This is a genomic window from Ammonifex thiophilus, assembly GCF_003368535.1.
Lineage (GTDB): Bacteria > Bacillota > Desulfotomaculia > Desulfotomaculales > Ammonificaceae > Ammonifex > Ammonifex thiophilus.
In genome coordinates, this window is record NZ_QSLN01000003.1 from 1 (window position 1) to 110,717 (window position 110,717).

At 58.7% G+C, this 110,717-nt stretch carries 130 protein-coding genes, 1 pseudogene and 2 CRISPR repeat arrays; of the genes and pseudogenes, 12 read left to right on the forward strand and 119 right to left on the reverse strand.

Annotated features, from left to right (window positions below):
• Positions 1-164 precede the first annotated feature (164 nt).
• From DXX99_RS11435 to DXX99_RS11440, 12 genes are all read right to left on the reverse strand, one after another.
• Positions 165-338 carry a hypothetical protein gene (locus tag DXX99_RS11435; protein WP_165847686.1) on the reverse strand — a complete coding sequence of 58 codons (174 nt, stop codon included), beginning with the start codon at positions 336-338 and terminating at the stop codon, positions 165-167.
• 77 nt (positions 339-415) lie between these two features.
• Positions 416-820, reverse strand: coding sequence for a hypothetical protein (locus DXX99_RS03375; RefSeq protein ID WP_115792109.1), 405 nt, complete (start codon positions 818-820; stop codon positions 416-418).
• Between the two features lie 198 nt (positions 821-1,018).
• A complete protein-coding gene (locus DXX99_RS03380; RefSeq protein ID WP_338065867.1) occupies positions 1,019-1,921 on the reverse strand; it encodes a helix-turn-helix domain-containing protein in 903 nt (300 codons plus the stop codon).
• Between the two features lies 1 nt (position 1,922).
• Positions 1,923-2,729, reverse strand: a complete 807-nt coding sequence (locus DXX99_RS03385) for an HNH endonuclease (protein WP_165847687.1) — start codon at positions 2,727-2,729, stop codon at positions 1,923-1,925.
• Positions 2,730-2,759: 30 nt separating this feature from the next.
• Entirely contained in the window at positions 2,760-3,056 is a 297-nt protein-coding gene (locus DXX99_RS03390; protein WP_115792112.1) for a hypothetical protein, read from the reverse strand.
• Positions 3,016-3,276, reverse strand: a complete 261-nt coding sequence (locus DXX99_RS03395; RefSeq protein WP_115792113.1) for a hypothetical protein — start codon at positions 3,274-3,276, stop codon at positions 3,016-3,018. Before DXX99_RS03395 ends, DXX99_RS03390 begins: the two co-directional genes overlap by 41 nt.
• Complete coding sequence (locus tag DXX99_RS03400; RefSeq protein ID WP_115792114.1) at positions 3,251-3,646, reverse strand: hypothetical protein; 396 nt, start codon at positions 3,644-3,646, stop codon at positions 3,251-3,253. The genes DXX99_RS03395 and DXX99_RS03400 overlap by 26 nt, the downstream gene beginning before the upstream one ends.
• Positions 3,647-3,769: 123 nt before the next feature.
• A complete protein-coding gene (locus tag DXX99_RS03405) occupies positions 3,770-4,135 on the reverse strand; it encodes a zinc ribbon-containing protein (RefSeq protein WP_115792115.1) in 366 nt (121 codons plus the stop codon).
• A 35-nt stretch (positions 4,136-4,170) separates the two neighbouring features.
• Entirely contained in the window at positions 4,171-4,773 is a 603-nt protein-coding gene (locus tag DXX99_RS03410; RefSeq protein WP_115792116.1) for a hypothetical protein, read from the reverse strand.
• Positions 4,773-5,891, reverse strand: a complete 1,119-nt coding sequence (locus tag DXX99_RS03415) for a DnaD domain-containing protein (protein WP_165847688.1) — start codon at positions 5,889-5,891, stop codon at positions 4,773-4,775. The genes DXX99_RS03410 and DXX99_RS03415 overlap by 1 nt, the downstream gene beginning before the upstream one ends.
• A 2-nt stretch (positions 5,892-5,893) precedes the next feature.
• Positions 5,894-6,232 (reverse strand): helix-turn-helix domain-containing protein, encoded by a 339-nt coding sequence (locus DXX99_RS03420; protein ID WP_115792118.1) that lies wholly within the window; start codon positions 6,230-6,232, stop codon positions 5,894-5,896.
• A 117-nt stretch (positions 6,233-6,349) separates the two neighbouring features.
• Positions 6,350-6,739: a hypothetical protein gene (locus tag DXX99_RS11440; RefSeq protein ID WP_165847689.1), complete on the reverse strand. Its 390-nt coding sequence runs from the start codon at positions 6,737-6,739 to the stop codon at positions 6,350-6,352.
• A gap of 103 nt (positions 6,740-6,842) precedes the next feature.
• Between DXX99_RS11440 and DXX99_RS11445 the strand changes: the two genes are divergently transcribed.
• Positions 6,843-7,664, forward strand: a complete 822-nt coding sequence (locus DXX99_RS11445) for an MBL fold metallo-hydrolase (RefSeq protein ID WP_165847690.1) — start codon at positions 6,843-6,845, stop codon at positions 7,662-7,664.
• Positions 7,665-7,797: 133 nt separating this feature from the next.
• Here the strand turns inward: DXX99_RS11445 and DXX99_RS03430 are convergent, their stop codons facing one another.
• The 6 genes from DXX99_RS03430 to DXX99_RS03445 form a co-directional block, all read right to left on the reverse strand.
• On the reverse strand, positions 7,798-8,343 hold the full coding sequence (locus DXX99_RS03430; RefSeq protein WP_115792120.1) for a type II toxin-antitoxin system antitoxin SocA domain-containing protein: 546 nt from the start codon (positions 8,341-8,343) through the stop codon (positions 7,798-7,800).
• Complete coding sequence (locus tag DXX99_RS03435) at positions 8,340-9,740, reverse strand: HD domain-containing protein (RefSeq protein ID WP_165847691.1); 1,401 nt, start codon at positions 9,738-9,740, stop codon at positions 8,340-8,342. Before DXX99_RS03435 ends, DXX99_RS03430 begins: the two co-directional genes overlap by 4 nt.
• A gap of 104 nt (positions 9,741-9,844) precedes the next feature.
• Entirely contained in the window at positions 9,845-10,000 is a 156-nt protein-coding gene (locus tag DXX99_RS11450; RefSeq protein WP_165847692.1) for a hypothetical protein, read from the reverse strand.
• On the reverse strand, positions 9,955-10,461 hold the full coding sequence (locus DXX99_RS11455; protein WP_165847693.1) for a hypothetical protein: 507 nt from the start codon (positions 10,459-10,461) through the stop codon (positions 9,955-9,957). Before DXX99_RS11455 ends, DXX99_RS11450 begins: the two co-directional genes overlap by 46 nt.
• Positions 10,458-10,742 carry a hypothetical protein gene (locus tag DXX99_RS03440; RefSeq protein ID WP_115792122.1) on the reverse strand — a complete coding sequence of 95 codons (285 nt, stop codon included), beginning with the start codon at positions 10,740-10,742 and terminating at the stop codon, positions 10,458-10,460. Before DXX99_RS03440 ends, DXX99_RS11455 begins: the two co-directional genes overlap by 4 nt.
• Before the next feature lie 2 nt (positions 10,743-10,744).
• Positions 10,745-10,978 (reverse strand): hypothetical protein, encoded by a 234-nt coding sequence (locus DXX99_RS03445; protein ID WP_115792123.1) that lies wholly within the window; start codon positions 10,976-10,978, stop codon positions 10,745-10,747.
• A 995-nt stretch (positions 10,979-11,973) separates the two neighbouring features.
• Here DXX99_RS03445 and DXX99_RS03450 point away from each other — a divergent pair.
• The 3 genes from DXX99_RS03450 to DXX99_RS03460 all read left to right on the forward strand — a co-directional run bounded on the left by DXX99_RS03450 (position 11,974) and on the right by DXX99_RS03460 (position 13,208).
• Positions 11,974-12,429 (forward strand): helix-turn-helix domain-containing protein, encoded by a 456-nt coding sequence (locus tag DXX99_RS03450; RefSeq protein ID WP_115792124.1) that lies wholly within the window; start codon positions 11,974-11,976, stop codon positions 12,427-12,429.
• Between the two features lie 4 nt (positions 12,430-12,433).
• A complete protein-coding gene (locus DXX99_RS03455) occupies positions 12,434-12,907 on the forward strand; it encodes an ImmA/IrrE family metallo-endopeptidase (RefSeq protein ID WP_115792125.1) in 474 nt (157 codons plus the stop codon).
• Between the two features lie 109 nt (positions 12,908-13,016).
• Positions 13,017-13,208, forward strand: coding sequence for a type II toxin-antitoxin system HicB family antitoxin (locus DXX99_RS03460; RefSeq protein ID WP_115792126.1), 192 nt, complete (start codon positions 13,017-13,019; stop codon positions 13,206-13,208).
• Here the strand turns inward: DXX99_RS03460 and DXX99_RS03465 are convergent.
• The 25 genes from DXX99_RS03465 to DXX99_RS03580 form a co-directional block, all read right to left on the reverse strand.
• Positions 13,194-13,583: a type II toxin-antitoxin system VapC family toxin gene (locus DXX99_RS03465; protein ID WP_115792127.1), complete on the reverse strand. Its 390-nt coding sequence runs from the start codon at positions 13,581-13,583 to the stop codon at positions 13,194-13,196. The genes DXX99_RS03460 and DXX99_RS03465 overlap by 15 nt on opposite strands.
• Positions 13,573-13,803 (reverse strand): DUF2281 domain-containing protein, encoded by a 231-nt coding sequence (locus DXX99_RS03470; RefSeq protein WP_240610801.1) that lies wholly within the window; start codon positions 13,801-13,803, stop codon positions 13,573-13,575. Before DXX99_RS03470 ends, DXX99_RS03465 begins: the two co-directional genes overlap by 11 nt.
• A gap of 81 nt (positions 13,804-13,884) precedes the next feature.
• Positions 13,885-14,280 (reverse strand): adenine nucleotide alpha hydrolase family protein, encoded by a 396-nt coding sequence (locus DXX99_RS03475; RefSeq protein ID WP_115792129.1) that lies wholly within the window; start codon positions 14,278-14,280, stop codon positions 13,885-13,887.
• Positions 14,277-14,462, reverse strand: a complete 186-nt coding sequence (locus tag DXX99_RS03480) for a CopG family antitoxin (protein WP_115792130.1) — start codon at positions 14,460-14,462, stop codon at positions 14,277-14,279. Before DXX99_RS03480 ends, DXX99_RS03475 begins: the two co-directional genes overlap by 4 nt.
• A 57-nt stretch (positions 14,463-14,519) precedes the next feature.
• Entirely contained in the window at positions 14,520-14,966 is a 447-nt protein-coding gene (locus DXX99_RS03485; protein ID WP_115792131.1) for a coiled-coil domain-containing protein, read from the reverse strand.
• Positions 14,967-14,989: 23 nt separating this feature from the next.
• Positions 14,990-16,225, reverse strand: a complete 1,236-nt coding sequence (locus DXX99_RS03490) for a CHC2 zinc finger domain-containing protein (RefSeq protein WP_115792132.1) — start codon at positions 16,223-16,225, stop codon at positions 14,990-14,992.
• A gap of 4 nt (positions 16,226-16,229) precedes the next feature.
• Positions 16,230-16,499 (reverse strand): hypothetical protein, encoded by a 270-nt coding sequence (locus tag DXX99_RS03495; protein WP_115792133.1) that lies wholly within the window; start codon positions 16,497-16,499, stop codon positions 16,230-16,232.
• Between the two features lie 218 nt (positions 16,500-16,717).
• On the reverse strand, positions 16,718-17,602 hold the full coding sequence (locus tag DXX99_RS03500; protein ID WP_115792134.1) for a hypothetical protein: 885 nt from the start codon (positions 17,600-17,602) through the stop codon (positions 16,718-16,720).
• Positions 17,603-17,755: 153 nt separating this feature from the next.
• Positions 17,756-18,142, reverse strand: a complete 387-nt coding sequence (locus DXX99_RS03505; protein ID WP_115792135.1) for a hypothetical protein — start codon at positions 18,140-18,142, stop codon at positions 17,756-17,758.
• 152 nt (positions 18,143-18,294) lie between these two features.
• Positions 18,295-18,711 carry a single-stranded DNA-binding protein gene (locus DXX99_RS03510; RefSeq protein WP_115792136.1) on the reverse strand — a complete coding sequence of 139 codons (417 nt, stop codon included), beginning with the start codon at positions 18,709-18,711 and terminating at the stop codon, positions 18,295-18,297.
• Between the two features lie 143 nt (positions 18,712-18,854).
• Positions 18,855-19,553 (reverse strand): hypothetical protein, encoded by a 699-nt coding sequence (locus DXX99_RS03515; protein WP_115792137.1) that lies wholly within the window; start codon positions 19,551-19,553, stop codon positions 18,855-18,857.
• Between the two features lie 75 nt (positions 19,554-19,628).
• Entirely contained in the window at positions 19,629-21,026 is a 1,398-nt protein-coding gene (locus DXX99_RS03520) for an RRXRR domain-containing protein (protein ID WP_115792138.1), read from the reverse strand.
• A 232-nt stretch (positions 21,027-21,258) separates the two neighbouring features.
• Positions 21,259-21,828, reverse strand: coding sequence for a hypothetical protein (locus tag DXX99_RS03525; RefSeq protein WP_134642946.1), 570 nt, complete (start codon positions 21,826-21,828; stop codon positions 21,259-21,261).
• Positions 21,829-21,830: 2 nt separating this feature from the next.
• Entirely contained in the window at positions 21,831-23,348 is a 1,518-nt protein-coding gene (locus DXX99_RS03530) for a ParB/RepB/Spo0J family partition protein (protein WP_165847694.1), read from the reverse strand.
• Positions 23,349-23,438: 90 nt separating this feature from the next.
• A complete protein-coding gene (locus tag DXX99_RS03535; protein ID WP_115792141.1) occupies positions 23,439-24,272 on the reverse strand; it encodes a S1 RNA-binding domain-containing protein in 834 nt (277 codons plus the stop codon).
• Positions 24,273-24,382: 110 nt separating this feature from the next.
• Positions 24,383-24,559 carry a hypothetical protein gene (locus tag DXX99_RS11460; RefSeq protein WP_165847695.1) on the reverse strand — a complete coding sequence of 59 codons (177 nt, stop codon included), beginning with the start codon at positions 24,557-24,559 and terminating at the stop codon, positions 24,383-24,385.
• 50 nt (positions 24,560-24,609) lie between these two features.
• Positions 24,610-25,317: a hypothetical protein gene (locus DXX99_RS03540; protein WP_240610802.1), complete on the reverse strand. Its 708-nt coding sequence runs from the start codon at positions 25,315-25,317 to the stop codon at positions 24,610-24,612.
• Positions 25,318-25,381: 64 nt separating this feature from the next.
• Entirely contained in the window at positions 25,382-25,642 is a 261-nt protein-coding gene (locus DXX99_RS03545; protein ID WP_115792142.1) for a hypothetical protein, read from the reverse strand.
• A gap of 133 nt (positions 25,643-25,775) precedes the next feature.
• On the reverse strand, positions 25,776-26,207 hold the full coding sequence (locus DXX99_RS03550; RefSeq protein WP_115792143.1) for a hypothetical protein: 432 nt from the start codon (positions 26,205-26,207) through the stop codon (positions 25,776-25,778).
• Between the two features lie 57 nt (positions 26,208-26,264).
• Positions 26,265-26,945: a hypothetical protein gene (locus DXX99_RS03555; RefSeq protein WP_134642947.1), complete on the reverse strand. Its 681-nt coding sequence runs from the start codon at positions 26,943-26,945 to the stop codon at positions 26,265-26,267.
• 66 nt (positions 26,946-27,011) lie between these two features.
• Positions 27,012-27,689 (reverse strand): hypothetical protein, encoded by a 678-nt coding sequence (locus DXX99_RS03560; protein WP_115792145.1) that lies wholly within the window; start codon positions 27,687-27,689, stop codon positions 27,012-27,014.
• A 12-nt stretch (positions 27,690-27,701) separates the two neighbouring features.
• Positions 27,702-28,052 carry a hypothetical protein gene (locus DXX99_RS03565; protein ID WP_115792146.1) on the reverse strand — a complete coding sequence of 117 codons (351 nt, stop codon included), beginning with the start codon at positions 28,050-28,052 and terminating at the stop codon, positions 27,702-27,704.
• Positions 28,049-28,423 (reverse strand): hypothetical protein, encoded by a 375-nt coding sequence (locus tag DXX99_RS03570; RefSeq protein WP_115792147.1) that lies wholly within the window; start codon positions 28,421-28,423, stop codon positions 28,049-28,051. The genes DXX99_RS03565 and DXX99_RS03570 overlap by 4 nt, the downstream gene beginning before the upstream one ends.
• A 106-nt stretch (positions 28,424-28,529) precedes the next feature.
• Positions 28,530-28,955: a hypothetical protein gene (locus DXX99_RS03575; RefSeq protein ID WP_115792148.1), complete on the reverse strand. Its 426-nt coding sequence runs from the start codon at positions 28,953-28,955 to the stop codon at positions 28,530-28,532.
• Between the two features lie 137 nt (positions 28,956-29,092).
• Entirely contained in the window at positions 29,093-29,500 is a 408-nt protein-coding gene (locus tag DXX99_RS03580) for a spore maturation protein (RefSeq protein WP_240610803.1), read from the reverse strand.
• Between the two features lie 217 nt (positions 29,501-29,717).
• Between DXX99_RS03580 and DXX99_RS03585 the strand changes: the two genes are divergently transcribed.
• Positions 29,718-30,158, forward strand: a complete 441-nt coding sequence (locus tag DXX99_RS03585) for a type IV pilin protein (protein WP_115792149.1) — start codon at positions 29,718-29,720, stop codon at positions 30,156-30,158.
• Positions 30,159-30,163: 5 nt separating this feature from the next.
• On the opposite strand, the gene DXX99_RS11985 is transcribed toward DXX99_RS03585, so the two are convergent.
• The 17 genes from DXX99_RS11985 to DXX99_RS11475 form a co-directional block, all read right to left on the reverse strand.
• On the reverse strand, positions 30,164-30,760 hold the full coding sequence (locus tag DXX99_RS11985; protein WP_115792150.1) for a lytic transglycosylase domain-containing protein: 597 nt from the start codon (positions 30,758-30,760) through the stop codon (positions 30,164-30,166).
• A 174-nt stretch (positions 30,761-30,934) separates the two neighbouring features.
• Positions 30,935-31,147, reverse strand: coding sequence for a hypothetical protein (locus tag DXX99_RS11675; RefSeq protein ID WP_205664626.1), 213 nt, complete (start codon positions 31,145-31,147; stop codon positions 30,935-30,937).
• Positions 31,148-31,405: 258 nt separating this feature from the next.
• Complete coding sequence (locus tag DXX99_RS03600) at positions 31,406-32,527, reverse strand: FN3 associated domain-containing protein (RefSeq protein WP_165847696.1); 1,122 nt, start codon at positions 32,525-32,527, stop codon at positions 31,406-31,408.
• Between the two features lie 241 nt (positions 32,528-32,768).
• Positions 32,769-33,465: a CRISPR direct-repeat array (repeat unit 30 nt; unit sequence ATTTCAATCCCATAATGGTTCGATTGCTAC).
• Between the two features lie 279 nt (positions 33,466-33,744).
• Positions 33,745-33,918: a hypothetical protein gene (locus DXX99_RS11465; RefSeq protein ID WP_165847697.1), complete on the reverse strand. Its 174-nt coding sequence runs from the start codon at positions 33,916-33,918 to the stop codon at positions 33,745-33,747.
• Between the two features lie 137 nt (positions 33,919-34,055).
• Positions 34,056-35,261 carry a cation:proton antiporter gene (locus tag DXX99_RS03605; protein WP_115792153.1) on the reverse strand — a complete coding sequence of 402 codons (1,206 nt, stop codon included), beginning with the start codon at positions 35,259-35,261 and terminating at the stop codon, positions 34,056-34,058.
• Between the two features lie 3 nt (positions 35,262-35,264).
• Positions 35,265-35,765, reverse strand: a complete 501-nt coding sequence (locus DXX99_RS03610) for a cation:proton antiporter regulatory subunit (RefSeq protein WP_115792154.1) — start codon at positions 35,763-35,765, stop codon at positions 35,265-35,267.
• Between the two features lie 86 nt (positions 35,766-35,851).
• Entirely contained in the window at positions 35,852-38,551 is a 2,700-nt protein-coding gene (locus DXX99_RS03615) for a cation-translocating P-type ATPase (RefSeq protein ID WP_115792155.1), read from the reverse strand.
• Between the two features lie 17 nt (positions 38,552-38,568).
• Positions 38,569-40,389, reverse strand: coding sequence for a ferrous iron transporter B (gene feoB / locus DXX99_RS03620; RefSeq protein WP_115792156.1), 1,821 nt, complete (start codon positions 40,387-40,389; stop codon positions 38,569-38,571).
• Positions 40,355-40,615 (reverse strand): FeoA family protein, encoded by a 261-nt coding sequence (locus DXX99_RS03625; RefSeq protein ID WP_165847698.1) that lies wholly within the window; start codon positions 40,613-40,615, stop codon positions 40,355-40,357. Before DXX99_RS03625 ends, feoB begins: the two co-directional genes overlap by 35 nt.
• Before the next feature lie 109 nt (positions 40,616-40,724).
• A complete protein-coding gene (locus tag DXX99_RS03630; protein WP_115792158.1) occupies positions 40,725-41,126 on the reverse strand; it encodes a secondary thiamine-phosphate synthase enzyme YjbQ in 402 nt (133 codons plus the stop codon).
• Positions 41,117-42,154, reverse strand: a complete 1,038-nt coding sequence (locus tag DXX99_RS03635; protein ID WP_240610804.1) for an HAD family hydrolase — start codon at positions 42,152-42,154, stop codon at positions 41,117-41,119. The genes DXX99_RS03630 and DXX99_RS03635 overlap by 10 nt, the downstream gene beginning before the upstream one ends.
• A 122-nt stretch (positions 42,155-42,276) precedes the next feature.
• Positions 42,277-43,071 (reverse strand): metal ABC transporter permease, encoded by a 795-nt coding sequence (locus DXX99_RS03640; RefSeq protein ID WP_240610813.1) that lies wholly within the window; start codon positions 43,069-43,071, stop codon positions 42,277-42,279.
• A 16-nt stretch (positions 43,072-43,087) separates the two neighbouring features.
• Positions 43,088-43,825 (reverse strand): metal ABC transporter ATP-binding protein, encoded by a 738-nt coding sequence (locus DXX99_RS03645; protein WP_115792160.1) that lies wholly within the window; start codon positions 43,823-43,825, stop codon positions 43,088-43,090.
• Between the two features lie 3 nt (positions 43,826-43,828).
• The gene (locus DXX99_RS03650) at positions 43,829-44,770 is read right to left on the reverse strand and encodes a metal ABC transporter substrate-binding protein (RefSeq protein ID WP_115792161.1); all 942 of its coding nucleotides are present in this window, start codon (positions 44,768-44,770) and stop codon (positions 43,829-43,831) included.
• Complete coding sequence (locus DXX99_RS03655; protein WP_115792162.1) at positions 44,767-45,216, reverse strand: Fur family transcriptional regulator; 450 nt, start codon at positions 45,214-45,216, stop codon at positions 44,767-44,769. Before DXX99_RS03655 ends, DXX99_RS03650 begins: the two co-directional genes overlap by 4 nt.
• Positions 45,217-45,352: 136 nt before the next feature.
• Positions 45,353-45,529, reverse strand: a complete 177-nt coding sequence (locus DXX99_RS11470) for a hypothetical protein (RefSeq protein ID WP_165847700.1) — start codon at positions 45,527-45,529, stop codon at positions 45,353-45,355.
• A gap of 22 nt (positions 45,530-45,551) precedes the next feature.
• On the reverse strand, positions 45,552-45,722 hold the full coding sequence (locus DXX99_RS11475; protein ID WP_165847701.1) for a hypothetical protein: 171 nt from the start codon (positions 45,720-45,722) through the stop codon (positions 45,552-45,554).
• 437 nt (positions 45,723-46,159) lie between these two features.
• Positions 46,160-46,988: a CRISPR direct-repeat array (repeat unit 30 nt; unit sequence CTTTCAATCCCACAATGGTTCGATTGGTAC).
• 644 nt (positions 46,989-47,632) lie between these two features.
• Here DXX99_RS11475 and rlmD point away from each other — a divergent pair.
• Positions 47,633-48,940 carry a 23S rRNA (uracil(1939)-C(5))-methyltransferase RlmD gene (gene rlmD / locus DXX99_RS03660; protein ID WP_115792163.1) on the forward strand — a complete coding sequence of 436 codons (1,308 nt, stop codon included), beginning with the start codon at positions 47,633-47,635 and terminating at the stop codon, positions 48,938-48,940.
• On the opposite strand, the gene DXX99_RS03665 is transcribed toward rlmD, so the two are convergent.
• From DXX99_RS03665 to DXX99_RS03705, 9 genes are all read right to left on the reverse strand, one after another.
• Complete coding sequence (locus DXX99_RS03665; protein ID WP_115792164.1) at positions 48,925-49,509, reverse strand: nucleoside recognition domain-containing protein; 585 nt, start codon at positions 49,507-49,509, stop codon at positions 48,925-48,927. The genes rlmD and DXX99_RS03665 overlap by 16 nt on opposite strands.
• A 59-nt stretch (positions 49,510-49,568) precedes the next feature.
• Positions 49,569-49,982 carry a GerW family sporulation protein gene (ytfJ, locus tag DXX99_RS03670; protein WP_115792165.1) on the reverse strand — a complete coding sequence of 138 codons (414 nt, stop codon included), beginning with the start codon at positions 49,980-49,982 and terminating at the stop codon, positions 49,569-49,571.
• A gap of 74 nt (positions 49,983-50,056) precedes the next feature.
• Complete coding sequence (locus tag DXX99_RS03675) at positions 50,057-50,398, reverse strand: Mth938-like domain-containing protein (protein WP_115792166.1); 342 nt, start codon at positions 50,396-50,398, stop codon at positions 50,057-50,059.
• Positions 50,385-50,924 carry a DUF2953 domain-containing protein gene (locus DXX99_RS03680; RefSeq protein WP_115792167.1) on the reverse strand — a complete coding sequence of 180 codons (540 nt, stop codon included), beginning with the start codon at positions 50,922-50,924 and terminating at the stop codon, positions 50,385-50,387. Before DXX99_RS03680 ends, DXX99_RS03675 begins: the two co-directional genes overlap by 14 nt.
• Before the next feature lie 18 nt (positions 50,925-50,942).
• Positions 50,943-51,917 (reverse strand): tryptophan--tRNA ligase, encoded by a 975-nt coding sequence (gene trpS / locus DXX99_RS03685; protein WP_115792168.1) that lies wholly within the window; start codon positions 51,915-51,917, stop codon positions 50,943-50,945.
• Between the two features lie 18 nt (positions 51,918-51,935).
• Complete coding sequence (locus tag DXX99_RS03690) at positions 51,936-52,559, reverse strand: site-2 protease family protein (RefSeq protein WP_240610805.1); 624 nt, start codon at positions 52,557-52,559, stop codon at positions 51,936-51,938.
• Positions 52,560-52,576: 17 nt separating this feature from the next.
• Positions 52,577-54,886 (reverse strand): CBS domain-containing protein, encoded by a 2,310-nt coding sequence (locus DXX99_RS03695; protein ID WP_115792169.1) that lies wholly within the window; start codon positions 54,884-54,886, stop codon positions 52,577-52,579.
• Positions 54,877-56,184, reverse strand: a complete 1,308-nt coding sequence (lysA, locus tag DXX99_RS03700; RefSeq protein WP_115792170.1) for a diaminopimelate decarboxylase — start codon at positions 56,182-56,184, stop codon at positions 54,877-54,879. Before lysA ends, DXX99_RS03695 begins: the two co-directional genes overlap by 10 nt.
• Positions 56,181-57,542, reverse strand: a complete 1,362-nt coding sequence (locus DXX99_RS03705; RefSeq protein ID WP_115792171.1) for a TrpB-like pyridoxal phosphate-dependent enzyme — start codon at positions 57,540-57,542, stop codon at positions 56,181-56,183. Before DXX99_RS03705 ends, lysA begins: the two co-directional genes overlap by 4 nt.
• Before the next feature lie 281 nt (positions 57,543-57,823).
• On the opposite strand from DXX99_RS03705, the gene DXX99_RS03710 reads away from it, so the two are divergent.
• Complete coding sequence (locus DXX99_RS03710) at positions 57,824-59,671, forward strand: diguanylate cyclase (protein WP_115792172.1); 1,848 nt, start codon at positions 57,824-57,826, stop codon at positions 59,669-59,671.
• Here the strand turns inward: DXX99_RS03710 and DXX99_RS03715 are convergent.
• The 15 genes from DXX99_RS03715 to DXX99_RS03785 form a co-directional block, all read right to left on the reverse strand.
• Positions 59,668-60,114, reverse strand: a complete 447-nt coding sequence (locus DXX99_RS03715; protein WP_115792173.1) for a TIGR00725 family protein — start codon at positions 60,112-60,114, stop codon at positions 59,668-59,670. The genes DXX99_RS03710 and DXX99_RS03715 overlap by 4 nt on opposite strands.
• A 22-nt stretch (positions 60,115-60,136) precedes the next feature.
• Positions 60,137-60,799, reverse strand: a complete 663-nt coding sequence (locus DXX99_RS03720; RefSeq protein ID WP_115792174.1) for a redox-sensing transcriptional repressor Rex — start codon at positions 60,797-60,799, stop codon at positions 60,137-60,139.
• Positions 60,800-60,945: 146 nt separating this feature from the next.
• The gene (gene rpe / locus DXX99_RS03725) at positions 60,946-61,590 is read right to left on the reverse strand and encodes a ribulose-phosphate 3-epimerase (protein ID WP_240610815.1); all 645 of its coding nucleotides are present in this window, start codon (positions 61,588-61,590) and stop codon (positions 60,946-60,948) included.
• Positions 61,590-62,468: a ribosome small subunit-dependent GTPase A gene (rsgA, locus tag DXX99_RS03730; protein ID WP_115792176.1), complete on the reverse strand. Its 879-nt coding sequence runs from the start codon at positions 62,466-62,468 to the stop codon at positions 61,590-61,592. Before rsgA ends, rpe begins: the two co-directional genes overlap by 1 nt.
• A 24-nt stretch (positions 62,469-62,492) precedes the next feature.
• Complete coding sequence (locus tag DXX99_RS03735; RefSeq protein WP_115792177.1) at positions 62,493-64,247, reverse strand: protein kinase domain-containing protein; 1,755 nt, start codon at positions 64,245-64,247, stop codon at positions 62,493-62,495.
• Complete coding sequence (locus DXX99_RS03740; protein WP_165847702.1) at positions 64,240-64,950, reverse strand: Stp1/IreP family PP2C-type Ser/Thr phosphatase; 711 nt, start codon at positions 64,948-64,950, stop codon at positions 64,240-64,242. The genes DXX99_RS03735 and DXX99_RS03740 overlap by 8 nt, the downstream gene beginning before the upstream one ends.
• On the reverse strand, positions 64,928-66,010 hold the full coding sequence (gene rlmN / locus DXX99_RS03745) for a dual-specificity RNA methyltransferase RlmN (protein WP_115792179.1): 1,083 nt from the start codon (positions 66,008-66,010) through the stop codon (positions 64,928-64,930). Before rlmN ends, DXX99_RS03740 begins: the two co-directional genes overlap by 23 nt.
• Before the next feature lie 84 nt (positions 66,011-66,094).
• Positions 66,095-66,556: a phosphate-starvation-inducible PsiE family protein gene (locus DXX99_RS03750; RefSeq protein WP_165847703.1), complete on the reverse strand. Its 462-nt coding sequence runs from the start codon at positions 66,554-66,556 to the stop codon at positions 66,095-66,097.
• Complete coding sequence (locus DXX99_RS11480) at positions 66,543-66,755, reverse strand: hypothetical protein (protein ID WP_115792181.1); 213 nt, start codon at positions 66,753-66,755, stop codon at positions 66,543-66,545. The genes DXX99_RS03750 and DXX99_RS11480 overlap by 14 nt, the downstream gene beginning before the upstream one ends.
• A complete protein-coding gene (locus DXX99_RS03760) occupies positions 66,752-68,053 on the reverse strand; it encodes a thymidine phosphorylase (protein WP_115792182.1) in 1,302 nt (433 codons plus the stop codon). The genes DXX99_RS11480 and DXX99_RS03760 overlap by 4 nt, the downstream gene beginning before the upstream one ends.
• A complete protein-coding gene (locus DXX99_RS03765; protein ID WP_165847711.1) occupies positions 68,035-69,240 on the reverse strand; it encodes a phosphopentomutase in 1,206 nt (401 codons plus the stop codon). Before DXX99_RS03765 ends, DXX99_RS03760 begins: the two co-directional genes overlap by 19 nt.
• A gap of 20 nt (positions 69,241-69,260) precedes the next feature.
• Positions 69,261-70,169, reverse strand: a complete 909-nt coding sequence (xerD, locus tag DXX99_RS03770) for a site-specific tyrosine recombinase XerD (RefSeq protein ID WP_205664627.1) — start codon at positions 70,167-70,169, stop codon at positions 69,261-69,263.
• A gap of 58 nt (positions 70,170-70,227) precedes the next feature.
• Positions 70,228-70,437, reverse strand: coding sequence for a hypothetical protein (locus DXX99_RS03775; RefSeq protein ID WP_115792184.1), 210 nt, complete (start codon positions 70,435-70,437; stop codon positions 70,228-70,230).
• Between the two features lie 5 nt (positions 70,438-70,442).
• The gene (locus DXX99_RS03780) at positions 70,443-71,093 is read right to left on the reverse strand and encodes a stage II sporulation protein M (RefSeq protein ID WP_115792185.1); all 651 of its coding nucleotides are present in this window, start codon (positions 71,091-71,093) and stop codon (positions 70,443-70,445) included.
• Positions 71,094-71,147: 54 nt separating this feature from the next.
• Complete coding sequence (locus DXX99_RS03785; RefSeq protein ID WP_115792301.1) at positions 71,148-72,242, reverse strand: DUF3866 family protein; 1,095 nt, start codon at positions 72,240-72,242, stop codon at positions 71,148-71,150.
• 67 nt (positions 72,243-72,309) lie between these two features.
• Between DXX99_RS03785 and DXX99_RS03790 the strand changes: the two genes are divergently transcribed.
• On the forward strand, positions 72,310-74,046 hold the full coding sequence (locus DXX99_RS03790) for an Rqc2 family fibronectin-binding protein (RefSeq protein WP_165847704.1): 1,737 nt from the start codon (positions 72,310-72,312) through the stop codon (positions 74,044-74,046).
• Here the strand turns inward: DXX99_RS03790 and DXX99_RS03795 are convergent.
• Positions 74,033-74,764 (reverse strand): LolA-like protein, encoded by a 732-nt coding sequence (locus DXX99_RS03795; RefSeq protein WP_115792187.1) that lies wholly within the window; start codon positions 74,762-74,764, stop codon positions 74,033-74,035. The two genes, DXX99_RS03790 and DXX99_RS03795, sit on opposite strands and share 14 nt — an antisense overlap.
• A gap of 93 nt (positions 74,765-74,857) precedes the next feature.
• On the opposite strand from DXX99_RS03795, the gene DXX99_RS03800 reads away from it, so the two are divergent.
• The 3 genes from DXX99_RS03800 to DXX99_RS03810 all read left to right on the forward strand — a co-directional run bounded on the left by DXX99_RS03800 (position 74,858) and on the right by DXX99_RS03810 (position 77,401).
• The gene (locus DXX99_RS03800) at positions 74,858-75,190 is read left to right on the forward strand and encodes a nucleotide pyrophosphohydrolase (protein WP_115792188.1); all 333 of its coding nucleotides are present in this window, start codon (positions 74,858-74,860) and stop codon (positions 75,188-75,190) included.
• Positions 75,191-75,192: 2 nt separating this feature from the next.
• A complete protein-coding gene (locus tag DXX99_RS03805; RefSeq protein WP_115792189.1) occupies positions 75,193-76,431 on the forward strand; it encodes a DUF1015 domain-containing protein in 1,239 nt (412 codons plus the stop codon).
• A gap of 61 nt (positions 76,432-76,492) precedes the next feature.
• Positions 76,493-77,401 carry an Mrp/NBP35 family ATP-binding protein gene (locus DXX99_RS03810; RefSeq protein WP_115792190.1) on the forward strand — a complete coding sequence of 303 codons (909 nt, stop codon included), beginning with the start codon at positions 76,493-76,495 and terminating at the stop codon, positions 77,399-77,401.
• A 36-nt stretch (positions 77,402-77,437) separates the two neighbouring features.
• Here DXX99_RS03810 and DXX99_RS03815 read toward each other — a convergent pair whose 3' ends face one another.
• From DXX99_RS03815 to DXX99_RS03980, 34 genes and pseudogenes are all read right to left on the reverse strand, one after another.
• Positions 77,438-78,271: an FAD/NAD(P)-binding protein gene (locus DXX99_RS03815; protein ID WP_115792191.1), complete on the reverse strand. Its 834-nt coding sequence runs from the start codon at positions 78,269-78,271 to the stop codon at positions 77,438-77,440.
• The gene (locus DXX99_RS03820) at positions 78,261-79,295 is read right to left on the reverse strand and encodes a 4Fe-4S dicluster domain-containing protein (protein ID WP_205664628.1); all 1,035 of its coding nucleotides are present in this window, start codon (positions 79,293-79,295) and stop codon (positions 78,261-78,263) included. Before DXX99_RS03820 ends, DXX99_RS03815 begins: the two co-directional genes overlap by 11 nt.
• A 17-nt stretch (positions 79,296-79,312) precedes the next feature.
• Complete coding sequence (locus tag DXX99_RS03825; protein ID WP_115792193.1) at positions 79,313-80,266, reverse strand: 4Fe-4S dicluster domain-containing protein; 954 nt, start codon at positions 80,264-80,266, stop codon at positions 79,313-79,315.
• Entirely contained in the window at positions 80,254-80,694 is a 441-nt protein-coding gene (locus DXX99_RS03830; protein ID WP_115792194.1) for a hydrogenase iron-sulfur subunit, read from the reverse strand. The genes DXX99_RS03825 and DXX99_RS03830 overlap by 13 nt, the downstream gene beginning before the upstream one ends.
• Complete coding sequence (locus DXX99_RS03835; protein WP_115792195.1) at positions 80,685-82,643, reverse strand: CoB--CoM heterodisulfide reductase iron-sulfur subunit A family protein; 1,959 nt, start codon at positions 82,641-82,643, stop codon at positions 80,685-80,687. Before DXX99_RS03835 ends, DXX99_RS03830 begins: the two co-directional genes overlap by 10 nt.
• Before the next feature lie 6 nt (positions 82,644-82,649).
• Entirely contained in the window at positions 82,650-83,510 is an 861-nt protein-coding gene (locus DXX99_RS03840; RefSeq protein WP_115792196.1) for a CoB--CoM heterodisulfide reductase iron-sulfur subunit B family protein, read from the reverse strand.
• Positions 83,507-84,040 carry a 4Fe-4S dicluster domain-containing protein gene (locus DXX99_RS03845; protein ID WP_115792197.1) on the reverse strand — a complete coding sequence of 178 codons (534 nt, stop codon included), beginning with the start codon at positions 84,038-84,040 and terminating at the stop codon, positions 83,507-83,509. The genes DXX99_RS03840 and DXX99_RS03845 overlap by 4 nt, the downstream gene beginning before the upstream one ends.
• A 280-nt stretch (positions 84,041-84,320) precedes the next feature.
• On the reverse strand, positions 84,321-84,962 hold the full coding sequence (locus DXX99_RS03850) for a peroxiredoxin (protein ID WP_115792198.1): 642 nt from the start codon (positions 84,960-84,962) through the stop codon (positions 84,321-84,323).
• Positions 84,963-85,045: 83 nt separating this feature from the next.
• On the reverse strand, positions 85,046-86,242 hold the full coding sequence (locus DXX99_RS03855; protein ID WP_115792199.1) for a pyridoxal phosphate-dependent aminotransferase: 1,197 nt from the start codon (positions 86,240-86,242) through the stop codon (positions 85,046-85,048).
• 2 nt (positions 86,243-86,244) lie between these two features.
• The gene (locus DXX99_RS03860; RefSeq protein WP_115792200.1) at positions 86,245-87,420 is read right to left on the reverse strand and encodes an LL-diaminopimelate aminotransferase; all 1,176 of its coding nucleotides are present in this window, start codon (positions 87,418-87,420) and stop codon (positions 86,245-86,247) included.
• Positions 87,421-87,454: 34 nt separating this feature from the next.
• On the reverse strand, positions 87,455-88,294 hold the full coding sequence (gene dapF / locus DXX99_RS03865) for a diaminopimelate epimerase (protein ID WP_115792201.1): 840 nt from the start codon (positions 88,292-88,294) through the stop codon (positions 87,455-87,457).
• A complete protein-coding gene (locus tag DXX99_RS03870) occupies positions 88,281-88,850 on the reverse strand; it encodes a 2-oxoacid:acceptor oxidoreductase family protein (RefSeq protein WP_115792202.1) in 570 nt (189 codons plus the stop codon). Before DXX99_RS03870 ends, dapF begins: the two co-directional genes overlap by 14 nt.
• Positions 88,843-89,598, reverse strand: a complete 756-nt coding sequence (locus tag DXX99_RS03875) for a thiamine pyrophosphate-dependent enzyme (RefSeq protein ID WP_115792203.1) — start codon at positions 89,596-89,598, stop codon at positions 88,843-88,845. Before DXX99_RS03875 ends, DXX99_RS03870 begins: the two co-directional genes overlap by 8 nt.
• Positions 89,595-90,656, reverse strand: a complete 1,062-nt coding sequence (locus DXX99_RS03880; RefSeq protein WP_115792204.1) for a 3-methyl-2-oxobutanoate dehydrogenase subunit VorB — start codon at positions 90,654-90,656, stop codon at positions 89,595-89,597. Before DXX99_RS03880 ends, DXX99_RS03875 begins: the two co-directional genes overlap by 4 nt.
• The gene (locus tag DXX99_RS03885; RefSeq protein WP_165847705.1) at positions 90,631-90,870 is read right to left on the reverse strand and encodes a 4Fe-4S binding protein; all 240 of its coding nucleotides are present in this window, start codon (positions 90,868-90,870) and stop codon (positions 90,631-90,633) included. Before DXX99_RS03885 ends, DXX99_RS03880 begins: the two co-directional genes overlap by 26 nt.
• A gap of 12 nt (positions 90,871-90,882) precedes the next feature.
• Positions 90,883-91,572 (reverse strand): nucleotide-binding protein, encoded by a 690-nt coding sequence (locus tag DXX99_RS03890; RefSeq protein WP_115792206.1) that lies wholly within the window; start codon positions 91,570-91,572, stop codon positions 90,883-90,885.
• A gap of 22 nt (positions 91,573-91,594) precedes the next feature.
• Positions 91,595-92,419: an MraY family glycosyltransferase gene (locus tag DXX99_RS03895; protein ID WP_115792207.1), complete on the reverse strand. Its 825-nt coding sequence runs from the start codon at positions 92,417-92,419 to the stop codon at positions 91,595-91,597.
• A complete protein-coding gene (locus DXX99_RS03900; RefSeq protein WP_115792208.1) occupies positions 92,416-93,096 on the reverse strand; it encodes a glycosyltransferase family 2 protein in 681 nt (226 codons plus the stop codon). The genes DXX99_RS03895 and DXX99_RS03900 overlap by 4 nt, the downstream gene beginning before the upstream one ends.
• A gap of 3 nt (positions 93,097-93,099) precedes the next feature.
• Positions 93,100-93,999 (reverse strand): copper transporter, encoded by a 900-nt coding sequence (locus tag DXX99_RS03905; protein WP_134642949.1) that lies wholly within the window; start codon positions 93,997-93,999, stop codon positions 93,100-93,102.
• Positions 93,989-95,107, reverse strand: coding sequence for a putative cytokinetic ring protein SteA (gene steA, locus DXX99_RS03910; RefSeq protein ID WP_115792210.1), 1,119 nt, complete (start codon positions 95,105-95,107; stop codon positions 93,989-93,991). The genes DXX99_RS03905 and steA overlap by 11 nt, the downstream gene beginning before the upstream one ends.
• A 73-nt stretch (positions 95,108-95,180) precedes the next feature.
• Positions 95,181-95,954: a sporulation transcription factor Spo0A gene (spo0A, locus tag DXX99_RS03915; RefSeq protein ID WP_115792302.1), complete on the reverse strand. Its 774-nt coding sequence runs from the start codon at positions 95,952-95,954 to the stop codon at positions 95,181-95,183.
• A gap of 36 nt (positions 95,955-95,990) precedes the next feature.
• Positions 95,991-97,334, reverse strand: coding sequence for a SpoIVB peptidase (gene spoIVB / locus DXX99_RS03920; protein WP_165847706.1), 1,344 nt, complete (start codon positions 97,332-97,334; stop codon positions 95,991-95,993).
• 67 nt (positions 97,335-97,401) lie between these two features.
• Positions 97,402-99,057 carry a DNA repair protein RecN gene (gene recN, locus DXX99_RS03925; protein WP_115792212.1) on the reverse strand — a complete coding sequence of 552 codons (1,656 nt, stop codon included), beginning with the start codon at positions 99,055-99,057 and terminating at the stop codon, positions 97,402-97,404.
• Between the two features lie 9 nt (positions 99,058-99,066).
• Entirely contained in the window at positions 99,067-99,525 is a 459-nt protein-coding gene (argR, locus tag DXX99_RS03930) for an arginine repressor (RefSeq protein WP_115792213.1), read from the reverse strand.
• Between the two features lie 11 nt (positions 99,526-99,536).
• Positions 99,537-100,403, reverse strand: a complete 867-nt coding sequence (locus DXX99_RS03935) for an NAD(+)/NADH kinase (protein WP_115792214.1) — start codon at positions 100,401-100,403, stop codon at positions 99,537-99,539.
• Positions 100,400-101,230 carry a TlyA family RNA methyltransferase gene (locus DXX99_RS03940; protein ID WP_115792215.1) on the reverse strand — a complete coding sequence of 277 codons (831 nt, stop codon included), beginning with the start codon at positions 101,228-101,230 and terminating at the stop codon, positions 100,400-100,402. The genes DXX99_RS03935 and DXX99_RS03940 overlap by 4 nt, the downstream gene beginning before the upstream one ends.
• Positions 101,227-103,116 carry a 1-deoxy-D-xylulose-5-phosphate synthase gene (dxs, locus tag DXX99_RS03945; protein ID WP_205664629.1) on the reverse strand — a complete coding sequence of 630 codons (1,890 nt, stop codon included), beginning with the start codon at positions 103,114-103,116 and terminating at the stop codon, positions 101,227-101,229. The genes DXX99_RS03940 and dxs overlap by 4 nt, the downstream gene beginning before the upstream one ends.
• The gene (locus tag DXX99_RS03950) at positions 103,074-103,703 is read right to left on the reverse strand and encodes a hypothetical protein (RefSeq protein ID WP_115792217.1); all 630 of its coding nucleotides are present in this window, start codon (positions 103,701-103,703) and stop codon (positions 103,074-103,076) included. The genes dxs and DXX99_RS03950 overlap by 43 nt, the downstream gene beginning before the upstream one ends.
• Before the next feature lie 711 nt (positions 103,704-104,414).
• A complete protein-coding gene (locus tag DXX99_RS03955) occupies positions 104,415-105,275 on the reverse strand; it encodes a polyprenyl synthetase family protein (RefSeq protein WP_115792218.1) in 861 nt (286 codons plus the stop codon).
• 311 nt (positions 105,276-105,586) lie between these two features.
• A complete protein-coding gene (spoIVA, locus tag DXX99_RS03960) occupies positions 105,587-107,059 on the reverse strand; it encodes a stage IV sporulation protein A (RefSeq protein ID WP_115792219.1) in 1,473 nt (490 codons plus the stop codon).
• 189 nt (positions 107,060-107,248) lie between these two features.
• Positions 107,249-107,560: pseudogene (locus DXX99_RS12085) on the reverse strand (DUF134 domain-containing protein); the annotation flags it as partial.
• Between the two features lie 5 nt (positions 107,561-107,565).
• Positions 107,566-109,089, reverse strand: coding sequence for a YifB family Mg chelatase-like AAA ATPase (locus DXX99_RS03970; protein ID WP_240610806.1), 1,524 nt, complete (start codon positions 109,087-109,089; stop codon positions 107,566-107,568).
• A gap of 17 nt (positions 109,090-109,106) precedes the next feature.
• Positions 109,107-109,466, reverse strand: a complete 360-nt coding sequence (locus DXX99_RS03975; RefSeq protein ID WP_115792221.1) for a YraN family protein — start codon at positions 109,464-109,466, stop codon at positions 109,107-109,109.
• Complete coding sequence (locus DXX99_RS03980; RefSeq protein WP_115792222.1) at positions 109,459-110,073, reverse strand: ribonuclease HII; 615 nt, start codon at positions 110,071-110,073, stop codon at positions 109,459-109,461. The genes DXX99_RS03975 and DXX99_RS03980 overlap by 8 nt, the downstream gene beginning before the upstream one ends.
• 260 nt (positions 110,074-110,333) lie before the next feature.
• On the opposite strand from DXX99_RS03980, the gene DXX99_RS03985 reads away from it, so the two are divergent.
• A complete protein-coding gene (locus DXX99_RS03985) occupies positions 110,334-110,717 on the forward strand; it encodes a hypothetical protein (RefSeq protein WP_115792223.1) in 384 nt (127 codons plus the stop codon).

Here is a 110,717-nt window from a genome sequence, read left to right on the forward strand (position 1 = left end):
GGCGGGGGCGACGGCCTGCCGGAGGCCCACCGCCCCCACCTTCTCTAAGGTCAGACCCACGGCTTCCCGCACCCCCGGGTCGCAGAGGCACAAAAACACCAGGACCGCCGCGCCGACCAGACTCACGACCAGATCCGCATTGCGCCGGAGCCACTGCAGCACTCTCATCTTTTCCTCCCTCCTTCGGGCAAAGCCCTACCGCCCTGCCGCCGGGCGAGCTCTCTGTCCCTCCGGACGCGGCACTCCGGGCAGTATAATGCCCTGCCCCTGGAGTAGATCAGAGAAAACGGCCTGCCGCAACAACGGCAGACGAGCGTGACGACTGCGCCGAACTCCAAAACCTTTCACCCCCCGAAAAAAAGGGAAAGCCCCGGCAGGTTTTCGCCCTCCGGGGCTCCCCGGAACGCCGCGGTTCTCATCCCTGCCAGCCGTACTTCTCCCGGAAGAAAAACTCCAGTTCCAGAGCGAAGTGGACCGAGTGCAAGGCGGGTTCGTAGTACTCGCGGGCCATCTTCACCAAACCCTGGCCCGATTCGAGCTTCCCTTCCCGCGCGTCCGGCAGGATGTACCCGATTCTTCGCCCGTCGTGGAAGATGCGGTAGACGGCGCAGTAGTACCAGACCTTTCTGTTCCCGGTGCGCTTCAGGCCGAAGACGAAACCGGGAGAGACCTGGAAGCAGTCGAACCAGGCCAGCTGCTCCGCCTCTTCTCCAGACGGTACGTGGGAAAACTCCTCGCGCAGCAAGAGCTTCAGCTCCTCCAGGCCGATATTCCTCCCGTACAGGTCTTCCAGCCGCTCCCTCTCTCCTGTGCGTGCCACAGGCAACCCCTCCTCTTTCTCCGGGAGAACTCCTCCCGGTAAGTGTTGCACCCCTCGGAAAAAGAGAAGGAGTCACGCGCGTGACCCCTCCTTTCCTCTCAAAAACTCTTCCCGGGTGGTACTCCGCTCTCTTGGCCCCTCGACCCTGACATTCGAAACCTGGGAGGCTCCTGCCCTTGTAGGGCCGGAGGCGCTTCCTCAAAAGGTCTCTTCCAGAAGATAAGGCCCGCCGAAACCGACAGCGGGGAACTCTGCGAAGAAAGAAGGGGCGTGGGCCGTGATCCGCACGCGCCTGTCCCGCAAAGCCAAGACGGCGGCAAGAGTCCCCGGCCGCAAGGGGTCAAGGTGGACGTTTTCGGGAAGGAGCAGCAGAAGGTCGAGCGCGGCGAAGGGCGAAGGAACCCACTTAGGAAGACCCGCGTCTCCCACCGGTCTCAAAAAGGAGAGGAGCTCCGACACCGTTTCAGGTTTGCGCTTGAAAGGGAAGCCGGAAAGAACCTTCTGGGTGCGCTTCGACGGCTCGGTCAGCGGAAAACGATGGGCATCACGCTGGCTGATGAAGGTGTCGGCATCGTACAAAACCCACGCAGCCAGTTTCACCAGCTCCGGGAAACCGAGAAGACGAGACGGCGGTTTCCCTGATCCCGCGCCGTCCCCGAGTGCCCGGCGGATCAGGAGCATCAGCAAATGAGCGAGCTCTTCGTCGCCGCGTACATCGTGGCGAACCGGCGGCAGCGCCGATATCAGGTCTGTGAAACGCATGTGCCGCAACTCAGGGTCTCCTGACACAAGGCTTGAGAAAAGGGAGCGGAGCAACCCGGCAGCGGCTAGGCAGAGAGGGAAGTGGGAAGCAGCGGCACGAAAAACGGTTTCCCGAACGCACTGGTGGACGAGGAACTGCCGCCACACACCGGTGTCGGGTTCAGCGCCAGGCAGGGGAATGTGGCGCAGAAGGCGGTCCACGATCGGCGGCGTCGGCGGGAGCCACCCGACTTCTAGAGCAGACAGTGACGAGTAGGGCATTCCTAGCAGAGCGGCAAAGCGGCGGACCGGCAAATTGAGCGAAAGCCGAATCAACCTGAGCAACCTTCCAAACCTCATCTTAACCCAGTTCCTCCAGCAGCCTTTCTCTGAGCCACTTTCCCTGCGGCCCTCCTTCCTCCACGAACCGCAGCACCCTGTCGAGCAGCCTCTCCGCCTCTTTCTGCCTCCTCTCTTCCTCCGTCTCGGCTCCGGCGGGATCTCTTGACTTTGCTATCGCCAGCTGTAACTGCCGGGTGCTCCACCCGTTCTCGGCCGCCCTTTCCAGCCACCCGGCGGGGTCCGGAGTCAGCGCCGCGACCTTGTGGTGCTCCCAGGTGAGCTCCGGGCAGCGGAGGTGCGGCTCGGGGAAGGCCCTCCAGGTCCTCACCCGGTTCTTGATATAGGAGAGCGACCGCCTCAGGTTGTACGCCAGCCACCGCTTGGAGAAGCCCATGTCCACCAGCACGGCCAGTATTTCTCCCTGGAGCCATTTAGCGTCGTCCTGGGTTTCTTCCAGACTGATGACCGCCTGAAGGACCTCCTCCAGCGAGGGAGGTTCCTTCCCGGTCAGGCCGGGGAAGTCGCCCGTGGGCCACTCCCCCGGGACCGGGAGCCCTATCCTTTCGCAGACCTCCTCCGGGGAGAGCCCCTCCCTCCTCGCCACCACCTGCACCAGCAGGTAGCGGTCTATCCTACCCTCGTGGACGGCCAGGTGGACTTCGGGGGCCAGGCTTATCAGGTTCTCCGGAATGTCGTCTCCGCCCTGAGACCTGGGCTTTATGTGGTGGACGTGGGCGTAGCAGGGCCTTAAAGTGAGCTCGCAGTAGGGCTTCCTGGCCCGCTTTACCGCTCCCGGGTCTTCAACTCTTCCGGGCTTCGGAAGCAAGACTGCCTGCGCCAGAGAAGACCACCCCCGTCAGCCGACCGGCCTCAGTTTCGCCCCTTCCTGCCGCGAAAGGCGCTCCCGGAGCTTCTTGAGAAGCCGCCTGGGGCACACCCCCGCTACCTCGAACAGCCAGCGCTCGTAGCCGTCTTCTTCCACCGCCTTCCTGATGAACCGGAGCGCGTCCTCCCGGACCAGGACCCGCTCCGCTTCGCTCGAAACGTGCCGGGGCTTCAAGACGTCCCACACCGCCTGCGCCACCACCGCCCGCGCGACCCGCCGGTAGCGGTCAAGCTCCGGACTCGCTGCCCAGCTTCCCAGAGACTGCACCCCCTTTTTCCCTCAGCCACTCCTGGACGCCGGGCACCTCCTCCGCCAGGTCCCGTACATCCTGCGCCAGGTAGCCGATGTGCCTCGCGGCCTCGTACTCCCAGGCCGACTTCAGCCCGAGCTCCACCTGCCGGAGCTCAAGCGCCGCGGCCAGAAGGTACTTCCTGGCCCGCTCCAGCTTCTCCAGCCACTCGCTAACCGTCTCCGCCCAGCCCTTCAACACCAGGTCTCCCCTTCCCCAGCACCGACTCCAGGAGCCTGTCGGCCCAGTCATCCTGCTCGGCCTGATCCGGTTTCTCGTCTCCCCAGGAGTCAACTGAGACCTCTCTGGCCGCACCTAACAGCTTCCAGCTCCCGTCCTTCGGGACGAAGAACAGGTGCAGCTTTAGGAACTCCGGGCCCGGGCCCTTTCGCGGCACCTTCACCACCACCGCCTGCGCGCGGTGGGCCGAGGGGCGGAGGGTGTCGGGGTGCAGAAGCGCCGCCTGGTCGGCGACGTAGCAGAGCTCCACCTCCGCGTTTCCCAGGCCCGGCAGGGAGCGCACGAGCTTCTGCGCCTGGTGTTTCTTAAAAGGCGAAGCGCAGTCCACCGATAACCCTCCCTTCAGGAGAAAGCAAAGGTTCTACGACCGGCAGCGGAACTGCCGGTAAAGCCGCGGGTATGAGGACCGGCGCTGCAACCGTTCGGAAGGCAGGAGAAAAGCGCGGAGAAGTTAAAAGCCCGGAACGTCCCCCAGGTCGATTTCTTTGCTGCGCTTTTCCAGGAGGTGGGCGGCCAGCCGGGCCGGCAGCTGGGGCCAGGCCCGCTTCTCCTCCCTGCCCCTCTCGCAGACGCACTTAAAGACGTAGGTGTACCTGTGGTCGTCCTTCTGGAGCTCCAGGAGCAGGAACCCCCTGTCCTCGCAGAGCGGGCACGAGGGAGGGGTCACGCGCGTGACCACCCCGCCCGTCCCCTCCATGAGCTTGAGCCTTTCCCGCGAGACCCTTATGAAAGCGCCGCAGCCCGGGCACCTGGCAAGCCGCTTCGCTCCGTCCACGTGCTCCGGGCCGACCTCCGCACCGCACTCCCGGCAGACCACGCGGTGCAGAAACGCCGCCTCCTCCAGGATATTGCCTATCCTCTCCGTACCGGATCACCCCTCTCCTGGTTCTGCGGGCCGGGCAAGGCGGTCTTTCCTCCGTTCCCGGCGACTTCCCGCGGAAGGTGAGGCCCGCTTCCTCCCGGCAAGGGCGAGAAAGACAGGTCCTGCCGCGCGGCCGCGAGCGCCGCCTTTTCCGCCTGGCTCCTGGCCTTCCTCTCCCAGATCCTGAAGAACTGGCTCCTGATCACGTCGGGCTTGTCGGAAGTGCATATCTCCACCCAGCCGATCTGCCGCACGACCTCGGCCACGTCGGGCGGCAGGCTCTTCACCGCCTCTTCCCACCTGAAGGTGCCGTAGCGCCGCACCGCGTCCCTCACCAGCTCCCACGCCTCTTCCGGCGTCCTGGGCCTGCCCCACTGCAACTCCACCACCGCCTCCAGGACTTCCGCCACCGTGGGGAAGTGCCTGCCGGTGAAGAGGACCTTGAGGAGGGCCTGCTTCGCCAGCTCGTAGGGCACGTCGGAGAGGGCCGATGACCACAGGTAGATGGTGGGCTCCAGGTTCACGCCCCTGAGCTGCGTGGGGAAGTTCGCCGCCGCCAGCAGCACGAGGTCCCTGGCCTCATCCGGCGTCATCACCAGCCACCCCTCGCCTTGATCCTCTCCCAGGCGTCCTCGAGCCCGTACAGCCACCCGCCGGACTTGCGGGACGTGTCCGCTTCTCTCGCCTTCCCGCGTTCCTCCTCGTGCTCCAGCACCTCAAAAAGGGTCCTGAACCCCATGCCCCGCCAGCTCTTCAGGATGCCGTCCACGTACTTGAGGTTGCGCCTGCCCATCAATACGGCCCGGCGCAAGGCCTCCCGCACCAGCTCCGGCGGCATCTCCTTCAGCCACTTCGAGATCTGCTCCGCCTCGAAGGGAGAGAGAGGGCGCCCGAACTCCTGCTCGAACAGCCGGTAAAGCTCGCCGAAGGCCGGGGAGTAAGGCCCTTCGTCTTCCGGGACGGAATGGGTGCTTTCCTTCAGGGAAGAGTTGCCTTCAGGCGGGTGCTTCTGGTATGCTGTAGGCGAGGAGCCGTTTCGCGCAGCTTTTTCCGCTGCGCAATCTTTTTGCCCCGGTACTGGAATTTTTTGCCCGTTTTTCCGCAACTCTTCCCTATTATTACTAACAGGAGGGTAATTTAAATCAGGGGAGAGATTATTTTTATCAGCTGCTGCTACTATTAAATCACTCTCTGCTGTAATCTTTGTAATAGCGGGCGGTGTTTCCGCCGACAAGTCGGAGGTTTTTCCACCCGCTTGCAGGCGGTTTTGCCTCCGACAAGCAGGAGGGAAAACCTCCTCCTTGCAGGAGGTTTTTGTGCAAACTTGCAGGTGGCTTTCGTGCAAACTTGCAGGCGCGGTCTCTTCGGCGGCGACAGAACCCGACAAGTAGGATTCCCAGGCAGTGTTGACTGCTTCCATGTCCACCCGGAAGTAGAGCTTCCTCGGAAGACCGGCGTACTTTTCCTCGATGAAGCCCCTGGCCTTCAAGTTTTTACGGGCTGCTTCCTGCTCCCAGCGGGAAAGCCCCGTCTCCTCCTCTATCTCCTCCCGTGTCTTGTAAATCCAGCCGTCCGAGTCTTTCTGCTTTCCGGTCCAGTATATGAGGTAGCACAGGAACAGCGTTTCCTTGACCCCGCCGGTAATCTTGGTGAGCTTGGGATAGTAAGCGGCCGGCTGGCCCACATCCCTGAGAAAGTCTGTCAGCCTCACCCTCATTCACCTCCTTTTGCTTTTTCCCAGGCAGCGTTAAGTGCATCGAGGTTGACGCGATAGAGAAGCCTGGCCGGGCAGCCCTCCCGCTTTTCTTCCAGAAAGCCGAGCTCCTTTAAAGAGCGCCGGGCGGATTCCTGCTCCCTGCGAGAAAGCCCGGTCTCTTCCGCGATTTCTTCCTGGGTCTTGTGTACCCAGCCTTCCGGGTCTGCTTCCCTGTCGGTCCAGTAAAGGAGCTGACAAAGAAACAGGGTTTCTTTTACTCCGCCGGTAATTCGGGTCAACCCCGGATAGTAACCGACCGGTGGACCTACTTCCCTGAGGAAGTCTGTCAGCCTCACTTTCTTCCTCCTCCCTTCCGAGAACCTTCTAGAGCAGGCAACAAAACCAACCCCACAAAAAGTGAAAGCCCTGCTTTAAAATGCAGGGCCTTTGCTTTCGGTCCGGTGTCCCAAAACCTACCGCCTTGCTACTTCCGAAAGAAGGCGCAGGAAGGCTTCGGGAATGAAGCGGACGTGGACCGTGGGGACGCCGTTGAACTTGAACACCTTCTTCTCGACAATGCCTTTCTGCTCCAGGAGAGCCACCGCGCGGTCGAACTGCTTCGGGGTTATTCTGCATTCTTCCCACCACTCCTCGCGGCCCTTCACGAGCCAGAGCTCCCCGTCTCTTCCCGGCTTAAGTTCCTTGCTTTCACCTGAAAGATACCGGTCTATTATCCGGCTCAGCAGGATGCCGGCTACCAGGTCGCCGGTGACATCAATACAGACCTTCCTCACCCTGATCAGATCACCGTCCGCTTCCTTCCAACGGGAAAAGCTCTCAAGGTCCTGGAATGCACAGCTCATTTTCTTCCCCCTTTCGGTGATATCCCGAAAGAAAGCCTTCCCAAAAAGCTCCTCAGCACTGCAGTACAATATTGGGGAAAGCTTAAAAGAAGGAGCGGAGTGTATGGTCTTAATCCCCCTTGGAACTAACGGCTTTTTCCCGTCGCGCGGCAGGCACACGGCCTGTTACCTGCTCATGCCCACCCCGGAAACGGCCGTCCTGCTGGACGCCGGAACCGGCATGGCGAGACTGCTGGAGCCGGAGATCAGGAAAAGGCTCGAACCGGTGAGAGAGCTGCACATCGTCTTGACCCACTACCACCTGGACCACACCTGCGGGCTCTTCTACCTGACCGGCGTCTGGTCCCGGCGGAAGGTGGTGGTCCACGCCCCCGGGCCGCCGCTGGTGGACGCAGAGCCGGTAAGGGCGCTGGAGAAGCTTCTGAGTCCACCCCTCTATCCCATGCGCCTGTGGGATTTGCCCCTGGAAGTTTCGGAGGTCATTGACCCGGAAAAGGAGATCGCCGGGCTCAGGTTCCGCTTTCGGCGTCAGAAGCACCCGGGCGGCTCCGTGGGAATGAGGGTAGAAGACGTCCTGGCGTACATTACCGACACGGTGGCCGACCCGGCAACGGCGGACTTCGTTAAAGGGGTCAGGTTCCTCATGCACGAGACCTGGCTCACCGACGGGGAGGCGGAGGAGAGCGTGGAGGCGGACGGAGTTCCGGCAAGGGAGAAGCACGCCTTCGCCGGGGCCGTGGCGGAGATAGCCGCGGGGGCCGGGGTGGGCCGCGTCGCCCCCGTGCACCACGCCCCCTGGCGGTCGAACGAAGAAATCCTCATGCTCGCCGGGAGCATGGAGGAAAGGTCCGGTGTAGAAGTCGTGGTGCTCGAGGAGGGGAAAGAGTACGAACTACTCCTCCAGGAAGGAAAGGAACAGGGATAGGAGGATCAGAGCCGAGAGGATTCCGCAAAAGGAAAGCAAGCCGGACACCTCGCCACATGGACTACCGAAAAGACAAGGCCCGGGCAGATTCGTTTTGCACCGGGCCTCTAGCAAAATCTGAGACAAAAGCCGGTTATACTCTGGAACCTGGTAGTGCGCCCAGCTCCTTCAGCTTTTCGTAAGCCCTCTCCACTTCGTCTCTAGAGAACTTGGGCTTCTTGGTCCACCAGGCCGTTGCTATGATATCCTCACGGTCATGCCGGTTTCCAAATACCCACTGATCCCTTGCAATCAGGTGGACAGTGGCAAGCAGCTCCAGATACTGGGGAGAAAACTCCCCGTACTTACTGACGACTGCCTCTGCTACGGCCAGGTCTTCAGGGGACAGGTATTCGAATTTTTCTTCTCCAACGGAGAGTGGAAAAATCTCTGTTTCCCTGTCAAAGCCGGTTGCTCGTATTTCGATCTTTTCAAAAAAGCGGAGGTCGGCCAGTACATCTTCCATCTCGGGGCTGTAGGGTCCATACTTGTGAAGGTGGAAAGAGAAGCTGATCGGAGCCCCTTCTGCCTGAGCAAAATAGGCCAGCTTCTGAAGGGCTTTTTTGCCCGGTAAAGGCCTCTTCCATGTCTCGTAATACTTTTTGATGAGCGCAAAGATAAACTCCGCATTTCGGGTCATATTCTCCCTCCTTTCTGCCAGCCGTTTAAAAAGCCCTCAAGGATTTCCTTGGCCTTTTTCACGTCTTCTTCGTGGCAGTACAGTCGACACATTCTCACCTCGTAGTCCAGCCTCTGTATGACCAGGGACCGTTCCTGCAAAAGGTCCGGTTTTTTGCTCCTGTCCCTGCCAAGCACATGAATCCAGCTCCCTTCCGTTTTCTCTTCCGGTTTCATGTAGCGAGCCGGTTTCAGTTTTGTCAGGTAGTTCTCCTTGCCCTCGTCCAGGTAGACCTCCCTCACGCCCTTTTCTTTCAGAAGGTTCCCAAGCACTCTAAAGAGTTCAACCTGCTCCTTTTTCGCATCGATGGAGGTTTGCTTGATGAGCTTGAGGTGCCGCCGAGAGAAAAGCCTCTCCGCCCACCGGTTGGTCAACCGATCTTCACTGATACGGGATTCGATCTTTGCGTCGAACTCCTCCAGGAATTTCCCTAAGTCTGCCGGCCACGTGCCACCGGGAAGAGTCGTTCTGAGGTACTCGGAGAGGATATAGTCGTAAGCCCTGCGCACGGGATGGAAGTACACCTGGAGGTACATGTAATACCTGGCCAAGAGCAGGCCCTCGACGGCAAAGAGCCCGTCTTCCTCTACAGCCAGCTCGGCGCGGTCCTCGCTCACGTAAGCAGTGAGACAGTCCAGCACCCGGTCTATATCAAACGCACCATATGCGACTCCGCAAAAGTACGCATCGCGGAGAAGATAGTCCATCCTGTCTGCGTCTATCTCTCCGGAGATTAACTGGACGAGTAGCGGCGAAGGATCTATGAATCCCTCGCGTTGGAACTCAGCGGGCACCTGAGGGTGTTTTTCTATCAGCTTGCATACTCGCTCGGCTGTAATGCCGTCCGCACCGAAGTGCTCTTCGATGAGGACTTTGAGGTCGGAAGCAAGAATCAGGGCGGCGGTATAGTCCTCGTGTGTCGCAGGCCGATTTTCCTGGCTTTTAAGTCCTCCACCTAGGTACTTGACGGGAGGCAGTAAATCTTCTGCGGCGTGAGAAAAAGGAGGATGTCCTATATCATGGAGGAGAGCGGCAAGGCGCAGGAGTTGCCGAAAATGTCTTTTCTCTTCTTCTTTCCAACCAAAATTCTTGTTCTTCTCGCAAATCCTATCGAAAGCTCTAGTTGCTACCTCCATTGCCCCCAGAGAATGCCCGAATCTGGTGTGTTCCGCCCCATGAAAAACATAATACCCTAACCCTAGCTGCTTGATTCGCCTTAAGCGCTGAAAGACGGGATGGTCGATGATCTTTCTCTCCGCCGTTGAAACTCTGATAAAACCGTGGATGGGGTCGCGGAAAGTATGCTCTTTTGACTTCTCATCTGTCTCCTGCGTGGTTTCCTTAGGAAAGTCTTCCATCTCCCGATCCCTGCGTCGCGCTGAGAACATTACATCCAGGAGTTTTCGATCCGAGCTTTGCGAATTCCTTTTTGAAGATTTAAAAAAGGGGGGCTCCGCGCCCCCTACTTGCTTCCTCCCTGCTTCGCATCCCAGGTCTGGGCGCTTCTCCCCTGCCCCCAGACCTCCCCTCCTCCGGCGGCCTCCAGGGCCACCTCGTAGGCTTCCAGGTCGCTTATCCTCCGCCCGCTGCCCGGCTCCGGCGGAGGGAGGACGGCCACCGGCCTCTGCTGCCTCCTGGACTCCGGCGCTGCTTCGTGAGGGTGTCCAGGGCCTCCAGCGCTTCCTCCGGGTCCATCCTGAGCTCCCGCGCCAGGGCCTCCACGCCCTTCCTCCCGCCGCGCGCCCTGGCCGTCTCCAGGACCAGCTGGCGCTCCCGCCAGTTGCCCGCCGCCACATAGTTGTTGACCAGCCCTTCGAGCTCTTCCCTGTCCATCCGGCCCTGCTGCGCCCGCAGCAGCTTCTCCCGCTCCAGGAAGAGGCAGTACTTGAAGTACTCCCTGTACCTCTCATACTTGCCCTTGAACTCCGGCGGGTGGTAGTAGTCGTTGATGTTTTTCCGCACCCCCGCCCGCCTGACGATGCTCCGGGCCACCCTCCTTATCCAGTTCCTGAGCAGCTTGTTTTCCGGCACCTCGATCTCCCGGAGAGCGTTCCCGTTCAGGGTCGCGCTGAACTTCATCCTCCTACCTCCCTGTTTCCGGAGTTCGGGAGCGGCGGGGGCACGAGGGCCGGTATCCGCTTCCGCCGCCGCCTCTTCGCGTCGCGCACCTTGCGGTAGCTCTCCGCCGCCTGCCACATCAGCTTCCCGTCCACGCCGAGCCTTTCTGCCAGGGCGAGGATCGCCCTCTTGCCGCCGCGCCCCCGCACGGCCATCATGACCTGGTACCGCTCCTGGTCGCCGGAGGCCGCCAGGTAGCGCCTGGCGAATGCACCGATGTTCAGGCCAGAGTTGTCAGCCATGCTCACGCCCTCCTCAAGCCAGCTCCGGACGCCAGGTCGTTTATCGACACGCAGAAGCGAAAGCCTACAGGGGAACGCAGGACGATGAGCCTTTCCGTTACGCCTGCGACGGTTCCGCCCGGGGGATAGAGAAGGGAGTCCTTGGCCTGGCTCTTCCAGTTGACGGCGACCTTGCTGCCGGGAGGAAAGGAAGAAAGGGTTTCACGCAGGCGGGTCAAGGACTGAACGGGAAACAAACCTATCAGCCCCTCTCAGGAGGTTCTGGGCCGCTCTCCGCCGTACCCTTTTAAAGGGGCACGCTCCCGGTCCACCGCGGGAAGGTGGCGGCCCTACGGACCGGATAATCCCCGGGCGGGAAGACCACGCCCGGGGAATTGGTTGCTTATGACCTCAGAGCACGCGCCCTCGGCGGGCTCCTCGGGCACGTGGCCCGGCATGGCACTGCCACCCCTTGCTCCCGGCTCCCCTGCGGGCCGGAGCCAGGGACAGAGGACGGGCAAGGCGGGGCCGGTCGATTCCGGCCTTGCCGGGGCTTTCACCTGCTCGCTTGTATCCGCCTTTCCCTGCGCCCCTGTGAACCCGTATGGACGCGGGTGAAGCTGGGCACGCTCGGCTTTCTTTCCGCCTATCCTTGCCCACGCAGGCTTGATCCGGCTCACCGCGCCGGCCGGGCACCCTGCCTCACCGGCTTCAGCGGCCTCCTCGGAAGGTACGCCGCACGGCCGGGTGCGCAGCCGCCGGGAGGTTTAACCGCACTCCCTTCGGTCTACCCCGTCATGATCCGCCGCCCTGTGCCCCGCGTTCTTCCCCCGCCTCTCCGGGCCGCGCCCCAGAGCCCTGGACGGTCCGGGAGGAGAGGGCTCACGCGGCAGGACGAACGGTCCGACTGTCAGGTGCGGGGTTTAAAGGTCGCCCCGCGCGGCAGTCACTGGCCCCGCGCCTTCGCCCCTTATTGGGCTCCGGCCGGGAGCCTGGTTGGCTAGTTGATTGAGAAGGACCAGTAATCGAACCGCCTCAAAATTAATTGTAGCAGATCTTCAGGTGGAAATCAAGTCTTTTTGCTGGGTATGCTAATTTAGCAGTCTAAAAGCTGGATGACAAGCCTGCTACCGGTGGATTACTTCTTGCCAGACTTTTCTGCGGGATAAGAAGTCAAATCAGGTAGGTGCGGAGAAATTAAAGGTAGCCAAGCAGTCCTTACACTCTAATCTTCAGGAAGGAGCTTAAGACCATGCCACGAAAGGGCACTGACGATCTGGGTTTAAGGATAAAATTCGCCAGACTAAGGAAAGGGCTAACTCAAGCAGAGTTAGCACAAAAACTTAATGTGCACCCTGAAACGCTTGGAAAGTATGAAAGAGGTACCAACCGCCCGGATGCAGAAACGCTTCGCAAGCTTGCCGATATACTCGAAGTGTCCACCGATTTCCTCGTGGGAAGAACAAACGATCCTTCTCCTGTCCCTTCCAGCCTCGACGCTGACGTGGAAACTTACCTGGAGAAGATCGTGAAGGGCGAAATCCCCATCCACTTCGACGGCGCCGAGCGGCTCACCCCGGAAGTCCTGGAAGACCTGAGAACGATACTGAAGGCAGCTCTTACCTACATCCGCGCCCACAAGCCTAAAGAGGAGGAAAAAGCAGTCGAAGAGAAAGAAGAAATAGAAAGGCCGGGAAAGGGAGGATAAAAAGGTGCTGGCCGAGCGGATGCGGACCTTCACGGAGGGAGTCATCTCCCTTTACGGGCTTGTCCACCCCGAAGAGCTTGCCGAGCACCTGGGGCTCACCGTGGTGGAAGTGCAAGACCCTTTAAAAGCGGTCCGGGGAGCTTTCATTTGCAAGAAGGGCCTGAAGCTGGTCTGCGTGGACGCAAGCCTTCCCACCCTGCACCGCCATGCTGCAGTCCTGCACGAGTGCGGCCACTACCTCCTGCACCCGGGCGAAAACAGGTTTTTCATAGAAAACAGGGCTTTTCTGCTTTCCGGGCGCAAAGAACTGGAAGCCACCCTCTTCGCGTTTTTCTACCTGGTGGAGTGGAACCGGGAACTCCTGGAGCAGCTGGAGCACAACCTTTGCAGGTTCGCGAAGGCGCACGGGCTGCCGACGAGAGTGGCAGAAGTAGCGGCCGCCGCCTTGTGTAAACCCGAAGCTGTAGCCTACCTATGAGGGATTGAAACAGTGGGAAAGGCTGATGGTGTGTTAGTTTGGGAAAGACCAAAAGGAAGTGGATTAAAATGGTCAGGAGAGGGATTAAAAAAAAACGGAGGGATTTCGGGTGGACAAAGAGTTGATCTTCCTGGTCGAAGAGGCGCCGGAGGGCGGCTACGTGGCGCGTGCCCTGGGCCACTCTGTCTTCACTGAAGCGGAAGACCTGGAGGAGCTGAGAGCCAACGTTCGTGACGCGGTACGCTGCCACTTTGAAAGCGAAGAGCTACCGCGGGTAACTTTCAGTCTACCACTTTTCTAACCTTAGATCTTCCACTTCCGCAAAGTGATCATCGCGGCTAACCAAAACAAGATCATGTTGCCGTGCGATGGCCGCAATCCAGATGTCGTTCTCGGGGATAGGCCGCCCTTTCGCCCGCAACTGGTTTTTGATCACACCGTATTCGCGTGCCGTTCCGACATTGCAAGTTAACACGGCAACGCCGCCTACAAACTCTTCGATTTGCGCCAGATTCTTTTCAGTTTGACCGGATTTGAGGGCACCGTAGTACAATTCTCCCAGAACGATAGCAGGTATGAATACCTTTTCCGCTTTTGCCAAGTTCCTCTGAACGGCGGCATCGCCTCTGAACAAAGCAATAACAATGTTCGTGTCTAGCAAAAACTTACCACTCACTCAAGTCCACCCGCTCACAGCCTTCTTCGATGGCCCGTTCCATTAACTCGGCTTCTTCCGGCGTCAGGATGCCGGCGAAGCGGAGCAGCTTCTCGCCGGGCGTGCCCTCAGAAACAGAAGAAGCCAGCGCCCGGGCAAAATCGAGCACTTCCCGCTGCAACTCGGGCGGAAGACGATCGAGTTCCCGCAAGATTTCCTCCCTGATCGGATTCGCACTCACTTTGATCACCCGCCGTTTTTGTTTCCGTCTTCAGTATATCGCGAGTATATCGCGGCCCGGTTCCCTCAACAACACGCAGTTCTATTCCCGGTTCCATCCCCGGACCAGGAGAAGTCCTATGCCCAGCCCTATCCAGGTGCCCGCAAAAGCGACCACCCAGGCAATAAGGGGGCACAAAGGCCAGCGCGGCTCCAGGCCGGCGAACCAGGCCAGCATGGGCAGAACCATGCCGCCGAACGTGGGAGCCACAAGGAGGGTCGGGCTCTTTCTCTTCTCCGCCTCTGCTTCGGCTACCATGCCGGCGGGAAAGCCCGCCGTGAAAAGGTACGCCGTGACGCCCAGCATCAGGGCCAGCGCTTCCCTCTGGCTGAACCGGTCGAGGAACTCCCGGAAGTTGGGGCTTCCGAGGAGCAGGATCAGGCTGCCAGCGTAGCAGCCGAAACCGGCCATCAAGCCGGAAAACAGCCCACTTGTCATTCCCAAGTCTCCGTCCTTTCTTTATCCGCACACTTTCTGGCCGCTCTCGCTGCCAGCTCCGGTGCTAGTTCGATTTCCTCCGGCTCAAGCTGATCCCAGTAGTCGGCCACACTGTGGGTGTCCCAGAACTCGGCCATCTCCTGCACGCTTTTGAACTCCGGCAAGTTTTCTTTTCTTCTCAATCCGGTCACCCCCGTTAACGAGAAAAGCCCGGCTCCATACAGCCGGGCTTTCCGGTTCTAGAGCAGTTTTGCCACAAGAAAAGTCGCGATGACCGCCAGAAAACCGAGCACCACCGTCACTTCGAGCACGGTGAAGCTCCTGCGTCCGCCCCTGATCTCATCCCGCAGCTCGGCTCGGAGTTCCGCAATTTCTTGCTTCGTTGCCTGCAGTCCGGCGCGGAGACCCGCAGCTTCTTCCTTTACTCCGTGCAGTCCGGTTCGGAGTTCCGTGATTTCTTCCCTCACTCCACGCAGCTCGGCACGGAGTTCCGCGATTTCTCCTTTCACTCCACGCAGTTCGGCACGGAGTCCTGCAATTTCTTCCTTCACTCCGCCGATTTCCCGATGCAGAATTTCTATTTCTCGTTGAAAGCCCTTTTCCAAAGAGTCGAGCTTCCAAACAAGCATATCCCAGGGACTGACGGCGGAGAACTCTTGCTTCTTTACTTCCTCACCCACAGGCATCACCGCCTTTCACCTCCATTGTATCAGGCCCCCCCGCGCTTTAAAAGCCGCAGGAGCCAGGCGAGGAGTTTCGCCACAACCCCCGGACGGCCCTTGATCTCCACGGTTTCGGTGATCGTTACCGTCCGCGTGATCCGGACCGTCAGGAAGGTCTCTTCCGAAACCTCGCCGAGGGCTACGCAGGCGTCGTCTATGCCCTTGCCCAGTTCCGGCGGCCAGGTAGCCTTCTTTAGCTCCAGCCCCGCGTCCCGGAGGACGGCGGCCAGGCCCTCCACCGCCCTCGCCACCCCCTCGTTGGTGGCCTGGTCGATGTCAAACGCCAGGATCACCTCCCGGGGACGCAGGGTTTTCACGACCTCCACTGCGTCCCGCCAGACGGAGACGCCGGGGGCGGCCACGAACCTCACTCCCAGGTACTCCGCCGCGATGTCGGCCTTCAGCGGCCCTTCTGTGACCCACAGCCGACGTCGGGGGAAGTTCTGGGATGTCGGCGTGGCGACGTGGGCCACGGTCCTGGCCCCAACACCGAAAGGCTTTCCCGCGCTGGAAAACCAGATGTACTTGCCGCCGTTCCTTGGCTCGTCCAGACGGACCTGCAGCCCCTGGATCTTGCCGTTCACGTCCCGCACCGGGATCAGGAAGCCCCGGCAGGTAGAGAAAGTCCAGGAACTGGCGTCCCGGTAGAAGCCGGGAATGCCCGCTAGGTCGTGGTTCTTAGCTAACTTGCCGGCTACCTGCCGGGCCTCCTGGGGAGAAGGCAGGCTGCGGTACATGTTGTGCTTTATGGCCGCGTCGGACAGCCCCCGCTGCCTGAGATTCTCCCTGTGGCAACGGGAAAGCTCAAGGTTCTCAAGAAGCTCCTGGTAGACCGCGTTTAACACTTCTAAAGGTGCAACTTCCGGCTCTGTCGCTTGCTTTTCTTTCTGGGGCCTGGAAGCCGGTGCGGGAGCGGGAGTCCAGCCGTAGCGGTAGTCTGCCACGAGCTTCCTGGCGGCCTCCGGAAGGCTTAACTTCTCCAGCTTGGCCACCAGGTCTATGACGTCGCCGTACTCTCCGCAGCCGAAGCACTTCCACTTCCACCTTCCACGCCCGTCCCGGTAGACGGTGAAAGAAGGAGTCTTCTCATGGTGCAGGGGGCAGAGACCAAACAGGTTCTTGCCCACCTGCTTAAGTTCTACGCTGTATGCCCTGGCAACTTCCGGCAGCGGCACTTCCCGGGCAAGTTCAAAAATGTCAATCTCGGACTTTAGTTTCGCCATCCGTTCACCCCCGTGCGTGGTTTTTGTAGTGGGGCTGGGGTCTGCCTAAAGGCCCCGGCCCGGGAATAGCCTCCAGATCCTGAACTTTGTAAACCACGCACAAGGGCTCATTCTTCCGGCGGACCAGCCGGGCGTCTATGCCCCTGGCCCGCAGCTCCTCCGCTCTCTTTCTGGCCCAGGCGTTCTCCCAGGCCCAGGGGTTCTCCTGTCTCCTGGGCTTCCGGTAGTAGCAGCGCAACTCCTGGGGAACACCAAGGATCTCACGGACCAGCATACCTCCTCCTTTCCCCGCAGGCACTCCCGGGCCGGGGCGGCCCAGAAAGTGGTCCTGCGGCCGCCCCTCTTTTCCCCCGGGGGCACGGGGAAGTTTCTGCTGTTCCCGCGCTTGGACGCGGGCAGATGCTCTTTTCCCTGCCGGATGAGCAGGGCAAAAGTGGGTTCCGAAAATAAGAAAGCCCGGTGTCCATGAAGACACCGGGCAGGTCTGGAAGCCTAAGAAAGCAGGCTGTCCAGGTCCATTTCGTCTTCCGCAACCTGGAGTTCCATCTCTTCTACCTTGATCCAGTTACCCTTCCGTAGCCCCGCCACCCTGTAGGTGACTTCGGGGACCGCGTGCTCTACTATGCTTCCCAGTAGATTGACTTTCTCTCCGTCGCGCGTGGCCGCCTTGGCCGTCCAGCCCTTCTCCGTCTGGGAGGGAGCGGAGAGTATCACCACTTCACCTTCCCAGGGCTGGGCTTCAGGCCGGGCTTCCTTCTCTCCAGCAGGTGCAGTCTTATCCTGAGAAGGTTTTTCCTCAACCCTGGCTCCGTTCACAGCAGCCCTGGCTTCCTCGACCTCCTGGGCGCTGGCGGGGCCGGTGCCGATGAGCCCGATGCCCGCCTGGGCGATGGCCCGGCCCAGGGCAGAGGTCTTGGCTACTTCCAGCGGGTTGGTGCCGGAAGCACCGCTTCCGCCCCAGTAGATGCGGGACTCGCCCTCCAGGGTGCCGAAAATCTCCGACTTGATCGTGACGATCAGCGGCACGTCTTCCGGAGGCCTTTTCCCCGTCTTCAGCATGTAGCGGGCAAGTTCCCGCACATTGCTCTTTACGTGAAACTTCTTCCCCGCTTCACGGTGCAGGTCCGCAAACCACTGCAGCCGCCCTTCCACCGTGAAGTAAGGCACCTGGACCTTTAAATAAGTCTTGCCTCCGCGCGTGTAGACCCCCAGCTTCCTGAGTTCATCGTCCAGCTTTGCCTCGAAGCCCGCTACGACCTCGGACTGATCCAACAGGGTGATGAAAGCATGATACTGCTGGGGTATCCGCCTGTAAGCCTCGCGCACTACTTCCTCTCTCTTTTGCAAGATTCCCTTCACTTTCGTCTTTAAGTCCATCGCAACTCCCTCCTTAAGCAGTTTTAAAGACAGGAGGGCAAAAAGAAAGAAAACCTGCCCTCCTGGAACGTGCCTCCTACCAGGGAAGATCCCCGGTGGTGCCGCAGTCCAGGCAGACGGCGAGATCCCCGTCCGGGCCGCGGACCTCGGGCCTCAGGCCGCCGCAGTTCCTGCACTCCCCAACGGCCACGCGAACCTCGACTTCGCAGTCGCAGTCCAGGGGAGCGTACTCCTCTCGGCCTGCCCGACCTCCAGGGTGCATTCCGGCAGGCGGCGCACCAGGTCGAAGGTCTCCCTGGCCGGGAGCCAGAGCTCCCCTTCTCCCTCCAGGCGGGCCCGGAGGCCCGCCACCACCTGCGCGTCCAGGTCGGTGGCGGTGACCACGGGACTTTCGCCTTCCTGGAACCTCCCGCGCACCAGCACCCCGCCGAGCTGCGATATGGTGGGTTTAGAGGGCACGCACCGCAGGCAGACGCTCAACGCCCTCTCCAGGTCCCCCTTCTCCACCACCAAGCGCAGTCCCGTCTTGACGGCTTCCATGCTTTACCACTCCTCCCTTCGAGTTTTTTCCCGCGCATTCCCGCGCGGGCAGATGTGTTATCTCCCTGCCATGTTCAGCAGGGCAGCAAAGTTTTGGCTCCAAAAAAATAGAAGGCCCGGCGTCCGGAAAGACACCGGGCCAGCGAGGAAGCTTAAAACGGTATGTCGTCCAGATCCAGGTCTCCCGCCATTACGATGTCTTCATCTTTCAGTTCTTCAGGCTCCTTTCCCGGCTCCGCTTCTCCTTCGGCCTTCCGCCCGGTGGGCAGGAACCTCACCCGGCTCACCACGACCTTGAGAGAACGACGGCGGTTGCCATCTTTATCCTCCCAGGTCTCGATGTGCAGGCTCCCCACCACGGCCACCGGGTCTCCCTTCCTGCAGTACTTGTAGACGTTCTCCGCCTGCTCCCGCCACACCTCGATGTCGATGAAGTCTACTTTCTTCTCTTCCCCGTTGCGCTTCGGCCGTTCGACCGCCAGCGTGAAGTGGCACACGGACACGTCCCCGGCCTTGCGCAGCTCCGGGTTCTGCGTTAACCGTCCGATCAGGATGACGACGTTCAGCATGGAATACCCTCCTCCTTTTGTCCCGCCGGACACGGCGGGAAGATTTTTTACTCCCTGCTTTCGCAGGGCAAATCTTTCGGCCTTTCGGCCCCCCGGAAATAGAAAGGCCGGGCAGAGTCTTTCCGCCCGGCCATTTTGCTTTCCTACTTCGCCGCCGCTTCATCGGCCACCCCGGTCTCGGCCCTGACCCCGAAGGGGTGAGCCGTGTCCTTCCTCCCGTCCGGCAGGTAGAGCTCCAGCCTCGTCAGGGCGAAGAGCTTTCCTTCCAGGGCCAGGCGGTAAAGCCCGAAGCCCTGAAAGACCCGCCACGGGAGCCGGTTTACCACGAAGACCGCAGGCACTTTCCTCTCCTTCAGGTCTTCTTCTACAGCTGGCAGCAGGGTCTCCGTCCCGAAGGACACGGGCACGAGGTAGACGCAGTACTCCTTCCCGTCCCTGCCCGGGTAGCCCAGCTCCCAGGCGGGGAAGGGGAAGAGGCCGGGCGGCACGGGCCGGAGGTTTGCTTGCCGAAGGGCGAGCTTCGCCAGCACGAAAAACTGCGCCGCCGCCAGGCTTTCCGCCGCGTGCTCCGGGACCTGTTTTGCGAAGCAGGCGGTGAACTCCTGCCCACCTGCTTCCACCTTGCAGGTCCCCAGAACGCCGCAGCGGATAAGCTTAAGCACGCCCTTCTTCCCCTTCTTCGCCCTCGGCCACGCCTTTGCCAGGGTGTCGAACAGGGCCAGGCCGGTGGCTTCTAAAACTTCTTCCACCAGCGCCTCCCTGGGAGTCTTCTCCGCCATGTCGGCGAAGCTGTGTTTGGCCGGTGTGACATCTCTCACTTCAACCGTGCGGTCCAGAAACATCCGGGTATCAGTCCCCCCTTTTTTAACTAGAGCCGCCGGGAAGTCCCCTTCCTGAAGGAAGGGGATGAAAGGCGGCTATTCCCACACCACTATCCCTTCGTTGCGTATCACGCGCCGGCACAAATCCGGACGAACGTAAGGCTTCCCCACGATCTCCTTAAGCTGGGGAGAATACAGATACTCCTTCGATGTCACGCTGGTAACTACAAACCGCTTGCCGGTCGGAACGTGGACCCAAACATCGCCCCCAACGGATGGCGTGTCCCTCCTGAACGGGTTGAGTACCTTAGTCCCCGGATACACCTTGAGGTTCCTCTGCCACTCCCGGGGGAGCGGCGATATGTCAGCAAAAGAGGCCTCCTTCTGGTCCGTCTTCTTTCTCCTGTTCCTCGCCACGATTACTCCGTTTATCTTGTAGAGCCTGTCCCTCTGAGCGTGTACCCGCGCCCTGCTGTGCCTCCTGAACTTCACCAGCGTGAAACACCGCTCCCAAGAAGTGCGGAGCTCCGCGCTGCCGCAGAACGCGGCCGCCGCCGCAAGCGCGTCCTCAGCGTGACCCTTCTCCAAGCCCAGCTCCCTCCTCTTGAGGACTGCATCCGGCGCGGGTACAAAATTGATCCATGGTACCTCCCGCAGCACACCGACGACCGCGTTCATCGTCCCAAGCTCCCGCCACTGCTTGACGCCCCCGACCGGGAGGTAGACCCTGCCGGCGTGCACGTCTTCGTGGCAACCTTTGCAGAGGCATACCTTGTTTTCCCTGACCTCTGTGCCGCCTCTCTTCCGCGGCACGAGGTGGTGCCGGTGAAGGCCTTCCCGGGAACCGCACAAGACGCACTTTCTCTCGCTCTCAGGAACGCGGGGCGATTTCTGATAGTCGGCACCGTACACCTTGCCCCACGTCATGGCCCTGACGTCAAACACGTTGTCCTCCATAACAAACTGCACCTGGTGCGCCGGAAAAGGGAAAAACCTGAGCAGCTTCCGATAAAGGTTCAGGTGCGTTTCCACGCCGTGCCTGAGGGTGGCGTTGCTCCTGTCTCTCGACCTGACATCCCTGGGCACCTTGTACTTGGTCAGTACCCTGCCCTTGCGGGCGGAAAGACGCCTCTTCTTGTAGCGCGCAATGTACCTCCTGAACCTGCGGTGTGCCCTCCTCTCGCCCATCAGTCCCTTGATCTCCGGGATGCGCGTATGGAGCACGCCGCGGCAGTACACGATTAGCTCCCTGCCCCTCGGCTCGCAGACGGCGAAGCCGATGTAGCGGTAGCCGGGGTCAAGGGCTACAACAAGCTTCCTCCCTACCGTACGCGAATAGTCGAATTCCCTATCGAGAAAAATGACCACCGGCGGCTTGCCGGATGCACCACCGCCTACAATCCTTGCTTTACCGCGCTTCCTCAGCTTGCGGATCATGTCATACCTTCTGGTCGGATGGCCAGGTCTGCCGTTTTTATCAACAGTGAACACCATCTCTGAAACCTCCCCTTGTGAGGAGCCCTGTGATCCGGGCACCAAACGGCGGTGGGTCTCCCTGAGGCATACCGTCGCACCACGCGTGAGGCCCCGGGATTGCACCGGTGTCTCCCGGGACTGGGAGTGTCGTCCCGGAACGTCAGGTTCCGCGAACGGTACACCCGCGTTCAACTACCTCCCTGAGAGGGAAACTCACAGGCAGTACGCCCCTGCCTGCAAGCCACGTCCTTCAGGACGTGGTAGTTGACTTCCACTCCGGGCCAAGTGCCTCTCGAAGGCTTTGCAGGTCGGACTTCGACACCAGGAAGAACGCAGTGCCCGAACCGCGCACGGCTGGGTACCACCGAGCTACGGCTCCCGGCGGCAGGAGGCTCTTAACGCGCAGGAGATCGCCCCTCCTGGGCACGAAAACCTTCCGGGGAGAAAGCGCCTCCGGCCAGCAGGCCAGAACGTCCCGGGAAAGAAGGTCCACAAAAACATACAGCACTCGCCTGGCGTCCTGGTTCCACATCCTCGCCGCGTCCCAAGCATCGAACTCTACTGCAAAGTTGGGGCTTCTCCCTCCCTCGCTCTTGACCCCAAGCAGAAGCGTTCCCTTTCCCGGCTTCACCGCCACCCTGTCAGGCCGGTAGCGGAGCATCTTGCTGGTGCCGTTGTGGAGACCCCGCAGGACCCGCTGAAGTTCCGGCAACTGCTCTATGCCGTACGGAAAGACCAGGAAGCCCAGCTCCCGGAAGGCAGACTCCACCAGCCCCAGTGCGTCCTCGTCGTGTTGCCTGCTCCGTTCGTTGAAGCCCAAGCTCAATCCCCCGCCTTCCGGTACACCAGGAGGTCCCGGTGGAGCTTCAGGAGAAACCTGGACTTCCTGGCCTGCGCCACGTCGAACCCCGTGACCTGCTGCGTGGTGTAGGGAACGATGACCCTGTTGACGTACTCAAAACCCACATCCTCAAGCAGCCGGGCAAAGACCAGCGCGTGGTCGTGGACCCTGCCCGCCTCCTGCGTGGGTCCCACAATCACGGCCAGGTGACCGCCCGGCCTCAAACTGCGCTTCGCGTGCTCGAAAACAACTCTCATCGAACGATAGAAGCCTTCCAGGTCCATGTCCGCCAGGTTGTTCTCTCCCCTGTACTCTCCCCGCTTCTGCTTCCAGTAGGGTGGGTCTATGAAGACCAGCGCCGCACTACCGGGCTCCACCGGCCAGGGCCGGGTGGCATCATGCTTCACCACATCCTCCCGGACGGGGTGGACGTCCCACGCCACACAGCGCCGCTTCATCGCCCGGCAGACGTCAATAACGACCCCGCCCCCAGCCATCGGGTCGATCACCAGGTCTCCCTGCTCCGACCAGTAGTAGAGCACGTTGAAGACAATCCCCGCCGGTATGTTGCCGGGATGCTTCTGCCCGAAGCGTTCGTCTCTGCCGTTGAACCGCCACACGGTGAAAACCTCGGGTTCGTAGCCGAACTCCTGCATCAACTCCAGGTCCGTCCTCTGCCTGGCCTTGAGCACCGCATCAGCCCGCTCCAGAGCCTTCTCCGGCCTGTCGTCGTAAACCCCTTTTTTCACTGCGTCCAGGAGCTCGACCAGCTCCTTCTCGCAGCTTTCCTGTCCCTCCAGGACTTCCTTTATCCTGGTAGAAAGCTCGTGGCGCTTCTTCAACCGCGCACACTCAGACGCCACGTCTTTCTCCTTCCACTTTTCGGGGGCTTCGGCGATCTTTTTAACAACGGCAAGTTTTAACTCGTCAGCGGGCAGGGAGCAGATGTGGCGGAACCAGCGGACGGACCACAGGTCATCCAGGTTTTTCCTGTGACCGCGGTCACAGTCCTCTGTGACCGTACTGTTCCCCTGGACTGTGACCGAACTGCGAATTACGGTCACAACCTCTCCCGGCAAGCTAGCAATAGCCAGATACCGGCTGACGTTCGACCGCTCCCACCCCAGCCTTTCAGCTACCCTTTCCTGCGTGCCCAGCTCCTCGTAAAGCCGCTTCACCAGAAATGCTCTGTCGAGGAAGTCCCACGGCTGCACGTTTTCATCGTTCTCCTGGGTCCTGAGCGCCAGCTTTACCGGGTCCTCCTCCGGCGGGAACTCTACCACGGGAAGCCGGTCCAGACCCAGCTCCCTGGCCGCCTGCAACCGGTGGCAACCATTCACTACCAGGTAGCCGCTCCCGTTTTTTTGCACCACCAGTGGACAGGCGGGATCGTAGCCGTTTTTCTTGATGCTTTCCTTCAGCACCTCCACCCGGAACCCGATCACAGGCCGCAGGCTGAGAGGGAAAAGTTCTTCCAAACGGACCTCTTTGCTCTCCAAAACTCTCAAACCTCCCTTGCAAGACTTGACCTCCAAAAAAAGAAGCCCCGGTTTTTTTTGAAACCGGGGCCTTTCGGAACGCCCGTCCTTTCACTTGACGGGCCGCACTGCCACGCCAAGCAGCCTCTTCCGCTCCGGGTCGATCCCGGTGATAACCACTTCAACCAGATCCCCTGTGTTCGGTATCCCCACCTTCATGTGGCGGGCAGTCACCGTCATGCCGGGCTCCAGCTCCACCACCAAATAAGAAGGGGTCACGCGCGTGACCGCCCCCACGTAGGAGCCCTCCTCCCGGTAGTTCTTCACCTGCTCCTCCCAGGAAAGCACCGCCTTCCTGGATACCACCAGCCTGCCCCGCTCCCTGTCGGTCTCCAGCACCTCCACGACCACCCGGTCCCCGGGGCGCAGGAGCTTCAGCGGGTCGTCCACCCAGCCCCAGGCCAGCTCCGCGCGCGGCAGGAAGCCCTCAACGCCGTCCACCTCCACCACGAAGCCGGTAACCCGCCTGTCTTCCTTCCTGAAGGCCGGGCGGCGCACCAGCGCCTCCACCCTCTCTCCCGGCCTGAGCCTCGCCCACGTGTCTTTTGCTAAGACTTCCAGTGCCCTCTTCCTGGAAGCCCTGAAGGTGAGGGTGTCCTCGTGGCACCAGGTCACTATAAAGTCCACGGGCTGGCCGACCAGGTGCCGGAGCCTGTTCCTCGCCTCCCCCGGGCTGAGCTCCCCGTTTTCGGCCCCCACCCCGGCCTCGGGCAAAGGTATCAGACCCTTAACCCCGTCCTTCATGACTACCAGGTGGGGGAGGGTCTTCCCGTCCCCGTCCGGGTGCTCTTCCACCCCCTTTGCCGGCCAGGTGAGAATCTTCCCCGTGCGCCGCGCCCAGGCCACCTCTATCCAGGTCTCGGGCAGGCGGATTTCCTCCTGCAAGATACACGCACCTCCTTCTGCCAGTGTTTGTTTTTGTTGAAAAGCTCCTAAAAAAAGAAAAAAGCCCGGCTCCGGGCCTTTTCCCGGAAACCGGGCTCTGCTGTGCTTTTCTAATTCCAGACGCTGGCGTACGCTCTGTCTACCTCCGGGTCGTCCCAGTCATCATAGAACTCCCGGGGGTCCTTCAGAGACACGGCCATCTTGCGTATTAATGCTTGATACAGCTCCTTTACTTCTTCCGCAGAAAGCTTGTCTATTTCGCGCAGTAGATTCTCCAGGACTGTCATTGTCTATCACCTCGAAAACATTATAGCGTGCGTCGTTTGAACCTTGCAGATTAAGCTATAGCCTCTGCCAGAAACTCACCCTCCTTGTCCTTGAGTCTCCTGGCTTTGATTCTGACTTTTTTGCCCGGCTTAAGTTTCTCCGCAAACTCGTGCCGGGCATAGACCACCTGCCTCGATCCGTGCGGTGTTTCGATTACCGCCTTGACCGCCTTTTTCCCCATGGCCGCTTCAACTACAGTGCCTTGGATGGAGATATAGTCCGGAAGCTGGGGGCTGCTTTCTGTCCTTTCCTGCTTCTCCTGTCCGGATTCAACCCTGGACTCAACGTACCCCATCTCCAAGCTCTCAAGTGCTTCTTTGTGGTTTCCTTCAATTGCCGCAGCTGCCAGCCGAATGAGTTCGCGGGTGAGTTTCATCCGGTACCTGAGAACTTCCAGCTTCGCCTCCAGTTCTGCTGCTTTCGCCTTCCCGTACTTCTCCCCGGCCAGGGCCTCCTGGTACTCCGGATCGCTCGCCAGGAAAGCAAGTATGGCTGCCTTGCGCTGCGTTTCGTTCTTGTGGTCTCCGTTAGCCACCTGCTTCAGCGCCTCCAGCTCCCTGGCCTTCTTGCGCTCCTCAAGCTCGGCCAGCCTCGACTTCACCTCCCCGAGCTCCTTCAAAACCTTCTCCAGCTCTTCAGGCAGGTAGATCGCGTCCTGGACAAGACTCTTCAGCATGTTTTTAAAAATGGGCAGACGGGCCCCCAGCGGCCCGTCCACCCCAAGCACACCTCCTTCTTGTCTGGGGTTTTAAACAACGGGCCTGCCGGGTGGCCCGGTTTGACTACTCCAGGCTAACTCTTTTCCGGACAGTCTTTCCCTCCAGCAGGCCGATCAGCGCCGGGACCTCGCCGTAGGGGATTTTGATGAAGCACTTCCCCCGCCGTCCCCGGGTGTTGACCGGCCACAGAGTCACTACTTCCTCCTCGTGGTCGAACTCTACAAAGAGACCGACGCACCTGCCCGTGCCGTTCTGCCCCCAGTACCTGCACTTCTCTCCCGTTCCCTCCGGAAACCTCACTTCCACGTACTCGTAGCCGTTCATGCCTCTCACCCTCCTCCTTCCCGGCCTTTTCACCGGGTATGTTTTTTTTTCTGCCCGTCTCACCAGACGGGCCAGAGAAAACCTTCCCCAAGAAAGAGAAGGGCCGGGTAAAACCCCCGGCCCTTCCTGTTCCTCAGTCCCACCAGAGGCGGATGAGCTTCTGGTCCTCCAGGACGTCTACTTCGTCCGGCCCGTAGCGGGCAGCAACTTCCAGCGCCCGCCGGTAGCCTTCTGTGGTGGCAGGGAAGAACACCTCGTCCAGCGTGACCCGTTCGTCTTCCCTCGGGGGGCCTATGACGTAGCCGCCGTAGCACACGGCCAGCTCCTCGGCCAGCAGTTCCCCGAAGGTGGGGGAATTGTTCTGGCTGTCTTCCATCTGTCCTGGGGGCAGCATCCGTGCTATCTCCAGCATCAGCTTGCGGGGTACGCCGCGAAATCTCATGTACTCGTTCCGCTCGTACGTCCGGTAGGGCCAGAGGAGCTTCTTCGCTTTTTCCGTGAAACCTTCCGGGCCATACCTTTCTGTCATTCCTGAAACGGGCAGGCAGGCCCCCTGGCGGCCCACCTGCCCAAACACCTCCTTTTCTTCTGGAGTTTTAGTGGGCCTGCCAGGGAAGCCCGGCTATCTACTTTTCCTCAGGGCGGTTATCAGTCTCCGGAACGCGGCTTGGTCCCCGCTCTCAAGATGCTTCTGCTTTAACATCTCGAAAAACAGGAGGAGCAAGTGCGACGAGTCCCTGCCTTCCTTGTAACTCTTCCAGGACTCCTCCTCTGATTCATCGATGACCGCTAAAACTTCGGAGGAGAGTTCGGCTCCGTAGTACCTCGCCCTCCGGAGCTCCCGCTCAAGGGGAACCCAGCAGGGCAAGATAGCTACTCCCCCATCCCCGGTAAAGCCGAAGACACAACCTTCTTCCGGCCACGCCTCGTAGTAGAAAGGAGGGCCACCGTGGCCCCTCAACCTGTGCTCTTTCAGGTAACGCAGGCGTTGCCGCCAGCGCCGGAAAGCGTAAAGAACGGCCTCTTTCCTGGTCGGGAACACGGCGCTGGCAAAACAGCACCCTATTTCGCATGCGGGCGGGAAAGAAAGGAGGTAACCGCATACGCTGTCCTCCGCCGCCCACCCCACAGAGCGCACCTGCCTGGGATCTACAAACAGCGCCTCCTGGGCCGGCACGATGGGGTAGGGAATACGGCAATGCTTTCTGGAGCGAAGATTCCCCGCGTACGCATACTTCTTCCGCTCTTTCACCAGCATTTGCAGAAGGCAGGCGGGCCGCCGGGAGCCCGCCCACCCAAACACCTCCTTTTGACAGAGTTCTTTGATGGGCAGGCCGCCCGGCCGGCCTTCTTAGCTAGCCAGAACCGGTTACCGCATTACCTCGGACAGCTTAACCTGCCGGATGCGCGGCTCCAGTTCCTCCTTGCGCCAATAGATCTGGACTTCCTGCACTTTACCATCCTGCTTTTTGGCTTTGGCTGAAAGCTCGGCAACGTAAAACTGCCCTTTAACCACGGGGACCTTTTTGCCGTTTCCGGCCTGTTTGACTGCCTCCAGGAAGCGGGAGTAGTCAAACAGACGGAAGCCCTGCCGGAAAGGCACGTCTTTGAGCCGCACCGGAGGGTGCTCCTCGAAAGGCCCTCCGATCATGGGCTTTCCGATATCTATCCCCTGCCTCTTCAACTCCATGAGGAACCGCGCGATGACGGGCAGCGGGGTCTCAACCTCGTAAGAGGCTCCGGTTATGTACTTGCCGCAGCCCCTCTTTACCACCCCGCCGCCGTCATCGACCTTCCGCGCTCCGAACTCTTCCCGGACAGCTCGGCTGGCCTCCGGAGAGAGGCCCGTCAAAGTGGTGACGGTGAACTGCCCGAACACCACCCCGCTCTTCCCGTCCAGGATGGCTAATAACACCTTGTCGCCCCAGTTCATCCGGCAGAGGTCAGTGAGGCTTATACGCCGCGATACGCCGTAAAGCTCCGCCTCCCGGACGAAGCTCTGGAGTGTGTAGTACTGCTTGCCGACGAAGTGCAGGTGGTAGGCCATATCGACAACCCCCTACTTTTCCAGGACGGAGACCCTGGCGTTGAGCCCGCGCACCTTTACTTCCGGGCCCTTTACCAGCACCTCCGCCCCGTTCTCTGCGTGCACTACCGCTTTACCGTCCACTTCCAGCCGCACACCCTCGCCCTCCGCGCACACCAGCATTCCGTTTCCGAAGACCTTGACCCGGCAGGGAGCTACGGCGACGACCGTTCCCTGCCCGATCACCATCAGCCTTTCCGGCGGGTCCTCGTCCAGCACCAGGACGGCATCGGGGTTCGTAATCGCTACGACTTCCCCGTTGCACTCCCTGGTGGCGCGGTAGACCTTCGGCTCGCTCAACCAGTACCCGGGTAGAAGCTTCATGCCAGCGTCACCCACCCCGGCAGGAGCAGGACATACCCGGGAGGCACATCCCCCGAGGACGACGGCCCCGCGTCCATGAGGACGGCAAGTTTCCGCATGAACTCCCCCCGGTCCCGCGGCTCCTCCCACGCCTCCGGCCTGTTGGGGTCCACACCAGCCGCCCACATCCACAGCCGGAGCATATCTTCCGGGTGGACGACGACCCTGGCCGGGTCGAGGTCGCCGGATCCCTTTACCCCCGTCAGGTCGATGCCGGCTGCTTCCATGAGCTTCCCGTACCACCACCACAGCCTCTCCTGCGTCCCCTCTGCCGGGCACTCCTTCAGGTCTGGCAGGGGAACAAACATGCTCTTCTCCCGCGTCTCGACCACGGGCAACCCCTCCTTTTCTCCCAGGCAAGGCGCCTGGGCAAAATTTTTGGCTCCAGAAAAAGAAAAAGGCCGGGGAATTTTCCCCGGCCCGCCGTCTCCCGGCTTTTTAGAAGACGGTGAACTTGTTAAGCAACATCCTCTTCTCCGTAGGCGGCACCCTCTCGAACCCCGGCGCGGGGCAGAGGGCCACCACCGTGCCGGGGTATGCCTGGGCAGCGATTATGGACCCGATGATGATGGGCTTCTTTCCGTCTTCAAAGAAAGCAGCGTTCACGTCTGCCAGGAGTTTTTTGGTTTCAGCGTCTCCAAAAAACCCCGTCCGCACAAAGGTGATTTCTCCCTCCCTGTCAACCACCAATTCCTCCGTCCTTGCGTTGACCACCAGCCCGGAGGGCGGGAGCACCACCGGCTCTTCCCCACCGTCCGGGTTGAGAAAGAAAATCTCGTGCGGCGTGGTGTTGACGTACACCGTGCCCCTGATCCTGTAGCCCACAACAGTCCTCCCGTCGATGGCCTTCTCGATCCTCTCCATCGCAATCCCCCTTTTCCTCCGGGATCGAACGCCCCGGTAAGTCTTTTAAAAAGCCCCGTAAAAACGCAAAAAGCCAGGACTTCTCCCGGCTCCCTTTCCTGCTTCCGGCACAGCTTCCAGTGCGGCGCTTTAAAAACCTACACTGTGGTGTCACTTGAACCTTGCATAGTGGAGACCAGGCGGCCAAGCATGCTGTCGGGGCCGTAGGTGCGAATGATATCTGTAGCTACTCCCAGAGCAGCGCTTCCAGAAAGAGGGCGAAGTAATGCGTGGGGTAGGACCTCCGGAGGTATGCCTAGAGGAGAGAGAACGGGAGAAAGAAGCTTGACTAGGAGATCAAGCGCTCCAGAAGCGCGGAAGATACTGACGGCCACTAGCATGGCCACAAGGTAGGGGATGGTCCTTACCGCGATTTCGAAGCCATCCTGAGCTCCAGCAATAAAGAGCTCGTAAACGGGAAGACGGCGGCAAAAGGCTACCACCAGAACTAACAGAATAAGCCCCGGTATAACCCACTCCGCCAGGGCGATTATACCCTTCTCCATCGTAAGACCTCTATTTCCCTCTCGATACTCCGGCTGTCCTAAGTTTTATGCAGGGAACGCGAAGCCTAGAAACGAACTTCAGCCCGCCTTTCTTAAATCGCACCATCAGCCAGGAGAAACCTGGCGGCAGAGAGTCTTCAGTTTGGATCGAGCTTGTCTCTCCCGGCTTAATTCGGCCCCGCGAAGAGCCGAATCCTTCCTTAAAGGGGTGAAAAAGATGCTGCTGTCCTTTAAAAACGAAAAGGGTTCCACCCTCCTGGAGCTGGCGGTAGCGCTGACGACGCTTACCCTGGTCGCCGGAATGGCGACGGCTGCCCTTTTCCCATTTTACCAGCAATGCCTGGATGCGGCCCGCGATATCCGGGTACTGGGCGATCTTCATAGCTTGTCTTTGACCCTGGACGCGTATTATATCTTCCACGGCGAGTATCCCCAAGATCCGGAAGAGCTTGAATTACCTCTCCAATCAGCTCCCCAGAAGATTGAATATGTTTACCGCGGGGGCGGTGATAGCTACGAACTGGTGGTGCTGGACGATAAGGGAGTTGAAATAGCCAAAATTCGCGGCCGAAAAGGTACCTCTACACTGGAAAAAGGAGAGCTAAAGGGTATGGAGAGGATTTGGCCGTTGATCTCACGTAGGACATACAGCTCCTAAAGCTTTTACTCGAGTGACTCGAAGTGCGGGAAAAAGCCGGCCACCGCCTGCCACAAGAGGGCCTCTGCGTAAGCTCTCACGGCTGCCTGAAAAGCTAGAGCTGACCCGCCAAATTGAGCAGCAGTTGTTTTGCTCGCCACAGGTGCGATGTTGGAGGGCTTTTGCTGTAAAAGCTGCAACACTTTTTCCACATAGGCTCGGGTTTCCGGATAGGGAGGGATACCCCGGTGACGCTCCACCGCAGCAGGCCCGGCGTTGTAGGCTGCCAGAGCAAGCCGTAGATCTCCGCCAAAGTGGTCGAGGAGCTGGCGCAGGTATTTAGCCCCCGCCTCCACGTTTTGAACCGGGTCAAAGGGATTGGTCACGCCCAAGGCCCGTGCCGTATCGGGCATCAGCTGCATGAGTCCTACCGCCCCTGCTATTGAGACCGCCTGCGGGTTTAGGTCTGATTCTACTCGGGCTACAGCCTCCAGAAGTCCCGGAGGCAGATTCAGGCGAGCCTCGACTTCACGGAATAAAACAGCAAAAGATCGAGATTCGGCTTCTCGCCCCGAAGCGAGTTCAGTCTGGTAAAAAGGTCCACCAACTTTCCCAACCTGCATAACTCTCCCCTTCCCTTATTGCCGAGCGATGCACGAACTTTGGGGATTATTGTACCAGAAGTCGAACCGGGCGCTCAAACCCGCTTCCCGCCCGGCTTTTGTCGCTGCCAGGATAGTCCCGGTACCTGCGCTATTAAGGAATCAAACTGCCGAGGCTAGCTTAGTTCCTGCAACTCATACTTCACCCACATTTAACAAGATACCAAGCGACCCCCGCCTGGAGGAGCAAAAGGGCAAGCCACATAAGGCCGCAAGTTCAATACTCTGTGTGGCCGGTATTCCCAGAGAAACCATGAGGAACGAAGAAATGCAGAAGACCGCCACGAAGGAGCGTTTGCCCGCATAAGCCTGCCCGATGCCGGGTATGAGGAGGTTGACGAAGAACACGACGGCATCCTTGAACGGGTTCTGGCCTCCCTTCCTTCGCAAAGACTTCCCAACAGTTCAGGAGGTAGGGCGGGAGCCAGCCCGGGAACCCGGCTAAGAAAAAAAAACACCCGTGCATCATCCCCGGCGTGTTTGGAAAGTACGTGAATTCCTTAGGGCGAAAGTTAAATTGCGCGTCATACCGCCACCATCTAAAAAAATGCCCATAAACAACGCCTGGATGAAAAGCGATACCATCCTCATCACCTTATTGCAGGTTTAACTATCCTTTACCACCACGAACCGCCCGGTGTGCGTTACCTGCACCCGGAGTTCACCGCCCTCCGCGCCGCCCGGTAGTGCCTCCTCCGGCGTACCGCCTTCGCCGTCAAGCGATAAGATCCGCAACCCGGCCTCATTGCCTGCCAGCACCGCAAAGGTGAGTGTCACCGGTCGGTTGAAGAACGGGCTGCAAAGCCCCCGGCACCGCAGCCAAACAGCCGGCGTGACAGCTTCATTCCCGCCCGGCAGATTTGCGGGTGCCTCGACTGCCACCAGTCGCATCAGGACCGGGCCCCTGGCAGGCAGGGCCCCCGGCGGGACCGCAAGCCGGGCCACTCCGGGCAGCTCGAGGGTGCCGCCCTCCTCCGGGGAGATTGTGGCCGCCGTAGTCGCCAGGATCCGCGAACCGGACGGCCGAGGATATCCGCTGCCGGGTTCAGGAGTCACAAAAGCGGCCATTTCGCTCCAGTAACCGTCTTTCAAGGCGGCCGCTTTGATCACCGGCGGCAGCTTGGACGCGGCTGGTGCCGAAAGCTCAATGGGCCTCTCGAACCTCACGGCAGAAGGACTCAGGCGCGGGTCACTCCCGTCGGTGGTGTACCAGATCTCACCGTCACCCTCCAAGCAAAGCCTCCCTCCCTCCACTCTTTCCACCGGGGGAGCAGGCAAATAGACGGACTCCGCCACGCCCCAGACACCACTCCCGGAGACTTCGACGAAGAGGTGCTGCCCCTCCCTGCCAGCCGCCACCCGGTACCAGCCGCGTTCACCCCGGCAGAGAAGGAGCTGCTTATCTCCGGCGGGCAGGCCGAGACGCGCCGGGGAAGGCAGGGGCACTCCGCCAGTGTCCAGGTAGACGGCGAAGGATACGCCGGGGATGCCGGAAAGGGAGGTGACGGTGAAGGTGAGTTTTTCAATTCCGCGCGGAAAGCAACCCTGGTGAAGGTCCAGGTAAACTTCCCGCCCTACGGAGAAATTGAGCCTCGAAGTAGGGGAGATTTCGTCCCGGTAAACGGTGCGGGTGACGGAATAAGCATTGCAGGCAGGAACTTTTAAGAGGAGCAAGGGCGCAAAACAGAACACCAGAAGGAGCGCCGGTATCAGGTAGTGCCGGGGCACCACTACCCACCTCCCCAGGCAGTTTTCGATGTGAAATGGCTGAAAACATATTTTTCTGACCGTGTCAAATCTGCCTGGAAGGCAAAAACAAAGCTACAAGTAGAAACTTTCGGCATAAAAAACTCGGTTCCTCTATCCTGCCAGAGCCTTCTTCCCCCTATCAGCTCCCTAAAAAGAAAAACTCGGCTTTTCAGCCGGGCAAGCACTATCCCGAAGCCCACATGATAAACGTTATGTCAACGTTTCAATCCCATAATGGTTCGATTGCTACCCTTCGACACGGCGGTGGACATGGGCCCGAACGCCTATTTCAATCCCATAATGGTTCGATTGCTACAAATTGCGCCGAATACATAGTAAAGCATGTTAAGCTTATTTCAATCCCATAATGGTTCGATTGCTACTCGGTTGGCGAACGATCCCTCTCTCCGCTACACGCAGGAATTTCAATCCCATAATGGTTCGATTGCTACAAGCATGTGAAGTTAAGGAACTATACATGGCTTAAAATTTCAATCCCATAATGGTTCGATTGCTACTGGGGAAAGTTGGCCGCCGCCCAGCCGACAAGCCTCAATTTCAATCCCATAATGGTTCGATTGCTACATACCTGTCCAGCACCACCACGCGCCAGCCGTACCCATTTCAATCCCATAATGGTTCGATTGCTACTCCAGGTGCAGGGTGTCAACATTAGTTCTGCCACCAAATTTCAATCCCATAATGGTTCGATTGCTACCTTAACAAGATGCACAAAATCCCACGGCAAGCTAAAATTTCAATCCCATAATGGTTCGATTGCTACAAGAAACTCAAGAAGGGAGAACGTTGCGTTCTCCCTTATTTCAATCCCATAATGGTTCGATTGCTACCGCAAGAGAGGGGGGACAGCAATGCCACTTCCACGCATTTCAATCCCATAATGGTTCGATTGCTACCAAACCCGTTTGGGGGCGGGAGGCCTTGATTTTTCTCGCTCCGAGCTCCTGCCACCTTCTCCAGATTGCCGTCGACCTTCGGTTAACCCCAAAACCCCAGGGGGTCGACGGCAGCTCTCGATCCCCGAAGCCCGCATCACTACTGGATCTGTTATAATCTTTCAAAAAGCAGGTGGCCCCAGCGCCCTTCAACCACCCAGGTCGACGGCAATTATAACACGGCGGCGGCAGGCAGAGCAAACTCCAGATTTGCCGGTACTTACCGCAAAAAGCAGCCACTTATCGCTGTTTTCGGCGCTTTTCTAGACGATAACAAAGAATTACTTCTGTTCCTAGCCAGCCTTTGAGAAACCGAGAGGGGATTTTGGGGACCGGCGCCAACACGCCGGAGGGCTCCTCCGGCCAGATCTTGACCACATAAGCTGCCGGGGCATCCTCCACCGTCAGATACATCCTTAAAAGCCCCCCGGTGATCTGACCCACTCGAAAGGGGAAATTAGCCTGTCCGCCGTCCCGGTCGGCGCCTCCACGGATCCCTTTTAGCTCCTCAGGCGGAGTTTACGACCTCGAGCCGGCAGGAAAGGATACCTTTATTTTGCCGAGCTTTGGCTTGAAGTCACTATTCTAGACAAAAGCAGGTAAATACGGCGGGAATGGCGAGCTAAAAGGGGACTTACCAGAGCCAGGAGGAAGACGTAAAGGGCAGCTACTGGTTCGAGCAGTGAACTGGCTCCTCCCTTAACTGCTAAACCAGCTATAATAACGGCAAATTCACCCCGGGCCATTACGGTGGCCCCCACGTTGAAAGCCGCCCTCCCCCGGTGGCCGGCCAGGTAGGCACTGAGCCACCCCACTATCAGGTTACCCAGCAGCGTCACTAGGGCAGCCAGCACCGCCTTGTCCATCGCCAGCAGAAAATGGCGGTAGTTTATGCCCATACCGACGACAAAAAAGAAAACTCCTCCCAAGAGGTCCTTGAGCGGAGCGAAGAGAGAAACCAAAAGCTTGGCGTGTCTTGTTTCCGCCAAAATCATGCCCAGAACCAGCGCTCCGACCCCCTCGGTTATCCCCAGGCGAGTGCAGAGAAAGACGGTGAGTAGGAGGAGGGAAAAAGAAACTACCACTACTGATTCGCTGTGCTTGAGATCCAGCAGACGATCCAGGTAGGGCTTGAGTTTCCTTCCCCCTAGCAAAGTGACAACAATTCCGGCGGCGGCCAACATTCCCTCCAGCAGCCCCACCCATCGGCCCTCTGAGGGCGAGAAGAAAAAGGTGGAAAAGAAGGCCAGATAGAGAGCCACAAAGATGTCTTCCCAGACCAAAAGACCCAGGATGTACTCCGTTTCCGGGTTGGCCGTGCGCTTGAGCTCCACCAGGAGGCGGGCCACAATGGCACTGCTAGAAAAGGTGGTAATTCCTGCCATAGCCCAGGAGTCGAGCCCGGAACGGAACAAAAGCCAGCCCAAAGCAAGTCCGCGCAGAAAATTGAGCCCCACATAGAGGCTCCCACTTCCGGCCAGCACCGGTACCTTCTCCAGCAGACGAGTGACGGAGAATTCCAGCCCAAGGTGAAAGAGGAGAAAAATGAGTCCCAACTTGGCCATCAGGGCTAGGGATTCTGTAGGCTCAAGCAAGCGCAGGTTTATAAAAGAAGTCTGGGGAGCATAAGGCCCCAGGAAAGCCCCCAAAAAGATGAGCACAGGTATAGAACAGAAGCGCAGCCGCCGGGCCAACAGGATAGCTGCGCTAACCCCTAGAAAGAGGATTACTAATTTGCCGAATTCTACTTCGGGCACTTTCTACCTCCCGGCCAAGCTCTCGAAATGCTCCACCGCGTCGCGCCTACCGGCCACAATCACTATCTGACCGGGGGAAAAAGTGAAGGAAGGACCGGGATTGATGGCTACCGTTTTCTTTTTACCCCGCTCGCCCTCTTCCACCACCCCGATGACCGTGATGCCGAAGTTCTTTCTAAGACCCAGCTCCCCTATGCTCTTTCCCACCAGGGAAGAGCCGGGTTTAACTTTGATCCACTCGATGAAGAGCTCAGCTATCGCTGCTTCTAGCTTCTCCAGCAGGCGGGGCTGGTAAAAGGCTCCTCCTATTATCGAGCCCACCTGCCTCGCCTCCTGGTCGGTGAGGGTGGCCGAGCACAAGGGTTCTTCTTCGCCTGGGGGGAAGAAAAATATCTCTCTTTCCCCCTCGTCGTAAATGATGATATCCAGCCGGTCGCCGCTCTCCAAGGCCACCGAGTACTTCTTCCCCAGTCCGGGCAGTTCCGCCTCCTTGATTATCGCCAATTCGTCTCCCCCGCCCCGCTTTGCTCCTAATCGCCCTTTACATTCTACTTCGCCCTTTCTCCGAGCTTACCTGCCGCTCCCGTTTTTTATTCCCGGGAGCGGCGCCGGATCAGCCACTTCTCGACCTCCACCGCCCAGAAGATGAGGCTGCCGAGAACGAAGCAGAGTAGGAGCTCGGCGGGTGCCAAGGAAGTAGTGCGAAAGACGACCTGCAGAACCGGGAAGTAAACGACCGCCAGCTGTAGGGCTATGGTGAGCAGAACGGCGCCAAAAGCGGCCGGGTTGGACAGGAGCCCGGCGCGGAAAAGAGAAGCTCGGCCCGTGCGGATAGCCAGTACGTGAGCCAGTTGAGCAAGGACGAGGGTGGTGAAAAGCACCGTCTGCCAGGAGGGATGACCCGCCCGCAAGAACCAGTAACCGGTACCGAGACAGATAGCGGCCATCAATATCCCGACCCAAATAATGTGGATGGTAAGGCCACCAGCGAAGATACTTGCTCTGGGGTCGAGGGGCGGCCGACGCATTACATCCCTCTCGGCTGGCTCCACCGATAAGGCGAGGGCTGGAAGACCGTCCGTGACCAGATTGACCCAGAGAATCTGAAGCGGTGCCAAAGGCACCGGCATCCCGCTCAGGATGCCGGCAAAAATGATCAGTATCTCGCTCAAATTGGTCGTCATCAAATACTTGAGAAACTTCCGAATGTTGTCGTAAATCACCCGGCCCTCTTCCACCGCAGCCACAATGGTGGCGAAATTGTCGTCCAGCAGCACCATATCCGCAGCCTCTTTAGCCACGTCGGTGCCGGTTATCCCCATCGCTACCCCGATGTCGGCCTTTTTCAAAGCAGGGGCGTCGTTCACTCCGTCGCCGGTCATGGCCACGATGTGACCTTTGCGCTTTAAAGCCTCCACTATTTTGAGTTTGTGCTCGGGGGAAACCCGAGCATAGACGGCCACTTCATCAGCGACGGTTGCCAGCTCTTCCAACGATAACCTATCGAGCTCATAGCCTGTCAAAACGCGCCGTGTCTCAAGACCGAGCTCACGAGCGATAGCCAGCGCGGTCACAGGGTGGTCGCCAGTGATCATTATCAAGCCGATCCCGGCCCGGCGGCAAGTTTCGGCCGCCTCCTTAGCTTCCGGCCGCAAGGGGTCGAGCATCCCCACCAGGCCCAGAAAAATAAGCCCGCGCTCAACCTCCTCCGTAACCGTTTCCGGCAAGGCGGCCAGAGAACGGAAGGTAACTGCCAGCACCCGCAGGCCCGCTTGGGAAAGTTGCTCGTTGCCCTGCTCTAACCTCTCCCGCCATCTATCCAAAGGCTCAACCCTCCCGTCCACCCACACCCCGCTGCAGGCTTGCAGGAGGCTGTCAAAGGCACCTTTAGTAAACAAGACATACGATAACCGTCCTTCCTCACCAAGAAGCTCGGCCGGAAAATTCCGGTAACTGCCGCTAACCCGGTGGACAGTGGTCATTCGCTTTCGCTCGGAAGAGAAGGGGATCTCCGCTACGCGAGGGAGAACCTTTTCTAATTCGGGCTTCGGGTAACCTAGCCGTGCTGCCGCAACAACCAGTGCGCCTTCGGTCGGGTCTCCTACGTAAGAGAGTTGTCCCCCCTCCTCGGTTAAAACAGCATCGTTGCAAAGCGCACCGGCTGATAATAAAAGATACGCTGCCGTCGGAAGAGGTACGGTTGCTTTTCCTCCGGAAAGGTCGAGAAACTTAAGTCCCTCCGCCGCATCCCGGGCCGGCAGAGCCAGGGTGGTGACGGTAACCCGGTTCTGGGTCAAGGTGCCGGTTTTGTCGGTACATATTACGGTAACCGAGCCGAGAGTTTCCACGGCGGGTAACTTGCGAATGAGGGCGCGCCGCCTGAGCATCCGCTGGGCACCTAGGGCCAAAGCGATGGTAACCACGGCAGGAAGTCCCTCCGGAACGGCGGCCACCGCCAGGCTTACCCCGGTGAGGAACATGGTTTCCAGATCCTCGCCGCGCAAAATTCCCAGCAGGGTTACCGTCATCACTATAACCAGGGCAACCAATCCCAGCGTACGCCCCAGCGCGGCCATCCGCCGCTGCAAAGGAGTGGGCTCAGCTTTCACCGTCTGGATCATGGCGGCGATGCGGCCGAGCTCCGTTCTCATTCCGGTAGCCACGGCGACGGCTACCCCGCGGCCGAAGACCACGGTTGTCCCCTTGTAGACCATATTTCGCCGGTCGCCCAGAGGCGTGCCTGCCGGGAAGGTAAGGGCAGAATCCTTCTCCACCGGAACCGACTCGCCGGTTAAGATAGCCTCGAGCACCCTCAGGTTAGCGGTATCGAGCAGACGCCCATCTGCGGGCACCACATCACCCGCCTCAAGGAAAAAGATGTCGCCGGGGACCAGCTCCTGAGCGGCGATCTCCTGCACCCGGCCGTCGCGCAGCACCCTCTCCCGGGGAACGGCAAACTTTTTGAGCGCGGCCATTGCCTTCTCGGCCCGATATTCCTGGATAAAGCCTAGGAAGGCGTTGAGCGCCACAATCACCAGGATGGCAAGGGCGTCTCTATACTCCCCAAGAAAGATAGATGCGACGGCGGCCACCAGAAGGACGATGACCATCGCACCGGTAAACTGCTCCCACAGGATGCGTCCAGGGCCTTTGGGCGGTTTTTCCTGGAGGAGATTAGGACCACACTCCTGCCAGCGGCGCTGTGCCTCAGAGGTGCCAAGCCCGTGAACCCTGTCGCTAGCGAGCTTTCTCAGAACTTCGTCGGCAGGCAAGCTGTGCCATGTAGACATACGGTCAACACCTTATTCTAGGATATACGCGACTCCACCAGCCGGGCAATAAAGGTAAAGATAAAGGCCGCAGTCAAAGGAAGCAGGAGGGAGAGGAAGAGATACCGCCAACTCCGAGTCTCTTGATGGATCACCCAGAGGGTGTAGAGGCAGGGGGAATAAAGGAGGAAGAAAAGAAGCAGGTTGAAGGCGGTGCATGGAGGAATAGCCTGAGCCAGATGCTCGATAAAGGCTTCGTCCTCCGCGTAAGTGGAGCTGAAGCCCTGAATCATAGCTAGCGCGCCTATGAAAGTTTCCTTGGCGGGCAAAGCGTAAAGGAAGGCCACCATGATGCTACCGTCCATTCCCAGAAGCTCACCTACCGGCGCGAGCCAACGCGCCAGATGGGCGGTTAAAGTTGCCTCCCCCAAGTAGAAGTTGCTGGCCCAGTAGGCGGCCAACACCATGGGAGCAGCCACCCAGACCGCACGCGAGAGAACCCGGACCACCCGGTCACGGAAGGTGCGCTTAACAAGGAAAGGTAAATTGGGCCACCGGTAAGGAGGGAGCTCCAGGAAAAAGACCGGGGAGGGGCCAGGGAGAAAGCGACTGAGGACGAAAAAAGAAAGCAGTAAAGCGACAAAAGAGAGGGTCAGAAGGGCGAGAACCACCCATATAGCCTTGGGACCAAAAAAGACGGAGGCCAAGGGGAGCACTATCCCCAGCCTGCCGTTGCAAGGGACGAAACTATTGGTAATTATTCCTATGAGGCGGTCCTTACCCTCCAGAATGCGGCAGGCCATGACACCGGGTACATTGCACCCCAAACCTACCAAGCTGGTGACGCAGTGCTTGCCCTGAGCCCCTACTCGGCGGAATAACGGATCGCTCACTAAGGCAAGCCGGGGTATAAATCCCGCGTCCTCCAAAAAGGCAAAAAGGAAAAAGAAAATGGTCATAGTGGGCAGCATTACCGAAATAACCGCTCCCACGCCGGCAATAAGTCCTTCCACCACCATGCTTTCGAGCCAGACGGGCGCCGAGCAGGCCTTCAGGAGGTAGGCTGCCTCCCGTCCCAGCCAGGAAAAAAGGCGGGCAAGGAGCTCGGTCAAAGGTCCTCCTGCGTTGACGGAAAGCCAGAAAAGGGCCACCACCACGAGGCCCATGAGGGGAAAGGAGAATACAGGGTGCAGAAAAAGTTGGTCGAGTAGGGAAGTTAGGTCCTTTCTGCCCGGCTCCCGATTCCGGCAGACGATCTCTTTAACTAAATGGTCGGCCCATTGATAGCGGGTTCTAGCCAGAGCCGGGTAATCTAGCTGAGCATAGGGATCGTATCCTAGCTGAGGCCGGGGGCTAAAAGCACCCCGTGCTACGGCCAGAGCAGCTGCTAGCAAAGCCTTCCCCCCTTTGCCACTGCGGGCGTTAACGGGGACTACCGGAAGGTTGAGTAACCGGGAAAGGTGCGCCAGATCCAACGTCATCCCCTTGTCCCGGGCTGCTTCCAGAAAATTCACCGCCAGGACCACCTTGGGGGTTAGCTCTATCACCTGCAGTGCCAGGTAGAGATGCCGGGTCAAACAAGTCGCATCTACCAGGACCACTACCACGTCGGGGGAGCCGGACAGCAGAAAGTTCCTAGCCACCTCTTCCTCCGCCGAACGGGCGTTGAGGCTGTAGGTTCCCGGCAGGTCGACGAGCCGAAAGGTGAACCCGCCGAAGCGACAAAAACCTTCCTTTTTCTCTACCGTTTTGCCCGGCCAGTTGCCCACCTGCTGGTAGCTACCGGTCAAAGTGTTAAAAAGGGTGCTCTTACCTACGTTAGGGCTACCAACCAGAGCTACGGTAATCGTTTCGTTCATTGCCCACCTCCTTCACCAGCACCCGGCAGGCGTCGCTTCTCCGCAAGGCAAGAAAGTAGCCGCGGAGGCGGTAAAGGGTGGGATCCCCCTGTCTTGCCACCTCGACCGTCGTGCCTTCCACTAGCCCCAGGTCTACAAAGCGCTCACGGGCCTCTCCTTGCACAGCCACTACCACTCCTGAGCTACCGGGAGTTAGACGATCCAGAGAAATAAGCTCTTCTTCCAACCCTTCTATCCTCCTCAACTCTGGAATCACTATCAATGTATATGCGGAAGAGAAAAGAAAAAGGTAGCCCGTGATGGGCTACCTTCTGCGAAAGGCTTTGAAGGAGTAGCTATGTCCTTTCGGGTATGAGCTTTACCCAGACTTTCCTTTGTCTGGGCCCGTCGAACTCACAGAAGAAAATTCCCTGCCAGGTGCCCAAGGCCAGCCTGCCCTCCCGCACCGGGATCACTTGGCTTACTCCCACCAGGCAGGACTTGATGTGCGCGTCCGCGTTTCCCTCGGCATGCCGGTAAGGTCCGGTAGCCGGGACCAGCTCTTCTAGCTTGCGTAGGATGTCTTCGGCCACCGTGGGATCATAGTTCTCGTTGATACATATTCCTGCGGTGGTGTGAGGGCAGAAAAGATAAACGACTCCTTCCTTTAATCCTTTTTCTGCCACCAGTTTGGCCACCTGGGAAGTTATGTCCACCAGTTCCTGCCGCCTGCGGGTAGTAACGCTTATTACCTCCATGAGCCCCTCTCCACTCCTTCCCCATCGGGCAAAAGGGGAGCCACAGCCGGTAAAAGCGCCTGCAAATCCTCCACCTGAATGTGAGCCTGTTCCCTCACCTCCGGCGGGGCACTCACGGCTACCGCCAACCCCACTCGACTGAAAAGGGGTACGTCGCCGCAGCTGTCTCCTACCGCCGCCAGCTCCTCCGGCCGGAGACCGAAACGGGAACAGAAATCGGGAACGTGCTGGGGTTTACCGTGCCAGGGGACGCGAATGAAAACCCTTCCGTCCACCCGTCCCTGAGTAAAGCCCAGGCCGTTGGCCACCCAGCAATCAAAGCCGAGCTCCTCGGCCACTCTGGAGGCCAAAAGGTCGAGTCCCGAAGAAAGTAGGAAGGTGCGCACTCCGCGCTCTTTCAGAGCCGCTACCAGCTCCTTAGCCCCCTTGCGGTAAGGGATGCGGGAAACCAGCTCCTCCAGGTAGGACTTGGGAACCCCCCGCCAGGCTCCCACATCCCGGCGGGCAAATTCCTCGTAGTTGATCCGGCCGGTAAGAAAATCCTCCAGGTGCTTGCGGCCGTGGGTTTCCCAGGTTCCCAAACATTCGTGAATATATTGCCATATGCTGGTAACAGGCGTTAAAGTCCCGTCCAGATCGAAGATGACTCCCTTGATGCGCCGCTTCATGGACGACAACCCCCTGGAACTATGATAGCATAAAGCGCCTGGTACGTTAAAAAAACTTAAAGCAGCTTGGTGCGAAAAATCCGCCAGGATCCCCAGCCCCACGGCCAGCGCGACAAATAGGATACCAACTACGTACCAGGCAGCCACCTTTCCCCACCAGTAAAGCCTACGGTCGGGCGAGCGGATTACCACCAGCCGGTTCCAAGGTGCCGCTAGTTCAGAAAAAGGCTCTCCCACCGTGAGCAGAAAAGTAACCAGGAGGCTTATCCACTTCAAAAATTCTATGACCGAGGCTTGAGGTATCGGGCCGCCAAACATATGAACCAGTACCTGCCAGCCGGTAAACGAGCGGTTCTCCAAAAGATATACCCGGACCGACTCCAGCTCGACAAAAGCAGTGTAAAGGCAGAGAAAGAATAGTTTATACCCGATATTAGTACAATTCTATCTTCTATTTCCTTTGTTTTCCTTCGAGCTGCCCTTCACATTGCAAAGCGCCGCCCCAGGATAACCAGCACCAGCATCCCGGCGCCCAGGAGTATTATCGCCGGCCCGGGAGGCAGGTCCCCCCAGTAGGCCAGGTGCATCCCCAGCAAGGAGAGTAAAACCCCCGTCCCCACCGCGACCTTCAAAGTACCGGCAAAGCTTCTTCCTAGAAAGGCTCCCAGCAAGGAGGGTATCACCACCAGAGCTCCGGTCAAAAGCACCCCGGCCACTTTGATGGCCGCAGCTACCGTCAGAGCCGAAAGGGCAATAAAGACCAGACTAAGATGTCTTACAGGGATGCCCACCGCCTGAGCATACTCCTCATCCAGAGCTACGGCCAGCAGCCCCCGGTAGAATACGGCTACCATTCCCAGGACTAGAACCAGGGCCACCGTTATGGTTTTCAGGTCTTGCAGCCGGACAGTTAGCAAACTGCCGAAGAGGTAGCTGCTGAGATCAGCGCCAAAACCCCGGCTCTTGCTTATGAGAATGACTCCTAAAGCTAGCCCTACCGCCATCACTACCGCCAGCAGAGCATCGGCGTAAACAGAAGCTTTGTTCCGGAGCCACTCCGTGAGCCAGGCCGCGGCTACGAGTACCATCACGGTAACGATGTCCGGGGAAAAGTGAAGGATGAGGCCCAAGGCTATGCCGGTTAAAGAGACGTGAGCCAAAGCGTCTGGTAGGAAAGAGTAACGCCTGGCCACCAGAAAAACACCCACCAACGGGCAAAGAAACCCCACCAAAAGACCCGCTATAATTCCTCGCCAGAAAAAGCCGTACTGCCACATATCCAGCAAAGCTAACTTACCTCCCCGGCACGTAAACGGGAGCACCGTAGAGTTCTGCTAAGTGGTTATTGGAGAGACATTCGGCGGGAGTACCCTCAAAGACTATCCGGCGGTTAAGACAGATGACGCGCTTCACCCGCCGGGAAACGGCACCGATATCGTGTGTGACCATAACTATGGTCACCTTTCGCTCCTTGTGCAACTCAGCCAGATACCGGTAAAAGAGCTCCTCCCCCGGCGCATCCAGCCCTTCGGCTGCCTCATCTAGAAGTAAAATGTCCGGTTCGGAAGCCAGAGCGCGGGCAATGGCCACCCGCTGCCGCTGGCCCCCGGAAAGCTCACTCACCTTTTGGTGCAAAAGAGGGAGAAGATCCAGGGCAGCGCACGTTTTCTCGATCACTTCTTCATCTTTGGGCGTAAAGCGACGCCAAATGCCTGTGCGCGCTACCCTGCCGGAAGCCACTGCCTCCCAGACCGTAGCCGGGAAGCTTCCCAGCTGCCCCCCCTTCTGAGGCACATACCCTATGCGGTAACGTTCCTTGAAGCGGGCCGCCGGCACGCCGAAGAGAAAGATCTCGCCTCTAGTGGGGCGGTAGGTACCAAGAATGAGTCTTAGAAGAGAAGTTTTTCCTGCTCCGTTGGGGCCAAGTATAGCCAAAAAGTCTCCTTCTCTAATGCATAGGTTTATATCCTCTAATACTTTTTTCTCCCCAAAAGAGAGCTCTACTCCCTTCATTTCCACTAGGTTTGTCAAGCTTCATTCCCCCAACGCCTGCTGCAATACTCTCAGATTGTCCCGCATAACTTCCAGGTACCCCTTGGCTCCGCTCTTTTCCTCCGGGGTAAGCCCGGCCACGGGGCTCAAAACCAGCGCTTTGACCCCTGCTTCTCGGGCCAGAGTCTCCGCCACCCGAGGATTGGAGGGAGACTCGAAGAAAACGTATTTTATCTGCCGCTCTTTGACCAGGCGCACCAGCTCGGCCAGTTTAGCCGGTGAAGGCTCGGCCTGAGGGGAAAGACCAGCTATAGGGATCTGTTCCAAGTTATAGCGCTTGGCCAGGTAGCCGAAGGCGGCGTGCGAGACCACTAATTCCCGGTGCTTGAAGTGGGCTGCCGCTTCGCGGTAAGCCCGATCGAGCTCCTGCAGCTGCTCCTCGTAGGCCTTGGCCCGCTGCCGGTAGTAGTCAGCCCCCTCCGGATCCACGGCTATAAGCCCCTCCAGAATGTTTTTCACATACTGCTGAGCGTTTACCGGGTCAAGCCAAGCGTGGGGATCGATCTCTCCGTGATGATGGTGATGGGCCTCACTATGGTGCGCTTCGCTTCCGCCCCCCACCTCGGCAAAGGTGAGAAGCCTTATACCTTTAACCGCCTCTACCGCCTTCCCCTTGTACTCGGGAAGAACCTTGCCGACCCAGGGCTCAAGCCCGGCCCCGTTGTAAACGAAGAGTTTGGCCTGCATGATTTTGGTGAGATCGCCCGGTGAGGGCTCCCAGTCATGTACGCTTACCCCCGGCGGAACCAGGCAAGTCACCTCCACCCGATCTCCTCCCACCTGACGGACAAAATCGGCCAGGGGGAAGAAGGTAGCCACCACCGATAGCTTAGCCGGCTTCTCCCGGCCGGTCGGAGCAGGAGCTCTGCATCCTGCCAAAACGACCAGCAAAACGACAAGTCCAAGTGCCAGCCAGCGCTTCATCTTCTCTCCCCTCCGCTCAAGGCTTCCCGGCAAGAGCCACAGTAGCCATAAATGGCGAAGACATGGCTTTTTACCTCGAAGTCGGGAAAGGAATCCAGCACTTGGGAGAAACACTCGTTAAAGTTGCAGGGAAAAGAGAACACGCGGCCGCAGCGCAAGCAGATCAGGTGGTGTCGGTGTTTTTCGGACAGGATAAAGTGCCTGCTCCCTTCGAAGAGGGTTTCCTCTACCAAACCCACGCTACGCAAGGTTTCCAGGGTGCGGTAAACGGTTCCCCGCCCTACGCCGGGAAAGCGCCGGTGCAACCTTTCCTCTATCTCCCGGGCGTTAAGCGGTTTCTCAGCTTCGGCTAGTACCCGTAAAATCTCCTGTCGCTGGGGAGTAAGCTTGAAACCCCTGGCTTTCAGGGCCTTCACCACTCGCAGGAGTTCATCCTGCCCGCTCATACCCTCCCTCCTAGCGGTACCAAGTTCTAATTGAGACTCTATATCAATTAGATAGCGTTATCATCGGGATATGTCAAGAGGATTTGCCATCGGGCGGACAAGCAAAAAAGAAGGAGCGGCGCTTTCCACCGCTCCCTTACCTCACCAACTCGGCCAGACGGGCCATTCCCCTTATCATGCGTTGCACCCGGTCCAGCCGCCGAGTCTTAAGGCGCTGCCGAGGGGATCGCTCATTCCCCAACTCCGGCAGAAGTAAGGCTCCCGCCACCAGTCCGATTATTCCCCCGGTAACTAGTCCCCGCCAAAAAGTCACCTTTCCGCCTCCTCTCTCCGAGTCACAGTCTTATCTGGGCCGGGTCTAATTTTACTAACATGCCGTCCTCGTCTATCTCGAAAATTTGAACTCCTTCGCGGTCAATGCGGTACTCCAGGCAGCAGTCGCGACAGAAATAGTGACCCGCTCCTATCTTCCCCACCGCCTTGCCGCCGCAAACCGGACACTGCATAAAAACTTACACCCCCGGTTTTTCCTGCACCTTTAGTGTGCTTCGTCTGAAGCGAAATCTTGCAAGGAAAGTGGGCAGCTGATGGCCCTCTGCAACTCAGAGCGGGCGGTGGCGAAAGAAGAAGTAGCCTCCTGCCCATCCGGCTACAAGCCAAGGGATTAAGGTCAAAGCTATTTTGAGGAGCACCCAACTACTCAATACATCCGACCCTCGGGCGTTAAAAGTGAGCCCCAGAAGCGGCTTCGCCATAAGGGAAAAAGAGGTAAGTTTGCCTCCAAGCGCCATTAGAAGGTGACCGAAAGATGGCCGCCACAGGTTCCGCCCGTGAGTCGCTGGGATAAGGCGGCCAAGTTCAGAAAGCTAGACCAGGTCCGGCCTTCTATTTGGAAATCCTTCCTGCGGGCACAGAAATAATCGGCTAGGCACCGTAGACGTTTGTTTCAATCCCACAATGGTTCGATTGGTACCGGCAGCAGGTGGCGGAGAAGCTGGTGAGGCTGCTGGCGGCTTTCAATCCCACAATGGTTCGATTGGTACTTCTCTTGCTCTTGCTGCTCCTGCTTTCGCTGCCGTCTTTCAATCCCACAATGGTTCGATTGGTACAACTTATCGTAGAGTACCCTCCTCTCGTCTGCCAAACTTTCAATCCCACAATGGTTCGATTGGTACGGGTTGGAAAGCGTTATAACACTATGAAGCTTTTTACTTTCAATCCCACAATGGTTCGATTGGTACGGCAATTGGGAAACGGGACTACAAACAGCTCTCCATACCTTTCAATCCCACAATGGTTCGATTGGTACAATTTCGAGGGCTTTCCGCCCTCCCCAGCGCCCTGACTTTCAATCCCACAATGGTTCGATTGGTACCTCCTAGACACTGCAACCCACCTCCAAGAAAGAAAACTTTCAATCCCACAATGGTTCGATTGGTACTTGCGGGACGAGGGCGTCTGGGACAGGCCCGGGCACCTTTCAATCCCACAATGGTTCGATTGGTACCTCCGTGGAGGAGGTCCCCCAGGCGGCCCTGGCCCGCTTTCAATCCCACAATGGTTCGATTGGTACTTTAGGGGGTGATAAGAGTGGATGTTAAGAAAGTGTCTTTCAATCCCACAATGGTTCGATTGGTACGGCCCGCACCGGTCCACCTCCTTTTGCAACGAAAAAACTTTCAATCCCACAATGGTTCGATTGGTACAGGTTCTCCTAAAAGCAAAGGGAGGTGTTAGTATGTCTTTCAATCCCACAATGGTTCGATTGGTACCAAGCCTATCGGGGCTCAAAAAGCCTTGATTTTCCTTACTTCCCGCCTTTGCCTCCCACCCTGGACTGCCGTCGACCTTCGGTTAACCCCAAAACCCCAGGGGGTCGACGGCAACTCCCGATCCCCGAAACCCGCATCACTACTGGATCTGTTATAATCTTCCAAACGGCAGGCGGCCTTCAATGCCCTTTGACCACCCAGGTCGACGGCAATTATAACACGGCGGCAGCAGACAAAGCAAACTCCAGATTTACCGGTACTTACCGCAAAAAAGTAGCTATCCATCGCTGTTTTCGGCGCTTTTCTAGAGGAGACGAAAAATTGCTCCAGTTCCAAAAACCAAGACACTCTGCTTCCCTAACCCGCAACCTGTCACCCGCTGAGGACACCCGCTTTGCGAGCCACAGAAACACCGCGGCGAGGTTACCGTTACCTGGGTTTGCAAAAATCACGCCTTCTAAAGTCTAGGCTGCAGTCATCGCGAGCGGGCGGCCTCACTTGACCGGAAGCACAGGGGAAAAGCAAAAGACCGGCCGGAGTTGGTTTGCTCCCTTGCGCACGTCCAGCCAGATTGGCCGATCGGTTGAGTTTCAGATATCCCCTTTGCCAAAATTGAAAGGAAAGGCAGGAAAGGAGCAAGACGCATGCAACTCGGCCAGCAAATAGTTTTGGAGATAACCGATCTTAACCATGCCGGAGAGGGCGTAGGGCGGTTTTCCGGCCTGGTGGTCTTCGTTCCCTTCGCCCTGCCCGGAGAAAGAGTGCGGGCAAGGGTGACGGAGATAAAAAAGAACTACGCCCGGGCCCGTCCAGAAAAAATTCTTTCCCCATCGCCCGACCGGGTTCTCCCTCCTTGTCCCTCCTTCGGCTCTTGCGGCGGCTGCCAGCTCCTGCACCTAGACTATGAGCACCAGCTGCGTTTCAAGAACGAAGTGGTAGAAAACGCTCTTTCACGGTTGGGCAAGCTCAAGGAGATCGAAGTCAAGCCCATTTGGGGCATGGAAAACCCATGGCATTACCGCAACAAGGTGCGCTTGCACGTGGCCTGGGAAGGCCGAAAGCCGATTCTAGGACTTTACGCTCCCAGCTCGCACGTCATAGGTCACCGTGTAGATCAGAACGCTTGTCACCTGCTGGACGAGCAATTGAATGCTTTGGCTCGAGCTCTGGCCAGGCTAATGAGAAAACATGCCGAAGCGTTCGTTGGCCTCACAGCGGTTAGCCTGCGCCTGGCGGCCGGCACCGGAGAAACCATGGTAGTGCTAGAAGGAGACGGCAACCATGTTGAATGGAAACAATTTATAAAAGAGCTGACCGCCGCAACATCGGTGAGCACAGTGGTGAAGGTAAGGGCTAGGAGAAAAGAGGAAGTTTTATACGGAAAAGGATATATCACCGCCCTGCTTGACGGTCTTAGTTTCAGATTTTCGGCCCTTTCTTTTTACCAGGTGAATTACGTCCAGACCAGCAAGCTTTACTCTAAGGTCCTGGAGTACGCTTCCCTTTCAGGTCGGGAGCAAGTGGTCGATGCCTACTGCGGGGTGGGCACTATTGCCTTATTTTTAGCCCGAAAGGCGGCCCGGGTGGTAGGCATAGAAATCTCGCCCGAAGCGGTGGCTTTGGCTTCGGTCAACGCCGCTCAGAATGGCCTGAACCATGTCTCCTTTATAAAGGGAGCTGCCGAGGAAGTGCTGCCGGAATTGCTGGAGCGAGAAGGAGCGTTCGATCTGGTGGTGCTGGACCCGCCCCGCCAGGGAGTGAAGTGGGCCGCGCTGGAGTCTCTGGCCAAAGCCCGAATTCCGCGGGTGATTTACGTTTCCTGTAACCCCGCCACCTTAGCCCGTGATTTGAGCTTCTTGTCCGCTCAGGGTTACCGGGTGGAAGAAGTACAGCCGGTGGATATGTTTCCCCACACCTTCCACATCGAGTGCGTGGCTTATCTTTGCCGGTAAAAGCGGCGGAACAAAGCGTCGGTTACCACAGCCACTATCATGCCGCAAGCGGTAGCTAAGACCGTAGTGCTGATTATAGCAGCAGGCTCCTTAGAACCGTAAAGGGCTCTTACCCCGATTATGGTAGTGGGAATTAAAGTGACGCAGGCGGTGTTAAGGGCCAGAAAAGTGCACATGGCGGGAGTGGCCTCCTCTGGCCGCGGGTTTAGCTTCTGCATCTCCCGCATGGCCAGCAGACCCGCCGGCGTAGCTGCGTTTCCCAGGCCCAAGAGGTTGGCGCTCAGGTTAAGAATTATGGCGCCCATAGCAGGATGCTGGGGAGGAATGGAAGGAAAGAGGAAACACAATAAAGGCTTCAAGAGCCGGGCCAGGAAGGCCACGATACCCGCTGCCTCCGCTACCCGCATGACTCCTAGCCAAAAGGTTATGATGGCAATAAGGCCGAGCGAAGTCTCCACCGCCACCTTGGCCCCGTCCAGAATGGCGGTGGTGACGACCGCTGTCTTTCCCTGAATCATCGCTACTAGAATTCCAGAAACTACAAGCAGAAACCAGAACCAGTTGACCAAGCTGAACCCCCTCCCCTTCTACTTTCAAGGTTATGCAATTAAGGGAGGGGTTAGAAGTCTTAGCTGGGGTTAACTTCTGGCTGCAGCCGCTGGCGGTCCCGGTCGCGGCGGCGCATTTCCTCGATCCTTTCCAGCACCTGGGGAGCCAGGTCTACCAGGCGCTCGGCCAAGTGGTTGCCTTCCACAGGTAAAAGGCGCACGTTGCTCCCGTTTACCACCAGGAAGCCCACCGGCTGAACCGAAACCCCGGCACCGCTACCGCCACCGAAGGGGAGCTCTCCGTACTCTGGGTGCCGGCGCTCGGGAGTAAAGGCGCTTCCGCCGGCGGCGAAGCCACAGGCCACGCGCGACACGGGTATGATCACCGTTCCGTCAGGAGTTTCCACCGGGTCGCCCACCACTGTGTTCACTTCGATCATGCTCCTCAGGTTCTCCATAGCTGTGCGCATGAGGCCCTCAATCGGGTGCTCCACCTTTTCCTCACCTCGGTAAAGGAAGCATTGGCGTTATTAATATGACTCCTGTAGCAAAACAGTATGCGTCGAACTCAGCAGGTGAGGTGAAGAGCGGCCACCACCCGTTTACCTTGGGCTAAAAGCTCGTTGTATTTGCGACAAGCTTCGGCTGTAGGGAGGGCGATGAGATCAATGCCGCGCTCAGCCAAGGAACTTTTTACCTCCGGCAATACCCGGACCACACCGTAAGCCCCGGTGCCGATAACCAGAACTTCGGGATGGACCTTGAGTGCCTCGGTGAGGTCGGACAAAGCCACTTCGTGTCCTCGCTGGCGCCACCAGGAAAGCACCCGGTCTGGAAAGATGAGGATGTCTTGGTGGTAAGTTTTGCCTTCGACGATCACTTCCCCGAAGCTGTATTTATCTACCCGCATCCCTCCTCCCTCCCCGGTAAAGATGTAAGAGCCATCGCAAAAGCCGCAATCCTTTGAGTAGCGGCACACTGGCTGTAAGTTCGAAGCGTGTAGACCAGGTGCGAGCCAAGAAGTTAGGAATCACTACCGTTTCATAGTTAAGCTTTTCCGGCCGGAGGAAGTAGTTTAGTAAAAAGCTTTGCCCCGCCCATAAAAGGCCAGCAAGCCAGCCGGTGCTCGCTGCCTCTCCCGTTCCTACAGAGGTGTGCCAGACGCACTTCTCTATCTGTAGCTCCGGTAAAAGCTTCTTCACAAGGCGAAGCCACTTCATTAAAAGCCTCCAGTTGCCCGGGGTAAAGCCTTCTGACTTTCTCTCCCCGGCGGGGAAGACAAAACGACAAAGCCTTATGCCTGCCGGGGCCTTCACGGTCAGGCTGAAGTGCGACTGTTCCTTCCCCTCAGAGAAATCTAACTGGAGGCGAAGGCGACTTTTTAAAGTAAGGGCAACCGTCGCCGCTACCAAAACCAAGAACCAGAGCTTAAGCACTGGAAAATCCCCTCAAACTTAGAGGTTAAGCGCCTCCCGCACCCGTGCCAAAGTGGCGTTGGCCACCGCCCTGGCCTTCCCCTTTCCCTCTTCCAGAACCTCCCGGAGGTAGTCCGGCCGGGCCATTATCTCCGCCCGCTTCTCCCTGATGGGAGCGAGGCGCCTATCCAGGACCATTGCCAGCTCCTTTTTGCAGGCCACGCAGCCTATCTCCCCTCGTCGACAGGCGGTCTCGATATCCCTGGCCCTCTCCGGCTGGTAGATCCGGTGGTATTGAAACACTGTGCAGACCTCCGGGTGGCCCGGGTCGTGTTTGTGAATACGGGCCGGGTCGGTAACCATTCGGTTCACCAGATTGGCCAACTCCTCGGCGGAAGCGGTAAGCGGGATCACATTACGGTAGCTCTTGCTCATTTTCTGCCCGTCGATTCCCGGCACCAGCTTCACCTCGGCCAGTATGCCTTGAGGTTCCGGGAAAATAGGGGCGTAGAGGTAGTTGAAGCGCCGGGCTATCTCGCGGCAGAGTTCTATGTGCGGCAGCTGGTCTTCCCCCACCGGAACCCCCTCGGCCAGGTAGATCAAAATGTCCGCCGCCTGCAGAAGCGGATAGCCCAAGAAGCCGTAAGTAGTAATATCCTTCCCCAGCGCCTTGAGTTTACGCACCTGGTCCTTGTAGGTGGGTACCCGCTCCAGCCAAGAAAGGGGGGTGAACATGGAGAAGATGAGGTGCAGCTCGGCGTGAGCGGGCACGTGCGACTGAACGAAGATGACGCTTTTCTCCGGGTCAAGTCCTACCGCCAGCCAGTCGGCCACCATAGCGTAGGTGTACTCTTTGATGCTCCGGGGGTTTTCGTACTCGGTGGTTAGCGCGTGCCAGTCGGCAACGAAAAAGAAGCATTCGTGTTCTTTTTGCAGTTCCAGCCAGTTTTCCAGCACGCACAGGTGCCCCAGGTGCAGATAACCGGTAGGACGCATACCACTTAAGATCCGCAAATCTTCTCGACACCTCCGTCAGAAGCCGCTTACGGCTTGAGCTAAGCGCACAAAGAGGTATAACACCGGCTTAACCACTATCTCCAGGTAAAGAGAAATTACCCCGGTTAAAATAAGTAAAAGCAAGATTATAACGCCGTACTGCTCATAGCGCAAAAGCCAGTTCATCTCCAGCGGCAGGAGACTTACCAGCACTTTGGAACCGTCCAGTGGCGGAACGGGCAGAAGGTTAAAGAGGGCCAGAACCACGTTTATAGCGACTATTCCTCGCAAAACCAGTCCCAGAGGGTCGGTCTTCACCCCCCACAACCCCCACAGCAGAGCTCCGACGAAAGCCACTACCAGATTGGCCGCTGGGCCAGCCAGAGAAACCCAGAACATGCCCCAGCGCATGCCGATGCGAAAATAGTAAGGGTTTACCGGTACAGGCTTGGCCCAGCCGAACCCAGCTAGGAAGAGCAAGATTAGTCCTATGGGATCGATGTGGGCCAAGGGATTTAGCGTAAGCCGACCGGAGGCTCTGGGGGTAGGGTCGCCCAGGGCATCAGCCACCTTACCGTGAGCGTACTCGTGCACGCTTAAGCCCAGCATGATTCCCGGGACAAGGGAAAGCATATACTGAAAACTGGGAAGCGTGAACAATTCGTTCGGCTCCTTTCCTACGAAGTTAAACCTAGCAGCCGCTTGAGCCAATAACTATCTTCCTGGCCGAGAAAGTCGCCGGAAGGGTTTTTTAGGAACGCCTTTATTTTATCGGCTAATTCGGCCTCGATGGCGTATCGCCGGCAGAATTCGGCGGCTCTTTCCTCTCCAGCCAGGTAGCAAAAAGCCAGCAAGAGGTAAAACCATTTTTTACTGCTTTGGGATCCCCTCCATTCCCGCTCCAGCGTCACTGCTAGGGAGCTTGCCCGGCCATAGTCCAGCCCGGGGAAGAGCCGGGACCAAACCCCCGTCTCAGCCAGTCGGCTTAGAAAAAGGGGTACATTAGGTCCTTCAAGCCCCAGTTTAATTTCCTCCCATAACTTCTCCCCTGGTACCTGCTCGAGCTTCCCCTCTTGCAGTGCCTCGCGCAGAAAGCGGGCGGTCTCCCTCTCGATAAGAAAGTTTAACTCGGCCGCCAGACGCAGGATGCGCACGATGCGCAGCGAGTTTTCCCGGAAGCTGTAACTGTGTAAAACGCGCAGGAGACCGTTTTTTAAGTCATTTTGCCCACCGAAGAAGTCTACCAACACTCCGAAGCGGTGGGGCGTAAGGGCTATGGCCAAGGCGTCGATGGTGAAATCTTGTTGATAAAGCTCCTGGCGTAGGAGGGAGTTGGGCAAAGGGTTCCCGGTAGCATCGTACTCCAGGAAGGAAGGCTTGAGCTGCCGGAGGTGAAAGCAAAAGTTCTCCAGGCAAATCCTACCATCTTTCGCTTGAGCCGACTTGCCCAGCTCTTCGTAGAGCTTCTCCACCTCGCCGTCGGCGGCCAAGTGGTAAACTGGCCGTTCTCTCCCCAGCAGAAGGTCGCGCACACTCTCCCCGATGAGATAGATTTCCATCCCCATTCTTTCGGCCAATCTCCCTGCTTCCTCCAGGAAGCCGAGGACGGCCGGGGGGAGGTGCTTGCGTAGCACGGTGCGCGCGTCCCAGCGCTGACCCAGCGGAGAAAGGGGGAGGAAGAGATAAGAGAAGGCGGGTCGGAAATTCCGGTGCAGGGTTTTGAGGATATCCGTACGGGAAACGATCCCGACCAATCTGTCCCCTTCCACCACCGGTAAACGCCCAATATCGTGCTGCACCAGTAGCGCCTGGGCCTCGCGCACGGGAACCTGGGGAGAAACGGTAACCACCTGGCGGCTCATGTAGCCCTTGACCGGAGCATGTCCCAAGCCGCTCAGTTTCGCCTTCTCCACATCCCTCCGGGAGATAATCCCTACCAGTTTCCCTCCCTCTACCACCGGCAGGCCACTATGTCCGTAGCGCAGCATTATCTGCCCCGCTTCGGTAACCGAAGTTTCTGGCGTGACTGTCTTCACCGGGGAGGTCATTATTTCCCCCACGGTGAGAGGTGGCCGCAACTGCTGGTTAAGCCAGGCTAAAAGCCTGAGCTTTATTTCCTCGAGATCTGCCCCCTTGATAGCGGCCGAAGCAGCCTGGGCGTGTCCGCCCCCGCCCAGGGAGCGAAGGACTTCCCCCACGTCGATCTCTGGCGAAGCTGCCCTCCCCACCACGTAGACCCGGTCTTCCATCTCCACTATCACAAAGGCTACGTCCGGACGCTCTATCTCGGCCAGGCGGTGCGTGAGCAAAGCTAAACCCTCGATAAACTCCCCTACCTTGGCCTTGGAGAGCAACACCTTGAGGCCGTTGATGGAGTGTCTTTCGGCGTTGAGCAGGAGGGCCTTGAAGAGACGCTTTTGCTCTTCGGTTAGAGGGCGCCCCAGAAAGTTGGCCACTATGCCCAGGTTCCCTCCCTTTTCTAGGAGGAAGGTCACCGCGCGCAGATCCCGGGTAGTGGTGCAGGGGAAGAGCAGGCTCCCCGTATCCTCGTAAATCCCCAGGAGCAGCACCGTGGCTTCAAAGGGGGAAAGGGGGACCTTTTTCTTTTCTATTTCTTCCACCAAAAGGGTGGTAGCCGCCCCCACCATGGCCACCACTTCTTTCGACCCCTTCACATCTCCCTCCGCGGCCGGGTGATGGTCATAGATGTGGATTTCCAGTCCCGGGGAGTCCAAAAGCTTGGCCAAAGGGCCTAGGCGCCGGACGTTGCGGGTATCTACCAGAATGAGACGCCGCACCCCTTCAAGCTTTAACCCCCGTGCCTCTTCTATTCCCAAAGCGTCCTTATGCAGGGCCAAAAAAGTTTCCACTCCCGGCGCGGCCTTGCCAGGAAGCACCATTCGGGCACCGGGGTAGAGCTTGCTGGCTGCCACCATGGCTGCCAAACCGTCAAAATCGGTCATTTGGTGGGTGGTAATTACTTCCATAGGCGCTCCGGCACGCGGTCATGGCTTATGAGATCCTCTAAGGTCTCGCGTGCCACTATGAGATCCACCTCTCCCCTTCGCACCAGCACCATAGCGGGCCGAGGAAGGCGATTGTAGTTCATGGACATGGAGTAGTTGTAAGCGCCGGTGGCAAAGACGGCTAGGATGTCTCCCGGCTGCGGATAGGGTAACTTAACGGCCGGGATGAGAATATCTCCAGATTCACAGCACTTCCCGGCTACCGCCACCTCCACGGCTGGAGGCTCTAACATCCGGTTGGCCAGTACCGCCTCGTAGCGGGCCTGGTAGAGGGCCGGACGGGGGTTATCCGTCATGCCTCCGTCCACCGCCACGTAGGTCCTTACCCCGGGAATTTCTTTAATAGCCCCTACGGTGTAAAGGGTGATTCCTGCCGGGCCCACAATAGAGCGCCCCGGCTCTACCACTATTCGGGGGAGGGGTAGCCCTTCCTCCCGGCAGGCTTTCTCCACCGCTTCCAAGATGGCTTGTACGTAGTCTTCTATCGCCGGAGGATCGTCCTCTGCCGTGTAGCGTATGCCCAGGCCCCCGCCCAGATCGAGCTCCTCCATCACCCAACCCGTTTTATACCTCATAGAAGCGGCGAAGGCTATCATCACCCGCGCCGCTTCCTGGAAAGGCTCCAGGCGCAAAATTTGCGAACCTATGTGACAGTGCAGCCCCACCAGCTCCAAGTGGGAAGAAGATAAGGCCCGTCGGACCGCCTCCTCCGCCGCTCCGGTGGCCAGAGGAAAGCCGAACTTGGAGTCGAGTTGGCCCGTGCGAATATATTCGTGCGTGTGGGCCTCTATGCCTGGTGTCAGGCGTAAGAGAATGGCCGGTCTTTTCCTTAAAGCCCGTGCCCTTTCCTCCAGGAGCTCCAGTTCGTGAAAGTTATCCACCACAAAGCGCCCCACACCTAGCTTTAGGCCCATCTCTATCTCTTGGAGGGACTTGTTGTTGCCGTGAAAGTAGAGGCGCTCGGACGGGAAACCGGCCTTCACGGCGGTGTAAAGCTCCCCCGCCGAGACCACATCGAGGTATAGACCCTCTTCTTGGCAGATCCGGCAAACGGCCAGAGTGAGGAGGGCCTTGCCCGCGTAGACCACCCGGTTGCCGGGACCCAGCGAACGGAGGTAGCGCCGACAGTTGGCGCGGAAAACTTCCTCGTCAAGCACGTAAAGAGGAGTACCATACTCGCGGGCTAAGTGTACCGTATCTACTTCTCCAACCTCTAGGTGGCCAACCGCGTTTACCCGCAATGATTCCGCGATCCTCATGCCCTTTCCACCTGCGGTAGGCTGGAAAGAGACTCTTTAAGCTTTTCCTCCGGCAGAGTGTAGTCTTCTAGTTGGCCTTCCAGGTAAGCAGCATAGGCGGCTAGATCGAAGTGTCCGTGTCCGCTAAGATTAAACAAAATCACCTTCTTTTCTCCTGCCTCGCGGGCTGCTAGAGCTTCGTCTATGGCTGCTTTGACGGCATGCGCCGACTCCGGAGCAGGCAGTATACCTTCGGTCTGAGCAAAGAGCGCCGCCGCGTCGAAAACCTGGCGCTGCCCGTAAGCCCGTGCTTCCACGACGCCGTCCGCCACTAACTGGCAAAGCAAGGGAGCATCGCCATGGTAACGCAGCCCGCCGGCATGTATAGCCGGAGGGATGAAGCCCCTTCCCAAAGTGTACATGTAAAGGAGAGGAGTAAGGCCTGCCACATCGCCGTAGTCGTACGCCCTTACCCCTCTGGTGAGCGTGGGGCAGGCGGCCGGTTCCACCGCCAGAAAGCGGATCTTCTCTCCCTTAGTAAGGCAGTCGGCTACCCAGGGGAAGGCTAGACCGGAAAAGTTCGAGCCTCCCCCCACACAACCTATCACTACATCGGGCTTTTCTCCAATTTTCTCCATCTGCCGCTTGCTCTCTAGCCCAATGACCGTTTGGTGCAGGAGCACGTGGTTTAAAACGCTTCCCAGAGCGTAGTTGGTGTCTTCATGGGTGGCCGCGTCTTCCACCGCCTCACTTATAGCGATGCCCAAACTGCCGGGCGAAGAAGGATCCTTTTCCAGAACCTCTTTACCGGAACGAGTACGCGGAGAGGGACTGGGCAAAACTTCCGCCCCGAAAAGTTGCATCAAGATGCGCCGGTAAGGTTTCTGCTCGTAGCTCACCTTGACCATGTAGACGGTGCACTCGAGTCCGAAAAAGCGACAGGCCATGGCTAAGGCGCTGCCCCACTGCCCCGCTCCCGTTTCCGTAGCCAAACGTCTTATGCCCGCCTGCCGATTAAAGTAAGCCTGGGGCACAGCAGTGTTCAACTTGTGGCTTCCCGCCGGACTTATCCCTTCGTGTTTGTAGTAGATGTGGGCCGGCGTGTCCAGATACTTTTCCAAGCGGCGGGCTCGAAAGAGAGGAGTGGGACGCCACAGGCGGTAGACCTCGCGCACCTCTTCGGGAATCGGTATCCAGCGCTCCCGGGTCATCTCCTGCTCGATGAGGGCCGGAGGAAATATGGGAGCCAGGTCCTCAGGCTTCACCACCTCTCCCGTTACGGGATGCAGAGGAGGCTTAGGAAGTCGAGGCAGGTCAGCCTGCAAATTGTACCAGGCTTCGGGAAGCTCGCGCTCGTCTAAAAGAATCTTGTAACTCACCCCTCATCTCCTCTCTACCAGCAAAGTCTTTGGTATTAGCCCCATTTTACGCTACGCAAAGCCTGGTTAGCAAGCTCCAGGCTTAAAAGCCTAGGAATAAAAAGGTCTTAAGCCGCGTATGCTAATAGCGGCTCCGCTAAAACTCTCTCTCCCCAGCCAGCGGGTTTCTCCCCGCTGGATTCTTTTTTTCTTGTTCGAGCACCAAGCTTAAGGCTATAATACTTTTCCAAAGACGTCCTTTCCTCTTCCAGCGATACAGGCCCGGGGGTATTTTTACTTCTATGTGGAAACCGAAATCGCTGCGCCTGCGCGTTCTGGGGCTGCTGGTGGTAAGCCTGGTGGCCTACGCCGTGGCAGCTTCCGTAGCCACTTCGGCCATACTGGAGCGCTGTGCCGAGGAAGGGGCTTTGAGCAAGGTCAAGGCAGACCTCAACCTGGCCGAAGCCTTCATAGATTCTCTTTACCCCGGCCCCTGGGAGAAAAAGGGGGACAAGCTTTACAAAGGAAATGTGCTGATGAATAACAACCACGTAGTCAACCGAATAACCGCCCTCACCGGCGACACCTGCACCATTTTTCTGGAAGATGTGCGGATAGCCACCACCGTCCCCGGACCTTCCGGCAAGCCGGCAGTGGGCACCAAGCTTTCCCCCGAGGTAGCCCAGGTGGTCCTGAACGAAGGAAAGGACTACTACGGTCCTGCCATCGTGGTGGGCAAGCCCTATCAAACCGCCTACCGGCCTTTGCGCAACTCCAAGGGTGAGATCGTGGGCATCCTTTACGTGGGCACCCCTCAGGCACAAATAAGGAGCATGGTCTACCGGCTTCTGACCAGCAAAGCCCTCCTGCTAGCAGGACTTCTGGTGGTCTTGGGCACGATCACCACCGTCACCTTTGCCCGCTGGTTTTCTCCCCTGGAAGAAATCTCTCAGGCTCTGCGCGCCGTGGCGCGGGGGGACTACAGTCAGCCCCTCGCTCCCAGCCGCTACACCGAGTTCGAAGGGATCATAGACGCAGTGGAGCGCATGCGTTGCGACATTAAGCAAACCTTCAATCGGCTTAACGACCTTTCCAACTTCGGCATGCGGGCCGCCGCTCTGGTGATGGAACCGGAGGCTATTGAGCTCTTGGTCCATTACCTCAAGAGGCTGAGGGTAGATGAGGTGATAGTGGTTCTCATCGATGAAAAAAGCGGCAAGGGGCAGGTGGTGGCCACCTATTCCTCCGCTACCGGCAGAACGGAGTACTTCGGCGAGCAGTGTCCCCATCATCCCACACCGGCCCTTAACGAGGTGAACCTCTGCTACGTGGTGCGCATCTTGGCTCCTTACTGCGTCGACGACGTAAACGAGGAACTGGGCTGCCGCTACGCCTGCAGCGTGAACCCAGAGGTGAAAAGCTATGTTTGTTACCCTATGGCTGTAGGAGGCCGTACTTTGGGCTGGGTGCGAGTAGGGAGCCGGCAGCCGCACTTCTTCGATGCCGAGACCAAACGGAGTATCGAAGGTTACGTATCCATCACCGCCGCCATGATTTCCAACCTGCGCCTGAGCGAGCTCAACCGTCGCCTGTCTCTGATAGATCCGCTCACCCAACTATACAACCGCCGCTTTCTGGAAGAGTACTTAGCCCATCTGGTGGTGGAAGCTCAGCGCCTGAACCGCCCCTTTAGCATCCTCTTCGTCGATGTGGACCAGTTTAAAAACGTCAATGACTTCTACGGACACGAAGTCGGGGATATCGCCTTGACTCTATTGGCCCAGACCATCAAGCAGACCCTACGCGATAACGACATAGTGGTGCGCTACGGAGGGGAGGAATTTATCGCCATCTTGCCCGGTACCGACCTGGAAGGAGCAGCGCAGGCGGCAGAGAAAGTACGTCGCGCCGTAGCTGAGACTCCTATATGCCTGGAGTCGGGGGAGAACATTTTCCTCACGGTCAGCATAGGGGTGGCTCAATACCGCATCGGTCTGAATCCGGAAGAGGTCATACAGCGCGCCGACGAAGCTATGTACCAGGCCAAACTTAAAGGGAAGAATTTAGTGGTGGCCTACCATGAGGGGGAGAATAGGTTCATAGTAAAAACCCCCAAGGATACCAACGACACCCCTCTTTCTCCTCACTAAGGGGAGAGGGCTAAATCCACTGCCTCTGAAGGAGAAGAGGCAGGTATAACCCCTGGGATACCGGGAAAAGAAAAGGCAAGCCCTATCACCTTCTTTCCCCGCTTCAGCGCCAGAGCCACCTCCGAGAGGGTGCCGTAACCGCCCCCCACGGCGATGAGGACATCGGCCGCACAGGCAATTACGGCGTTGCGCGCCTCACCCAGCCCGGTGGGCAAAGAGAAGGAAAGGTAGGGATTGCCTTCGCTCCGGCTTGTCCCCGGGAGGATACCGATTACTAGGCCTCCTTCCTCCCGGACTCCCCGGGCCACCTCGGCCATCACCCCTCCTCTCCCCCCACACAGGACCACTGCCTTTCGCCGGGCCAGCTCCTTACCTACTTCGTAAGCCAAGCTACCTATTTCCGGCGAGCACTCGCCCGAACCCACCACTGCCACGTAGCGCACCTTAAATTCGAACCCCCGAACCTTAGATGTTGGGCTCCAGCCAGGTCGCCGGGTGGGTTTCCCGGAAGTTGAGGTAAAAGGTGAGAATCTCCAACTTGATGGTAAGGTCGATGTTGCGCACTATCACATGAGGAGGGACTCGTACGGCCACCGAACCGAAAGTCAAGAGAGCCTCCACACCACTTCTCACTAGAATATCGGCCACTTCTTGGACCGCCTGCTGGGGCACGGCAATTATCCCGATGCGCACCCCGTGCTCCTTCACCACTTCGGGTATTTTTTCTACCGGGAGCACTTCCAAGTCCTGGATGCGCTTGCCGATTTTAAGCAGATCGTTATCGAAAACTCCCACGATGTGGAAGCCACGGTCGCGAAAACCCCGGTAGGCGCACAAAGCGGTACCAAGGTTACCCGCTCCTACCACCACTACCGGCCAGGGATGAGTGAGACCTAGGATGCGGTGGAGATAGTGAATGAGATCTTTAACATTATAGCCCACCCCGCGGGTGCCGAATTCGCCGAAGTAGGCCAGATCCTTCCTGACCTGCGCCGGGCTCACTCCCACGCCTTTGGCGATTTCCCCGGAAGATATGGTCGTGACCCCGTTTTTATCTAGTTGCTCCAAATAGCGGGAGTAAACCGAAAGTCGCCCGATGGTTGCTTCCGGAACGCGCAAGACTTTCAATCTTATTCCCCCTTACGCTTTCCAATCGTCCGTTTTACAAGGTGCTTGCTCTTTTTTCCTAGCTCATTGTGAGTACTTACGCTCTTTCATTATAAAAAAACTTTTTTTAGCTGTCAATGCTTTTTGAGAAAAAAGGCGCAATCCCCTTAAATCGACTTAAATTCCTGAATAACGACACGGGGATCGGGGGCAGCGAAAACCGCCGTGCCGGCCACCAGCACCGTAGCCCCCGCCTTCACCGCTAGAGATGCCGTTTGCCGGTTTACTCCTCCATCTACGGCAATCTCCACGGCCAGCCCTCGCTCTTCTATCCAGGAGCGCAGAAGGCTTATCTTGGGAAGAACGGCGGGTATGAAAGACTGCCCGCCGAAGCCGGGATTTACCGACATCACCAATACCAGGTCCACTAGGTTCAGCACATACTCTACCGCTTGTGGCGGAGTGGCGGGGTTGAGGGCCACGCCGGCACGGCAGCCGTTCTCTTTTATGACGGTAAGGGTGCGGTGCAGGTGCCGACAGGCTTCCACGTGCACCGTGATCAGGTCGGCGCCGGCATTCACGAAATCTTTGATGTACCTTTCCGGGGCTTCGATCATCAGGTGCACATCGAAAAGCAAGCGGGAGTGCGGGCGCAGGGCCGCTATGAGCGGCGGCCCAAAAGTTATGTTAGGAACGAAGTGTCCGTCCATGACGTCCAGATGAAGGTAATCGGCACCTGCCTCCTCTACCCGCTCTACATCGCGGCGAAGATGGGAAAAATCGGCCGAGAGAAGGGAAGGGGCCACCTTGATCAAGAGAACCTTCTCCTTTCCCGCTCTAGAATTTCGCTCAGGAAGACTAGATAGTGCTGGTAGCGGAAGCGGGGGATTTTCCCTTCGGCCACCGCCTCCCGTACCGCGCAACCGGGCTCGGCCTGGTGCAGGCAGTCGCTGAAACGACAACCGGTCCCAACCCGCGCGATTTCCGGAAAGTAAGCGGATAAAGAAGCCGGAGGAATGTCGGGGAGGTCGAGACTGGTGAAGCCGGGGGTGTCCACCACCAATCCTCCTATGTCCAGGGGCAGAAGCTCCACCAGGCGGGTGGTGTGGCGGCCGCGCCCGGTTTTGCGGCTGACTGGTGCCGTCTGCAGCTTGAGTCCAGGTTGGATGGCGTTGAGTAGGCTCGATTTGCCCACCCCTGAGGGACCGGCCAGCACCGTCACCCGCTGGGAGAGGTGCCGCTTCAACTCTTCCAGCCCCTGGCCCGTCTTAGCGCTTACGGTAAGGAAGACGAATCCGGCTTCCTCATAGGCCCGCCTCTCTTCCTGGTAGAGGCCAGGGGAAGCCAAGTCGAGCTTGTTGAAGCAGATGATCGGCTTTATCTTGGCGCTCTGGCTCAGTACCAGAAAACGATCGAGAAGCTTGAAGTTGGGATCGGGCTCGGTGAAGGCGAAGACCAGGAGGGCCTGTTCCACGTTGGCCACCGGAGGACGATAAAGCTCCGTCTTACGCGGCAGTACCTTCTCCAGCACCCCCCTCTCCTCGTCCAGCGGAGAAAACTCCACTAGGTCCCCTACCAGTATCTTTTCTTCGGCCAATTTTCCTCGGCGCAGAGCCGCCCATACCTTGCCCGTATTCGGGTCTCTTATGAAGGCGAATCCACCGTGAATGCGGATGATCTGCCCTACCAAGGGAAGTCTTGCTCCCCCCTTTACCTAAAGAGTTTGTTCCTTGACCAGATTACCGTCTACATAAACGCTGATCTTGGCCTTGCCGTAGTAAGTCACTGTTTGCCTTAGGTGCTCCCCGGGCTGGCACGTTCCCTGATAAGCCTCTACCGTCCCCCTAGTATCCTGTACCACTATCTTAACCTCGTGCGTCTTACCATCAGGAGGCAGTACCAAGTTAACCGTGGCCTGCCGGGGGACGGGGCCTGGGCCGTCGCTAACGGTGAGTTGGACCTTGTCCCCCCGGCGTAAGATGGTCCCAGGCGGAGGCTGCTGGTCGCAAACGTAACCCGGCAGGTACTCATTGCTGGAGGTGTGCAGCACCTGGTCGTCAACGGTGAAGCCCGCCGCCAGAAGCTTGTTTTTCGCCGCCTCGAAAGTCATCCCCCGCACATCGGGCACCGCCTGGGTGGGAACTTCCGGTCCCCGACTCAAAACCAGGTCCACCCGCGTGCCCTTAGGCCGGGAAACGCCCGGTAGAGGATTCTGATCCACCACCGTGCCCGTCGGCCGAGGGTCATAGGTCCACTGGGTCTGCCCCACCACGAACCCTTCGGCCTTCAGCACGGCTTCTGCCTCGGCCAAAGTCCGGTTGCGCACGTCAGGCACAGTGCGCATCTCCGGCCCCAGGCTCACGAGCAAGGTAATAAGCCGCCCTTTCTTCACCTTGGTGCCGGGGTCGACGTCCTGCTTTATAACCTTGCCCTTTTCTACTTCGCTGTTATGGGCCTCCTCTACTTGCACCCGCAGACCGAGATCGGTCAGCATCTGCTTGGCCACCTCTACCGGCTTGCCGCGCACATCGGGAACCGTCACCTCGGGCACGTTGGTGTAGTGCTTGAGCCACCACCAGCCCCCCATGAAGGCCAGGAAAAGAGCCAGCAGAGGCAACAAAAGGTAGTAAAGCCACTTAATAGAACGAGGGTTCTTTTTCAAGTTCAACGCCTCCAAATCCCGAGCCAGCGCGGCCGCCGAAGGATAGCGAGCGGCGGGATTCTTGGCCATGGCCCGGGCCACTATTCGCTCCAGCGCCGGCGGCACACGGGGATTGAGCTGCGACAGAGGGGGAGGCTGCTCCTCCACATGCTTGAGCGCTACCGCCACCGGGTTGTCCCCTGTAAAAGGAGGCCTGCCGGCCAGCATTTCGTAAATTACCGCTCCCAGGGAGTAGATGTCGGAGCGCGCATCTGCCGGTTCCCCGCGCGCCTGCTCCGGGGAGATGTATTCCACCGAGCCCAGGAAGGCACGGGTGGCAGCAATGGTGGTCCCCCTCAAAGTACGAGCGATGCCGAAGTCGGCCAGCTTGGCTTCCCCATCAGGGGTTATTAAGATGTTGTGGGGCTTGACGTCCCGATGGACTATTCCCCGTCGGTGCGCGTGTTCCAGCGCCGCGCAAATATCCCTAGCTATCTTGATGGCCCAAGGGATGGTGATCTTGCCTTCCTGTATGAGGGTCTTTAGATCCTTACCCTCAACGTACTCCATCACCAAATAGTGGGTGCCGTTATCCTCGCCCACATCGTAAAGGCTTACTATGTGCGGATGAGAGAGACTGGCCACCGCCAGTGCCTCCTGGCGGAAGCGCTGCACAAATTCGGGATCCCGGGCAAACTCCTCGCGCAAAACCTTCACCGTAACAGGGCGGTCGAGTACCAGGTCCCGCCCCTCATAAACTACTGCCATTCCCCCGCTACCGATTTCACGCACCAGCCGGTAGCGGTTGCCGAGCACCCGGTCAATCATCGATCCTCACCATCACCAGCGTTATGTTGTCCTCTCCTCCCCGCTCCAAGGCTTCGGCCAAAAGCTTTTCCCCTCCTGCCGCCAAGGACTTTGCTTCGCGTACCAAACGCAGAATCTCTTCCGGAGTCAGGTGGAGAGTGAGACCATCGGTACAGAGTAAAATAATATCTCCCCGCTCCAGGGCAAAGCTACCCGCGTCCACTTCTACCGCAGCTTCTATCCCCAAAGCCCGGCTCAGCACGTGCCGGTAAGGATGCCACTCTGCTTCTTCCGGAGAGATTTCCCCCTCCCGCAAAAGCTCAGCCACCAAGGTGTGGTCCTGAGTGAACTGAGTTACTTCTCCACCCCGCAACAGATAGCCTCGGCTATCTCCCACGTGGGCCCAAAGAAGCTCCTTTTCCTTAACGAGACATACGGTGAGCGTGGTGCCCATGCCCATACATTCAGGCCGGGCCAAGGAAGCACGATAAACGGCCTCGTTGGCCGCCTTGACCGCCGCTACCAGTCTCTCCAAAGAAACCTCTTTCTCTTCCTGCCAGAATTGGGCCACGGTAGATACCGCTAGCTGACTGGCTACATCGCCGGCCTGATGTCCCCCTAAGCCGTCGGCCACGGCGAAGAGCCCTTTATCCGGTAGAACCAAGTAAGCATCTTCATTTCGGGGTCGCACTAAACCTGGATCACTTTTGGCTACCCATTCCATTTCTCTCGGCCCCATTCGCCAATGATTCCTCTTTTTCGTAGCGATAGCGCAGCTGCCCGCACGCCGCCTCTATCTCCTCACCCAGGCTGCGCCTCACCGTCGCCGGAATGCCGTTCTCTTCCAAGAGGCGACGGAAGGCCTCTATCTTGGCGGGGGAAGGAGGGCGAAAGCGGCGCTCGTGCACCAAATTAAAGGGTATAAGATTGACGTGGCAAAGTAACCCTTTAAGTAGCTTGGCCAATTCCTTTGCCTCTTCTTGACTATCGTTAATGCCGGCTATCATGGTGTAAGCGAAGGTTATCCGGCGGTGGGTGGCCTCCACATACTCCCGGCAGGCGGCCAGGAGCTCTTTTAAGGGATAGCGGCGGTTTATGGGCAGAAGCCAGCTCCTCAGTTCGTCGCGGGGAGCGTGCAGGGAAACGGCCAGACCAAACTGCCGCTTGAGTTGGGCAAGCGCCCTTATTCCCGGTACTACCCCGCAGGTAGAAACGGTGATTTTGCGCGCCCCTATATTTAAACCCGCCGGGTGGGTGATGTTCTCCAAAAAGCAAAAAGTTGCTTCTTGGTTGTCAAAGGGCTCCCCCATGCCCATAAGAACCACATGGGTCACTCTTTCGCCCAGCTCGATCTGGGTGCGAAGAACCTGCTCGTAGATCTCTCCCGCGCTCAAGTTACGCTTGAGTCCTTTCGCGCCGGAAGCACAGAAGCGGCAGCCCATCCGACAACCTACTTGGGTGGAAACGCAGACAGTGCGGCCCCAGGGATGGCGCATAAAAACCGTCTCGATACCCGCCCCGTCGTGGGCCAGGTAGAGAAACTTTACCGTCCTCGCATCGCGGGAGCACTTCTTCACCCGCACAGTCAGACGGGTTATGGAAGCTACTTCCTCCAAGCGCTCGCGTAAGGTCTTGGGCAGGTTGGTCATTTCCTGAAAGGAGGTTACCCCTTTGACAAAAAGCCAGTCAATAAGCTGCTGGGCCCGGTATCGGGGCTCTTTCAGCTCTTCGGTCACCCAGCTTTCTATTTCCGGGAAGCGCAAGGATTTAAGGTCCAGTTTCAACCAGAACCACTTCCCTTTGGAAGTCGCGGGATAAGTCCCATGGCTTTAGTGTAGCATTGCGCCGTGAAAGAGGCAATTAACCTTTCACCCCTCCTTTTTACGGGAAAAGGGCTGGCAGGTAAGGGCCCAGCGAACCAGTCCCAGGACCACCAGGGCGGCCAGGTTTACCAGCTTCGCTTCTACCCCGGTGTTCTCGATGTCGCCTATGAGAAGCTTTCTTAGCGTAGCCGCGATGGCCACGTCTACAAAGACCGCCACCTGCACCCGCTCCCCGCCCAGGCAGCGGATCTCGGTGGCGATGAGCTCGGATATGGTCCACAAGATCAAAAGAGTGCCTAGAGCGTGCAGAAGCCCGTAGATCAGTTGGTCAGGGTTGACTAGGGCGTAGTAGATGTCCCGGAAAAAGATCCAGAAGGTAAGCCCCGCCACTACCACTAGGCTTATGCCTAAAAAGAGGTGCAGGAAGCGGTTGAAGAGGCGAAAAGCTCGGAAAAAGGAAACCGAAAAGCCGTCCACACTGCAAACGTCCCGGTTATTTTCCTCCATCCTCCCCCTCCTCGCCAAACTTGCGCAGGAACCAGCGGAAGACAAAAAAGGATACCACATAAAAAACACCCAGAAAAACAAAAAGGTATTTCAAAAGCAAAAAGATTTTGCCCTGCTCGCCGCTGAAGTGCAGGATGAGGGCCACCAGCAGGAAAAGAGAGGCGGCCACCAGTTTCAGCCACTGCCAGTTATCCTTCATGAGACCACCTCGTAAATGAGCGGTTTCGGAGGCGGAGGCTGGTTGCCGAGGGTGAAAGCCTGCGCCACCAGAGCCTTAGCCTCCTCTACTCCCTTCTCTCTCACGCGCAGCCGCGCCAGAGGCGCTCCTTCCTCCACCCAATCCCCCACTTTTGCCTCCAGGATCACCCCTACCGCTGGATCTATCGGATCTTCCTTGCGCTCCCGGCCTGCGCCCAAGATACGCGCTGCCTCGCCTATGGCTAGAGCGTCCACAGCCTCCACAAAGCCAGCGCTCGGGCTGGCGATCACCAGCTCTTCCGGAGCCTGGGGAAGAAGCGAGGGGTTTTCCACCGCCTCTACTTTTCCTCCCTGCGCCTTGACCCACTCCTTGAACTTCTCCCAAGCCCTTCCCTCCTCCCAGACACGCTTCAGCTTCTCGCGCGCCTCCTTCTCGCTTTCCGCCAGCCCGGCAAGCTCCATAAGTTGAGAGCCCAGGAAAAGGCAAAGCTCCACCAGGTCTTCAGGACCGTTACCTTGTAAGGTGGCTATGGCTTCTTCCACTTCCAGGGCATTCCCCACCGCCCGCCCCAGGGGCTTTTCCATATCGGAGATTACCGCCCGGACCTTTCTCCCCGCCCGCTTCCCTATGTCCACCATAAGCGAGGCTAACTCCCGGGCCATCTTCAGATCCTTGGCTAAAGCCCCTTTCCCCACCTTGACGTCGAGCACCAGGGCATCGGTGCGCAAAGCCAGCTTTTTGCTCATAACGCTGGCGGCTATTAAAGGCACGCTTTCCACCGTTGCCGTCACGTCACGCAAGGCGTAGAGTTTGCGGTCGGCGGGTACCAGGGCATAAGACTGGGAGGTGATGGCCACTCCTACTGCTTCTAGCTGGTTCAAGAAATCCTCAACGGTAAGCTCGGCGCGGAAACCGGGGATAGATTCCAGCTTATCGATGGTTCCTCCCGTGTGCCCCAGCCCGCGCCCCGACATTTTGGCCACTTTAAGCCCGGCAGCCGCCAGCCAGGGAGCCAGAACCAGGGTGGTTTTGTCCCCCACGCCGCCGGTGGAGTGCTTGTCTACCTTTATTCCCGGGATCCCACTGAGGTCGAGGAGCTGGCCCGTGCGTACCATGGCACCGGTTAGGTGTGCGGTTTCCTCTACATCGAGTCCTCGAAAGTAGACCGCCATGAGCCAGGCAGCCATTTGGTAGTCGGGAACCTCTCCCTCCAGGTAAGAGAAAACCAACCACTCCAGTTCCTCGGCGCTCAGCTTCTCTCCGTCGCGTTTACGCCGGATCAGCTCGTAGGCCCGCAAAGTCTCTCACCTCGCCTTTGCCAGGGTAGGAGGTCGGCAAAGCTCTTCCCCACCGGCCAAGAAAAACCGAAAAGGTTGGCTAAAGTGGCCGCCAGATCGGCAAAGGTCTCGCGCACCCCCAAGTTTACCCCCTGTCCAAGCTGTGATCCCCCCCACACCAGCAAAGGGACATACTCGCGCGAGTGATCGGTGCTGGGGGTGGTGGGGTCGCAACCGTGGTCGGCAGTGATGAAGAGGATTCCCTCTTCCGGTAAGGCCCCGGCCAAGCGAGGTAAGGCGGCGTCGAACTCCCGCAAGGCCCGGGCGAAGCCTTGAGGGTCATTGCGATGCCCGTAGAGAGTGTCGAAGTCCACCAAGTTGGTGAAGACCAGGCCCGGTGCCATGTTCTTCATCGCCTCGATGGTCACCTGTAAGTTCTCCTGGTTGTCTTTGGCCGGCAAGGAGCGGGTTATCCCTCTCCCGGCGAAGATGTCAGGTATTTTCCCTATCCCCACCACCTCGTAGCCCCGCTCCACCAGGGCGTCTAGCAAGGTGGGACGGGGCGGGGGGAGGGAGAAATCGTGGCGGCGCGGAGTACGGCGGAAGCTTCCCGGTTTCCCCGTGAAGGGGCGGGCGATTACCCGCGCCACCGCATGCTCACCGGTGAGGATCTCCCTAGCTATACGGCACATCTGGTAAAGTTCCTCTACTGGGATGACCTCTTCGTGGGCGGCTATCTGAAAAACGCTATCGGCCGAAGTATAGACTATAGGGTAGCCCGTCTCGAGGTGCAGCGGCCCGAGTTCTTCGATGATGGCCGTGCCGGAGGCGGGCTTGTTCCCTAAAACCTTACGCCCTATACGTTCCTCAAAAGCGCGGATGATTTCGGGAGGAAATCCCTGGGGATAGACGGGGAAAGGGCGTTCCAGTATAACCCCCATCAGTTCCCAGTGGCCGGTGGTGGTATCCTTGCCCGGCGAAGCCTCGGCCATCTTGCCGTAGGAGGCAAGCGGTTCCTCCACCGGGCTGACCCCCAAAATCTCCCCTATGTTCCCCAATCCCCAGGCCGTGAGATGGGGAAGGTCGAGCCCCCCTACCGCCCGTGCCAGATTGCCCAGGGTATCGCTTCCCTCGTCCCCGTAGCGGTGGGCGTCAGGTAAGGCTCCGATACCCACCCCGTCTAGCACTACCACTACTGCCCGCTCTATTCGCGTAAAACCATCCCCTTTTAAGACTTTATTTTCCGGGAGCGCGGGTGAGCCCGGCGGTACACCTCACGCACCCTGGTCGAAGTGAGATGAGTGTAAATCTGAGTGGTGCTGATAGAAACGTGACCCAAGAGCTCCTGGACTACCCGCAGGTCGGCCCCGTTCTCCAAAAGGTGGGTGGCAAAGGAATGGCGCAAAGTGTGGGGAGAAGGAGCCGAGCTCAGACCGGCTTGGCGAGCGTAGTCCTTTAAAAGCTTGAAGACCGCCTGCCGGGTGAGCCTTCCGCCCCGGCGGTTGACGAAGAGGGCAGAGGTGCGACGATCCTTTACCAGGCGGGGCCAGGCCTTCTCTAAGTACTCCTTAAGGTAATGCTGTGCTGTCCTCCCCACCGGCACCACCCGCTCCTTTCCCCCTTTGCCTAAAACGCGCACGTAGCCCGCCTCCAGGTTGAGGTGATCCACATCTAGCCCCACGAGCTCCGAGACCCGCATTCCCGTGGCGTAAGCCAGTTCCAGCAAAGCCCTATCCCTTAGCCCCTGAGGGGTGTTGGTCCGGGGAGCGGTGAGCAGGCGCTCCACTTCCTCCGGGCGCAGCACCTTGGGCAGCCGCTCGGGAATCTTGGGAGAGGAGAGCTCTTCTGCTGGATCCCAGGGCAGGTAGCCGGCCTGGGTCGCCAGGTAGGCGCAGAAAGACTTGAGGGCCGCCAAGCGCCGGGCCACCGTGGAAGCCAGGTATCCGGCAGCTTTAAGCTCGTAAAGGTAGCAGAGGCAGGCGTCGCGCAAAGAAGAGGGATCTAAGGGAAACTGGCGCCGGGCTACGAAAGCGCAAAAGTGCTTGAGGTCGGTGCGGTAGGCGGCTATGGTGTTGTCTGCCAAGCCCCGCTCCACCCGCAAAAACTCCAAAAACTCCTCCAGCCACTTCTCCAGCATTTCCTACCCTCCCGTTAGAGGGAAATTCGCCACCTCTAAGCCCTGCTCCTGCCAAGTTTCAGTGCCGGTAGTAATCCCGCAGCTTTTCCACCAACCGGTCGAGAAGGCCTGTCCGCTCTTCCAAGACAGTCGGCCCGGCTGTTGGGTAAGCCTTTTCCCGGAAGCTAGACCAAGTTCCTACTATCGCCAGCAGGACCAGAAGTAGGCCGAGCACAATCTTAGCCAGCTTCAGCCAGGCGGACCTGGGCCAGAAGCAAATAAACTTCATTCTCCCTACCCTCCCGCAAGCAAAAGCTTCACCAGCCAGGGAACCAGGTAAACTTCTATCAGCGCTGCTCCCACCGCGAAACACCCCCAGCATAACATGAGCCCAGTGTAGCGCCAGAACCAGGGCTCTACGGTAAAAGCAGGCGTTTTACCCTGGTGCTGGCGGAAGAAGGCCAAGGAGAAAGAAGTGGCGGCCGCTAGGAGTAAGGCCAGAAACAGAGGCAAATTGTGAGGAAGAAAGGCCGCCAGCAACACCTTGGTCCCTGGAAACTCGCTTTGTCGCAGAAGAAAGGCAGCGGTAAAGCCCCAGGCATACCCTTGCAGCATTAAAACCAGGACTACAAGCGGCGTAGTGTAGATGCTCAAACCCGCCAGGTAGCAAACCCCTAAGGGCAAAAGGTGGTAAAGGGCCACCTGCGGTAGCTTCGCCCCGCCTTTCTGTGCCGCCGTGAGTAGCTGGGCTGTGTACTGGGTTAGCTCCTGGATTTCCTGATTCTTTAGCTGCTCCGCCGCGCTCATGCCCCAAGCTGTCGCGGCCATTACCAGAAAAAAGGAAAAAAGCAACGGGAGCCAGAAGCGGCGGAGCAAAAGAAAGAACCAGGCCCGAGTGAACACCAAGTAGTAAACCACCGGCTGCCGCACCTTGATAACCCCCAACCCGCATCCCCCTCAGTTCCTTTTCAGGAAGAGATTACTCTCCAAGGAGGAAAATTATGAGAGGGAGAGGTGGACGGCCCACAATCCGGCTGCCCCGGCGGCTAAGAAAAACTCTCGGTCTTCTTCCAGACCCCTTCCCATGGTGGAAACCTGGATTTCCAGGGCTTCCAGGGCAGCCAAGGCCGGTGTGGCGTCCAGGGACACCACCCGGTGTTTGGCCGGTATTTCGGTTTCGCTTAACTGCTGCCATACTAGGGCCTCTTTGGGAGGGGGGAGCCAAGGGAGGGGCACCCAGCAGGGAGCCAGAGTGACCCGCTGCAGTACGGTCAAAGTGTGGTGGCTTACTCCCCGGTGCCGGGGGCGGGGATCGGCAAAGCTTAGGCGCAAAGGAACTATGGGCTTACCCTCTAGAGCCCAGGCAGCGTTAGCTATCTCCCCCTGCCCCACCGCCGTAGTTCCCAGGGGCGTCCCAGTACCCACAATGCCGGGGCCGATCCCGGCCACAATGATATCGGCCCGGGCCACGTGCTTGGCCGCCAGCAAGCCGCTGTGCAGAGTTACTGCCTCTAAATCGCCTCCAAAGGCATGTCCTACTGTGACGGTGGCCGCCAGCAGCCCCTTCTCCCGGAGCTCCACTACCGTCCGGGAAAGAGAGAGGGGTAAAGCGCCCCCGTCAGTCATGACATAGACCAGACGGAGCCGGCCCTTGCCCGCCCGCCAGATAGCGGCAGCCACCGGCGCCAGCTGGCTGTGCAGTTCTAAGGCCACCACCGGCGTGCCCTCAAGGCTTACAGCCTGGCGCATAACGTTATGGTGGGGGCTGTCCGGCTCTTCCACCGCCAGTACCTTTATCTGAGCCGGGGTATAGCGAAGCTTCATGATGTGCCCCGGCTCCGGCGGGTCCAAGATTACTTGGCGCAGGTTAGCCACCACGAAGTGGTAGCCACCGCTACCCAGCCCCTTAGCCACCGCCGTGGTGTTGAGCAGCACCGGATCCCCTACGGCCGCTTCTCCGGTGAAGCTTTCCAGGATTATGGCCTTCTCCTCTTTCCCCTCTACTTCCACCAGGACTTCTACCAAGTCAGCGCGCTTGTCCAGCACGCGCACCACTTTGCCTGGTCGCAGGCGCAGGCGGGCAGTTGATACCATTGTGCGCCAACTCCTTTTTTCCTTATACTTTTCTAGAAGTCCGAGTATCTTTTCGGGAGGAAAGAAGTTGCCCTTCGACGGCCTCACCCTCAACCGCATAGTACAGGAACTGAAGCGAGAGCTCGTGGGCGGCCGCATCGAGCGGATCTACCAGCCTACCGAGCTGGAGTTGCTATTTATCGTCCGCCTCCAGGGGAAAAAGCAAAACCTTTGGCTTTCGGCCCAGGCCAACGCCCCCCGCGTCCACCTTACCGCCCTCAAGGAGCGGCCGAGCTCCCGGTCGTCCGGTTTTCTAACTCTTTTGCGCCGCCACCTAGAAGGTGGGCGCATAGTCGCCCTAGAACAGCCCGGGCTGGAAAGAATCCTTCACCTCGATATTGCTAACTTCGACGAACTAAAACGCCCGGTCAACTACCGGCTGGTAGTAGAGATTATGGGCAAGCACAGCAATATTATCCTTCTGGATCCGGGAGAGGGCAAGATCCTGGACGGGATCAAGCGCTACAGCCACGCCCTGAGCCGCTACCGGGAAGTGCTACCCGGGCGCCCCTACCGCGCTCCTCAAACGGATAAACTCGACCCCCGCGGCTTGCCCGAGGAAGACTTTTTCGCCGCGACTCTAAGCTCCCTTCCCCCTGCCACCCCTTTGTCCAAAGCCCTCCAGCAGCGCTTCCAAGGGTTGGGGCTGGCCACCGCCCGGGAGGTGGTGCTGCGGGCCGGGCTGGAAGAAGAGCTACTTTTGGAAGAGTGCGGTCTTTATGAGCTCCGGAAGCTCTTTTTGGCCTTGAAAGAGCTGGTGACGGAGGTGACGGAGGGAAAGAGCTTGCCCACCCTGGCGCTGGAGGAAGGAAAGCCCATTGAGTTCTTCCCCTTCGTCCCCCTTTCCTTCCCCGGCCAGCGCGAGCACGGCAGTATGAACGAAGTGGTGGATCGCTTTTACACCCTGCGTAGTGAAGCCCAGCGCCTGGATCTGCTCCGGCAGCAACTGGCCCGGAAAATAGGAAGGCGCATAGAGCAGGCGGAAAAACGGCTGGGGGCTTTGAACACCCTCTTGGAGGAAAAGGACCCGGAAAAGTTTCGCCTCTGGGGAGAACTCATCCTGGCCAACCTGCACCGCTTGGCCCCTGGCATGGAAGAGGCGGTGCTAGAGAATTATCACGAGCCGGGTTCTCCGCCGGTGACCGTCCCGTTGTGTCCTTCTCTCACCCCGGTGGAGTGCGCCCAGCGCTACTTCGAGCTTTACCGCCGGACCAAAAAAGCTCGGGACACCGCTCAGGTGGAAAAAGAAAAGCTCGAAGAGGAACTGGCTTACCTAGCCTCGGTGGCCACGGCCCTCTCTCAAGCTGAAAAACTGGAAGAGCTGGAAGACATAGCTGCTGAGATAGAAGAAGAGGAGACGGGGCGGCCGACCTCCTCTCGTCTGGAAGCTCCGCATCCTCTGAAATTCGTCTCCCCCAGCGGCTTCACCGTCTGGGTGGGAAAGAACAACCGGCAGAACGAATACGTCACCTTCAAGCTAGCTTCCCCGGACGACCTTTGGCTTCACGCCCGCGGGGTGCCGGGCGCACACGTGGTGCTCAAGACCGGGGGGAAAGACCCCGCACCAGAAGACCTGCACTTTGCCGCCACCCTGGCCGCCTACTTTAGCCAGGCTCGACAGAGCGCCCAAGTACCGGTAGACTACACCCGACGGGCCAACGTTAGGCGTCCGGCCGGAAGCCGTCCCGGCCTGGTAACCTACACGCAAGAGCAAACCCTCTTCGTGAAGCCGGAGGAAGCCAAAAGTACCTTTAGCCGCCCTTAGGGGTGAAGATGTGCGGTGGAGGCTCGATCTTTTTCTTGTGACCGAAGTCGCCCAGTTTCAGCCCCACCTTAAGCTGAGTGGGGGCCTTCTTGCCTTTGGCCTCTACCTCCACCCGGGTTATGTACCGGGTAGAAGGGTCTACCCCTATCCGATAGCGGAAATCGGTAAACTGGGTAGCCAACTCAGGATGGCGCGGAACCGCGTGGGGGCACTCCAGCACCCAAAGCCCCTTTTCCTCCGGCCCGGCCCGTGCCCAGCGGGCGGTTGGAGGCGAGGCGAAGTCGAGCAAAACAAGGGGATCGAGCTCCGCCGTAAACACCCGGGTTTCCCCCAACCTCTCCCCAGGAAAGGCCAGCCACTTGGGACTGAAAGGGTCCTTGATGTAGGCGGTCTCCCCCACCCGGATGATCTCCACCGGGGCGTTGAAGAGCTTGCCTCGAACGTACACGCAGTCGGGTAGTGTCCTTAGCCCTTGAAGCTCGCTCAAAAGCCTCGTCCCCTGAGGGGTTAAAAGCTTGGTGCTCAAAGAGTAGGAGTACGAAGGAGCCTGCCGCGTCCGCTCCAAGGCCTGCTGCAGGAGGTCGGCTGGAGGAGGAAGGCGCAATTTCCCCCTCCCCTCTCCCAGGCGGTTTACCAGCAGCCCCACCAGAACCAGCAGCACCAAAACTAGAGATATCACCAGGATAAGCCTTTTGCGTTGCCAAAAAAACCAGCGCAATCCCGAAACCCCCTTCTTTTAAGAAGCTATGTCCTTTTTCCCGGCTTAAGAACAGGCTTGTGTGGTAAAATGTTGGGCGACGGAGGTGAAGGAATGGAGCTTAGGGAGATGCAGGAGGAAGTAGACCGGTGGATAACCCAGTTCGCCGAAGGCTACTGGCACCCTCTGAGCATCCTGGCTCGCCTCATCGAGGAAGTAGGGGAGTTGGCGCGAGAAATAAACCACCGGTTCGGCGAAAAGCCCAAAAAGGCAGACGAGCCCCCTGGAGACATAGCCCTGGAGCTGGGCGACATTCTCTTCATCCTACTCTGCTACGCCAATTTGCTCAATATAGACCTGGAGAAGGCTTTCCAGGCCACGATGGAGAAATATCGTCAGCGAGACCTTAACCGCTGGACCAAGCTTAAAGTCGAAGGAGAGGATTAGGCTTGCCGATAATCGCTCCTTTGCGCGGCTGGCGCTACCACAACTTCCCCCTCCCCTTAGTCATCTCGCCCCCTTATGACGTGGTGGACGAGCACAAAGTCCGGGAACTGCGTTCCCGCCACCCCTACAACATCATCCACCTGGAGGAAAGCCGGGAGGGCAAAGGTCCTGAAGCCTACGCTGCCGCCGCCCTCCTTTGGCAGAGGTGGCGACAAGAGGGGGTTCTGAGACCAGAAAGCTCCCCAGCCCTTTACTTTCATTCCCACACCTTCCACTGGCAAGAAAAGCTCTACACCCGACGCGGCTTTTTCTGCTTGCTTAAGCTTGAACCCTACGGCCGAGGGATCTTGCCCCACGAGGAGACGCTAGCCCGCGCCCGCTCTGATCGGTGGGAGCTCCTCCGAGCCTGCCGGGCCCACTTCTCCCCCATCTTCGGCCTTTACCTGGGCGGGGAAGAAGAGACCGAGGCTCTCTGGCGGGAAATTACAAAGCTCCCCGCCGACCTCGACTTTTCCGACCCCGAGGGACAGGGACATAAGCTCTGGGTGGTTAAGGAAAAAAGCTTGATCGAAGAAGCCCAGGCCCTCCTGGCCAGCCGGGTGATCCTGCTGGCCGATGGGCACCACCGTTTCGAGACTGCCCTCCGCTACCAGGAGCTCTTTCAGGAAGAGGGGAATCACGACTGGATCCTGGCCTATCTCGCCTCCGCCCGGGATCCGGGAATCGTCGTCCTTCCCACCCACAGGCTGCTTCGCCTGCCCCTCAAGGACAAGTTGCAGAAGCTACTGGCCAGGGCGGAAGAGACTTTCTTCGTCGTGAGGCGGGTTCCCGTCTCCTCTCTCCTTCACCCCCTACCTGCCGAAACCATAGGACTTTACGCCGGCAGGGAAGAAGCCTTCCTCTTCTCCCTGCGCCCGGGAGTGGACCCGGTACGAGTCCTGCCGGGAGAACATCCCCCTGCCTGGAAGCGGCTAGCGGTAACGGTGCTGCACCGCCTCTTGCTTGAAAGGAGTTGGGAGCTGTCTTGGAAAGAGGAAGACATGGGCTATACCCACGAGGCGGCAGAAGCCCTGGCTAGGGTGGATCGGGGAGAGTACGAGGTCGCCTTTCTACTTCCCCCACCGAGCGTGGAGGAGATAGCGGCCGTGGCCACCAGCGGAGCCAAGATGCCCCAAAAGTCCACCTACTTTTACCCCAAAGTGCCAGCCGGGCTGGTGATCTTTTCGCTGGATAACGGGTAACCGGCTGTGGTATAAACTTTTTGAGGCATATGTTCTAAACTCGAAGAGGAGGTCGACCCCCGTGAGCGACGACAAGAAAGAAAGGTGCGCCGAGGAAGGCAAGACTTGCTCCTCCTGCGCCGAAAGAGGCACCTGCGAGCATGCCAAAGACAAGCCTGCCTTTGATCCCCCTCACCCCCTTTCCAAGATCAAGCACGTCATCGCCATAATGAGCGGTAAGGGGGGAGTGGGGAAGTCCACGGTGACTGCCCTGCTGGCCGTGGCGCTCACCCGCGACGGTAACCAGGTAGGCATCCTCGATGCCGACGTGACCGGGCCCAGCATACCCAAACTCTTCGGGCTCAAAGGCAAGCCCGAGGCCTCGGAGTTGGGGATCTTCGCTCCCCGTACCAACCTCCTGGGCATCCGGGCCATATCCATGAACCTCTTCCTGGAGCGGGAAGATGAGCCGGTGATCTGGCGGGGCCCCATCATCTCCAACGTGATCCGTCAGTTCTGGACCGAGGTCATATGGGGCGATCTCGACTACCTGCTGGTGGACCTGCCCCCGGGGACGGGAGACGCACCGCTCACCGTGATGCAATCTTTGCCTTTAGACGGGGTGATCATCGTCTCCTCCCCGCAGGAGCTGGCAGTGATGGTGGTGAAAAAGGCTATTCGCATGGCCGAAATCGTCAACATCCCCATCTTAGGCCTCATAGAAAACATGGCCTACGCCGTCTGCCCGCACTGCGGCCAGAAATTCTTCCCCTTCGGGGAGCCCAAGGGAGAAAAGGTGGCTGCAGAGGTAGGCATACCCTTCCTGGGTTATCTGCCCATAAACCCGGAGCTCTCACAGCTGGGAGATGAAGGAAAGATCGAGGAAATAGAGCATACAGGCCTAGGAGAGGTTCCCAAGATCCTAAGCGAGCAACTCTCCCGTTACTCGCGCACCGCCCAACTCCTCTTCAGGAGCCACCAGCCACAGTAAAAAACTTAAGGGCCGCCTTTGAACCAGGGGCGGCCTTTAAAATTTCTCCCTTTCTTCTTTGAGTTCCGCCCAGCTGAAAACCGGGCCGGAGAGGCAGACGAACTTCGCCCCCAGGTTGCAGCGCCCGCATTTTCCTATCCCGCACTTCATGCGCATCTCCAAGGTGGTATAAATGTGCTGTGGTAAAAAGCCCCGCTCTTCCAGGCGGGCTATCGTCTTTTCGATCATTATGGGAGGTCCGCAAAGCACGGCGTACTTTCCCTCGGGGGAAGGATTGATCTCGGCCACGTAGTCGGGAACGAAACCCACATGCCCTTCCCACCCCTCCTCGGGGCAGTCTACGGTTAGATAAACTTGGGTGTCAGGAGCCTGGGGCCACAGGGAAAAGATTTCTTCCCGGAAGCAGAACTGACGCGAGGAACGAGCGCCGTAAACGATCTGCAGCCGGCCGTACTCTTTCCGCCGAGCCAGTACATAGTTTACCAGCGAGCGCAGCGGGGCCATTCCTATTCCCCCGCCGATCACCAAAAGATCGTGACCCCGGAAGAGCTCGCAAGGGAAGCCCCGTCCGAAAGGCCCCCTTATCCCTACTTTGGCCCCCGGCTCCAGCTGATGCAGGGCGGTGGTGACCTTGCCCATGCGCCGGATGCTGAACTCCAGCCACCCCTGCCCCAGCGGAGCGGACGATAAAGAGAAAGCCGCCTCCCCCACGCCGAAGAGGGAAAGCAGGGCTATCTGCCCCGGTAGGTACTGCCAGGCGCTCGCCACTTCCGGGTCATCGAAAGCCAGGCGAAAGGTCTTTATGTCCTCCGTTTCCTCCCTCACTTCTAAAAGAGTGGCGAGATGAGGGAGGTAAGGGTTAGAAGCCACTCGAACCCCTCCTCCTTACCTCGACCATGACTTCCCTTATGTCGATGTTCACCGGACAGAAAACCACGCAGCGCCCGCAGCCCACGCACCCCTCCACCCCGTAGCGCTCGTAGTGGTAGAGGAGCTTGTGGTAGAAGCGGTTGCGCAGGCGAGCGGAAAGGGAAGCCCTTGGGTTATGGCCGCTGGTGTGTAAAGTAAACTCCTTAAAAAGGCAGGTGTCCCAGCAGCGCAGCCTTTCTCCCTCTTCTTCTCCCCGGTCGAAGATATCGAAACAGTGGCAGGTGGGACAGAGAAAGGTGCAGATACCGCACCCCAGGCAGCGCCAGGCCAGCTCCTCCCAGTAAGGGTCATGGTAAAGGGAAGGGAGCTTCTCTTTCACCCCCGTGAGCTGGGGAGGAGCTACGAACTTGGCCAGCAGGCTGGCTTCCTTACTCTGCTTGGCCTCCAGCGCCCCTGCCGTTTCCCCGGCGAAAAAGGAGGCATAATCTTGCACCAGCTTTTTGCCTCTGGGTGTGAGTACCTCTACCAGGTAAAACTTGCCTAAAAGAGTGAAGTGCAGGTCCGCCCCCTCGCTGGTGGTCGGCGAGTAGCCGTAGGTGACGCAGAAACACCCTGGCCCCACTTCCGGGCAGCTTATTCCCAAAAGCAAGGTATTTTCCCTCCTGGCGGCATAATAGGGATCGGGCGGAGAAGCTAGAAACACGGCGTCCAGAGCCTTGAGGCTTTGCAGATCGCAGGGGCGCAAACCGAAAAGGATAAGCGGCCGGGGATCTTGCTCAGCAGAAAAAACTTCCCACTTCTCCCCTTCCCGGCGGTAGCGTAAGAGAGGTTCCGTAGGCGGGAAGAAAAAGATCTTGGGCGGTACCCGGCTCGGCCTGGGACCCAGGTAAACTTGGCTCGGATCCTCCAGAAGGCGAAAGTACACCTCCCCTTCTTCCTCCACAGGTGCCGCCAGGAGGAAGCTTTGCCGCAAGGCGCTGAGAAAAAGAGGCAACTTTTCCTGGGTGATTACGCGGTAATCCAAAATAAAGTTCCCCCTCCTCAGTGGGGCTCAGGATCGTCCGGACTGTAGCTCGCCAGTATTCCCGGCTCTACTCCGGGAAGGCTCTGGATCTCTTTGGCCAGTTTTTTCACCAGGAGCATGAGCGGGATCTTCACCGGGCATACCCGCTCGCACTCGCCGCACTCGCCGCAGCGCCCCGCCACGTGCAGGGCCCTGGTCAAGTGGTACTGGTAGATTTCGGGCAGCCAGTGGGCCTTGCTCATCCAGTCAACCGTCCTCTGCCAACCGGGCAAGGGCGGGTCAAAACAGCATTCGTGGCAGGAGCAGGCGGGGCAGACCTCCCGGCAGGCGTAGCAGCGAATACAACGCTTGAAGACTCGGTCCCAAAATTCCCTCCGCTCCTCCGCCGGCCTCTCCTCCAAGTAAGAAACTCCAGCGTAAGGATCCACTTCTAAGGACGGGAGAGAAGTAGAAAATTCAAGCCGGATGTCCTCCGGTTCGAGGTCCTCGTCCTTTTGCGGACAACTGAAGCAGCGCGGGTAGAGATAGAGCTGCTTGGCCAAAACCTTTTCCTCCTCCCCCACCCGCACCACGTACTCCTTGCCTCGATCAGCGATAAACTCCAGGGGTTGGCCTGAAAACTCCTTCTGGAGCTTAGCCGGATCGAGCAGCCCCCCGCAGGGAGCTACTACCAGCCTTATTTTCTTCCGCTCCAGGTTCCGGTCGGCCAGCAGTTGCCGGAAAGAAGGAAGCTCGCATTTCTTCACCACTACGGCCACCCGTCTTCCCTCAAAGCGCAGAAGGTACTTCACCAGGTTGGGAAGACAAAGGGGATTAAAGATGAACGCTTCCACCTGTTCCGGCCTGGTGGCGAAACAAGGACGCACTACCAGGGGCAAAGTTCCCCAGGAGTAGCCTAGGAAGAGTTCCACCTCTCCTTCTCGCAGCAGGCGGTAAGCCAGTTCTCGCAAAGCCTCGGTCAGCCCACGCAAATATCTTTCACCTCTTGAAAGAGCCGGTTGGGGCCGAGGATTCTAACCTTATCCACCATTTCTTTTATCGTCTCGGCGAACTTGGCTCCCTCGGCTCCCGATATCCAGTGCACCTGGAAGCGGGCGGGCTCCATTCCCACGAACTCTAAAAGCCTTTGCAAAACCCAGAGCCGCCGGCGGGCGTAATAGTTGCCCTTTACATAGTGGCAGTCCCCCAAGTGGCAGCCAGCCACCAGCACCCCATCGGCCCCTTCGGCGAAAGCCCGCAGGACAAACTGGGGGTTTACCCGGCTGGAGCAGGGCACACGGATGATGCGCACGTTGGGAGGATAGGAGAAACGGCTTACCCCTGCCAGATCGGCTGCGGCGTAACTGCACCAGTGGCAGAGAAAAGCGACGATCTTGGGCTCCCACTCTTTTACCGACACAAGGCCTCAACCTCCGCCAAAATTTGCTCGTTGCTAAACCCTTTGAGTTCCATGGCTCCGGGCCGGCAGGCTACCGTGCAAGAGCCGCACCCTTGACAGAGCTCCTCCTTCACCCGCGCCCGTCTCCGTCCTCCCTCGGTGACCACTTCGATGGCCTGGTAAGGGCAGACGACCTGGCAGTGCAGGCAACCGGTACACAGGGCCTGGTTGACCCAGGCTACCAGGGGGCTTACCTCTATCTCCTCACGCAGGAGTAGGCCCACAGCCTTGGCTGCCGCCGCGCTGGCCTGGGAAACGGTGTCGGGGATGTCCTTGGGTCCCTGGCAGGCACCGGCTAAGAAAATGCCCGCCGTATGGGTCTCCACCGGCCGAAGCTTGGGATGCGCCTCCTGGAAAAATCCATCCTTATCTGTGGATATCCCCAGGGTGCGCGCCAATTCCTCCGCTCCCCTGGCCGGTACCACGCCGGTTGCTAGCACCACCAGATCGGCCGCTATCGTTACCGGCTCACCCAGAAGCGTGTCAGCTCCTTTAACGATGAGCTTATCTCCCTCCTGGTATATCTTGGAGACGCGCCCCCGTAAGTAGATCACCCCTTCGTCCTGCACCCGCCGGTAAAACTCTTCGTACCCTTTGCCGAAGGTACGGATGTCGATATAGAAAACGTAGACCTTGGCTTCCGGTAGGCGCTCCTTGACTTGATGAGCGTGCTTGGCCGTGTACATGCAGCAAATTCGAGAGCAGTACTCCCGGCCCTTGAGTTCATCCCGTGAGCCCACGCAGTGCACAAAGACCACCGTGCGGGGCTCCCTCCCGTCCGAGGGGCGGACGATGCGCCCCCCTGTCGGTCCGGAAGCATTGACCAGCCTTTCGAAAGCCAGACCGGTTATGACATCGGGGTAGCGGCCATAGCCGTACTCCCCGTAGGCTTTCTCCCAGGGGAAAAGATCAAAGCCGGTGGCCACGATAATGGCCCCCACTTCTTCCTCGTGCAAAGAGTCCTGCTGGGTGTAGTCTATGGCCCCTGCCGGGCAAACCTTCTGGCAGACGCCGCACTTCCCTTTAGTAAGCTGCCGGCAGTGGCGAGCGTCTATTACCGGCTTGCTGGGCACCGCCTGCGGGAAGGGAAGGTAGATGGCCGGTCGGGTACTGAGCCTAAAATTGAGTTCGTCCGGCACCTTTACCGGGCACTTTTCCCAGCAGGTGCCACAGCCCGTGCACTTGGTATGATCGACGTAGCGGGCTTTTTGTCTTATGGTGACCCGGTAATTGCCCAGGCTCCCCTCCACCTTCTCCACTTCGGCGTAGGTGTAAAGCCGGATGAGGGGATGCTTGGCCACTGCTGCCATCTTGGGCGTGCTTATGCAGGCCGAGCAATCTAAGGTGGGAAAGGTCTTGTCCAAAAGCACCATCTTTCCCCCCAGGCTCGGCTCCCTTTCCACCAGCACCACCTCTATGCCGGCGTCGGCCACATCCAAAGCCGCCTGAATCCCGGCGATCCCCCCACCTATCACCAGGCAGCGCCGGGTGATCTTCACGCGTCCCGGGTGAAGGGGGGTAAGCCTTAACGCTTTGGCCACCGCCCGCCGGATGAGGCTTAGAGCCTTGGCCTGGGCCAGCTCCTTCTCGCCGGCGTGAACCCAGGAGCAGTGCTCGCGCAGGTTGGTCATCTCCAGAAGGTAAGGGTTGAGCCCCGCCCGCGCCAGCACCTCGCGAAAAGTGTCTTCGTGCAGCCGGGGGGAGCAGGCGGCCACCACCACCCGGTCCAGTCGGTGCTCCTTTATGGCCTCGGCTATGAGCTTCTGGCCGGGATCGGAGCACATGTACTGGTAGTCGGTGGCGTAAACCACCCCGGGAAATGTCGCTGCCGCCCGAGCCAGAGCCGGGCAGTCCAGCACCCCCCCGATGTTAGAGCCGCACCAGCAAACAAATACCCCTACCCTCGGCACTGCTTCTCAACTCCCTACCATGCGCAGGGCTCGCTGGGGGTCCACGAAGTGCGAACCCAGCCCCAGATCCCGGGGGTTGAGCCCCATGGCTATCCCCAGAAGCTGCGAAAGATAAAAGACCGGTATGGCAAAGTTGGTACCGAAGAAACGGTTAACTTCCTTCTGGCGAAGGTCCAGATTGGCATGGCAGAGCGGGCAGGCGGTCACCAAGGCGTGCGCGCGAACCTGGGCCGCCGCGTGCAAGATGTTCTTTATAAGGTTAAGGGCCACCTCACGGGCGCCGAAAATGAGCGAGGCCCCGCAGCACTCATTCTTGCCTCCCCAGTCTAAGGTATCTACTTTGGTAGGAGCCAGAATCTTTTCCATGAGCTGGGGTTGCTCTGGATCGTCGCAGGAGGTTAAAGGGGGACGCACCAGAAGGCAACCGTAGTAGCAGGCTACCTGCATACCCTTCAGAGGACGCACCACCTGCGCGGCTAAGGCCTCCTCCCCCAGCTGAGCCAGAGCCTCCAGTAAAGAAAAAACTCGCACTCGACCTTCAAAGGTGCGCCCGAGTGCACCCTCCACTTGCCTTTTAAGCTCCGGATCGCGCTTTAGCTCCTCTTGAGCGGCCCGCAGCCGCTGGTAACAGGCTGCGCAAGGAGACAAAATGTCAAGCCCCATATCCTCGGCCAGAGCCAGAACCCGAGCGGGCAGAGCCACTGCCAGGAAGTGAGAGGTCGAGTGGGCCGCCGTAGCGCCACAGCAGTTCCAGTCCGGTATCTCTACCAACTCCAGTCCCAGGTGCCGAGCCACCAGACGGGTGGAAAGGTCGTATTCTCGCGCCGTCCCCTTGAGTGAGCAGCCGGGGTAGTAAGCCAGCTTCACCGGGGTTCCTCCTTTTCCGCCGAGAAGATCTGGGCCACTTCCTTCCGGTTCTCTACCGGCTCGGGTAGCAGGCGAAGCTTACGCCGGGAAAGCATGAAATGCCCCAGGTCTAGATCGCGCCAGACCTTGCGCTCCTTGAGGTTGAACTGGAGGGTGAGGCCAAGTTCATATACCCGCCCGTAGCGCTTAACCGAGCGCAAAAAGACCTCGTTAAAAAGAGGCATTCCGTGCCTGGTAACCTGAGGAAAGGCTTGCCGGGAAAAGAAGCGCAAAGTATCGATCAAGCGCGCCAGATCTATGTGGCAGGGACAGCGGGTGGTGCAAGTCTGGCAGCTGCTGCAAACCCAAAGGGCACGGGAGGAAAGCAACTCCTCGCCGCGCCCCAACTGCAACAGGCGCAGGATTTGGTGAGGCTTGTAGTCCATGGCGAAAGCGACCGGGCAACCGGCCGTGCACTTGCCACACTGGTAGCAATGGGTTATCTTCTGCCCCGCAGCCCGATTTACCTCCGACCAAAAATTTTCGTTCATTACCCGCGCTCCCTGAAGGCTTTACTCACCCTCTAGCTTCTAAGTATACCGGAGTAGGACTACGGGGTAAACCTGCAAACTTCTCCTTCTCCGGCAAGACCTATTTACCCAGCCAGCGGCGGAGAAGGAAGCGCAAGAAACCCGGCACCTTAATGAAAATTACTCGCATGCTCCCGCCCCCTTCTCACAATAGTTTATTCAACTCCCCGCGCTCCCGTTCCCCAACCCAAGATTTAGGGCCGGGATCCTTCCCGGCCCTAAGGCTTTTTTCCGGTAATCTTTAGTCCAGCTTGCGGTAGCAGAACCACCAGTCGTAGCAGGTATACATTTTCATCCGTTCTTTGGCCGTTTGCTCGTCGGTGGGCGGCGGTATGATCACGGCATCACCAATGAGTTCGTTGTGCGGCCAGTTGGCCGGCATGGCCACGCCGTTGGCGTCGGATACCTGCAGAGCTTTAACTATGCGCAGTATCTCGTCGATGTTACGTCCCAGCTCCTGCGGGTAATAGAGAATCACCCGAATTACGCCCTTGTCATCCACCACGAAGACGGCCCGCACCGTGTTGGAGCCCTTGGCCGGGTGGATCATCCCCAGCTTGCGAGCCACCGTACCGTCGTCGGCAATGATGGGGAAAGGAATCTCCACCCCTAAGGTGTCCTTGATCCACTCCGTCCACTTTATATGGGCGAAAACCTGGTCCACGGAAAGGCCAATGAGTTCGCAGTTAAGCTTCTTGAACTCGGGGTACTTCTTAGCGAAGGAAACAAACTCGGTAGTGCATACCGGAGTGAAGTCAGCTGGGTGGCTGAAAAGGATGAACCAGCTACCGGCATAATCCTGCGGGAGATGGCGCTTACCGAAGGTGGTCTGCACCGTCATTTCCGGAAAGCGCTCGCCTATAAGGGGAAACTTCTCTTCCATACCGGAACCTCCTTTACGTGATTCCGAATTTAAAATAGCTACAAACAATGTACACGGAAATCTCCTCCGCGTCAAGAGGTTAATTAAAGTGCCGCTTCGAGCAGCTCTTTGAAGCGCTGCATCCCCTCTTCGATGTCTTCCAGCCGCAGGGCGTAGGAAAAGCGCAGGTAGTGATCGTCCCCGAAGGCAGCCCCAGCGACGGTGGCTACTTTTATCTCTTCCAGAAGGAAAAGGGCCAGGTCGCTAGCGCTGGCTATTTCCCTCCCTTTTAGGCGCCGACCCAGAAGCCCGCTCACCTCTGGAAAGACGTAAAAAGCCCCTAAAGGCTTGGGGCAGCGCACTCCGGGTAAGGAGTTCAGGTGCTGCCAGATGAAGTCCCGCCGTTTTTGAAAAGCCTGGCGCATGCTCTCCACCGGCTCTTGTGGCCCCTTCAGGGCGGCCAGCGCCGCTGCCTGAGCTACGGAAGCGGGGTTGGAGGTACTGTGGCTTTGAAGGTTGATCATAGCTTGGGCTACCGGCCGGGGAGCGGCAGCGTAACCTATACGCCAGCCGGTCATGGCGTAAGCTTTAGAAACACCATTTACCACAACCGTACGCTTTTTAACCTCCGGGTCGAGTGCAGCTATGCTCACGTGCTCCATCCCGTCGTAAATCAGCTTTTCGTAGATCTCGTCCGACAAGATCCACAGGTCGGCCTCCAGAGCCACTTCTGCCAAGCCGATGAGTTCCTCCCGGCGGTAGACGCTACCTGTAGGGTTGGCCGGGGAATTGAGGATCAAAAGGCGGGTGCGCGGGGTTACAGCTGCCCGCAGATCTTCCGGCCGGAGCTTGAAATCGTTCTCAGGAGTGGTGGGAACGAAAACCGGTACTCCTCCCGCCAGCTTCACCTGCTCTGGATAGGAAGTCCAGTAGGGGACGGGGATTATCACCTCGTCCCCCGGGTTTAGAAGTACCTGCAGAGCGTTGTAAAGGGAATGTTTGGCGCCACAGGAGACCACGATCTCATCCGGGCTATATTCCAGTTGATTGTCGCGGTAGAGCTTCTCGCATATAGCTTCCCGGAGAGGCAGAATACCTGCTACCGGCGTGTACTTGGTGAAGCCCTGATCTAAAGCTCGCTTCGCCGCTTCCTTGATGTGCTCCGGTGTATCGAAGTCCGGCTCCCCCGCCCCAAAATTGATGACCTTTTCCCCCTGTCGCAAAAGCTCTTTGGCCTTGGTGTCCACCGAGAGGGTGGGAGAGGGACTCAGTTTTTGCGCTCGCTCAGCCAGTCCCCGCATCTTTAAAAGCTCACCTTCCCCAGCACCCGCTTCATCCTGACCAGAGCCTCCTGCAACCTCTCTGTGGGGAGGGTAAGGGAAACGCGGAAGAAACCCTCCCCATGTCGACCGTAGCCGGTTCCAGGTGTGACCACTACCCCCGCCTCCTCCACTAAATATTCGGCAAAGCTCTCGCTGGTGAATCCTGAAGGTACAGGAAGCCAGAGGTAGAAAGTGGCCTTTGGGGGGTCTATTTTCCAGCCCATTTCTCGGAAGGCCGCCACGGCCAGATCTCGTCTTAATTGGTAAAGGGCGTTCATTTCTTTCACGCACTCTTGGGGCCCGTCTAAGGCCTTTATGCCGGCATACTGGATGGGCTGGAACACACCGGAGTCTATGTTGGACTTGAGCCTCCCCAGGACCTCGACCGCTTCTTCCTTGCCCGCTGCCCAGCCCAGGCGCCAGCCGGTCATGTTGTAGGGCTTGGAAAGGGAGCCGAACTCGATGCCTACTTCTTTGGCTCCCGGCGTGGCCAGGAAGCTGGAGGGGCGGTATCCGTCAAAGGCTACCTCCACGTAGGCAGCATCGTGGCAAACCAGAAGGTCGAACTCCCGAGCGAAAGCCACTACTTCGGCAAAGAAGGAAGAGGAGGCCACCGCCGCTGTAGGGTTGTTAGGGTAGTTTAGGAAGAGAATCTTAGCCCGACGGGCCACCTCAGTAGGCACATCTTCCAAACGGGGGAGAAAACCATTTTCTGGCAAAAGAGGAAGGTAATAGGGCTCTCCTCCGGCCAAGATGGTGCCCCCGGCGTAGACCGGATAACTGGGGTCCGGCACCAAAGCCACCTCCCCCGCATCGAGGTAGCACCAGGCGATATGGGCTATGCCCTCCTTGGAGCCTATGAGGGTTACCACCTCCCGCTCGGGGTTGAGTTCCACCCCGAAGCGCCGGGCGTAATACCGGGCCACCGCCTGCCGGAAGGCCGGAAGGCCTACTGAGGTGGGGTAGCGATGATTTTCCGGTATCTCTAACTGCCTCTTTGCCTCTTCCCGGATGTGCTCCGGTGTAGGTTCGTCCGGATCCCCTATACCGAGGCTGATAACGTCCACCCCAGCTGCTCTCTTCTCGGCAATGAGCCTCTCGATACGGGCAAAGAGGTAAGGAGGTAGGTTTTTTACGCGCTTGGCTACTGCCGGCACGGTAACTCCGCTCCTTTCCCCAAATCCGAAGAGTTTACTCTTCTCCCAGCCACTCCCCTTTGAAGACGGTAGTAGCTGGCCCCTGAAGATACACATGGCTGTCTTCTTCTTTCCAGTGGATGCGAAGCTCGCCCCCCGGAAGGTGAACGATTACTTCGCGGGTGGTGTAACTGTTTAAGAAAGAAGCCACCGCCGCTGCGCAGGCTCCTGAGCCACAAGCCAGTGTTTCCCCCACCCCTCTTTCCCACACCCGCACTCGGATCTCACTGGGACTTACCACTTCTACAAACTCCACGTTGGTGCGATGGGGGAAAGCGGGATGGTGCTCCAGCCGCGGCCCCAACTCCTCCACCGGAGCCTCTTCCACCGCCGGGACAAAGAGCACGCAGTGAGGATTGCCAAATGAAAGAGCCGTCACCCGAAGGACCAGACCGTCCTCAAAGACCAGGGGCTCGTTTATCACCTTCCCCGGCGGGCCCTGCATGGGTATGGCACCTCTTTCCAGTACGGGCTCCCCCATGTCCACGGTGCAACTCGTCACTTTCCCGTCTTTCACCGTCAACTCCACCGGTTTTATGCCGGCACCGGTAGCTATCCGCATGCGCTGGTAGGGAACGAGCCGCGTTTCGTAGGCCAGCTTGGCCACACATCTTATGGCGTTCCCACACATCTCCGCCTCCGAACCGTCGGCGTTGAAGATGCGCATGGCGATGTCTGCCTCATCGGAGGGCAGGATGAAGACCAGGCCGTCGGCACCCACGCCGAAGTGAGGACGGCAAATCTTCCGGGCCAGCTCCGGTGTGTCCGGCGGCAGGGTTCGAGCCATCACGACCACAAAATCGTTGCCCAAACCGTGCATCTTAACGAAGTGCAATACCCTCACCTACCTTAGCTAGGGCCAGACTGGCCCCTACTTCTAGCGCCTTTTCGTTAGCGGCGATGAGGTGATGGCGGTGAGGAGGTAGGACTACGCGCAAAGCCTCCTTTACCCTCTCTAGAGGGATTATCTGGGTAAGAGCTATAAAGGCTCCCACCAGCACGTTCACCGCCACTCGGACGTTGCCTATGGCCTCCGCCTGGGCCGTAGCGTCAAGCCCCAGCAACCTGCGGCCCAAGCCGAGTTCTCCGTCCCACCGGGCTAGAGAGGAGTTGTAGATTATAAGCCCCCCCGGCTTCACCTTGGGGGCGAATTTGTCCAAAGAAGGCTGGTTCATGGCCAAAAGGGTGGTGGGCTCGGTGACCAGAGGGCAACTTATAGGGCGGTCGGAAAGGGTAACCCCGCAGTTGGCCGTGCCTCCTCGCATCTCCGGACCATAGGAAGGGATCCAGGCCACGTGAAGCCCGTGCGCCATGCCCGCTTGGGCCAGGAGCATCCCCGCCGAAAGAATGCCCTGACCACCGAAACCGGCCAGCAAGACTTCCTCAAGCATGCTCTCTCTCCTCCCGGGGCACCTTGAACTCGCCCAAGGGATAGACGGGGATCATTTTCTCCTCCAGCCAGCGCAGGGCCTCCGGCGGGTTCATGCCCCAGTTAGTGGGACAGGTAGAAAGGACTTCCACCAAGGAGAAACCCAGGTTCGCCAATTGCACTTCAAAGGCCCGGCGGATGACCCGCTTGGCTTGAATTACGTTTTTGGGAGAGTTGACCGCCACCCGAGCTACATAGGCCGCTCCCTCGATGGTGGCCAGCATCTCCGCCACCCTGAGGGGATAGCCCGCTTCCTCCGCCCGCCGACCGAAAGGGGTGGTGGTGGTCTTCTGCCCCAGCAGAGTGGTGGGAGCCATCTGTCCCCCGGTCATCCCGTAAACGGCGTTGTTGACGAAGATAGTGGTGATCTTCTCTCCCCGAGCCGCCGCGTGGACGATCTCCGCCGTGCCGATAGCCGCCAGGTCCCCGTCCCCCTGGTAGGTGAAAACCACCCGGTCGGGTAAGACCCGCTTGACCCCTGTAGCCACCGCCGGAGCCCGCCCGTGCGCTGCCTCTATCATATCACAGTTGAAATATTCGTAGGCGAAAACGGCGCAGCCCACCGGGCACACCCCTACCGTCTTCTCCAGTACGTCGAGCTCCACCAGCACTTCGGCCACCAACCGGTGGATTATCCCGTGCGTACAGCCGGGACAGTAGTGAAAAGGTTTGGAGGTGAGCCCGCGCGTGCGCTCAAAGAGCACCCTCATAACTTCTGCCAGACCTCCTTGGCAAAGTTTACCACCTCAGCGACCGTGGGCACCACGCCGCCGGTGCGACCGTAAAAGTGAACGGGACACCGCCCCTCCACCGTTAGGCGCACGTCCTCCACCATCTGCCCCAGGTTCATCTCCACCACCAGAAAAGCCCGCGCCCGGGAAAAGGCAGCATGGAAGGGCGCATCGGGGAAGGGATAAAGAGTGATGGGGCGAATGAGGCCCGCCGCTATCCCCTCCTCCCGCAGGCGCTCCACTGCCGCCCGCGCCACCCGTGCCATAGTGCCGAAGGCCACCAGCACGAGCTCCGCCTCCTCCAGGAGGTAAGTCTCCCAGCGCTTTTCCTCTTCCTCCATACGCTGGTATTTAGCCCTCAAGCGCAGGTTGACCGCCTCTAATTCTTCGGGTTCGATGTAGAGGGAGTTTATAATATTGCGCGTCCCCCGGCCAGCCGTGCCGGTAGTGGCCCAGGGCTTGGGAGGGAGCTCTAGCTCTCCGGAATAGGGAGGGAGCTCCACCGGCTCCATCATCTGCCCCAAGATGCCGTCCCCCAGCACCATCACCGGGTTGCGGTACTTGTCCGCCAAATCAAAAGCCAAGCCCATGAGGTCTAGGATCTCCTGCACGGAGGAAGGAGCCAGGCATAACAGGCGGTAATCGCCGTGGCCCCCGCCTTTCACGGCCTGGAAGTAGTCTGATTGAGCCGGGGCTATGTTACCCAAACCCGGACCGCCGCGCATCACGTTAACAATCACGCAAGGGAGCTCCGCTCCTGCTAGGTAGGAAATCCCCTCCTGCATGAGGCTTATACCCGGGCTGGAAGAGGAGGTCATCACTCGCGCTCCGGCGGCAGCCGCTCCGTAGACCATGTTAATGGCCGCCACTTCGCTTTCCGCCTGGAGGTAAACCCCGCCCACCTCCGGCAGGCGGCGCGCCAGGTAGTGGGGAAGCTCGCTTTGCGGGGTGATGGGGTAGCCGAAGAAGTAGCGGCAGCCGGCCCTTATGGCCCCCTCACCGAAGGCCTCGTTACCCTTCATCAGCACGCGCGGCATCTTCTCCCTCCTCCCGCAAGACGGTTATCACCACGTCGGGGCACATGAGGGCGCAGAAGCAGCAACCGGTGCACCGGGAGGCGTCGGTGATCATGGCCGGATGAAAACCCAAAGAATTGAGGTCGGGGGAAAGGGTGAGGATCTTGCGCGGGCAAACGGTCACGCAAAGCTCGCATCCTTTGCACCTTTCCCGGTCGAAGACCACTTGCGGCACCTTCTCACACTCCTAGTCGACAGACTGCCAAGGAAGAAAAGGGAAAAGCTTCAAAGGCAAGACGGGGAAAGGAAGATCGTCTCTTACCAGATCCTCCCTTAAAGCCGAGAAGATCACCGGAAGGCCCAGTATTCTTCCCGCTTCTTCGACTATTCGCCAGCCTTCGCGCACCACCTCCACGGTGGTAACCTCACCCAAGTGGGTGTTGTTGATAAGCCCGGTAAGCTCAACCCGGCCGGCCTGGGCTATCTCCTGCGCCGCCCTCACCACCTCCTCCACGGTAGAAGAAAAGGGCCGGCAGGTGTTGACCACCAGAAAGACCCCCGCCTCCGGGGTTAAAAAGGAGGCGTAGGCTCCTAACACCGTGGCTCCCACGCCGTCCCCCCCTACATCCACCACCACCCGCTCCTTACCCGCCAGCAGCCGCCCGATGGCCGCCGGCAAGGCGGGCAGATCGCTCAAGTCAAAAGCAGGCGGTGGAGCTATCACCTCCACCCCCCAAGGAGCCAGTTTCTCCCGAAAGCGGCGGGAGCGGAACAGAGGGTTGATCACGTCCAGGTCCACCAAGTAAACTTTTTCCTCCTCTGAAGCCAGCCTCCAAGCCACATTAAGGGCCAATGTGGTCTTGCCGCTTCCCAGCGCCCCGCAGAAAATACTCACCCGGGGCCAAGAAGCGAAAATATTAGGTAAAACATTCGCCATACTCGTTCCCCTTCCTGCTCTTTCAGTCCCTCCGCCCTAGGCGATCGAGAAAGTCGAGCCAGCGGTTGCGGGCGATAATGGTAGTAAGAGAGTAACGCTCGGTGAGGAAATGAAGCAAGAGCAAAACCGCCAAAAGGATGACTTTGGTCTGTAAGCCCAACGTCCAAGCTGCCAGCAAGCCGAGAACCCCACCCAAAGTGTTGGACCCCGCGTCCCCCATCATGACCCTGGCCCGCAGATCAAGAGGCAAAAAGGCCAGCAGAACCCCACCCGTAGCCCACAGGAAAACCAGCTCCGGCCTCCCCCAGGCGGCCCAAGAAAAAAAGGGCCAAGCTAGAAGAAATACTTTCCCCGCCCGGCCCGGTCGCAGGTCGAAAAGGTTTAAAGTGTTGACCCACAGAGCGACAAGCAGGGTGTTAAGCAAAGCCTCGCCAACCGAGGCGGAGTGAGGAAGAAAAAGGATGAGAGCTGCAACCAGGACGGCCAGCGCCTTGAGGGCTCCAGTGGTGAGCTTCCCCCGCAAAAGCTCCCTAAAGTGCCCTTTCAGTCCGGAGGCTTCGCGGCTACCCAGAAGATCGTCCATTAAGCCCACCAGGGTGGTAAGGGTAGAGAAAAAGAAAAAGGCCAGAAGCTGGACTTTTTCCACCCTTCCCGGGAAGAGGAGATCGAGCAATAAAAGGGTCGGTAACAGAGAGAAGAGAAAGACCAGACCTCCGCTTATCGGAATGAGCTTTCCCTTAAAGTTCGGGCGAAGTGCCTGACCCTTCTCTAAAAGACCCAGGAACAGCTCCCTTTCCACCCAGGCAAAAAGAAAGCCCAGCCCCAGGCTGGTTAAAAGGAAACTCACACCTTTTTCCCTCCCAGGAGAAGCCTTCCTAGGGTGAAAAGCACATCTTTGAACTGCCGCCCCCGGTGCCAGAAATCGGCCAGACTCCTTCCTGTCTCCCGGTGGTGCATGTTGAGCTTTACCTCGCAGATCCGCAAGCCCCGGCGGAGGGCCTTGACCGTCAGGGCCACCTCCACCCCGAACCCGGAAGCGAAAGGTAAAAGCTTTTCCAGCGCCTCCCGCCTTATCGCCCGCTGCCCCGATAAGGGAGCTTTTACCTCCTGGCCGGTAAGCCAACGGACACCAGCCCTTGCCAGACCCCGCACCAGCCCAAAGCCCCCTTTGTGCCGGGGAGCCGGGAAGACGGCCACGGTCATATCCGCTTTCCCTTCCAACACCGGCAGGAGAAGGTCTCTGGCCTGCGCCGCGCTTTCCCCTAAATCGGCGTCCAAAAAGAGCAGGATCTCTCCCCTGGCCGCCCCGACGCCGGCCGCGAGCGCCGCCCCTTTCCCTCTGTTCCGTGGAAGCTTTAATACCCGCGCCCCGGCCTCCTTAGCCCGCTCGGCCGTGGCGTCGGAAGAACCATCGTCCACCACGATGATCTCGGTAACTTCGGGGATGCTTTTAACCGACCCTATCGTTCGGCTTATGCGCTCGGCCTCGTTGTAAGCCGGGATTATCACCGATACCTCGGGCATACTTCAAGCTCCGCCTCCGACCGGATACGGGGGCAGCAGGGAGCGATTCTTCCCTTTGGTCCCGTACTGGCCCGGCTGGCCCGCCAGCGCCAGTACCAGCGCGATCTGCCCCTCCGGCCGGTCGATGTTGTCCACTGTACTGATCTTATGCTCCTGATAGGCTTCAATACCGGCGCCGCTATCGGAACTTTCCTCCACACCCACCACCATCACCTTGCTCTTGACCAGGGCATCAATCAGGGGGAGATCCACCTTGGCGACTCTTCGCTCGTTGCTTCCTCCACCCACCACGACGACCGCCTGCACCGCGCCTTTGTAGTTCCCCTCCACCTTGATCAGCCCTTGGCTGGAAAGGAACTCGATGAAGCCGGGATTCTGGCCCGAAGCCAGCGCCGCCCCCAGCTCCTGGCTCAGGCGTGAAAGAATTTCTCCCTGATCGTTCGTCGGCCAGCCCAGGGCCTGGGCCACGGCCAAGTCGGCCGTCGGGGCAGTATAGTTGTCCAGCAAGGAGACGACAGGCTCCACCACCGCTCCCGCCGTTTTTAGGGTTCCGATCATGCCCGAAGGCGCCTTGCCGGCCACCTCCACCACCGCCACCCTCATCCCCTTCAGTCTCCCCGCCACCGCGTAAGGAAGGACTTCCTGGGCAAAGGTGCGTAGGCTGCGGTTTTCGGCCTCTGCCTCCTCATAAAGCTGTCTTACGCGCATGTTTTCCTGACGTAGCTCCTCGAGTTGCTTCTCCAGCCGGTTGGTCATTTGCTCCTGCTTTTTAAGCAAAGCGTCGTTACCTATAAGGCCTGTGCCGATGAGGATCCCCAGCCCCAGCATCAAAAAGAGGGCCACCAGCGTGGCTATGTGGTAGCGCAGATCGATGATCATTCTTTCCCCTTCTTCAGAAGCCAAAGAGCAACCGAACCTGCAACCAGGCCAGACGCAAGAACTGCCTTAAGGAGGGAGAGATCAGCACCACCGCTGTTAGGGGAAGGAGCGCCGCCGCCACCAGCTGCACTACGTACCTTCCCTTGAAGCGCCCTTGATAGAGCTGGGAGACCCCCTTGGCGTCTACCAGAATGGAGCCCACCTTAAGTCTTACCAAAAAGGTGCTTCCCATTCCTTTCCTCCCTTTCTCCAGGAAGTCGAGCACGTTGGAGTGCGTGCCCAAAGCCACAATGAGGCTGGCCCCTCTTTCGTAGGCCAGGAGCATGGCCAGGTCTTCGCTCGTTCCCGGGGCAGCGACGGTTACCGCCCTAAGGCCTAAAGCCCTGACCCTAGCCATTCCAGGAGCTTCTCCGTTGGGGTAAGCGTGCACCACAATGTCTCGAGCCCGGCGCAAAGCCTCGTCGCTCACACTATCCATGTCCCCCACCACGATGTCGGGAGTGTAACCAAACTCCAGCAGGGCGTCGGCCCCCCCGTCCACGCCAATGAGCACGGGGCGCATTTCCCTTATGTAAGTGCGAATGGCCCGTAAATCCTCCTTGTAGTTATAACCGCGCACCACGATAAGCGCGTGGCGCCGCTCGATCCGGGTTTTAAGCTCCGGCAGGGCAAGGGGCCGGGCTATGAGGTCTATTTCCTTCCTGGCGTAGGCCAGCGTATTATCGACAAAGCGCACCAGCACCTCATTAAGGCGCTCCCGCGCCCGCGCCATCCCTTCCTCCACCGTTTGCTGGTCGAGAATCCTTCCCCGCGCCACCTCCCGGCCCCGGAAGAAGACCACTCCCCCTTTTACCTCCACTTCTTCTCCTTCGGGCAAAGAAAGAACTGCCGGACCCAGGCAATCTACTACCGGGATGCCTGCCCGCAGCAGCATTAGCGGCCCCTCGTTCGGGTACTCCTCCGAAAGAGAGGCCGCCGCATTCAGCACCAAACGACAGCGAGCTTCTATTAGTCCTTGCGCCGCCAGTTTGTCTATGCCGTAGTGGTCGATCACCGCTATCTCGCCGGGCTCAAGGCGCTGGATCAGGTGCTTGGTTCGCCGGTCTACCCTGATCCGACCGCGTACCTGCATGCCGGAAGGCCTCCTAAAACCTTCTCCACCCCAGTATAATACCTCCCCCGGCGGAGTCAAGCCAACTAGAATCCTAGCTCACCTTGTTGCACTCCAGGCGCAAGCGGTCGGCGACCATGGCAATAAACTCCGAGTTGGTGGGCTTACCCTTGGCCCGGTTGATGGTGTAGCCAAAGAACTTGGTAAAAGCATCCACGCTGCCTCGGTCCCAGGCCAGTTCGATAGCGTGCCTTATGGCCCGCTCCACCCGGCTAGGAGTGGTATTGTACTTGGCCGCTATGGCCGGGTAAAGCTCTTTGGTTATTCCCCCCAAGAGATTGACGTCGTTTACCACCATGATGATGGCGTCGCGCAGGTAGTGGTAGCCCTTGACGTGCGCCGGCACCCCCAACTCGTGAATGATGTTGGTCACCGCCACATCCAGGCTGCGGGGTGAAGAGGCGCGCGGTGCCGCGACGGGAGCTTGGTAGTCGGCCTTGAGCTGTCTTATGCGGTTGGCCAGCACCGGGAAACTGAAGGGTTTGACCACGTAGTAGCTGGCACCCAATTCGGCGGCTTTCTGCGCCACCGATTCCTGCCCCAAGGCAGTGAGGATGACGAACTTTGGTTTATAAGAGTTGGTATCTTCAGAAAATCTTTCTAAAACACCAATACCGTCCAGATGAGGCATGATCAAGTCCAGAACCACCACGTCAGGACGGCCCTTTTCGATGAGTTCCAAAGCCTCCTGACCGTTATAAGCAACCCCCACCAGCTCAAAATCCGGTTGATTACTAAAGAACTCTTTGAGTGCCTCGATCAGTTCCCGGTTATCGTCGACCAAAAGGATGCGAATGCTTTCGCTCATCTCTACCTCCTGCCCCCTTAGAAACATAAAGTTTTTTTAAGCCCCCTTCCAGATGATTCGACGCGGGGAAAATTTATCCTCCCAACCCGATAGGAATTTTTTACCCCAAAAGGAAGCCGAGGCGGGAAGAAGACCGCACTCTTTAAGCATCCTTTCCGCCAGCACGGCGTAGCCGCGCTCTGGGTGACTCACCAGCACATGAGTTATCGCTCCCACCAAATGCCCGTCCTGTATCAGGGGGCTACCGCTCATCCCCTGGACTATTCCCCCAGTGGCATTGAGCAACCGGGGATCGGTTATCTTCACCACCATATCCTTGCCGCTCGATCCCCCAAAGGGGTTCACCCGGATTATCTCCACCTGATAACGCTCGAGCCGCCCGTCCTCCACCACGGTTAGAAGCTCGGCCTTCCCCGGACGTACTTGGCTTGCAGAAGCTACTGGTATGGGGTGAGGGTAAAAGGGATGGGAAGGGAGGCTTTCTAGCCGGCCGAAGATGCCGAAAGGGGTGTTGCGCTCAATAGTCCCGTGAAACCCGGACGTAGGCGCCAGGATCCCTATCTTCTCTCCCGGCTGCCCCTTTTTTCCCTTGCGCACCTCTCGGATGTAAGCCTCGACTATTTTCCCTTCCGACAGCTCTAGCGGTCTGGCCGTGCCCCCTCCTAGGTCGACCGCGTGCCCCAGAGCGCCGTAAAGGCGGGTTCGGGGCTCATAAAAAGTGAGGGTACCTACCCCAGCCGTGGCCTCTTGAACCAGCAAACCCAGACGGTAAGACCGGGTGCGCTGGCAAAAAGCAGGGCGCACTTTCACCACCAATTCCTTCTTCCCCCTCTTTACTTTGAGGGTAACCTCCTTTCCCTCACGTCCTGCACGCTCCACCGCCTCCTTCAGAGACGCAGCACTCTGCAGGGGCTGGCCGTCAACGCAAAGGATCACATCCCCCTTCCTGAGGCCCACGGCGGCAGCCGGGTTGAGGTAGCGTTCGCCTTCCAAGACATCGGTAAACCCGGCCACGATCACTCCTTGGGCATGAAGAAGCACCCCCACCGACTGTCCCCCTGGAAATACCTGGCAGGAAGGCTGGACGTCGAGAACCAGGGTGCGCAGCGGCAAAATCCCTTCCAGCCAGAGGCGTGCTTTTACCTGCCCGGGCATCCCAGCTTGAAAAGCCAAGGGTCCCTCTCTGGTCGAAGAAGAGAGACCCTCAAGCTCAAGCTTTACCCGGGAACGGAGAAAGGAGGGAAGCGACTGGGAAAGATCCAACAGCTCCCCCACCAGGAGCTCCTGCTTTACGGGCCAAAAAGCGGCTAAAAAGTAAGAGCAGAGAAAAAAGAAGAGAAAGAAGGCAAAAACAGCAGCAAAACGCCGTTTTCCGGTCACATTGGCTCCCCTCCGGGCATTTAAGATGCCCGGAGCCAAAAACCTTTATGCCCGCTCCTCGATCCCTCTATTGTCCTTTACCTCTTTCTGCCAAGAGGTGACGGGCGTGAAGTAGGGCCGTATCGCGCGAGCCGCCTATCAAGCGTGCCAGCTCCTCTACCCGCTCCTCCCCCTCAAGAGGAGTGACGCGAATGTAGGTTCTCCCTTTTCTCACCCCTTTGCTTATCAGGTAGTGCCGGTCGGCCCGGGCGGCTACCACCGCTTGGTGGGTTATGCATATCAATTGATAGCTTTTGGCTAGAAAAGAAAGCTTTTCGGCCACCGCCTCCAAGGCCCTTCCTCCCACTCCTGCCTCCACTTCGTCTAAACACAGCGTCTTCCCCTTCTCTCCTGCCACCAGAGACTTAAGGGCCAAGAGAGTGCGCGCCGCCTCTCCCCCGGAGGCCACCCGGGCAAAGGGCTTTAAAGGCTCCCCTGGATTGGGAGAAAAGAGAAACTCCACCTCGGACAATCCCCTGGGACGGGGCTGATCATCGGCCAGGGGACGAAAAGCTACCTCAAAGCGGGCTTTGGGGAGCTCCAGGCGGGCCAGTTCAACAAGCAGGGACTGTCCCAGCTGCCGAGCCGCTTCTTCCCTGGCCACCTGTAGAGCTTGTGCCTTTTCCTTCCAGGCTTGGCGTAAAAGCTCCTCTCGCTTCCGTAATTCTTCCAATTCCTCCTCTGAATGCTCAAGTTGGCTTAACTCCTGTCGGGCAGCTTCCCGAAAGGACAAGAGTTCCTCCACGCTCATCCGGTACTTCTGGCAAATCCGCCTTATAAGGGCCAGCCTTTCCTCCACTGCCTCCAGCCGGGCGGGATCGGCTTCCAGCTCCTCGGCAAGTTGGCGTAGATGGTCAGCCAGATCCTTAAGAAAAGAAGCCGTGTGCCTAAGCTCAGAGAGGTAAGGTTCTAAATCTGGCCGGTAGCGCGCAAGGCGGGAAAGGAGCACCTCAGCTTCCTCCACACCCTCCACCGCGCCACCCTCCCCCCCGAGGAGTTCGTAGGTTTTGCGGGCGGCCTCCGCCAGCTCCACCGCCCGCCGACGCCACTCCCTTTCCTGCAAGAGTTCTTCTTCTTCGCCGGGGCGCAAGGCTGCCCGCTCGATCTCCTCTATCTGGTGGCGCAGGAGATCCAAGCGCCAGGCCCGCTCTTCTCTCTTGGCTTCCAGCGCCGCTAGCTCTTCCCGAACTTCCCGCCACTCCCGGTAGAGGCGCTCGAGCTCCTTCGCCCTTTCCTCCAGCCCACCGAAGCGGTCGAGTAGGGACAGTTGGTAGTGAGGGGAGAGTAGCTCCTGCGCCTCTCCTTGTCCTAGAAATTCCACCAGTTCCCCTCCGGCCTGGCGGCAAAGGCTCAAAGGTAAAATCTGGCCATTTACCCGGCAGACGCTCCTCCCCTGCCGGCTGATCTCGCGACGGAAAACCAAGTATTCCTCCGGCTCCATTCCCGCCTCGGCGAGCGGAGAAGGGAGCTTTTCTACGGCGAAAACAGCCTCTACCACCGCCTTATCAGCGCCGGTGCGGATGCACTCCACACTCGCCCTCTCGCCCAAGGCGAAGGCTAAAGCAGCCAGCAGAGCTGACTTGCCAGCTCCAGTTTCTCCGGTGAGAACGTTAAGTCCGGGGCCAAATTCCAGATAGAGGTGATCGATCAGGACAAAATCCTTTATCTCTAAACTCAGGAGCATCCGCGCGTTTTACCTCTCCCCAAAGGCCAAATGGTAAAGGCGCGCTTTCACCGCCTGGGCCAGACCCCGAGCGGACCGCACCACTACGATGAAGGTATCGTCTCCGGCTACTGTGCCTATCACCTCAGGCCAGTTGGCCCGGTCCACCGCCGAAGCCACCCCCTGCGCTGCCCCTGGTAAGGTCTTCACCACCACCAAATTGCCGCTCACCTCGATACCCACCACGGCGCTTTGCACCAGCTGGCGCAGCTTCTCTTCCTGTGCCGGTAGTTCCGCTGCGGGTAAGGCGTAGCGCCAACCCTCCTCGGTGGCCACCTTTACCAGGCGCAGCTCCTTTAAATCGCGGGATACGGTGGCTTGGGTGACGTTGAAGCCAGCTTTGCGCAGCTCCTCCACCAGCTCCCTTTGGCTGGCCACCGGCCGGGAGCGGACAATTTCCAGGATCTTCTGTTGTCTTGCCCGCTTCAATTCCCCACCCCCTAGGGCAGGCACTCTTCCAGTCCTTGGCTTATGAGCTTATCCCGCACCAGACAGTAAAAGCTCCGGTGGAAAAGCCGAACCAGCTTGAAGGAGCGCGCGTAGCGCTTTACCACCACCCGATCCTCTGCCAGCAGGGGTATCCCTTCATGGCCGTCGGCGGTAAGGCACATTCCGGTAACACTGGTGAGCAAAAGCACCTCGATCAAAGAAGAGTCAGGCACCACGAAGGGGCGCAGAACGAAGGCGTGGGGGCAAATGGGGGTGAGCACCAGAGCGGCCACCTGAGGGTCGATTATGGGGCCGCCGGCGGAGAAGGAGTAAGCCGTGGAACCGGTGGGGGTAGCTATTATGATCCCGTCACCGGTGAAGCGGAAGGCACACTGTCCATCAACTCGCACTTCCAACCGGCAGGGGCGGCTCAGAGCTCCCCGGCCTACTACACACTCGTTAAGACACAGAACCTGCTTGACCACTTTGCCCTCCCGGATTACCCGCCCTTCCAGAAGCGCCCTCTCTTCTACCGCGAACTTTCCTGCCAGTACCGCCTCCAAACCGGCGTACATGTTGGCCACATCGAGTTCGGTCAGAAAGCCGAGCCGGCCCAGGTTTATGCCTAGGACGGGAAGACCCAGCGGACCGGCCAAGGACACGGTGGAAAGGAGGGTGCCGTCCCCTCCCAGCGAAAGAAGGAGCTCCGCCTTCTTTATCTCCGGCTGCCCTACCCCCGACCTACCCAGGAAGCAGGCTTGATCCGCCAGCAACAGTACCTCTTTGCCCCGAGCTTCCAGGTAGGCTAGCAGTTCTCTCGCTACTTTAAGCGCTTTCTCCCCGAAGGAGGGGTTGAAAATCAGGGCGATGCACTTCATTCCGGTTTCCGACCTTTCTCGGCGAAGTAAGCGTGCGCTTCAGTCACCACTTCCTCTACCGTCCCCCTCCAGGGACGGCCGGGCACTAGGCTAAAGTAAACAAAAAACTCGATATTCCCCTCCCCACCGCGCAGAGGGGAAAAGGTGAGGCCCCGCACCTCCCATCCCTGCTCCCGCAGAAAGTCCAGCACCTTGTGGCAAACTTCCGCGTGAACCGCCGGGTCGCGTACCACTCCTTTCTTGCCCACCTTTTCCGGCCCCGCTTCAAACTGGGGCTTGATGAGGGCCAAGCCCCTGCCCTCCGGCTTCAGCAGCCTTCCTACCGCCGGCAGTACCTTGGTCAGGGAGATGAAACTCACGTCCACGGTGGCGAAATCGGCTAGCTCCCCCAGGGTTGCGGGCGAAAGGTAGCGTATGTTGGTGCGCTCCAGCACCACCACCCTAGGATCCTGGCGTAGCCGCCAGTCGAGCTGCCCGTAACCGACGTCCACAGCGAAAACCTTACGAGCTCCGGCGCGTAAGGCGCAATCGGTGAAGCCGCCGGTGGAAGCTCCCACATCTATGACCACCAGGTCCTTCAGATCGATGCCGAAAAAGCGTAAAGCGTGGGCCAGCTTTTCCCCTCCACGTGAGACGTAGGGGGGCTCCTCCGTCCCTTTAAGCACCTCCACTCGGTCTTCCGGGCCCACCATTCTCCCCGGTTTGGTAGCTCGCTGGCCATTGACCAGGATCTGGCCCGCCAGAATGGCCTCCCTTGCCCGCTCGCGACTGGGAAAGTAACCTTGCTCCACCAGCAGGATGTCGAGACGCCTTCTTCTGGAGGTCATAGGGTCTTACGGGAAGTTAACCTCAAAAGGGGGCGGCTTTGCAGGACCGCCCTGACGATTCCCTGAACGTCAAGACCGTACTTTTGGCGCAGTTCTTCCGGATGACCGTGCTCCACAAAGGTGTCCTCTATGCCCAGCCGCGTGATTTTAACCTCTCCCAGACCGCAACTGGTGAGGCACTCTGCCACTGCACTGCCAAAACCGCCGGCGAGAACACCTTCCTCTATAGTTACCACCCAGCGGGTGCGCTTGGCGTAGCGAAGAAGGAGCTCGGTATCCAAAGGCTTGACGAAGCGGGCGTTTATGACCGCCGCGCTTATTCCTTGGGCTGCCAGTTCCTCCGCCGCCTTGAGGGCCCGGGGGACCATATTTCCTATGGCTATCAAGGTCACGTCCCTTCCTTCGCGCAGCACCACCCCTTGACCTATGGGCAGGGGACGGAGATCAGCATCTAGGGCTACTCCTAAACCCGCGCCTCGGGGGTAGCGTAAGGCTATAGGACCCTCGTAGGTGAGAGCAGTCTTTAGCATGTGCTGCAGTTCGTTCTCGTCGGCCGGCGCCATCACCACCATATGGGGTATGGAGCGGAGGTAGGCCAGGTCGAAAAGCCCTTGGTGAGTGGCTCCGTCCTCCCCCACAATGCCAGCCCTATCGAGAGCAAAAACCACCGGCAGGCGTTGCAGGCAAACGTCGTGGATGATCTGGTCGTAAGCTCGCTGGAGAAAAGTGGAGTATATCGCCACCACGGGACGGTAGCCGCCGGCGGCCAAGCCCGCGGCGAAGGTCACCGCGTGCTGCTCCGCTATCCCCACATCAAAAAAACGGTGCGGGAAGCGCTGGGCAAAGAGCTTGAGTCCCGTGCCTGAAGGCATGGCGGCGGTGATGGCCACGATACGGGGGTCCTCCTCTGCCAGACGCACGAGCGTGCGTCCGAAGATCTCGGTGTAGGTGGGCAAGGGGGAGGAGTGAAGCTCCCCCGTTTCCGGGTCAAAAGGTCCTACACCGTGGTAAAGATCGGGGTCCTCTTCCGCCGGCTTATATCCCTTGCCCTTGCGCGTGACCACGTGTACCAAAACTGGTCCCTTTAAAGCCCTCGCCCGCTCCAAGATGTGCAGGAGGGTGGGAAGGTGGTGGCCATCTACCGGCCCCAAGTAGGTGAATCCTAGCTCTTCAAAAAACATTCCGGGAACCACCAGGTACTTGACGCTTCCCTTCAAGCGGGAAAGGAAGTCGCGCAGCCTGGGGCCTAAGCCGGGAAGCCGAGAGGTCAAGGACTCGAACTCCTTTTGCAGGCGCCGGTAGGCCGGGTCACTCCGCAGACGGGAGAGATAATTGGCCAGCGCCCCCACGTTTTTAGAGATAGACATCTCGTTGTCGTTCAGCACTACGATGAGATCGGTTTGCAAGTGCCCGGCATGGTTTAGCGCCTCCAGCGCCATGCCCCCGGTTAAAGCCCCGTCACCTATGACCGCCACTACGGCGTAGTGGTCTCCCGCGAGATCCCGCGCCTTGGCCAGCCCCAGGGCGGCAGAGATGGAGGTACTGGCGTGCCCCGTTCCGAAGATGTCATAGGGACTTTCTTCCCGCGAGGGAAACCCGCTTATTCCCCCCAACTGGCGCAAAGTGCTGAAACGCTCTTTCCGGCCGGTGATTATCTTGTGGACGTAGCACTGATGCCCTACATCCCAGATGATTTTATCCCGGGGGAAGTCGAAGACCCGGTACAAGGCCAGGGTGAGCTCCACCACCCCTAGATTGGGGGCCAGGTGCCCCCCCGTATGGGCTACGGTGTTGACGATGAAGTCCCTGAGTTCTGCCGCCAACTCTTCCAACTCGGCCAGGCTTAGGGCTTTGAGGTCTTCCGGCGCATTGACACGCGCAAGCACACCCAACCTCCACCACGCCCCTTCCCCGTCTTCCGTCCTAAGACACATTTAACGCCCGCCACCAATTTTCCTGCCAGAAGTACTACTTCCTCCGATCGCGTGACCGCTAGTCGCTTCCCCACCGCCTTCCCCACCACCGTCAGAGAAGCGATGGTGGCCGTAACTAGAGTTTCCAGCCAAGAGACTCTTTCCCCTGCCAAACCGGCAGCCAGCCGCAACACCAGTGCTATCCCCAGCGCCCCCGCCAGCGTCCCCATGATATCCCCTACTACATCGTTAGCAAAATTTGCTACTCTGTCGGCGTTCTTGACCAGTTCAAGCGCTTCCCGGGCGCCAAAGACCTTGCGGGCCGCCATGGCGTTAAAAGGGGCGGGAGAAGCGGCCGTGGCTGCCGTACCCACTACATCGAAGAGAACGTTAACCGCCACGACTAAAAAAAGGAAGCCTGTTAATAGCCACAAGGCTTCCCCTTTGCGTAACAAAAACTCAGCTATGGCTGCCAGAGAAACGGTCGCTCCAAAAGAGCCTATAGAGACGAGCAGCACATAACGGGCGTAGGAGGACTTTTTCTTCCGGTTACTTCCCAACCAACCAGCCTCCGGCCCTAAAGCTTTTAATCAAGAATAAGACCGCGGGCAAGTGACAGCCCCGCGAGTAAACGCTGCCGCTTAGGTCCAGCAGGATTTCCCGGACGCCCACCGGCCGTCGCCGTACCGGCGGTTCCCCTTTAAGGGCGTCCCCGGTGCGTCGCCGCCACCAGAGCTGGATCGCCACTAAGCCGGCACTTTAATCCCCGCGGTGCCCCGGTGTAAAACCGGACAGCCTAGGGGTTTTCCCCGGCGGAACTTAGCTCTTCCTTAGCCTCTTTTGCAGGTGAGGTTTCAGCGGCGGGATTAAACCCCGGGTGGGGCCCTCACCCTGACGGGCCCGCCTCAAGTGCCTCCACACCCACCCACTCAAGGCAGGCTACACTGTACGCAGCTCCTCACCACGTACAGGTTTACCCCAAGCCATAGGGCCTATGGGTGCCCTACCCTGCCCCACGCACTTGGGCCTCCGCGGCGACAGGGTCCACGCCCGCATGCCTTTGCGGATCGCCCCGCCGCCTTATCTCCCAGTACCAGCCCCCGGCTGGGCGCCGGCAGCCAGCACCAGGAGCTTCATCGATGTGCCCTTCGGCGGGTTTTTAGGCCCGCCCTCGGAAGAGCGGTTCCGACTAGGATACTGCGTCACTTGCCCTTTGCATTGCTCTAGAATCAACTTTAATCATACCACAGACGGAAGCTTAAGCTCAAATTCTAGGACTTCCGGCTAAGGACAAACTCGGCCGCTTGGCGCAGGAAATCGGCTTCCGAGCCGAAAGAGTCTAAGGCAGAAATGGCTTTTCGTACCGCCTCCTCCGCCCGTGCCCGAGCAGCCGGAAGACCGAAGACCGCCGGGTAGGTTAGCTTGGAAAGTTTTTCTTCCTCATTTAGATCGAGGATATCGTCCACTATCTGGAAAGCCAGCCCCAGTTCCTCAGCGTACAGGGTGAGCTTCTGCAAAGCCTCTTCCTGTGCTCCTCCCAGCAAGGCGCCCGCCCGTACTGCGGCTACGAAAAGGGCCCCCGTCTTCTTCCGGTGAATTTCCTCTACCAGGAAGGCAGGGTCTGAGTTCTTAATGCCCCCCAGATCGAGGACTTGTCCACCCACCATACCCTCGCTACCCGCCGCCCGCGCCACCTCCACGATGACCTTTAAACCTACTTCCGGCCCTTGCCGGGCAACAAGGGCCGCCCGAGCCAGGAGCTCAAAGCCCAAAGTGAGCAGGGCATCACCCGTCAGGATGGCTATGGCCTCTCCGAAAACCCGGTGGCTGGTCGGGCGCCCGCGGCGAAAATCGTCGTTATCCATGGCCGGGAGGTCGTCGTGGACCAAGGAGTAGCAGTGGATGAGCTCTATCCCGCAGGCGGCCAGCAGCAAGTCCTCCGCCACGCCCGCTCCCACCGCTTCGGCCGCCCCTAACAAAAGCGCCGGGCGCAAGCGCTTACCTCCTCCCAGCACACTATAGCGCATGGACTGGTGGATGGGATGGGGAGGAGCGAATTCCGGAGGCAGATAACGGTCAAGAGCTTCCTCGATAAGACGTGCTTTTTCTGCCAGCATCTGGTTAAAGTCCATCCTTGCCTTCACCCGTTGTACTCAAGGAAGATTAATCTCCGTTAAAAATCCGGAGTTTCTTTTTAGGATTCGCCTTATGAGGCGCAAAACCTTTCAAAAAGCCCAGGGCAAGATTTTTAAAACTTTCAAATGTATATTCGCCGAGAAGGGGAGCATAATAAGAACAGCCGGGTCCGAGGTGGCCGAAACCAGATCACCGCCGGGTCAAGAAGGCTCGGCGGTGGTCGGCAAAAAGATCGGTACGGGTGCAGGTCTATGGCAGACCGCATCCGTGCCGGTCGAGCGCAGGCCACCTGCGGGCTCGGCTTCAATTATATGATGATGCAGATGAGTCCGCCAGAACCGTCGTTTATGATGCGCTGCAAAGTTTCCTGGAGCTTTACCTGGGCGTGCTCGGGCATCCGGTGTAGCTTGTTCTGGATCCCCTCTCGCACCAGATCGTGAAGTGATTTGCCGAATATCTCCGACTCCCAGATCTTCTTGGGATTCTCTTCAAACTCGCGCAATATGTACTGTACCAGCTCTTCGCACTGCTTCTCCGTACCGATTATAGGAGTGATTTCGGTGGTGATATCGGCTCGGATGATGTGCAAAGAAGGAGCGCTGGCCCTCAACCTTATTCCGAAACGGTTCCCCTGGCGGATGAGCTCCGGCTCCTCTAGGTTCATCTCATCCAGATGGGGAGTGACCACGCCGTAGCCGGTCTCCCTGACTTCCCGCAAGGCAGCGGCAAACTTGTCGTACTCTCTCTTGGCCACACTCAACTCCTTCATGAGCCGGAGGATGTCTTTGTCGCCTTCAACCTTGAACCCCGTAGTCTCGGAGAGCACCTGGTAGAAAAGCCCTTCCACCGCTTTTACTTCTAGAGAAGCTACCCCTGTGCCCAGGTCGGTTTCCCGCACCCGTACCTCTCCAATGAACTCCTCCTGCCGCAGGTTGGCCGCTATCGTCTGAATATCCCGGACTCTTCTTACCTGGCGTACCGCCTCTCGCACCGTGTTCTCGAACTTCTGCCTAAGCCAATGCTCCGGCTCCAACTCATCCACCCAGGAAGGCAGGCTGACATTCACCTCACTCACCGGGAACTCATAAAGCACCTCGGTGAGGATGGTATGGATGTCGGCCTGGGTCATGCTCTCGACATCCACGGGCAAAACGGGGACATCGTACTTCTGTGTGAGCTCTTCTGCCAGCTCCGCCGTCTCCAGCGCGTGGGGCTGGGTGGTGTTGAGGATCACCACGAAGGGCTTACCCAGCTCTTTGAGCTCCTCTATTACCCTCTCCTCCGCGGGCACGTAATTCTCCCGGGGGATACCGGTAATGCTCCCATCGGTGGTCACCACTATTCCTATAGTGGAATGGTCTTGGATCACCTTCCTCGTCCCTATCTCTGCCGCTTCGTCGAAAGGGATAGCCTCGTCAAACCAGGGGGTATTTACCAGGCGAGGCCCTCCCTCCTCGTCATAGCCCAGAGCTCCCTCCACCCGGTAGCCTACACAATCTACCAGCCTGACCCGCAGTTTTATCCCCGAGTTGAGGACTATTTCCACCGCCTCGTTGGGGACGAACTTGGGCTCGGTAGTCATCACCGTCCTGCCACTGCCGCTCTGGGGCAACTCGTCCCGCGCCCTCTCCCGGTCGTAAGGATCCCTTATGTTGGGAATGACCAGGAGCTCCATGAAGCGCTTGATGAAGGTGGACTTTCCCGTTCGGACTCCTCCCACCACACCTATGTAAATATCTCCTCCGGTCCTGCTCGAAATATCACGAAAGAGATTATCCATACGCCACCCCCCTCTTCACCTTGGCTCACCACAGCTTATGCACCGAGGGGGAAGAAAATACCGTACTTACTCCTCGGCATCGGGGGGGAGCATCCAAACGCCCCTGCGCCGCCTGCAGCGCCCCTTTCCCCTAGGAGCACCGCAGCGAGGGCACACCTCCCCTTCCGAAGCCTCCCACTCCTCGTGGCAACGGGCGCACTGTCGATGGGTTACCAGGAGAAAATTCCCACCTTCGATGCGCAGAGCCTTTCCCTTGACTAGAGCCTCGGCCACTTTGGCTCGCGCCCCCACCAGCAGGCGCTGGAAAGTGGGACGAGAAATTCCCATCCTTTCGGCGCACTCTTCTTGCTCCAGTCCCTCCAGGTCCTTAAGCCGGAGAGCTTCCAGTTCTTCCACCGTCAAATTCACTGTTTCCGTTTCTTCCAGAGGAATCCCCTGGGGTTTGTAGACGACGAAGGGGGGAAGAAAGGCCACGCGGCGGAACTTGGGCGGTCGCGGCAACTAGGTTATACCCCCTTCTCTTCCCGATACTGCAAAGCTTCAGCCACATGATCGGTGCTTATGGTTTCGCTGCCTTCAAGATCAGCGATGGTGCGGGCTACCCGCAGTACACGGTCATAGCCCCGCGCACTTAAGTTTAACCGCTTGAAAGCGGTGGCCAGAAGTTGCTTGGCCTCCCGGGTAAGTTCGCAGAAGCGCCGCACCTGAGCCGAGGTCATGGCAGCGTTACAGAAAATCCCGGTCTTTTTAAAGCGCTCCTGCTGCCGGGCTCGCGCCCGCTTTACTCGCTCTCTCACCACGGCCGAGCTCTCCTGGATCTGGCTGCAGGCCAGATCCTCGAACTCCACCCGAGGTACCTCTACGAAGATATCAAAGCGGTCCAGCAGCGGCCCGGACAGACGGCTGCGGTAGCGCTGGATTTGCTGGGGCGAGCAGGTACATTTGCCCTCCAAAAGGAAGCCGCAAGGACAGGGGTTGGCGGCTGCCAGCAGCATAAAGCGGGCGGGAAAACGGACCACCGCCTGGGCGCGCGCCACCGTCACCACCCCGTCCTCCAGGGGCTGGCGCAAAGCTTCCAGGGCTTCTTTAGAAAACTCCGGAAACTCGTCTAGGAAAAGCACTCCGTGATGAGCCAGGCTTACCTCCCCCGGCCGGGGATAGCGTCCTCCTCCCACCAGGGCCACCGCCGAAGCGGTATGGTGCGGCGCCCGGAAAGGCCGGCGAGTAACGAGCGAAATCCGGGGTGAAAGGAGCCCCGCTAGACTATAAATCTCCGTCACTTCCAGCGCCTCTTCCAGGCTCAGAGGAGGGAGGATGCCCGGCACGCGGCGCGCCAACATAGTCTTCCCCGTGCCCGGGCTACCCAGGAGCAGGACATTGTGCCCCCCCGCCGCCGCTACCTCCAGCGCTCTTTTAGCGTAAAGCTGTCCCTTGACCTCCGCCCAATCGGGCAACTCATCCCCTTCCCCGGCTTTGAAAAGCGCCTCCCGGTCTACCTGAAAAGGGGTAAGCTCCACTTCTCCCCGTAAGAAGGCCACGAGCTCCCCCAGTTCGGCTACCGAGTAAACCTCTGCTCCTTCCACCAAGGCGGCCTCCCTGGCATTGGCTACCGGTACGATGAAGGCCCTCTCACCTTGGCGGGTAGCTTGAGCCACGCTGGGCAAAACTCCCCAAACCCCTCTTACCTTACCTTCCAAAGACAGTTCGCCCAAATAAACAAAGCGCCGGGCGTTTTTCACCGGCACTTGCTCCGTGGCGGCGAGTATGCCTACCGCTAGTGCCAGGTCGTAAGAAGGCCCTTCCTTGCGCAAATCGGCCGGCGCCAAGTTGGCAGTTATGCGCCTAGCCGGAAAATCGAAGCCCGAGTTGCGAATAGCCGCTCTTACCCTCTCCCGCGCTTCTCGCACCGCGGTGTCGGGCAAGCCCACAATTTCGAAAGCGGGCAGCCCAGGAGAAATATCTACCTCCACCTGCACTAGATACCCTTGTAACCCGTAAAGGGCTATGCTCTTTAGCACTGCCAGAGCCAAAAGACCTTTACCTCCATCTACAGGATATTCCGCAAGTGTCGCAGGCTCTTTATTTCCCCCGTGGCCGCGTCCCACGCTACGGCTATGACGTCGAAGCGGCAGGGAAGCTCGCGCCCGAGCCGCGCAAGAAAATGGCGGGCCACTTTCCTAAGCTTTTCCTGCTTGCGCCTGCCAATGCTCTCCTCCGGTAAACCGAAGGTTAAATTACTTTTGCTCCTGACTTCCACAAAAACTATTGTTTCTCCTTCACGGGCGATGAGGTCGATTTCCCCCCAGCGGCAGCGGTAGTTCCTCTCTATTATCTCCCAGCCAGCCCCCCGCAAGTAGAGGGCCGCCGCCTCCTCAGCCCTCTTCCCCCGCAAACCCTTTTCATTCATCTCTCCTGGCTTCCCCCAAAAGGCGCACAGGAGCGAAAGTGCGCCGGTGTAAAGAAACGGGGCCATAGCGAGCCAGCAACTCCTTGTGCTCCCTGGTAGGGTAACCCTTGTGCTGCTTGAAATTGTACTGCGGGAAGAGCAGGTGCAGATCCTCCATCAATCTGTCCCGCGTTACTTTGGCCAGAATGGAAGCCGCGGCCACCGAGGCTACCCGGTTGTCCCCCTTAACTATAGTCAGGTGGGGCCAGGGCAGCGGAGGAGAAGAGTTGCCATCGATTAAGACCATGTCGGGAGGGTGGCGGAGGGAGCAAAGGGCGCGGTGCATGGCCCGAAAGGTAGCCTCTCTTATCCCCAGAAGGTCGATCTCCGCCACCGACGCCATTCCTATGGCCCAGTCCTCGGCCAGCTCCATTATGCAGCAGGCTAGCTCCCAGCGCTTCTTGGGGGACAGGAGCTTTGAGTCTCTGAGCAAAGGTAAATCAACTAAGGGGGGGAAGATCACCGCTGCGGCCACTACAGGGCCTGCCAGGGGACCCCGCCCTGCTTCGTCAACCCCGGCCACACGCTTGAAACCCTGCTTCCAGAGCTCCTCCTCCCAGCGCTCCATATTTCCATAGTATCAAAGTTTGCTCACTAACGGAACGGCTTCCGGCCCGTATTCTCGCTCCTGCCTGTCGATCTGCTGGTCCAGGGTTCCTCCACCGCCCGCGTCCGCGCATCCGGCAGGAGCAAGGTACGAAGAACCCCCTGGTTTTTCCTCCCACCAGGCCGCGAAACGCTTAATAACTTCTGAGCAGGCTTTTGATGTTTAGGAAAGGCATAAGATCAGTGTAAAATCTCCTAAAAGGGACTTTGGAGGAAATACCGATGAGGGCTGGAGTGCCGAATACTCTACTCCCCGGCTCCATTATAGGAGTGATGGCGTCCGGCGGTAATTTGGGGCTGAGCCTAGCCGCTCTGGCGGCGCTTGCTACCCGTTACGGTAGCTCCGCCACCGACCTCGGGGCCGAGTTGCTGGCGGCTTTTTGCGCTTTAACCCTTCCCTTGGCCGTACTGGCCCTATACGGCTCGATCAGGACCAAGCCGTTTCTTTTATTTTTGTCCTTCGCCCTCTCCTTGCCTTTTTCCTTCTATTTCTGGTGTTTCATGACAGGCAGTATTTACAAGTACCGAGGAATTTTCGATCTTCTTTACCTGGTTTCAGGAATAGCCCTGAGCCTTTCTTTAAAGGCCCGAGAAAGGAAAAGTTAA

Coding starts and splice junctions, on each gene's coding strand:
- DXX99_RS03410 (WP_115792116.1), bottom strand. CDS start 4,773: ATGACGCCGGATGAGGCCAGGGACCTCGTGCTGCTGGCGGCGGCGAAC.
- DXX99_RS03675 (WP_115792166.1), bottom strand. CDS start 50,398: ATGCGGGTAGATAAATACAGCTTCGGGGAAGTGATCGTCGAAGGCAAA.
- DXX99_RS03485 (WP_115792131.1), bottom strand. CDS start 14,966: ATGCCTGTGGGTGAGGAAGTAAAGAAGCAAGAGTTCTCCGCCGTCAGT.
- DXX99_RS03440 (WP_115792122.1), bottom strand. CDS start 10,742: ATGGCTGACAACTCTGGCCTGAACATCGGTGCATTCGCCAGGCGCTAC.
- DXX99_RS03510 (WP_115792136.1), bottom strand. CDS start 18,711: ATGCTGAACGTCGTCATCCTGATCGGACGGTTAACGCAGAACCCGGAG.
- DXX99_RS03640 (WP_240610813.1), bottom strand. CDS start 43,071: ATGTGGCAGTACGGCTTTTTCTGGCGAGGAATTATAGCGGGTCTTTTG.
- DXX99_RS03630 (WP_115792158.1), bottom strand. CDS start 41,126: ATGGAGGTAATAAGCGTTACTACCCGCAGGCGGCAGGAACTGGTGGAC.
- DXX99_RS03985 (WP_115792223.1), top strand. CDS start 110,334: ATGAGGGCTGGAGTGCCGAATACTCTACTCCCCGGCTCCATTATAGGA.
- DXX99_RS03545 (WP_115792142.1), bottom strand. CDS start 25,642: ATGAACGGCTACGAGTACGTGGAAGTGAGGTTTCCGGAGGGAACGGGA.
- DXX99_RS03475 (WP_115792129.1), bottom strand. CDS start 14,280: ATGACAAGTGGGCTGTTTTCCGGCTTGATGGCCGGTTTCGGCTGCTAC.
- DXX99_RS03695 (WP_115792169.1), bottom strand. CDS start 54,886: ATGGAAGTAATTACCACCCACCAAATGACCGATTTTGACGGTTTGGCA.
- DXX99_RS03710 (WP_115792172.1), top strand. CDS start 57,824: ATGTGGAAACCGAAATCGCTGCGCCTGCGCGTTCTGGGGCTGCTGGTG.
- DXX99_RS03565 (WP_115792146.1), bottom strand. CDS start 28,052: ATGAAGCTTCTACCCGGGTACTGGTTGAGCGAGCCGAAGGTCTACCGC.
- DXX99_RS03785 (WP_115792301.1), bottom strand. CDS start 72,242: ATGGTATCAACTGCCCGCCTGCGCCTGCGACCAGGCAAAGTGGTGCGC.
- DXX99_RS03900 (WP_115792208.1), bottom strand. CDS start 93,096: ATGCCCGAGGTATCGGTGATAATCCCGGCTTACAACGAGGCCGAGCGC.
- DXX99_RS03750 (WP_165847703.1), bottom strand. CDS start 66,556: ATGGAGGAAAATAACCGGGACGTTTGCAGTGTGGACGGCTTTTCGGTT.
- DXX99_RS03980 (WP_115792222.1), bottom strand. CDS start 110,073: ATGGAGCGCTGGGAGGAGGAGCTCTGGAAGCAGGGTTTCAAGCGTGTG.
- DXX99_RS03495 (WP_115792133.1), bottom strand. CDS start 16,499: ATGCTGGTCCGTGAGATCCTTGGTGTTCCCCAGGAGTTGCGCTGCTAC.
- DXX99_RS03435 (WP_165847691.1), bottom strand. CDS start 9,740: ATGGAAGACTTTCCTAAGGAAACCACGCAGGAGACAGATGAGAAGTCA.
- DXX99_RS03585 (WP_115792149.1), top strand. CDS start 29,718: ATGCTGCTGTCCTTTAAAAACGAAAAGGGTTCCACCCTCCTGGAGCTG.
- steA (WP_115792210.1), bottom strand. CDS start 95,107: ATGCAGGTACGCGGTCGGATCAGGGTAGACCGGCGAACCAAGCACCTG.
- lysA (WP_115792170.1), bottom strand. CDS start 56,184: ATGAGGATCGCGGAATCATTGCGGGTAAACGCGGTTGGCCACCTAGAG.
- rlmD (WP_115792163.1), top strand. CDS start 47,633: ATGCAACTCGGCCAGCAAATAGTTTTGGAGATAACCGATCTTAACCAT.
- DXX99_RS03870 (WP_115792202.1), bottom strand. CDS start 88,850: ATGCTTGAGGAAGTCTTGCTGGCCGGTTTCGGTGGTCAGGGCATTCTT.
- DXX99_RS03380 (WP_338065867.1), bottom strand. CDS start 1,921: ATGAGGTTTGGAAGGTTGCTCAGGTTGATTCGGCTTTCGCTCAATTTG.
- DXX99_RS03975 (WP_115792221.1), bottom strand. CDS start 109,466: ATGAATGAAAAGGGTTTGCGGGGGAAGAGGGCTGAGGAGGCGGCGGCC.
- spoIVA (WP_115792219.1), bottom strand. CDS start 107,059: ATGGATAATCTCTTTCGTGATATTTCGAGCAGGACCGGAGGAGATATT.
- xerD (WP_205664627.1), bottom strand. CDS start 70,169: ATGCTGGAGAAGTGGCTGGAGGAGTTTTTGGAGTTTTTGCGGGTGGAG.
- DXX99_RS03505 (WP_115792135.1), bottom strand. CDS start 18,142: ATGGAAGCCGTCAAGACGGGACTGCGCTTGGTGGTGGAGAAGGGGGAC.
- DXX99_RS03655 (WP_115792162.1), bottom strand. CDS start 45,216: ATGAGCGGGCAGGATGAACTCCTGCGAGTGGTGAAGGCCCTGAAAGCC.
- DXX99_RS03580 (WP_240610803.1), bottom strand. CDS start 29,500: ATGGAGAAGGGTATAATCGCCCTGGCGGAGTGGGTTATACCGGGGCTT.
- DXX99_RS03800 (WP_115792188.1), top strand. CDS start 74,858: ATGGAGCTTAGGGAGATGCAGGAGGAAGTAGACCGGTGGATAACCCAG.
- DXX99_RS03735 (WP_115792177.1), bottom strand. CDS start 64,247: ATGATTGACCGGGTGCTCGGCAACCGCTACCGGCTGGTGCGTGAAATC.
- DXX99_RS03855 (WP_115792199.1), bottom strand. CDS start 86,242: ATGCGGGGACTGGCTGAGCGAGCGCAAAAACTGAGTCCCTCTCCCACC.
- DXX99_RS03430 (WP_115792120.1), bottom strand. CDS start 8,343: ATGACCCGAAATGCGGAGTTTATCTTTGCGCTCATCAAAAAGTATTAC.
- DXX99_RS03560 (WP_115792145.1), bottom strand. CDS start 27,689: ATGGCCTACCACCTGCACTTCGTCGGCAAGCAGTACTACACACTCCAG.
- DXX99_RS11445 (WP_165847690.1), top strand. CDS start 6,843: ATGGTCTTAATCCCCCTTGGAACTAACGGCTTTTTCCCGTCGCGCGGC.
- DXX99_RS03650 (WP_115792161.1), bottom strand. CDS start 44,770: ATGAAGCGCTGGCTGGCACTTGGACTTGTCGTTTTGCTGGTCGTTTTG.
- DXX99_RS11440 (WP_165847689.1), bottom strand. CDS start 6,739: ATGAGCTGTGCATTCCAGGACCTTGAGAGCTTTTCCCGTTGGAAGGAA.
- DXX99_RS03450 (WP_115792124.1), top strand. CDS start 11,974: ATGCCACGAAAGGGCACTGACGATCTGGGTTTAAGGATAAAATTCGCC.
- DXX99_RS03615 (WP_115792155.1), bottom strand. CDS start 38,551: ATGTCTACATGGCACAGCTTGCCTGCCGACGAAGTTCTGAGAAAGCTC.
- DXX99_RS11475 (WP_165847701.1), bottom strand. CDS start 45,722: ATGCAGTGTCCGGTTTGCGGCGGCAAGGCGGTGGGGAAGATAGGAGCG.
- DXX99_RS03775 (WP_115792184.1), bottom strand. CDS start 70,437: ATGAAGTTTATTTGCTTCTGGCCCAGGTCCGCCTGGCTGAAGCTGGCT.
- DXX99_RS03890 (WP_115792206.1), bottom strand. CDS start 91,572: ATGGCGAATGTTTTACCTAATATTTTCGCTTCTTGGCCCCGGGTGAGT.
- DXX99_RS03500 (WP_115792134.1), bottom strand. CDS start 17,602: ATGGACTTAAAGACGAAAGTGAAGGGAATCTTGCAAAAGAGAGAGGAA.
- DXX99_RS11465 (WP_165847697.1), bottom strand. CDS start 33,918: ATGTATCTGACGGTGGAGGATGCCCCGGCAGCTTATGTGGTCAAGATC.
- DXX99_RS11480 (WP_115792181.1), bottom strand. CDS start 66,755: ATGAAGGATAACTGGCAGTGGCTGAAACTGGTGGCCGCCTCTCTTTTC.
- DXX99_RS03850 (WP_115792198.1), bottom strand. CDS start 84,962: ATGGAAGAGAAGTTTCCCCTTATAGGCGAGCGCTTTCCGGAAATGACG.
- DXX99_RS11985 (WP_115792150.1), bottom strand. CDS start 30,760: ATGCAGGTTGGGAAAGTTGGTGGACCTTTTTACCAGACTGAACTCGCT.
- DXX99_RS03490 (WP_115792132.1), bottom strand. CDS start 16,225: ATGGCGAAACTAAAGTCCGAGATTGACATTTTTGAACTTGCCCGGGAA.
- spo0A (WP_115792302.1), bottom strand. CDS start 95,954: ATGAGCGAAAGCATTCGCATCCTTTTGGTCGACGATAACCGGGAACTG.
- DXX99_RS03515 (WP_115792137.1), bottom strand. CDS start 19,553: ATGTTTCTGGACCGCACGGTTGAAGTGAGAGATGTCACACCGGCCAAA.
- DXX99_RS11455 (WP_165847693.1), bottom strand. CDS start 10,461: ATGAAGTTCAGCGCGACCCTGAACGGGAACGCTCTCCGGGAGATCGAG.
- DXX99_RS03875 (WP_115792203.1), bottom strand. CDS start 89,598: ATGAGGGTGCTCTTTGAGCGCACGCGCGGGCTCACCTCCAAACCTTTT.
- DXX99_RS03740 (WP_165847702.1), bottom strand. CDS start 64,950: ATGGAATGGGTAGCCAAAAGTGATCCAGGTTTAGTGCGACCCCGAAAT.
- feoB (WP_115792156.1), bottom strand. CDS start 40,389: ATGAACGAAACGATTACCGTAGCTCTGGTTGGTAGCCCTAACGTAGGT.
- DXX99_RS03935 (WP_115792214.1), bottom strand. CDS start 100,403: ATGAAGTGCATCGCCCTGATTTTCAACCCCTCCTTCGGGGAGAAAGCG.
- DXX99_RS03520 (WP_115792138.1), bottom strand. CDS start 21,026: ATGGTGTTCACTGTTGATAAAAACGGCAGACCTGGCCATCCGACCAGA.
- recN (WP_115792212.1), bottom strand. CDS start 99,057: ATGCTCCTGAGTTTAGAGATAAAGGATTTTGTCCTGATCGATCACCTC.
- DXX99_RS03955 (WP_115792218.1), bottom strand. CDS start 105,275: ATGGACTTTAACCAGATGCTGGCAGAAAAAGCACGTCTTATCGAGGAA.
- DXX99_RS03880 (WP_115792204.1), bottom strand. CDS start 90,656: ATGCCGCGCGTGCTGATGAAGGGTAACGAGGCCTTCGGTGAGGGGGCC.
- DXX99_RS11460 (WP_165847695.1), bottom strand. CDS start 24,559: ATGACAGTCCTGGAGAATCTACTGCGCGAAATAGACAAGCTTTCTGCG.
- DXX99_RS03940 (WP_115792215.1), bottom strand. CDS start 101,230: ATGACCTCCAGAAGAAGGCGTCTCGACATCCTGCTGGTGGAGCAAGGT.
- DXX99_RS03575 (WP_115792148.1), bottom strand. CDS start 28,955: ATGGAGAGGATCGAGAAGGCCATCGACGGGAGGACTGTTGTGGGCTAC.
- DXX99_RS03845 (WP_115792197.1), bottom strand. CDS start 84,040: ATGAACGAAAATTTTTGGTCGGAGGTAAATCGGGCTGCGGGGCAGAAG.